The organism is Aminomonas paucivorans DSM 12260, assembly GCF_000165795.1.
In the GTDB taxonomy this organism is placed as follows: Bacteria; Synergistota; Synergistia; order Synergistales; family Synergistaceae; genus Aminomonas; species Aminomonas paucivorans.
The window spans coordinates 1,796,674-1,909,734 of the sequence record NZ_CM001022.1; the positions used below are offsets into that span (position 1 = coordinate 1,796,674).

General features: G+C 69.0%; 106 protein-coding genes, 1 tRNA gene, 1 other RNA gene and 1 pseudogene (2 of these 109 cut by a window edge). 38 read left to right on the forward strand and 71 right to left on the reverse strand.

Translation table 11 applies throughout. The features are described 5' to 3' along the window. The 12 genes from secF to APAU_RS12625 form a co-directional block, all read right to left on the reverse strand. Window positions 1-502: the 5' portion of a protein translocase subunit SecF gene (gene secF / locus APAU_RS08550; protein WP_006301330.1), read on the reverse strand. Its footprint begins 374 nt before the window's first position; 502 of the gene's 876 nt are visible here — the first part of the coding sequence; it begins with the start codon at window positions 500-502; its stop codon lies beyond the left edge, outside the window. 25 nt (window positions 503-527) lie between these two features. Continuing rightward, on the reverse strand, window positions 528-1,910 hold the full coding sequence (gene secD / locus APAU_RS08555; protein WP_006301331.1) for a protein translocase subunit SecD: 1,383 nt from the start codon (window positions 1,908-1,910) through the stop codon (window positions 528-530). Window positions 1,911-1,998: 88 nt separating this feature from the next. Continuing rightward, on the reverse strand, window positions 1,999-2,379 hold the full coding sequence (gene yajC, locus APAU_RS08560; RefSeq protein WP_006301332.1) for a preprotein translocase subunit YajC: 381 nt from the start codon (window positions 2,377-2,379) through the stop codon (window positions 1,999-2,001). Window positions 2,380-2,478: 99 nt separating this feature from the next. Next, window positions 2,479-3,108, reverse strand: a complete 630-nt coding sequence (locus tag APAU_RS08565; RefSeq protein WP_006301333.1) for a redox-sensing transcriptional repressor Rex — start codon at window positions 3,106-3,108, stop codon at window positions 2,479-2,481. 43 nt (window positions 3,109-3,151) lie between these two features. Next, window positions 3,152-3,532, reverse strand: a complete 381-nt coding sequence (locus APAU_RS08570; protein WP_006301334.1) for a RidA family protein — start codon at window positions 3,530-3,532, stop codon at window positions 3,152-3,154. A 64-nt stretch (window positions 3,533-3,596) separates the two neighbouring features. Then, window positions 3,597-3,869, reverse strand: coding sequence for an RNA-binding S4 domain-containing protein (locus APAU_RS08575; RefSeq protein ID WP_006301335.1), 273 nt, complete (start codon window positions 3,867-3,869; stop codon window positions 3,597-3,599). A gap of 102 nt (window positions 3,870-3,971) precedes the next feature. Next, entirely contained in the window at window positions 3,972-5,090 is a 1,119-nt protein-coding gene (locus APAU_RS08580; RefSeq protein ID WP_040345932.1) for a baeRF10 domain-containing protein, read from the reverse strand. Between the two features lie 86 nt (window positions 5,091-5,176). Continuing rightward, entirely contained in the window at window positions 5,177-6,259 is a 1,083-nt protein-coding gene (gene rpoD, locus APAU_RS08585) for an RNA polymerase sigma factor RpoD (RefSeq protein ID WP_040345016.1), read from the reverse strand. 61 nt (window positions 6,260-6,320) lie between these two features. After that, window positions 6,321-8,108 carry a DNA primase gene (gene dnaG / locus APAU_RS08590; RefSeq protein WP_006301338.1) on the reverse strand — a complete coding sequence of 596 codons (1,788 nt, stop codon included), beginning with the start codon at window positions 8,106-8,108 and terminating at the stop codon, window positions 6,321-6,323. A 138-nt stretch (window positions 8,109-8,246) separates the two neighbouring features. Then, complete coding sequence (locus APAU_RS08595) at window positions 8,247-10,208, reverse strand: sodium-translocating pyrophosphatase (RefSeq protein WP_006301339.1); 1,962 nt, start codon at window positions 10,206-10,208, stop codon at window positions 8,247-8,249. A gap of 125 nt (window positions 10,209-10,333) precedes the next feature. Next, window positions 10,334-10,999 (reverse strand): molybdopterin-guanine dinucleotide biosynthesis protein B, encoded by a 666-nt coding sequence (locus APAU_RS08600; RefSeq protein WP_006301340.1) that lies wholly within the window; start codon window positions 10,997-10,999, stop codon window positions 10,334-10,336. Continuing rightward, on the reverse strand, window positions 10,996-12,117 hold the full coding sequence (locus APAU_RS12625; RefSeq protein ID WP_006301341.1) for an AI-2E family transporter: 1,122 nt from the start codon (window positions 12,115-12,117) through the stop codon (window positions 10,996-10,998). The genes APAU_RS08600 and APAU_RS12625 overlap by 4 nt, the downstream gene beginning before the upstream one ends. A 105-nt stretch (window positions 12,118-12,222) precedes the next feature. Between APAU_RS12625 and APAU_RS08610 the strand changes: the two genes are divergently transcribed. Further along, complete coding sequence (locus APAU_RS08610; RefSeq protein ID WP_006301342.1) at window positions 12,223-13,389, forward strand: HD-GYP domain-containing protein; 1,167 nt, start codon at window positions 12,223-12,225, stop codon at window positions 13,387-13,389. Here APAU_RS08610 and larB read toward each other — a convergent pair. The 8 genes from larB to murJ form a co-directional block, all read right to left on the reverse strand. After that, complete coding sequence (gene larB / locus APAU_RS08615) at window positions 13,283-14,152, reverse strand: nickel pincer cofactor biosynthesis protein LarB (RefSeq protein WP_006301343.1); 870 nt, start codon at window positions 14,150-14,152, stop codon at window positions 13,283-13,285. The genes APAU_RS08610 and larB overlap by 107 nt on opposite strands. A gap of 13 nt (window positions 14,153-14,165) precedes the next feature. Continuing rightward, window positions 14,166-15,707: a glutamine-hydrolyzing GMP synthase gene (guaA, locus tag APAU_RS08620; protein WP_006301344.1), complete on the reverse strand. Its 1,542-nt coding sequence runs from the start codon at window positions 15,705-15,707 to the stop codon at window positions 14,166-14,168. 143 nt (window positions 15,708-15,850) lie between these two features. Beyond that, a complete protein-coding gene (groL, locus tag APAU_RS08625) occupies window positions 15,851-17,479 on the reverse strand; it encodes a chaperonin GroEL (RefSeq protein ID WP_006301345.1) in 1,629 nt (542 codons plus the stop codon). Window positions 17,480-17,530: 51 nt separating this feature from the next. After that, the gene (gene groES, locus APAU_RS08630) at window positions 17,531-17,821 is read right to left on the reverse strand and encodes a co-chaperone GroES (RefSeq protein ID WP_006301346.1); all 291 of its coding nucleotides are present in this window, start codon (window positions 17,819-17,821) and stop codon (window positions 17,531-17,533) included. A gap of 191 nt (window positions 17,822-18,012) precedes the next feature. Continuing rightward, entirely contained in the window at window positions 18,013-19,050 is a 1,038-nt protein-coding gene (gene tsaD, locus APAU_RS08635) for a tRNA (adenosine(37)-N6)-threonylcarbamoyltransferase complex transferase subunit TsaD (protein WP_232207725.1), read from the reverse strand. Continuing rightward, window positions 19,047-19,220: an FmdB family zinc ribbon protein gene (locus APAU_RS13545; RefSeq protein ID WP_006301349.1), complete on the reverse strand. Its 174-nt coding sequence runs from the start codon at window positions 19,218-19,220 to the stop codon at window positions 19,047-19,049. Before APAU_RS13545 ends, tsaD begins: the two co-directional genes overlap by 4 nt. Before the next feature lie 55 nt (window positions 19,221-19,275). Further along, window positions 19,276-19,821 carry a hypothetical protein gene (locus APAU_RS08645; protein ID WP_006301350.1) on the reverse strand — a complete coding sequence of 182 codons (546 nt, stop codon included), beginning with the start codon at window positions 19,819-19,821 and terminating at the stop codon, window positions 19,276-19,278. A gap of 3 nt (window positions 19,822-19,824) precedes the next feature. Further along, complete coding sequence (murJ, locus tag APAU_RS08650) at window positions 19,825-21,396, reverse strand: murein biosynthesis integral membrane protein MurJ (RefSeq protein WP_006301351.1); 1,572 nt, start codon at window positions 21,394-21,396, stop codon at window positions 19,825-19,827. Between the two features lie 44 nt (window positions 21,397-21,440). Between murJ and APAU_RS12630 the strand changes: the two genes are divergently transcribed. Beyond that, a complete protein-coding gene (locus APAU_RS12630) occupies window positions 21,441-21,938 on the forward strand; it encodes a hydrogenase maturation protease (RefSeq protein WP_006301352.1) in 498 nt (165 codons plus the stop codon). Here the strand turns inward: APAU_RS12630 and lptB are convergent. The 6 genes from lptB to thrC form a co-directional block, all read right to left on the reverse strand. Continuing rightward, window positions 21,911-22,651, reverse strand: coding sequence for an LPS export ABC transporter ATP-binding protein (gene lptB / locus APAU_RS08660; RefSeq protein ID WP_006301353.1), 741 nt, complete (start codon window positions 22,649-22,651; stop codon window positions 21,911-21,913). The two genes, APAU_RS12630 and lptB, sit on opposite strands and share 28 nt — an antisense overlap. Continuing rightward, window positions 22,648-23,490 carry an LptA/OstA family protein gene (locus tag APAU_RS08665; RefSeq protein ID WP_006301354.1) on the reverse strand — a complete coding sequence of 281 codons (843 nt, stop codon included), beginning with the start codon at window positions 23,488-23,490 and terminating at the stop codon, window positions 22,648-22,650. Before APAU_RS08665 ends, lptB begins: the two co-directional genes overlap by 4 nt. Before the next feature lie 96 nt (window positions 23,491-23,586). After that, window positions 23,587-24,582 carry an aspartate-semialdehyde dehydrogenase gene (locus APAU_RS08670; RefSeq protein WP_006301355.1) on the reverse strand — a complete coding sequence of 332 codons (996 nt, stop codon included), beginning with the start codon at window positions 24,580-24,582 and terminating at the stop codon, window positions 23,587-23,589. Then, a complete protein-coding gene (locus APAU_RS08675; RefSeq protein ID WP_006301356.1) occupies window positions 24,582-25,814 on the reverse strand; it encodes an aspartate kinase in 1,233 nt (410 codons plus the stop codon). Before APAU_RS08675 ends, APAU_RS08670 begins: the two co-directional genes overlap by 1 nt. Continuing rightward, window positions 25,814-26,791 (reverse strand): homoserine kinase, encoded by a 978-nt coding sequence (gene thrB, locus APAU_RS08680; protein WP_006301357.1) that lies wholly within the window; start codon window positions 26,789-26,791, stop codon window positions 25,814-25,816. The genes APAU_RS08675 and thrB overlap by 1 nt, the downstream gene beginning before the upstream one ends. Beyond that, entirely contained in the window at window positions 26,788-27,831 is a 1,044-nt protein-coding gene (gene thrC / locus APAU_RS08685; protein WP_006301358.1) for a threonine synthase, read from the reverse strand. Before thrC ends, thrB begins: the two co-directional genes overlap by 4 nt. A 640-nt stretch (window positions 27,832-28,471) precedes the next feature. Between thrC and APAU_RS08690 the strand changes: the two genes are divergently transcribed. The 3 genes from APAU_RS08690 (at window position 28,472) to pdxT (ending at window position 30,962) form a co-directional block, all read left to right on the forward strand. Next, entirely contained in the window at window positions 28,472-29,368 is an 897-nt protein-coding gene (locus tag APAU_RS08690) for a PLP-dependent cysteine synthase family protein (RefSeq protein ID WP_006301359.1), read from the forward strand. Between the two features lie 134 nt (window positions 29,369-29,502). Then, window positions 29,503-30,387 carry a pyridoxal 5'-phosphate synthase lyase subunit PdxS gene (gene pdxS, locus APAU_RS08695; RefSeq protein WP_006301360.1) on the forward strand — a complete coding sequence of 295 codons (885 nt, stop codon included), beginning with the start codon at window positions 29,503-29,505 and terminating at the stop codon, window positions 30,385-30,387. Window positions 30,388-30,389: 2 nt separating this feature from the next. Then, the gene (gene pdxT / locus APAU_RS08700) at window positions 30,390-30,962 is read left to right on the forward strand and encodes a pyridoxal 5'-phosphate synthase glutaminase subunit PdxT (RefSeq protein ID WP_006301361.1); all 573 of its coding nucleotides are present in this window, start codon (window positions 30,390-30,392) and stop codon (window positions 30,960-30,962) included. Between the two features lie 44 nt (window positions 30,963-31,006). On the opposite strand, the gene APAU_RS08705 is transcribed toward pdxT, so the two are convergent. From APAU_RS08705 to APAU_RS08730, 6 genes are all read right to left on the reverse strand, one after another. Then, window positions 31,007-31,645 carry a cyclase family protein gene (locus APAU_RS08705; protein ID WP_006301362.1) on the reverse strand — a complete coding sequence of 213 codons (639 nt, stop codon included), beginning with the start codon at window positions 31,643-31,645 and terminating at the stop codon, window positions 31,007-31,009. 60 nt (window positions 31,646-31,705) lie between these two features. After that, on the reverse strand, window positions 31,706-31,999 hold the full coding sequence (locus APAU_RS08710) for an SHOCT domain-containing protein (RefSeq protein WP_006301363.1): 294 nt from the start codon (window positions 31,997-31,999) through the stop codon (window positions 31,706-31,708). Beyond that, window positions 31,996-34,449 (reverse strand): hybrid sensor histidine kinase/response regulator, encoded by a 2,454-nt coding sequence (locus APAU_RS14670; RefSeq protein ID WP_006301364.1) that lies wholly within the window; start codon window positions 34,447-34,449, stop codon window positions 31,996-31,998. The genes APAU_RS08710 and APAU_RS14670 overlap by 4 nt, the downstream gene beginning before the upstream one ends. Window positions 34,450-34,539: 90 nt before the next feature. Then, the gene (locus APAU_RS08720) at window positions 34,540-36,276 is read right to left on the reverse strand and encodes an HD domain-containing phosphohydrolase (protein WP_006301365.1); all 1,737 of its coding nucleotides are present in this window, start codon (window positions 36,274-36,276) and stop codon (window positions 34,540-34,542) included. Window positions 36,277-36,443: 167 nt separating this feature from the next. After that, a complete protein-coding gene (locus tag APAU_RS08725) occupies window positions 36,444-36,998 on the reverse strand; it encodes a phosphoribosyltransferase family protein (protein ID WP_006301366.1) in 555 nt (184 codons plus the stop codon). Between the two features lie 13 nt (window positions 36,999-37,011). After that, window positions 37,012-38,112, reverse strand: a complete 1,101-nt coding sequence (locus APAU_RS08730) for a hypothetical protein (protein WP_006301367.1) — start codon at window positions 38,110-38,112, stop codon at window positions 37,012-37,014. A 212-nt stretch (window positions 38,113-38,324) separates the two neighbouring features. Between APAU_RS08730 and APAU_RS08735 the strand changes: the two genes are divergently transcribed. Then, window positions 38,325-39,356, forward strand: coding sequence for a hypothetical protein (locus APAU_RS08735; protein ID WP_006301368.1), 1,032 nt, complete (start codon window positions 38,325-38,327; stop codon window positions 39,354-39,356). On the opposite strand, the gene APAU_RS08740 is transcribed toward APAU_RS08735, so the two are convergent. From APAU_RS08740 to APAU_RS08790, 11 genes are all read right to left on the reverse strand, one after another. Next, complete coding sequence (locus tag APAU_RS08740; protein ID WP_006301369.1) at window positions 39,290-40,468, reverse strand: YibE/F family protein; 1,179 nt, start codon at window positions 40,466-40,468, stop codon at window positions 39,290-39,292. The two genes, APAU_RS08735 and APAU_RS08740, sit on opposite strands and share 67 nt — an antisense overlap. An 84-nt stretch (window positions 40,469-40,552) precedes the next feature. Further along, entirely contained in the window at window positions 40,553-42,121 is a 1,569-nt protein-coding gene (locus tag APAU_RS08745) for an alkaline phosphatase (RefSeq protein ID WP_006301370.1), read from the reverse strand. A 156-nt stretch (window positions 42,122-42,277) separates the two neighbouring features. After that, complete coding sequence (locus APAU_RS08750; RefSeq protein ID WP_006301371.1) at window positions 42,278-43,447, reverse strand: M20 metallopeptidase family protein; 1,170 nt, start codon at window positions 43,445-43,447, stop codon at window positions 42,278-42,280. An 88-nt stretch (window positions 43,448-43,535) separates the two neighbouring features. Next, complete coding sequence (locus APAU_RS08755; RefSeq protein ID WP_006301372.1) at window positions 43,536-44,279, reverse strand: glutamine amidotransferase; 744 nt, start codon at window positions 44,277-44,279, stop codon at window positions 43,536-43,538. Next, window positions 44,276-45,556: a M20 family metallopeptidase gene (locus APAU_RS08760; RefSeq protein WP_006301373.1), complete on the reverse strand. Its 1,281-nt coding sequence runs from the start codon at window positions 45,554-45,556 to the stop codon at window positions 44,276-44,278. The genes APAU_RS08755 and APAU_RS08760 overlap by 4 nt, the downstream gene beginning before the upstream one ends. Next, window positions 45,553-46,494 (reverse strand): nucleoside hydrolase, encoded by a 942-nt coding sequence (locus APAU_RS08765; protein ID WP_006301374.1) that lies wholly within the window; start codon window positions 46,492-46,494, stop codon window positions 45,553-45,555. Before APAU_RS08765 ends, APAU_RS08760 begins: the two co-directional genes overlap by 4 nt. Then, window positions 46,491-47,459, reverse strand: a complete 969-nt coding sequence (locus tag APAU_RS08770; RefSeq protein ID WP_006301375.1) for an ABC transporter permease — start codon at window positions 47,457-47,459, stop codon at window positions 46,491-46,493. The genes APAU_RS08765 and APAU_RS08770 overlap by 4 nt, the downstream gene beginning before the upstream one ends. A gap of 4 nt (window positions 47,460-47,463) precedes the next feature. Beyond that, a complete protein-coding gene (locus tag APAU_RS08775; protein WP_006301376.1) occupies window positions 47,464-48,489 on the reverse strand; it encodes an ABC transporter permease in 1,026 nt (341 codons plus the stop codon). Then, window positions 48,482-50,002 (reverse strand): ABC transporter ATP-binding protein, encoded by a 1,521-nt coding sequence (locus APAU_RS08780; RefSeq protein WP_006301377.1) that lies wholly within the window; start codon window positions 50,000-50,002, stop codon window positions 48,482-48,484. The genes APAU_RS08775 and APAU_RS08780 overlap by 8 nt, the downstream gene beginning before the upstream one ends. A gap of 103 nt (window positions 50,003-50,105) precedes the next feature. After that, a complete protein-coding gene (locus tag APAU_RS08785) occupies window positions 50,106-51,140 on the reverse strand; it encodes a BMP family lipoprotein (RefSeq protein WP_006301379.1) in 1,035 nt (344 codons plus the stop codon). A gap of 78 nt (window positions 51,141-51,218) precedes the next feature. Next, complete coding sequence (locus APAU_RS08790; protein WP_006301381.1) at window positions 51,219-52,241, reverse strand: LacI family DNA-binding transcriptional regulator; 1,023 nt, start codon at window positions 52,239-52,241, stop codon at window positions 51,219-51,221. 123 nt (window positions 52,242-52,364) lie between these two features. On the opposite strand from APAU_RS08790, the gene rbsK reads away from it, so the two are divergent. Next, a complete protein-coding gene (gene rbsK / locus APAU_RS08795) occupies window positions 52,365-53,276 on the forward strand; it encodes a ribokinase (protein WP_006301382.1) in 912 nt (303 codons plus the stop codon). Window positions 53,277-53,340: 64 nt separating this feature from the next. Beyond that, window positions 53,341-54,699, forward strand: coding sequence for an MATE family efflux transporter (locus APAU_RS08800; protein ID WP_006301383.1), 1,359 nt, complete (start codon window positions 53,341-53,343; stop codon window positions 54,697-54,699). Between the two features lie 100 nt (window positions 54,700-54,799). Here APAU_RS08800 and APAU_RS08805 read toward each other — a convergent pair whose 3' ends face one another. Further along, window positions 54,800-55,864 carry an iron-containing alcohol dehydrogenase family protein gene (locus tag APAU_RS08805; RefSeq protein WP_006301384.1) on the reverse strand — a complete coding sequence of 355 codons (1,065 nt, stop codon included), beginning with the start codon at window positions 55,862-55,864 and terminating at the stop codon, window positions 54,800-54,802. Between the two features lie 292 nt (window positions 55,865-56,156). Here APAU_RS08805 and APAU_RS08810 point away from each other — a divergent pair, with 292 nt between their 5' ends. Together APAU_RS08810 and APAU_RS08815 are read left to right on the forward strand one after the other, a co-directional pair. Next, the gene (locus tag APAU_RS08810) at window positions 56,157-57,521 is read left to right on the forward strand and encodes an MATE family efflux transporter (protein ID WP_006301385.1); all 1,365 of its coding nucleotides are present in this window, start codon (window positions 56,157-56,159) and stop codon (window positions 57,519-57,521) included. Window positions 57,522-57,637: 116 nt separating this feature from the next. Continuing rightward, complete coding sequence (locus APAU_RS08815; protein WP_006301386.1) at window positions 57,638-59,785, forward strand: Tex family protein; 2,148 nt, start codon at window positions 57,638-57,640, stop codon at window positions 59,783-59,785. Here the strand turns inward: APAU_RS08815 and aroQ are convergent. The 9 genes and pseudogenes from aroQ to APAU_RS13345 all read right to left on the reverse strand — a co-directional run bounded on the left by aroQ (window position 59,782) and on the right by APAU_RS13345 (window position 67,237). Further along, entirely contained in the window at window positions 59,782-60,234 is a 453-nt protein-coding gene (gene aroQ, locus APAU_RS08820) for a type II 3-dehydroquinate dehydratase (protein WP_006301387.1), read from the reverse strand. The genes APAU_RS08815 and aroQ overlap by 4 nt on opposite strands. Further along, complete coding sequence (locus APAU_RS08825; RefSeq protein ID WP_050792502.1) at window positions 60,207-60,995, reverse strand: 3-dehydroquinate synthase family protein; 789 nt, start codon at window positions 60,993-60,995, stop codon at window positions 60,207-60,209. The genes aroQ and APAU_RS08825 overlap by 28 nt, the downstream gene beginning before the upstream one ends. A 385-nt stretch (window positions 60,996-61,380) precedes the next feature. Beyond that, a pseudogene (locus tag APAU_RS13550) lies at window positions 61,381-61,800 on the reverse strand (shikimate kinase); the annotation flags it as partial. Then, window positions 61,797-62,960, reverse strand: a complete 1,164-nt coding sequence (gene aroC / locus APAU_RS08830; protein WP_006301388.1) for a chorismate synthase — start codon at window positions 62,958-62,960, stop codon at window positions 61,797-61,799. The pseudogene APAU_RS13550 and the gene aroC, both read right to left, overlap by 4 nt. Beyond that, on the reverse strand, window positions 62,957-63,805 hold the full coding sequence (locus APAU_RS08835; protein WP_006301389.1) for a shikimate dehydrogenase family protein: 849 nt from the start codon (window positions 63,803-63,805) through the stop codon (window positions 62,957-62,959). Before APAU_RS08835 ends, aroC begins: the two co-directional genes overlap by 4 nt. Further along, complete coding sequence (aroA, locus tag APAU_RS08840; RefSeq protein ID WP_006301390.1) at window positions 63,802-65,094, reverse strand: 3-phosphoshikimate 1-carboxyvinyltransferase; 1,293 nt, start codon at window positions 65,092-65,094, stop codon at window positions 63,802-63,804. The genes APAU_RS08835 and aroA overlap by 4 nt, the downstream gene beginning before the upstream one ends. Next, entirely contained in the window at window positions 65,091-65,957 is an 867-nt protein-coding gene (locus APAU_RS08845) for a prephenate dehydrogenase (protein WP_006301391.1), read from the reverse strand. Before APAU_RS08845 ends, aroA begins: the two co-directional genes overlap by 4 nt. Next, window positions 65,936-66,973 (reverse strand): 3-deoxy-7-phosphoheptulonate synthase, encoded by a 1,038-nt coding sequence (gene aroF / locus APAU_RS08850; RefSeq protein ID WP_006301392.1) that lies wholly within the window; start codon window positions 66,971-66,973, stop codon window positions 65,936-65,938. The genes APAU_RS08845 and aroF overlap by 22 nt, the downstream gene beginning before the upstream one ends. 111 nt (window positions 66,974-67,084) lie before the next feature. Next, window positions 67,085-67,237, reverse strand: coding sequence for a hypothetical protein (locus APAU_RS13345; protein ID WP_006301393.1), 153 nt, complete (start codon window positions 67,235-67,237; stop codon window positions 67,085-67,087). Between the two features lie 172 nt (window positions 67,238-67,409). On the opposite strand from APAU_RS13345, the gene pheA reads away from it, so the two are divergent. The 8 genes from pheA to trpA all read left to right on the forward strand — a co-directional run bounded on the left by pheA (window position 67,410) and on the right by trpA (window position 75,261). Further along, on the forward strand, window positions 67,410-68,480 hold the full coding sequence (pheA, locus tag APAU_RS08855; RefSeq protein ID WP_006301394.1) for a prephenate dehydratase: 1,071 nt from the start codon (window positions 67,410-67,412) through the stop codon (window positions 68,478-68,480). 325 nt (window positions 68,481-68,805) lie between these two features. Then, window positions 68,806-70,272: an anthranilate synthase component I family protein gene (locus APAU_RS14675; RefSeq protein ID WP_006301395.1), complete on the forward strand. Its 1,467-nt coding sequence runs from the start codon at window positions 68,806-68,808 to the stop codon at window positions 70,270-70,272. Next, a complete protein-coding gene (locus tag APAU_RS08865; RefSeq protein ID WP_006301396.1) occupies window positions 70,269-70,853 on the forward strand; it encodes an anthranilate synthase component II in 585 nt (194 codons plus the stop codon). The genes APAU_RS14675 and APAU_RS08865 overlap by 4 nt, the downstream gene beginning before the upstream one ends. After that, the gene (gene trpD / locus APAU_RS08870; RefSeq protein ID WP_006301397.1) at window positions 70,850-71,875 is read left to right on the forward strand and encodes an anthranilate phosphoribosyltransferase; all 1,026 of its coding nucleotides are present in this window, start codon (window positions 70,850-70,852) and stop codon (window positions 71,873-71,875) included. The genes APAU_RS08865 and trpD overlap by 4 nt, the downstream gene beginning before the upstream one ends. Next, the gene (gene trpC / locus APAU_RS08875; protein ID WP_006301398.1) at window positions 71,872-72,624 is read left to right on the forward strand and encodes an indole-3-glycerol phosphate synthase TrpC; all 753 of its coding nucleotides are present in this window, start codon (window positions 71,872-71,874) and stop codon (window positions 72,622-72,624) included. Before trpD ends, trpC begins: the two co-directional genes overlap by 4 nt. Beyond that, window positions 72,621-73,292, forward strand: coding sequence for a phosphoribosylanthranilate isomerase (locus APAU_RS08880; RefSeq protein ID WP_006301399.1), 672 nt, complete (start codon window positions 72,621-72,623; stop codon window positions 73,290-73,292). The genes trpC and APAU_RS08880 overlap by 4 nt, the downstream gene beginning before the upstream one ends. Continuing rightward, complete coding sequence (gene trpB, locus APAU_RS08885) at window positions 73,289-74,476, forward strand: tryptophan synthase subunit beta (RefSeq protein ID WP_006301400.1); 1,188 nt, start codon at window positions 73,289-73,291, stop codon at window positions 74,474-74,476. The genes APAU_RS08880 and trpB overlap by 4 nt, the downstream gene beginning before the upstream one ends. After that, window positions 74,473-75,261: a tryptophan synthase subunit alpha gene (trpA, locus tag APAU_RS08890; RefSeq protein WP_006301401.1), complete on the forward strand. Its 789-nt coding sequence runs from the start codon at window positions 74,473-74,475 to the stop codon at window positions 75,259-75,261. Before trpB ends, trpA begins: the two co-directional genes overlap by 4 nt. 73 nt (window positions 75,262-75,334) lie before the next feature. On the opposite strand, the gene ftsH is transcribed toward trpA, so the two are convergent. Next, window positions 75,335-77,209 carry an ATP-dependent zinc metalloprotease FtsH gene (ftsH, locus tag APAU_RS08895; RefSeq protein WP_006301402.1) on the reverse strand — a complete coding sequence of 625 codons (1,875 nt, stop codon included), beginning with the start codon at window positions 77,207-77,209 and terminating at the stop codon, window positions 75,335-75,337. 327 nt (window positions 77,210-77,536) lie between these two features. Here ftsH and APAU_RS08900 point away from each other — a divergent pair, with 327 nt between their 5' ends. Beyond that, on the forward strand, window positions 77,537-78,091 hold the full coding sequence (locus APAU_RS08900; protein ID WP_006301403.1) for a hypothetical protein: 555 nt from the start codon (window positions 77,537-77,539) through the stop codon (window positions 78,089-78,091). Window positions 78,092-78,209: 118 nt separating this feature from the next. Next, window positions 78,210-80,174 (forward strand): elongation factor G, encoded by a 1,965-nt coding sequence (locus APAU_RS08905; RefSeq protein WP_006301404.1) that lies wholly within the window; start codon window positions 78,210-78,212, stop codon window positions 80,172-80,174. Window positions 80,175-80,177: 3 nt separating this feature from the next. Here the strand turns inward: APAU_RS08905 and APAU_RS08910 are convergent, their stop codons facing one another. The 8 genes from APAU_RS08910 to APAU_RS08945 all read right to left on the reverse strand — a co-directional run bounded on the left by APAU_RS08910 (window position 80,178) and on the right by APAU_RS08945 (window position 85,960). Next, window positions 80,178-80,933, reverse strand: a complete 756-nt coding sequence (locus tag APAU_RS08910; RefSeq protein ID WP_006301405.1) for a DUF2087 domain-containing protein — start codon at window positions 80,931-80,933, stop codon at window positions 80,178-80,180. A 40-nt stretch (window positions 80,934-80,973) separates the two neighbouring features. After that, window positions 80,974-82,011: a hypothetical protein gene (locus APAU_RS12645; RefSeq protein WP_006301406.1), complete on the reverse strand. Its 1,038-nt coding sequence runs from the start codon at window positions 82,009-82,011 to the stop codon at window positions 80,974-80,976. A gap of 256 nt (window positions 82,012-82,267) precedes the next feature. After that, window positions 82,268-83,242 carry an ornithine cyclodeaminase family protein gene (locus APAU_RS08920; protein WP_006301407.1) on the reverse strand — a complete coding sequence of 325 codons (975 nt, stop codon included), beginning with the start codon at window positions 83,240-83,242 and terminating at the stop codon, window positions 82,268-82,270. A gap of 207 nt (window positions 83,243-83,449) precedes the next feature. Next, a complete protein-coding gene (locus APAU_RS08925) occupies window positions 83,450-84,097 on the reverse strand; it encodes a type 1 glutamine amidotransferase family protein (protein ID WP_006301408.1) in 648 nt (215 codons plus the stop codon). A gap of 33 nt (window positions 84,098-84,130) precedes the next feature. Continuing rightward, a complete protein-coding gene (locus tag APAU_RS08930; protein WP_156789472.1) occupies window positions 84,131-84,325 on the reverse strand; it encodes a hypothetical protein in 195 nt (64 codons plus the stop codon). 116 nt (window positions 84,326-84,441) lie between these two features. Beyond that, a complete protein-coding gene (locus APAU_RS08935; protein ID WP_006301409.1) occupies window positions 84,442-84,741 on the reverse strand; it encodes a hypothetical protein in 300 nt (99 codons plus the stop codon). 165 nt (window positions 84,742-84,906) lie between these two features. Further along, entirely contained in the window at window positions 84,907-85,650 is a 744-nt protein-coding gene (locus tag APAU_RS08940; RefSeq protein WP_006301410.1) for a hypothetical protein, read from the reverse strand. Window positions 85,651-85,873: 223 nt separating this feature from the next. Continuing rightward, window positions 85,874-85,960 (reverse strand) — tRNA-Leu (locus APAU_RS08945). A gap of 153 nt (window positions 85,961-86,113) precedes the next feature. Here APAU_RS08945 and cbiB point away from each other — a divergent pair. From cbiB to APAU_RS08980, 7 genes are all read left to right on the forward strand, one after another. Further along, window positions 86,114-87,049, forward strand: coding sequence for an adenosylcobinamide-phosphate synthase CbiB (gene cbiB / locus APAU_RS08950; protein WP_006301411.1), 936 nt, complete (start codon window positions 86,114-86,116; stop codon window positions 87,047-87,049). Next, window positions 87,046-88,101, forward strand: a complete 1,056-nt coding sequence (locus APAU_RS08955; protein ID WP_006301412.1) for a pyridoxal phosphate-dependent aminotransferase — start codon at window positions 87,046-87,048, stop codon at window positions 88,099-88,101. Before cbiB ends, APAU_RS08955 begins: the two co-directional genes overlap by 4 nt. A 34-nt stretch (window positions 88,102-88,135) precedes the next feature. Next, window positions 88,136-88,579, forward strand: coding sequence for a DUF2703 domain-containing protein (locus APAU_RS08960; protein WP_006301413.1), 444 nt, complete (start codon window positions 88,136-88,138; stop codon window positions 88,577-88,579). Window positions 88,580-88,602: 23 nt separating this feature from the next. Beyond that, window positions 88,603-89,124, forward strand: a complete 522-nt coding sequence (locus APAU_RS08965; RefSeq protein ID WP_006301414.1) for a cob(I)yrinic acid a,c-diamide adenosyltransferase — start codon at window positions 88,603-88,605, stop codon at window positions 89,122-89,124. Between the two features lie 162 nt (window positions 89,125-89,286). Further along, entirely contained in the window at window positions 89,287-89,973 is a 687-nt protein-coding gene (locus APAU_RS08970) for a GntR family transcriptional regulator (RefSeq protein ID WP_006301415.1), read from the forward strand. A 12-nt stretch (window positions 89,974-89,985) separates the two neighbouring features. Continuing rightward, window positions 89,986-90,867, forward strand: a complete 882-nt coding sequence (locus tag APAU_RS08975; RefSeq protein ID WP_006301416.1) for a DMT family transporter — start codon at window positions 89,986-89,988, stop codon at window positions 90,865-90,867. Window positions 90,868-90,880: 13 nt separating this feature from the next. Beyond that, window positions 90,881-91,672 (forward strand): YdcF family protein, encoded by a 792-nt coding sequence (locus APAU_RS08980; protein WP_006301417.1) that lies wholly within the window; start codon window positions 90,881-90,883, stop codon window positions 91,670-91,672. On the opposite strand, the gene APAU_RS14680 is transcribed toward APAU_RS08980, so the two are convergent. From APAU_RS14680 to APAU_RS09005, 6 genes are all read right to left on the reverse strand, one after another. Beyond that, on the reverse strand, window positions 91,627-93,339 hold the full coding sequence (locus tag APAU_RS14680) for a response regulator (protein ID WP_006301418.1): 1,713 nt from the start codon (window positions 93,337-93,339) through the stop codon (window positions 91,627-91,629). The two genes, APAU_RS08980 and APAU_RS14680, sit on opposite strands and share 46 nt — an antisense overlap. Further along, window positions 93,339-94,691 carry a replication-associated recombination protein A gene (locus tag APAU_RS08990; RefSeq protein WP_006301420.1) on the reverse strand — a complete coding sequence of 451 codons (1,353 nt, stop codon included), beginning with the start codon at window positions 94,689-94,691 and terminating at the stop codon, window positions 93,339-93,341. The genes APAU_RS14680 and APAU_RS08990 overlap by 1 nt, the downstream gene beginning before the upstream one ends. Then, window positions 94,688-95,671: an HAD family hydrolase gene (locus APAU_RS08995; protein WP_006301422.1), complete on the reverse strand. Its 984-nt coding sequence runs from the start codon at window positions 95,669-95,671 to the stop codon at window positions 94,688-94,690. Before APAU_RS08995 ends, APAU_RS08990 begins: the two co-directional genes overlap by 4 nt. A 15-nt stretch (window positions 95,672-95,686) precedes the next feature. Beyond that, window positions 95,687-95,865, reverse strand: a non-coding RNA gene (ssrS, locus tag APAU_RS14945) — 6S RNA. 74 nt (window positions 95,866-95,939) lie between these two features. Then, window positions 95,940-96,311: a (2Fe-2S) ferredoxin domain-containing protein gene (locus APAU_RS09000; protein ID WP_006301423.1), complete on the reverse strand. Its 372-nt coding sequence runs from the start codon at window positions 96,309-96,311 to the stop codon at window positions 95,940-95,942. A gap of 158 nt (window positions 96,312-96,469) precedes the next feature. Then, window positions 96,470-97,018, reverse strand: coding sequence for an ATP-binding protein (locus tag APAU_RS09005; RefSeq protein WP_006301425.1), 549 nt, complete (start codon window positions 97,016-97,018; stop codon window positions 96,470-96,472). 136 nt (window positions 97,019-97,154) lie between these two features. On the opposite strand from APAU_RS09005, the gene APAU_RS09010 reads away from it, so the two are divergent. From APAU_RS09010 to APAU_RS09030, 5 genes are all read left to right on the forward strand, one after another. Further along, a complete protein-coding gene (locus APAU_RS09010; RefSeq protein WP_006301427.1) occupies window positions 97,155-99,530 on the forward strand; it encodes a DUF3536 domain-containing protein in 2,376 nt (791 codons plus the stop codon). Window positions 99,531-99,612: 82 nt separating this feature from the next. After that, entirely contained in the window at window positions 99,613-101,349 is a 1,737-nt protein-coding gene (gene glgP, locus APAU_RS09015; protein WP_006301429.1) for an alpha-glucan family phosphorylase, read from the forward strand. Between the two features lie 2 nt (window positions 101,350-101,351). Beyond that, window positions 101,352-102,860: a glycogen synthase gene (locus APAU_RS09020; RefSeq protein WP_006301430.1), complete on the forward strand. Its 1,509-nt coding sequence runs from the start codon at window positions 101,352-101,354 to the stop codon at window positions 102,858-102,860. A gap of 110 nt (window positions 102,861-102,970) precedes the next feature. Further along, window positions 102,971-104,266, forward strand: a complete 1,296-nt coding sequence (gene glgC, locus APAU_RS09025) for a glucose-1-phosphate adenylyltransferase (RefSeq protein ID WP_006301431.1) — start codon at window positions 102,971-102,973, stop codon at window positions 104,264-104,266. Window positions 104,267-104,286: 20 nt separating this feature from the next. After that, complete coding sequence (locus APAU_RS09030) at window positions 104,287-105,000, forward strand: lipid-binding SYLF domain-containing protein (RefSeq protein ID WP_006301432.1); 714 nt, start codon at window positions 104,287-104,289, stop codon at window positions 104,998-105,000. A gap of 91 nt (window positions 105,001-105,091) precedes the next feature. Here APAU_RS09030 and APAU_RS09035 read toward each other — a convergent pair whose 3' ends face one another. Then, window positions 105,092-105,820, reverse strand: a complete 729-nt coding sequence (locus APAU_RS09035) for a 2-phosphosulfolactate phosphatase (RefSeq protein WP_006301433.1) — start codon at window positions 105,818-105,820, stop codon at window positions 105,092-105,094. An 82-nt stretch (window positions 105,821-105,902) separates the two neighbouring features. Here APAU_RS09035 and APAU_RS09040 point away from each other — a divergent pair, with 82 nt between their 5' ends. Continuing rightward, on the forward strand, window positions 105,903-106,361 hold the full coding sequence (locus APAU_RS09040) for a universal stress protein (RefSeq protein ID WP_006301434.1): 459 nt from the start codon (window positions 105,903-105,905) through the stop codon (window positions 106,359-106,361). A 55-nt stretch (window positions 106,362-106,416) separates the two neighbouring features. Here the strand turns inward: APAU_RS09040 and APAU_RS09045 are convergent, their stop codons facing one another. Together APAU_RS09045 and gmd are read right to left on the reverse strand one after the other, a co-directional pair. Beyond that, complete coding sequence (locus APAU_RS09045) at window positions 106,417-107,349, reverse strand: GDP-L-fucose synthase family protein (protein WP_006301435.1); 933 nt, start codon at window positions 107,347-107,349, stop codon at window positions 106,417-106,419. Beyond that, the gene (gmd, locus tag APAU_RS09050) at window positions 107,349-108,464 is read right to left on the reverse strand and encodes a GDP-mannose 4,6-dehydratase (RefSeq protein ID WP_006301436.1); all 1,116 of its coding nucleotides are present in this window, start codon (window positions 108,462-108,464) and stop codon (window positions 107,349-107,351) included. The genes APAU_RS09045 and gmd overlap by 1 nt, the downstream gene beginning before the upstream one ends. A 140-nt stretch (window positions 108,465-108,604) precedes the next feature. Between gmd and APAU_RS09055 the strand changes: the two genes are divergently transcribed. The 5 genes in view from APAU_RS09055 to APAU_RS09075 are tightly spaced (at most 2 nt apart) and all read left to right on the forward strand, a layout consistent with a single transcriptional unit that may run on beyond the window. Beyond that, window positions 108,605-109,564 (forward strand): NAD-dependent epimerase/dehydratase family protein, encoded by a 960-nt coding sequence (locus tag APAU_RS09055; RefSeq protein WP_006301437.1) that lies wholly within the window; start codon window positions 108,605-108,607, stop codon window positions 109,562-109,564. After that, complete coding sequence (locus APAU_RS09060) at window positions 109,561-110,595, forward strand: MraY family glycosyltransferase (RefSeq protein ID WP_198004004.1); 1,035 nt, start codon at window positions 109,561-109,563, stop codon at window positions 110,593-110,595. The genes APAU_RS09055 and APAU_RS09060 overlap by 4 nt, the downstream gene beginning before the upstream one ends. A gap of 2 nt (window positions 110,596-110,597) precedes the next feature. Next, window positions 110,598-111,842 carry a glycosyltransferase family 4 protein gene (locus tag APAU_RS09065; RefSeq protein WP_006301439.1) on the forward strand — a complete coding sequence of 415 codons (1,245 nt, stop codon included), beginning with the start codon at window positions 110,598-110,600 and terminating at the stop codon, window positions 111,840-111,842. A gap of 2 nt (window positions 111,843-111,844) precedes the next feature. Then, the gene (locus tag APAU_RS09070) at window positions 111,845-112,780 is read left to right on the forward strand and encodes an SDR family oxidoreductase (RefSeq protein WP_006301440.1); all 936 of its coding nucleotides are present in this window, start codon (window positions 111,845-111,847) and stop codon (window positions 112,778-112,780) included. Then, window positions 112,777-113,061 carry the start of a dTDP-4-dehydrorhamnose reductase family protein gene (locus tag APAU_RS09075; protein ID WP_006301441.1) on the forward strand. The gene runs 621 nt beyond the window's last position, so 285 of the gene's 906 nt are visible here — the first part of the coding sequence; it begins with the start codon at window positions 112,777-112,779; its stop codon lies beyond the right edge, outside the window. Before APAU_RS09070 ends, APAU_RS09075 begins: the two co-directional genes overlap by 4 nt.

Here is a 113,061-nt window from a genome sequence, read left to right on the forward strand (position 1 = left end):
GGATCACGTCGTGAAGCAGGGAGAAGATCGCCGCCATGCCGAAGCGGAACTGGAATCGGAAGGCCATATAGGCCAGGATGCCCCCCAGGGCGAGGATCAGCGCCACGAAGGCCTGCTGGCGCAGCTCTTCCCCCACCACGGGGCCCACGGTCTCCAGGCGGAGCACCTGGATCTTGCCGAACCGTTGGCCCAGGGCCCCCAGGACCTGCTTGCGGTTCTCGCCGGACTGGGACTGGAAGCGCACGATGACCCCCCGGTCGCTGTAGGCCTGGATGGTCGCCTGTCCCTGCCCCACCCCCGCCAAAGCCTCCCGGACCTGCCCCACCTCCACCGCCGCGGGGAACTCCACCTGCAGGAGGATCCCGCCGGTGTAGTCCACGCTCAGGTTCAGCCCCTTGGCGATCACCAAGCCCAGGCTCAGGACCATGAGTGCGCAGCTGATCCCCAGGGCGAGACGCCGGTATTTCATGAACGGAATGTGCCACTTGGAAGTATCGAACATGTCGTATGCTCCTCAGAAGGGAAGGCTACAGCGCCAGGCTGCGCTTCCGGGCCAGCATCATCTGCAGGATCGCCCGGGTCACCACCACGTTGCAGAACACCGCCGCCACGACGCCGATGCTCAGGGTCACGGCGAAGCCCCGGATGGGACCGGAGCCGAAGTAGAAGAGAACCCCCGCGGCGATGAGGGTGGTGATGTTGGAGTCCAGGATGACCACCAGGGCCTTGCTGAACCCGGCGTCCAACGCCGCCAGAAGGGTCTTCCCGGACCGGTATTCCTCCCGCATCCGCTCGTAGATGAGGATGTTGCCGTCCACCGCCATCCCGATGGTGAGGATGATCCCGCCGATGCCCGGCAGGGTCAGAGTGGACTGCATAAGGATCATCCCCGCCATCACCAGGAGCAGGGAAATTCCCAAGGCCAGGTCCGCCGCGATCCCCAGGATCCCGTAGTACAGGAGCATGAAGACCACCACGAGGCCTGCTCCGATAAGCCCGGACTTGATCCCTTCCCGCACCGAGTCCGCCCCCAGGGTGGGCCCCACGGAGCGGTTCTCCAGAACCTCCACCTTCACCGGCAACGCCCCGGCCCGAAGCATGATGGAAAGCCTCTGGGCCTCGGACTCGGAGAAGCGACCGGAGATCTGGGCCTCCCCGCCGCTGATCCGCTCCTGGACCACCGGGGCGGAGACCACGATGCCGTCCAGGACGATGGAGATCTGCTTGCCCACGTTGGCTGCGGTGGCCTCGTCGAACAGGCGGGCCCCCTCTTTGTTGAACTTCAGGGAGACCACGGGACGGCTGAACTGGTCGAAGGCCGTGCGGGCATCCTTGAGGTCCTTCCCCGCCACGTACACCGGCCCGAGGAGGTAGACCCGCCCCTCCTCGTCCCGAGCCACCTGCATACCCGGCTTGCCTGCGACCTGGGCCTTCATCTCCTCCGCCACCCGGTCCACTTCCGCCTTGGCGGCGGCCCACCGGGTCTTGGCCTGCTCGAAGGAAGCGTCGCTGTCGTAGTTCTTCCGCTCCGGCCCGGGGGGAACCTCCGGGGAGACCCCTTCCACCTTGCGGAACTCCAGCAGGGCGGTGCGTCCGATGAGATCCAGGGCCGCCTCCGGGTCCGCCACGCCGGGAAGATCCACCGCCACCCGGTCCTTGCCCTGCCTCTGGATGACCGGTTCCGTGACTCCATACTGGTCGATCCGGTTGCGCAGCACCGCCAGGAGGCGTTGGATGCTGTCCTCAGTGATGGGGCTTTCCGGCGTGCCCACCGCCTGCAGGACGATGTGGGCTCCCCCTTTCAGGTCCAGCCCCAGCCGCACGCGCCCCTGGATGGGGAACACCACCAGGGCCGCCGCAGCGGCGACGGCCACCACAAGAAGCAGCCGCCAACGATCCCTTTTCAACATGGTCCTCCGTCCTCCTCTTCCGAAAGGAAGCTCCAGGGGCAAACCAGCCGCTGAAGCCCGATCATGCCCGGCTTCCCCGGGGTCATCCTTACTCTTCCTTGGAAGGGGCTTCCTCGGAAGAGACGTTTTCTTCCTGGGTCTTTTCCGGGACGTCCTTTTCCTTCGGGCCCTTCTTGGGGGGCTGCTTGTCCTCCGGGCCACGCTTCACGGAGATGGATCCTTTGAGGATCCGCATCTTGACACCCTCGGCGACCTCGATGATGTAACTGTCGTCCAGGAGTTCCCGGACCACCCCGAAGAAGCCCCCCGCCGTGACCACCGTATCCCCTCGGCCGATGGATGCCAGCATCTGGTCGTGGGCCTTCTGCTTCTTCTTCTGAGGCCGCACGATGAGGAAGTAGAAGATGACGACGAAGAGCGCCAGCGGCAACAGCATACCCATGATTCCACCCTGCTGCGCGTTACCCAAGAGAACCCCCTCCTTCTGGTCTTCACACGGAAACGTGCGCCCTCACCGCCGGTGCGGGCGCACGGGGATTATTGTACCATGGGCGCAGGAATCAAACAGCTACCTCTCTTCCTTCTCCTTGAGATAGAAAAGAAGTTTTTCCAGTTCCACGGAAATATCCACGCTGTACACCAGAAGCCCCTCCGGGACCACCACCGTGGTGGGAGCAAAAGTGAGGATGCCCCGTACCGTGCCGCTCTCCACGGCCTTGTCCACGCAGGCCTGGGCCGCCGCCGCGGGAACCGAGAGGATGAGCACCTCGATCTTCTTCTCCCCCATGACCGCGGCCATGTCCTCGAAGGGGTAGCACGGCACCCCGAGGATTTCCCGGCCCGCCTTTTCCGGGTCCACGTCGAACAGGGCCTCCATGTGGAACTTCTCGCTCTTGAAGGCCGTGTGACCCAGCAGCGCTGCCCCCAGATGCCCCACTCCCGCCAGGGCGATCCGCCAGACCCGAGGCGGGGAGAGGATGGTCATGACGTGCTCGTAGAGCCGGTCCACGTGGTACCCCACCCCGCGCTTGCCGATCTCCCCGAAGTAGGAAAGATCCTTGCGAACCTGGCTCGCCTTGATTCCCAGCATCTCCCCGATCTGCTGGGAGGAGACGACGCGACGACCTTCCTCGTGAAGCTGTCCCAGAAGACGGTAGTACTGGACGAGCCGTTCCACCGTCGGTTCCGCAACCTTCATCCCGCACCTCTCCCCCGTCCACGCACCCCTGGTCGTGAAGCTCTCAGGCTTTGTAGGCCACGACCTCGATCTCCACCAGAGCCCCCTTGGGCAGACCGGCCACGGCCACGAAAGAACGGGCCGGGGGGACCTTGCCGAAGAAGCCCTTGTAAACTTCGTTCACCGCCCCGAAGGCGGCCATGTCGGTGACGAACACCGTCACCTTCACCACGTCGTCAAAGGTCAGCCCCTCCGCCTCCAGGAGTCCCTGGATGTTCCGAAGCACCCGGTCCGCCTGAACGGCCACGTCCCCGGAGACAATCTCCCCGGTGGAGGGCTCCAGGGGAGTCTGCCCCGAGAAGAACCAGAAAGGACCGGCGGCGATTCCCTGACTGTAGGGGCCGATGGCTCCGGGCGCCTTGTTGGTGCTCACAGCTCGCTTCATTGCACACACCTCCATTGGGTTGGTCGTGTTCCTGAGGCAGAGTAAATCCAGAAGAGCCGTCCGGCTACCAGGGCTTTTCCTCCCGGTCCACCCGACGCTCTTCCACCACTTCAAAACAGGGCTGGCCTCTCTTGAGGGACCCTTCATCCTCCGTCAGGACGCGCAGGGCAAGCACCCGATTCGGAAAGGCGACCTCCAGCAGATCTCCCGCCTTCACCGCCGCGGACGGCTTCGCTCCCCTGCCGTTGACTCGAACCGCCCCGATGTCCACCATCTCCTGGGCGACGGTGCGACGCTTCACGATCCGCGCGAGTTTGAGAAAACGATCCAATCGCACTTTTGCCCCTCCATTAACAAGCTCGCTGGCAGTATAGCAGAGGTGCCGGAGGAGGTGCAACGAGACGTCCGACGCGTTCGACCCTGAGGCACCGCCCTTTTCCTAAAGGGCAAAGCGCAGGCGGGCACCCAGGCCATCGTGATCCCGAAGGGCGGAGGGACGCCCCAGGACCAGAACCTCCCCATCCCTCTCCAGGACGCGCCTCGCCAGGACCTCCCAGAGGTCCGCTTCCTCCTGCATGAAGGTGCCGCACAGGGGGCATTCCGTCTCGTCCAGGCCCAGGGCCCCACAGGCGGGACACCTTTTGCCGTTTCGGACTTCCTGCTCCTCCAGAACCAGCTGGTGCACCGCCCCTTGATTGGAGGCGGCGAGAACGGACCTCAGTCCCAAGGTCGCCGTCCCCCCGGCGGAGGATTCCTCCAGAATGCGGGAGACCAGCTCTTCCCCCTCCTCGAAGAAGCACCGCAGCGCCTCCGTCCGGGCCTCCTCCAGAAGCTCTCCCCGGTGGGTTCCCTCGCGGCACCCCTGAAGCCAACGCGCGGGAAGGGAGGGGATGCTCCCCAGGGCTCGGAGGGTCTCCTCCGCCAGATCCCGGTGGACCTGAACCCAGGCCCTTTCCGCAGGACGTTGGTCATTCAGCTCCCGAAGCCGGGCGGCCACAGAGCGCAGATGCCGTTGGAGGGTCTCGTCCACCCGGCGCTCCAGCCTCCGTTCCTCCCCCCCCTGGTACCCCGCATCCCGCACCTTCCGGGGCAGCTCCTCCCCCATTTCCCACTGAAGGGTCAGCCGCTCTCCGTGGGTGCGGTAGAAAGTGGACTGCTGGCGGTCCAGGACGAGGATCCAGCTGTCCCGGTAGGGGCAGAGGGCCTCCAACAGGGGCAGGATCCGGGGCTCCCCCCGCAGGTCCACCGAGGGTTTGGGGGAGGAAGGCAGATCCACGGTCTCCAGGACTCCGCTGCGGGGGGAGGCGAAGAGAGCCACACCCCGGGGGACTCCCTCTCCCGCGAAGCCCTCAAGGCGCAGGGCCAGGGAGTCGAAAACCCCCTCCAGCTTCTTCCAACCTTCCTCGCCCAGGGGGGAGGATTGCTCCCGAGCCGCCCGGGCCTGGTTCTTCAGGTCGATCAGGGTCTCCTTGGGAGATTTGCGCGTGCGGTCCGCATCCACGTAGACGGAGAGAATCGGATCTTGCCCTTGACACTGCTCCAGCACTCGTTTCGCCACCGTCCTGACCACGTTGCACCCGCCCCTTCCTCTTCCTAAAGTCTCCGTCGCCGAGGCATGCTCCCCAGCGAGCTCCATGGTGCCCCCTACTCCAGAAAATCCCGGAGCTTCTTGCTCCGGCTGGGATGCCGCAGCTTGCGGAGCGCCTTCGCCTCGATCTGTCGGATGCGCTCCCGGGTGACCCCGAAGCGCCTCCCCACCTCCTCCAGGGTATGGGGGTGTCCGTCCTCCAGGCCGAACCGGAGACGCAGGACCTCCCTCTCCCGGTCGGTCAGATCCTCCAGCATCTCCTCCAGCTGTTCCCGGAGAATCTGGCTTGCCGCCGCCTCCTCCGGGCTGGGGAGGTCCTTGTCTTCCAGGAAATCCCCCAGCTGGCTGTCCTCTTCCTCGCCAATGGGGGTCTCCAGGGAAACGGGCTCCTGGGCGATGCGCTGGATCTCCTCCACGCGCTCCGCAGGGATCTCCATCTCCCCGGCGATTTCCTCCGCCGTGGGCTCCCGACCCAGGCGCTGCACCAACTGCCGGGACACCCGGATGAGCTTGTTGATGGTCTCCACCATGTGGACGGGAATGCGGATGGTCCGGGCCTGATCGGCGATGGCACGGGTGATGGCCTGGCGGATCCACCAGGTGGCGTAGGTGCTGAACTTGTAGCCCTTCCGGTAGTCGAACTTCTCCACCGCCCGGATGAGCCCCAGGTTTCCCTCCTGGATCAGGTCGAGAAAGAGCATGCCCCGGCCGATGTACTTCTTGGCAATGCTCACCACCAGCCGCAGGTTCGCCTCCACGAGCTTCGCCTTGGAGGGGGCGTGTCCTGCCTCCACCCCCTTGGCCAGCTCCACCTCCTCCTCCGGCGTCAGGAGGGGGATCTTGCCGATCTCCCGCAGATACATCCGCACCGGGTCGGACAGGGGCAGGTCCTCCAGCTCCCCCATCTCCTCCTGGTAGGTGGCCTGAGGGAGGGGCTCGTCCGCCGGCGTTTCCTCTCGGGTCTTGGCCTCCTCCATCACCTCAATGCCCAGTTCCATGAGGTTGAAGTACAGGTTGTCCAGCACGTCCGCCGAGAGGACCTCCTTGGGAAGGTGCTTCTCGATGTCCTCGTAGGTGACGAAGCCCTTTTCCCGCCCCTCGTGGAGCAGTTCCCGGACGTTGTCGATGTAGTCCATCATGTCGTCCGCAGCAACGGGCTCCTGGACAGGAGCGTTCTCGGGCTGCGCCTGCGCCGTCCCCTTAGGGCGCTTTTCGCTCATAGGACCGTTTCTCCCCCCTCTTGATCTTCGCCGCCATGGCGACATAGTCCTTTCTTTCTTCCTCCGAGAGGCTCTCCTTGCGCACCACCCTCCGGTGCAGCTCCTCGTACCTCCGTCGCCACTCCCGAAGCCTGAGCTGGCGAAGCACTTCCTCCTCCGGGGATTCCTCCAGGTACAACTCCTCCAGAAAGGCTCCCCCCAGGGCCAACAATGCCGCAGACCGTTGGTCCCCCGTCTGGAGCCACCGCGCCTCCAGCTCCTCCGGACTCTCCCCGCAGAGGAGGGCCGAGGCCACCGCTCGGGCGCACTCGGAACGCAGAAGGGGAAGAACCCCCTCCGGGGCGGAGGAGGACCGGGACCCCTCCCGGGACCAGAGAAGGTGGCACAGGGCCGCCTCCCAAGGGTCCGGGGCGGGTTCCTCTTCCCCACTCTCATGGATAGATACGCCGGGGGGGGGAAAAATGCCTTCTCCCCTCTCCCCGGATCGGGGGGGAAAGGGGGGCCTCTTTTCCGAAACGCCTCCCCACCCCCGCTGGCGAAGCAGGGCCTCCAGCTCGTGGGGAAGCAGTCCCAGGTCCGCCGCCACGTCGGGAAGGCTGGGGCGGACGTCCAGCACCGAAAGGGACGCGATCCCCCCGAGGACCTCCTCCAGCCCCCGCTTCCTTTCCTGGGGATCCTCCAGCCACTTCCTTCGGGCCGCCACGTGGAAACGGGGGAGGGGAAGGGCCTCCGTCAGGGCTCCCTCGAAGGCCTCCGCGCCCTGGGGATCCCGAAGCAGCTCGTCGGGATCCTTGCCCTTGGGAAGCCGCACCACCCGCACGTCCAACCCCTTCCTCCGCAGGACGTACATACCCTTGAGGGCCGCCTCCTGTCCCGCCGCGTCCGTGTCGAAGCAGATCAGGCAGCGGTCCGCCTGTCGGGCCAACAGATCCGCCTGTTCCTCCGTGAAGGCCGTTCCCAGGGAGGCCACCGCCTCGGGGTGTCCGTTCAGATGGCACCGGATGGCATCCAGATACCCCTCCACCACCAGGGCGCTCCCCTTCTCCCGGATGGCCCTCTTGGCCTGAGGCAGCAGATAGAGGACCTTGCGCTTCTCGAAGAGGGGGCTTTCGGGACTGTTGACGTACTTGGCCCCTTCCCCGTCCACCAGGCGTCCGCCGAACCCCAGAAGTCTCCCCGTTTCGGAGCGGATGGGGAACATCACCCGACCCCGAAAACGGTCGTAGGTCCCCTTGGGCCCTTCCACCAAGAGGCCTCGTTCCACCGCGTCCCGCAGATTCAGCCCCTGACGGCGCAGGTGGTCCTCCAGGGACCGCCACGCCGGAAGGGACCACCCCAGCTCGAAGCGCTCCCAGGCCTCCTGCGGCAGCTCTCGCCTCCGAAGGTAGGCCCGAGCAGCCTCTCCTTCCGAGGCCCCCAGGGAGGCCCGGTAGAAGGCCAGGGCCTCCTCCAGAACGTCCCCTCCCTCCTCTCGACGACGGCCCCGATGCTCCAGGACCACCCCGGTCCGGGCGGACAGGACCTCCAGGGCCTGGGGAAAGGTCCACCCTTCCATCTCCATGAGAAACCGGAACACGTCCCCCCCCGCCCCGCATCCGAAGCAGTGGTAGGTCTGCCGCTCCCGGGAGACGGAAAAGGAAGGGGTCTTCTCCTGATGGAAGGGGCAGAGCCCCACGAAGCTCTTCCCCGCCTTGCGGAGCTTGACGTAGTCTCCCACCACCTCCACCAGATCGAGGCGTTCCTTGATACGGCGTACCTCATCGTTCAAGACCCGACCCCCTTCGAGATGGAAAACCGCAGGGGAGAGCGACGCTCTCCCCTGCGGCGGACGTGCCTGTCTTCCCCCCGGACAAGGGGGGCCCCGCCGACGCGAGATCGGAGAGGACGCGGATCCGTGGCTCCGTTCTTAGGAGAACAGGGGGGCCAGAACCAGGGCCACCACGGACATGAGCTTGATGAGAATGTTCAGGCTGGGACCCGCGGTGTCCTTGAAGGGATCCCCCACCGTGTCCCCCACCACCGCCGCGGCGTGGGCCGGAGTCCCCTTGCCGCCGTGATGCCCCTCTTCAATGTACTTCTTGGCGTTGTCCCAGGCGCCCCCGGCGTTGGCCATGAAGATGGCCATCATGACGCCGGTGACGATGGAACCGCCCAGAAGCCCGCCCAGGGCCTCCGCACCCAGGATCAGCCCCACCACCACAGGAACCACCACCGCCATGAGCCCGGGGATCACCATCTCCCGCAGGGCCGCAGCGGTGGAGATGTCCACGCAGCGCTCGTACTCCGGCTTGCCGGTCCCCTCCATGATGCCCGGGATCTCCCGGAACTGGCGGCGCACCTCGTCGATCATCTTCTGGGCCGCCCGGCCCACCGCCTGGATGGAGAGGGCGCTGAAGAGGAAGGGCAGCAGGCCACCGATGAAGAGCCCCACCATGACCTTCGGGTCCTTCAGGTCGATGGTGTCCAGCTTCACCGCCTGGGCGTAGGCCACAAAGAGGGCCAACGCGGTGAGGGCGGCGGATCCGATGGCCAGCCCTTTGCCGATGGCAGCAGTGGTGTTGCCCACCGCATCCAGCTTGTCGGTGATGTTCCGAACCTCGTGAGGCAGACCGCTCATCTCCGCGATGCCCCCGGCGTTGTCCGCGATGGGGCCATAGGCGTCCACGGAGAGGGCCATGCCGGTGATGGCCAGCATGCCCACGGCGGCGCAGGCGATGCCGTAGAGACCGCCGAAGTGCACCCCCACCAGGGTGGCGGCGCAGATGAACAGGACCGGCCAGCCCGTGGACTTCATGCCCACGCCGATGCCCGCCAGGATGTTCGTGGCCGCCCCGGTGTTGGAGGCGTTGGCGATCTCCTTGACGGAACCGTAGCTGGAGGAGGTGTAGATCTCGGTGATGTAGCCGATGATGACCCCGGAGGCCACGCCGCCCACCACCGCCCAGAAGAGGGTCAGGTCATCGAAGATCCAGCGGGTGACGAAGAAGGCCCCCAGGATCATGAAGAGACCCGTGGAGATGAGACCCATGCGCAGGGCGAACTGGGGATCTCCTCCCTCCTTCACCCGGACGAAGAAGGTGCCCAGGATAGAGGCCACGATGCCGATGGCCGCCAGGAACAGGGGGTAGGCAACCCCAGCCACCCCGAAGAGCAGGGCACCCACGGCCATGGCGGCGATGATGGAGTTCACGTAGGACTCGAAGAGGTCCGCCCCCATGCCGGCGATGTCCCCCACGTTGTCCCCCACGTTGTCCGCGATGACCGCAGGGTTCCGGGGGTCGTCCTCCGGGATGCCCGCCTCCACCTTACCCACCAGGTCCGCCCCCACGTCCGCCGCCTTTGTGTAGATGCCCCCGCCCACCCGGGCGAAGAGGGCGATGGAGCTGGCGCCGAAGCCGAAGCTGGCGATGACGTTGGCGTCCCCGTAGAGGACGTACATCCCCACGATGCCCAGGATGCCCACACCCACCACCGTCATGCCCATGACGCTGCCGCCGGTGAAGGCAATCCGCAGGGCGGAGTTCATGCCCTGGGAGGCGCCGTAGGCGGTCTTGCCGTTGGACTTGGTGGCCACCCGCATCCCCACGTAGCCCGTCAGGGCGCTGCAGAGGGCACCGCTCACGAAGCACACCGCATTAGGCACGTTGATCTTGAAGGCCAGCAGGGCCGCCACCAGAAGGACGAAGGGGACCAGGGCCTTGTATTCCCGATAGAGGAACGCCATGGCGCCCTTTTGGATGATGCCGGAAAGCTCGTTGATCCGGTCGTTTTCCACCTTAAACGCGTTGATCTTGCCGGTCGCCACGAAGGCAAAGAGCAGCGCCAAGACCCCCGCGCCGCCGACCACCCCAATCCACGAAACACCCATCACGAACCCTCCTTCAGCAGATAAACCCGAAAGCCTCTCCCGGCTTTCCCGGGAACGGAACAAAAGCGAAGTTCATTATAGACAGACCCCGAGAAGCGCACAAGCAGAAGGGACGGGGCAAAAGGTCAACCCAATTCCGTCTTTTCCGATCCCCCGTCCTCTTCCGCCCGAACCCCCACGGACACCCAACCTTGCGAAAGCTCGACCCCCTTGAGGGAACGGAGCATCCCCAGAAGCCCCCCCCGGACGAAGCCCGCCACGAAGCCCTTCATGGGCAGGGGGCGTCCCTCGACGAAGACTCGACAGCTCCGGTTTTCCCGGTCCGGCAACATCCCCTCGAACCGGTCCACCAGGTGGCCCAGGGTGTCCGGCCCGAAGAGGGTCACCCCGTCCCCCGGGACGGTACGGTCGTAGACCCCCAGGACCCCGGGGATTCCCTCCGGCACCGGATGCCCGGGGGCTCGCACCCAGATCTTGGGGACCGGGATCTCCTTGCCTCCTTCAAGAAGGACCAGGTCTCGATCGGCGAAAAACCTCCCCACCCACCGCCTCGGGTCCTCCTCCGGCGAGCCCGCCTCGTAGCGGATGCCGTCGGGCCCCCAGAGCACCGCATCCCCCCGATCCCCCAGGACCCCGCCGGAGTCCGTCCCTACCGGGGAAAGGACCGGCTCTGCGGTGCGCTTCACGTACCCCGTGCGGACCCCTCGGGCCTCCAGCCTCTCCAGAATCTCCCTGCATAGGGTTGTCTTCCCGCTGTCCTTGTAGCCGCAAACCCCCACCAACAGGATCATGTTCCACCTCCATCCCCGGAAGAAGCCCTTCGCTCCCCCTCCCTCAGGATCGTCCGGTAGCTCTCCAACAGAAAAAGGCTTAAGGAGAGAAGCATGGGCCCCAGGAAGAGCCCTAGAAAACCCCAGGCCGCCAGCCCCCCCAGCACCCCCACGAACACCAGAAGCACGTGGGCCTTGCTCCCCTCGGAGATGAACAGGGGGCGCAGGAAGTTGTCCACGGTGCTCACCACGCCTCCCCCCCAGAGGAGCAGAAGGACGCCCTCCTGGGTGTGTCCCGTCATCAGAAGGACGATCCCCCCGGGGGCCCAGACCACCGGGGTTCCCACGAAGGGGATCATGCCCGTGACGAACATCGCCCCGCCGAAGAAGACGGGATGGGGAAGCCCCACGAACCACCAGCCGAGCCCCCCCAGGGTGGCCTGGATGGCGGCGGTGAACATGATGCCGTAGACCACCGCCTGGAGCATCTTCTGCGTCCGCAGGGACAGGGCCTTCTTTTCGTGGAACGGCAGGGGGAGCAGGTCCCCCACGAAGGCGACCATGGCCCTCCCGTCCCGCACCAGGAAGAAGGAGGAGATGGTGATCACCACCAGGCTGAAGAACGAGTGGAAGGCGTTGGCCACCATCCCCCGAGAAAGGGCCGTCAGGCCCGCCCCGACCCAACGCCCCGTCTCCCCCAACAGGGCCTTCAGCTCCGGAACGCGAAAGAACAGGGGGCCCAGCACGGAGGCTCCGGAGGCGTGGACCCGGGAAAGGAGGGCGTCCACCCCCTCTCGGTCCAAAAGGGGCAACCATTCGGACAGAACCCCGTAGAGGCGCACCGCCTCTCGGCCCAAAGACACCGCCACCGTCCCCAGAGGGATGGCCAGGAAGAGGAGGATGATCCCCGTGGTGAGGGCCGCCGCCAGGTTGGCCCACCGCCCCCCGAAGACGCGCTGGTGAAGGAACCGATAGGCGGGGTAGGCGAAGTAGGAGAACACCGCCGACCAGGCCAGGGGACGCAACAGGGGCAGAGCCATCCAGCAGGTGAGCCCCAGGACCCCGAGAAGCAACGCCACGAACGGAACGGGGCTGTTGCGGATGCGACGCCCCACCTCTTGCCGAGCTTCCCGACCCATGCAAACCCCTCCTTGGATTGTCCGACCGGACCCGCGGCGCTTCGCGCCGATCCCTGTTTCCCTTCCTGCTATAATGACTCCAGACTCGCCCAAGAAGGTGACGATGTGGCAGAGCAGGAAGGCTCGATCGTTCGGGTTCCCCTTCAGTCCCTGGACACCTACGACGGGGTCGTGGCGGAAGACGTGACCTCTCCGGAGGGAGCGCTGCTCCTGCCTCAAGGGCTTCGGCTGTCCCTCCTCGGGGCCTCGCTGCCCAAGGTGCTGGACCGTCTTCGCTCCTCCGGGGTGGAAGGAATCTCCATCCGCATGGAGACCTCCGTCTCCCTGAAAAGCGTAGACTCCTTCCTGGAGGTGGTCCTGGCCCAGAACCAGGCAGTCATCGACCGGGAGGTGAGCCGCGAGGCGGTTTCGCAGGTGCAGGGGCTCTTCCAGTCGGTGCGCCGCCAGCCCATGACGCCGGAACTTCTGGTGCCTCTGGTGGCCACGGGAAAGACCCTGGCCCAGGAAATCCTGAAGAACCCCCAGGTGCTTCTCTCCCTTGCCCGGGTCCACCGATGGGACGAATACACCTTCGTCCATTCCTTCAACGTGGCGGCCCTGGCGGGCTTTCTGGCCCAGCGCCTCCACCCGCAGGAACCGGACTTGGTGGAACAGATCGTCCTGGGGGGACTCCTCCACGACCTGGGGAAAGCCCAGGTCCCCCTGGAGGTGCTGAACAAGCCGGGCCCCTTGGACGACCGGGAGTTCGCCCTGATGAAGCAGCACTCCGCCTGGGGGGAGGAACTGGCCCTCCAGGGAGAGGTGACCTCCGCCCCCATCCGCGCGGTCATCCGATGGCACCACGAACGGTGGACCGGCTGCGGCTACCCCGACGGGCTACGCCGGGAGGAAATCCCCGAGGCGGCTCGGATCACCGCCGTGGCGGACGTGTTCGACGCCCTCACCGCCGAGCGGGCCTACAAACAGTCCCTGCCCTCCCGGGATGCCATGAACCTCATCCTGGGGGACACGGGACAACACTTCGACCCCCGGGCCAGCAGGACCCTCCTCACCAGCTTCGGCCTCTACCCTCCCGGCTCCATCGTGGAGCTTTCGGACCGATCCGTGGGGGTGGTGGTCTCCGCGGGAGGGGAGGACCTGATCCGTCCGGTGGTGCTGATCCAGGTCACCCCGGAGGGAACGGCCCCCGAATCCCCCCTGTTTCGGGATCTTCGGAGGTGCGACCTCCGCATCCGAAACTACCTGGGGTCGGGTGCCCGGAGGGACCTGTAGCTCCCTCGCAGCCCCTGCCCCGAGCCACCAGGGCGGCGGAAAGCCCCGCCCCCACGCCGTTGTCGATGTTCACCACCACGAGCCCGGGGCAGCAGGAGGCCAACATGGCCCGGAGGGCCGTCCGCCCCCCCTCCGCGATCCCGTACCCCACGGAGGTGGGAAGGCCGATCACCAACCCGGGCACCAGCCCCGCCACCACGCTGGGCAGGGCTCCTTCCATCCCCGCAGCCACCACCGCCACGTCCGCCTCCCGCAGGGAGGGCAGCACCTCGAAAAGCCGATGGATCCCCGAAACCCCCACGTCGTAAAACCGGTCCACCCCGCAGCCGGAGAAACCGGCGATCCCCGCCGCCTCCTCCGCTGCGGGGATGTCCGTGGTGCCCGCCGCCACCACCGCCACGCGCCCTCGGGTCTCCGGGGGCACGCAGACCAGGGTCCCCAAACGCGACCGGGGCTCGTAGGACCACTCCGGGATCGTCCCTCCCAGCCGACGGGCCACCTCCCCCTCCAGGCGGCTGAAGGCCACGTTGGCCCGCCGCCTCAAGGCTTCGTCCCGGATCCCCTCCAGGTGCCCGAACTCCTTGCCCGGGGAGTACACCACCTCTCCGATGCCCTTGCGGGAGGGGCGGTCCCAGTCGAACCGCACCTCCCGACCCGCAAGGCCGCGGCACAGGAGACCGTGCCGTTTCCGGGCCGCCTCCACGGTACAGCGTCCCGCCGCCAGGTCCTCGAACAGCTCCTCCAGACCCGCAAGGGCGGTCATGTCGGTGAGGTCCCTACTCCCACTCGATGGTGGAGGGAGGCTTGCCCGTGATGTCCAGGGTCACCCGGTTGATCCCCGGAACCTCGTTGCAGATCCGCCGGGCGGTCCGGTCCAGCAGGTCGTAGGGCAGACGGGCCCAGTCGGCGGTCATGCCGTCCTGGGACTCCACCGCCCGGAGCACCGCCGTCTCCGCGTAGGTCCGCACATCCCCCATGACCCCCACGGAGCGGGTGGGCAGAAGGACGCAGAAGGCCTGCCAGAGCTGGTTGTAGAGCCCCGCCGCGGCGATCTCCTCCCGGAAGATGGCGTCAGCCTCCCGGAGCAGCGCCAGTCGAGGCTCCACCACCTCTCCCAGGCACCGCACCGCCAGCCCCGGACCGGGGAAGGGCTGCCGGGCCACGAAGACCTCCGGGATGCCCAGCAGGCGCCCGATCTGGCGCACCTCGTCCTTGAAGAGGTCCCGAAGGGGCTCCAGGACCTTCATCTTCATGATCTCCGGCAGCCCCCCCACGTTGTGGTGGGACTTGATCACCGAAGCTCCCTTCCCCTGGTGGCCGCTCTCGATGACGTCGGGGTAGAGGGTCCCCTGGAGGAGCCATGCAGCCCCTCCCAGCCCTCCGGCGACGTCCTCGAAGACCTCCACGAAGGTCCAGCCGATGGCCTTGCGCTTGGCCTCCGGGTCCGTGACCCCCGCCAGTGCCCCCAGGAAGCGGCCCCCCGCGTCCACTCGGTGCACCGAGAGATCCAGAACCCGGTAGGTATCCATCACCTGGTCCGCCTCGTCCTTGCGAAGCAGCCCGTTGTCCACGAAGAGGCATTGAAGCTGGTCCCCCAGGGCCCGGGCGGTGAGCACCGCCGCCACCGTGGAGTCCACTCCCCCGGACAGGCCGCAGAGCACCCGCTCCGCCCCCACCTTTTCCCGGATCTCCTCCACGGTGCGGTCGATCCAGTCCTCAAGCCTCCAGGTAGGGTCGCAGCCGCAGATCCGGAAGAGGAAGCGCCGGAGGATCTCCGTCCCCTGTTCCGTGTGGGCCACCTCGGGGTGAAACTGCAGCGCCCCGATGCGACCGTCCCCCATTTCGAAGCCCGCCAGGGCACCCCCTTCGCTGACCGCCACCGCCCGAGCCCCCGGAGGCAACCCGGTGACCTGATCCCAGTGGCTCATCCAGACCTGCAGGGAAGCCGGCAGCCCCTCCAGAAGCGCCGAGGTCTCCGAAGCCCGTTCCACCCGGGCGCGGCCGTACTCCGCCGCCCCCGCCCGTTCCACCCGTCCCCCCAGCTGGTGGGCCAGCATCTGCATGCCGTAGCAGATCCCCAACAGGGGGATCCCGGACCGCAGGAGCCGTTCGTCCAGCCGAGGCGCGTCGGGCTCGATGCAGCTCCGGGGACCTCCGGAGACCACGATCCCCTTGGGATTGCGCCGCAGGACCTCCTCCGCATCGCTGTCCCAGGGAAGGATCTCGCTGTGCACCGACAGCTCCCGGATGCGCCGGGCGATGAGCTGGGTGTACTGGGACCCGCAATCGAGGATGACGATGTTGTCGTGAACCTCCATACCCAAGCGCCTCCCGTATCTGGTGTGGGGCCATGCGGCCCGTTCGAGTATGCCACAACCCCCCGACCCCTCCAAGGGAACCGGGGGAGGATCAAAAAAGCCCCCGCCCGAAGGCGGGGGCTTCCGGTGACGAGGGGAAGGATCTAGTCGTAGTCGCCCATGCCGCCGCCGGGCATTTGGGGCATGTCGCTCTTCTTCTCGGGCTTGTCCGCCACCAGCACATCGGTGGTGAGAAGCATGGCGGCGATGGAACCGGCGTTCTGCACGGCGCTCCGGGTGACCTTCACCGGGTCGATGATCCCGGAGACGATCATGTCCACATACTCGCCGGTGGCCGCGTCGAGCCCCTCCCCCTTCTTCAGGGTGCGGACCTTCTCCACCACCACGTCGCCCTGGAGTCCCGCGTTGCTGGCGATGAGGTGCAGGGGCTCCGTGAGGGCCTTGCGGACGATGCTGGCACCGGTCTTCTCGTCGCCCTCCAGCTTGGCGATGAAGTCGTCCAGAGCGTTGGCGCTGGCCACCAGGGAGACGCCGCCTCCGGGGACGATGCCTTCCTCCACCGCCGCGCGGGTGGCGTTGAGGGCGTCCTCGATGCGGTGCTTCAGTTCCTTCTGCTCCGTCTCCGTAGCGGCACCCACCTGGACGACGGCCACGCCGCCCACCAGCTTGGCCATCCGCTCCTGGAGCTTCTCCTTGTCGTACTCGGAGGTGGAATCCTCCAGCTCCTTGCGGATCTGGGCGGCCCGATCGCGGATCGCCTGGGGATCCCCGGCGCCCTCCACGATGGTGGTCTCTTCCTTGCCCACCCGAACCTTCTTGGCCTTGCCCAGCATGGACAGGTCGGCGTTCTCCAGCTTGATGCCGATCTCCTCGCTGACCACCTTGGCGCCGGTGACCACGGCGATGTCCTGAAGCATGGCCTTGCGGCGGTCGCCGAAGCCCGGGGCCTTCACGGCCACCACCTGCAGGATCCCCCGCAGCTTGTTCACCACCAGGGTGGCCAGGGCCTCGCCCTCCACGTCCTCGGCGATGATCAGGAGGGGCTTTCCGGTCTGGACCACCTTCTCCAGTACCGGGAGCATGTCCTTCACGTTGCTGATCTTGCCGTCGTGGATGAGGATGTTGGCGTCGTCAAGGACGGCCTCCATCCGGTCGGGGTTGGTGATCATGTAGGGGCTCACGTAGCCCTTGTCGAACTGGAGGCCCTCCACCATCTCGAGGGTGGTTCCCACGGTCTGGCTGTCCTCCACGGTGATGACCCCGTCCTCCGTGACCTTGTCCATGGCCTCGGCGATGAGTTCCCCCACCCGCTTGTCGTTGGCGGAGATGGAGGCCACCTGGGCGATCTTGGCGTGCTCCTTCACGGAGATGGCCTGCTTCTTCAGCTCCTCCACCACCACGTCCACGCCCTTCTCGATGCCCCGGCGAAGCTGCATGCCGTTGGCGCCGGCGGCCACGTTCTTGAGGCCTTCCCGGATCATGGCCCGGGCCAGCACGGTGGCGGTGGTGGTGCCGTCGCCCGCCACGTCGTTGGTCTTGGAGGCCACTTCCTTCAGGAGCTGGGCCCCCATGTTCTCAAAGGGATCCTCCAGCTCGATCTCCTTGGCGATGGTGACGCCGTCGTTGGTGATGGTGGGGGAGCCGAACTTCTTCTCCAGCACCACGTTGCGCCCCTTGGGGCCGAGGGTCACGCCCACGGTATCGGCGACCTTGTTGACGCCCTTCTCCAGGGCACGGCGGGCTTCTTCCTTGAACAGCAGCACTTTCGGCATGGTGGTCTTGACCTCCTTAGAATTCCTGTAGGGTTTGCGGGGTCGTCGGGACTACTTCTCGACGACGGCGAGGACGTCCCGCTCGCTGAGGATGAGGTAGTCTTCCCCGTCGAACTTGACTTCCGTCCCGGAATACTTGCTGTAGATGACCCGGTTCCCCACCTTGACCTCCATGGGGAGCTTCTGGCCGTTGTCCAGCACCTTGCCGGTGCCCACCGCCACCACTTCGCCCTCCACGGGCTTTTCCTTCACGGTGTCGGGCAGGACGATGCCTCCCTTGGTCATTTCTTCCTTGTCCACGGCCTTGACGACCAGACGGTCGCCCAGCGGCTTCAGCTGCATGATGCAATCCCTCCTCATACAGGATGTGGTTTCGTGTTAGCACTCACGTCGACCGAGTGCTAAACCTTCCGGGCCAAAGTCTAGGCAAACCCCCTTCTTCCCTCAAGGGGAATCAGGGCGATTCTCTCCGAATAGGCCGCCTGATTTTCCGGGCAAGCTCCTCCGAATGACTTGTTTTGATGTTTTTTGACTTAGGCGTTCAGCTCCCAGGAGGGGTCGGGGGCGAAGGTGACGTCGCAGCGGATGCCCCGCCGGAAGGAGGAGTAGCCCGCCGCGGCGATCATGACCCCGTTGTCGGTGCACAGGTCCCGAGGAGGGAGGTACACCCGCCATCCCCGGCGCGCCCCTTCCTCCTCCAGCCCCGCGCGAAGAGCGCTGTTGGCCCCCACTCCCCCCGAAAGGGCCACCTGGCGCACCCCGGTCTGCTCCACCGCGACCCGGGTCTTCTCCAGGAGGGAGGCCACGGCGGCCCGTTGGAAGGAGGCGCACAGGTCCTCCACCGGAACGGGAAGACCGTCCTTCTCCAGCCGCTTCAGGACCCAGAGCACCGCCGTCTTCAGACCGCTGAAGCTGAACTCCACCACCCCGGAGCCGGAGAGGGGCACCGGAAGGGGAAAGGCCTCCGGGTTTCCCGTCGCGGCAAGACGGTCCACCACGGGCCCCCCGGGATAGCCCAGGCCCAGGAGCTTGGCCACCTTGTCGTAGGCCTCCCCCGCCGCGTCGTCCCGGGTTCCCCCCAGAACCTGGTAGTCCCCGAAGGCCCGCACCAGCAGGATCTCCGTGTGCCCTCCGGAGACGATGAGGCAGAGGAAGGGAGGCTTGAGGTCCCCGTGGGCCACCACGTTGGCGAAGAGATGCCCCTCCAGGTGGTTCACCGACACCAGGGGCACCTCCCAGGCCTGGGAGAGGGCCTTGGCGGTCATGACCCCCACCAGGAGGGATCCCATGAGGCCGGGGCCGGAAGTGACCGCCACCAGGTGCAGCTCCCGGGCGGGGTTGCGGATCCCCGCCCGATCCAGGACCTGGTGGAGCAGGGGAAGGATGGCCTCCTGGTGCTTGCGGCTGGCCAGTTCCGGCACCACCCCTCCGTGGGGCGCATGGTCCTCCACCTGGCTGGAAAGCCCTGCGGCCAGGACCCGCCGGGGGCCCTCCAGGACCGCCACGGCGGTGTCGTCGCAACTGGTCTCGATGCCCAGGGTGAGAAAGGGATCCCCGGCAACCAAAGTCAATGGGAACAGCCCCCGCAACCGCCGCAGGAGCCTCCGCAGGAACACCCTTTGCCCCGGCGACGCTCTCCCGCCTCGTGGATCAGCACCTTGCAGCGGCACTCGGGACAGCGGCTTGCGTGATCCTCCGATTCGAAACGGTGTCCGCACTCGGCGCAACGATAGACGTGCATGGTTCCTCCTCCTTCGGTCCTTTTCCCCGGGTTCCGCCAACCCGCCTCGTCCGCCCTACCGGACGGGGACATCGAAGGACACCCCGTCGTCCCCGTATCCCAGGACCACCACGCTCCCGGGCTTCAGCTTCCCCGGCACCGCCACCGCCAGCACCGCGTCGGTGCCGCTGGGCAGATCCCCCTGGGGCAACCGATCCGGCCGGGTGAGCACGTCGGCGCTCGTGACGCGGTGGTCCCCCACCCGAAGCCTGGTGGGGTCGAAGGTCATGGGCTTGGCGGTGACGAACTGCACGGCGAACAAAGTCTTTCCTCGTACGGCATCGCTGCCGAAGTGGCGGCCCTGGTAGCGCAGCCATTCGGGGGAAAACTCCGCCTTCGCCAGGGCCTCCGAGAGGGCACGGTCCACCAGGACGAACTGGAACTGAGCCCGTGCCCCCAGAACCATGTCTCCCAGCCGTTGCCCCTCGTGGAAACACACCGCGGTGCGCCGCTCAATCAACCGATTCAGGGCGGCCTCGTCCATCCCCGAAGCCGTCGCGGCAAACCCCAGACACAGCATCCCCGCCAGCAGGAGACACCCTTTCCCTCGAAACCGTTTCATGCCTCACTCCACCCCTTTCTCCTTCGGCGGGTCCTTCCTCGCGGCGCCGCGAAGCCACCCCCACTCCGGCGACCCCGCCGCCCACGTCACCCCTCCGTACAACCCCAGGGCCAGGAGAAACGCCCCGCCCAACCAGGCCGCCCGAAGCCCTGCCCCCGCCTCCAGAGGATACGCCCAAAGGGTGCGGAAGAGGAAAAGCCCCGCCCCCAGGACCAGGCAGCAGCCTCCCTGTCGCAGGGCCCACCGGGGTTCGAAGAGCACCAAGGGGTAGCCCAGGTCCCGCTGGAGACACCGCACCCCCACCCAGGCGGCGCCGGAGAAGGCCAGAGAGGTCCCCAGGGCCAGTCCGGCGTAGGACAGAAACGGCATCAGGGCAGCCCCTGCGGCCAGGTTGGCCGCCACGGTGAAGCCCGTCACCTTCAGGGCCGCCCGGGGGAGGCCCCGGGCGTAGAGGGCCCGCATGATCACGGTGGTGCAGGCCATGCCGGGAAGCCCCAGCCCGTAGAGGGCCAGGGCCTTGGCGGTGGCGTCCCAGGCCCAGCCGCCGAAGGCGCCCCGCACGAAGAGCAGGTGGACCACTTCTCGGGAGAAGAAGAGCAATCCCAGGGAGACCGGAAGCACCACGAAGAGGTTGAACCGAAGAGCATCCCGAAGGAAGTCCCGGAAGCCCTCGCGATCCTCCGGCTTCTGCCGGGAAAGGAGGGGCAGCACCGCCTGGGAGATGGCGATGACGAAGAGCCCCAGGGGCAGCTGGAGGACCCGATCTGCGTAGTTGAGCACCGAGATGGCCCCCCCCTCCAGGAAGGACCCCAGCATCCGGCTGATCACCGGATTGAGCTGGTTCAGGGAGAGCCCCGCAGCGTAAGGCAGGAACAGGGCCATCATGCGGCGCAGTTCCGGGTTGTCCCGACGGGGGACGGCGGGAAGGAGGGGCATCCCCATGCGGGCTGCCCAGCCCCACTGGAGGAGCATGTGGCAGCTCCCCCCCAGAAGGACCGCCCCCACCATGCCCCACAGGGTGGGGTTCGGGTACAGGGCCAGAAGGCATAGAATGAAGGCCAGGTTGCTCGCGGCGGGGGCCACCGCGGGGACGAAGAAGCTGTCCAGGCTGTTGAGCACCCCCATGGCCAGGGCCCCCACGGAGACCAGAAGCAGGAAGGGGAAGAGCCACCGGGTGAGGGTCACCGCCAGGGCCCGGTCCTCCGGGGAGAACCCCGGGGCCATGACCCCCACCAGCAGGGGGGAGGCCAGGATCCCCAGAAGCACCACCCCGGTCCCCACCGCCAGGAGCACCGAAAGGGCCTGCCGGGCCAGGGCGTGGGCGGCGGGTCGCCCCTCCTCCTCCAGCGTGCGGGTGAACACCGGTACGAAGGACGCCGACAGGGCCCCCTCCGCCAGAAGCTGGCGGGACAGGTTGGCCAGGGTGTAGGCCACGTAGAAGGCGTCCAGCTGTCGCGTGGCGCCGAAGAAGGCGGCGGTGAGCATCTCCCGCACCAGGCCCAGCACGCGGCTGGCAAAGGTGCCCAGCATCATCCGAAAGGCGTGGCGCACCATGCGGGTCATGGAAGCGGACATGAAACGACCTCCCTGCGGGCAGAGGGACGAAAGGAGCACGAAGGATGACGACGGAGCTGTGGGGTGTGGGGCAGCCCCTTCGAGGGGACGACGGGGCAGGGGTCTTCGTGGCCTCTCGGCTGGCAAGACGCCCCCCCGAGGGGTTGCGGGTGCGGGTCTGCGAGACCGTTCCGGACAACTACCTGGCCCTGCTGCTTCGAAACCCTCCGGAGCTGCTGCTGGTGGTGGACGCCGCGGACCTGGGCCTTTCTCCGGGGACTTTGGTCCGCCTGGAGTCCCCCACGGGGGGAGAGACCATCTTTTCGGGGACCCACGACTTTCCCTGGGACGCCCAGCTGCGCTCTCTGCGGGATCGGCTCCACCTGATCTTTCTTCTGGTGCAGCCCCGGGACCGGGACCTTCGCGTGGGGCTCTCTCCGGAGGTCCGCCGGGCCTGTCTGCACCTCACGGGGCTCCTTCGCCGGGGCAGGTGGGACCGCCTTCCCCCGATGGAGACGCTCCCGGCCGCAGGGGGCTACCACGAAAAGCGGTCTCCCAGGTAGAACTTCCGGGCGATCTCGCTTTCCGCCACCTCCTGGGGGGACCCCTCCACCACCACCTGCCCCTGGTGGATCAGGAAGGTCCGGTCCGTGATGGCCAGGGTCTCCCGGACGTTGTGGTCCGTGAGCAGGATCCCGTAGCCCTTGTTGCGCAGACCCAGGATGATCTGCTGGATGTCGTACACCGCGATGGGGTCGATGCCGCTGAAGGGTTCGTCCAGGAGGAGGAAGGAGGGCATGATGGCCATGCACCGGGCGATCTCCACCCGACGCCTCTCCCCCCCGCTCAGGGCGTACCCCGGGGCGTCCACGATCCGATGGAGACCGAACTCCTCCACCAGATGGTCCGCGGTCTCCCGGCGCTTCTCCTCGTCGTGGCCGTTCTCCTGCAGCACCAGCTCCAGGTTCTCCCGCACCGTGAGGCGACGGAACACCGATGCCTCCTGGGGGAGGTACCCCAGACCCAGCCGCGCCCGGCGGTACATGGGCAGATGGGTGATCTCCCGATCCCCCAGGAGGACCCGCCCCGCGTCGGGGTAGATGCGCCCCACCACCATGTAGAAGGTGGTGCTCTTCCCCGCCCCGTTGGGGCCAAGAAGGCCCACGATCTCCCCCTCCCGGACGCTCAGGGAAACGCCCCCCACCACCCGACGCCCCTTGTAGGACTTCTCCAGACCCTGCACCTCCAGGGTTTGGGGCGGACGGGAAACGGTCACGGTTTCCCCTCCTTGGGAAGGGTGAAGACCAGCTGGGGGTTCCCCAGGGCCTCCAGCCTTCGGGTGTCCAGGTGGAGCACCAGGCTGTCGGCGGTGACGGTGCGGTCGGCCTGGATCGCCCGGGCGTTGCCCGAAACCACCACCGTGCCCCGCTCCTTGGAGTAGATGCCCTTCTCCCCCCTCAGGCGCACCGGCTCCCCCTTGGCGCCCCGGAAGGTCCCCTCGAGGGAACCCGTGGCCTCCAGCTCCGCTACCCGTTCTCCCGCCAGGCGTCCCCGCACCCCGGAGGCGGATAGGACGATGCCCTGACTCGGGTCCTCGTACCGTCGGACCCCCTTGGCCCAGAGGACGTCTCCATCCCGCCCCACCTCTTCCGCCTCCAGGCGGTAGGCGGTGAAGGAGGCATGGACGCCCTGCCTCGCCAGGTAGGCCTTGCCCCCCAGGGTCCACCGGAGGAACCCGGCGGAGAGCTGGTCCTTGCCTCGGTGGAGGCGCACGTTCCCCGTGGCCTCCAGGATCTGCCGCGACCCCTCCGTGGAAAGCAGCAGCTCGTCGCTGTCCACGGAAAGCCCCTCCCGGGGGAAGACCCCCTGGACCTTGCCCTGAAGGCGGAAGGTCTTTCCTTCCAGGAAGCCCTGCCCCTTGAGGGCGCGAAGGTCCGCCCCTCCCTTGAGGAGTCGGACGTTCCCCGTCGCCTCGATGCGTTCCGTGGCGGGGTCGAACCGAAGCTGGTCCGCCGTCAGCCGCACCTCCGACGAGGGAGCCGGGGCCGCCCACGACACCCCGGACCACACGAGGAGAACCCACACCGCCATCCCTGCCAACGCCCGCCGGCCCATGCCCCCACTCCCCTTTTCTCGACACAAAAACGGCGGCCCGACGGTTTCCCCGCCGCGCCGCCGCTATTCTACCATCCAGGAATCGGTCCCACTCCCTTAGGCGGGGAAGAGGGTCTCGGCGATCTGCACCGCGTTGAGGGCCGCGCCCTTGAGCAGGTTGTCCGACACCACCCACAGGGCCAGGGCTCGGGGAAGGCCGGTGTCGCGGCGGATCCGCCCCACGTACACCGGGTCGGTGCCCTCCGCCTCCCGGGGCAGGGGATAGACGCCCCGGGCCGGGTCGTCCGCAAGCTGCACCCCCGGGGCATCCGCCAGGATCTCCCGGGCCCGCTCCGGGGAGAGGTCCTCCCGAAACTGGGCCACCAGGGCTTCCCCGTGTCCCCGGAACACGGGAACCCGCACGGTGGTGCTGCTCACCGCCAGATCGGGAAGGTGGAGGATCTTCCGGGATTCCCGCACCATCTTCCACTCCTCCTCCGAGACCCCCTGGTCGTCGAAGGCCCCGATGTGGGGCAGCAGGTTGAAGGCGATGGGATGGGGGTATACGGAGGGGGTCCCCTCCCGTCCCTCCAGGACCGCCCGGGCCCCCTCCTCCAGCTCCGCCACCGCCACCGACCCCGTCCCGGAGACGGACTGGTAGGTGGCGGCGGAAAGGTACTCCAACCCCGCCTCCCGATGCAGGGGGGCCAGGGCCACCAGGGCCTGGATGGTGGCGCAGTTGGGGTTGGCGATGATCCCCCTGTGCTTTCGGGCGTCCTCCCCGTTCACCTCCGGCACCACCAGGGGCACCTCCGGGTCCATGCGCCAGGCGGAGCTGTTGTCCACCACCACCGCCCCCCGGCGGGCCGCCTCGGGGGCCCAGCGACGGGAGGGGCCGGAGCCCGCGGAGAACAAGGCCAGATCGACCCCCTCGAAGGCCTCCTCGCAGACCTCCCGCACCGGGATCTCCTGCCCCCGGAAGGGAAGGCGCCTGCCCGCGGAGCGGGAGGAGGCCAAGGGCACCAGCTGGTCTGCGGGGAAGCCCCGTCGCTCCAGCACCGCCAGCATCTGGCGCCCCACCAGGCCCGTGGCGCCCAGCACCGCCACCTTCATCAGAACGCCGCCTCCTCGATGAAGTGGTCGTGCAGCGCCCGCACCGCATCCTCCGCCCGGGTGGCGGCCACCACGCAGGTGAGGGCCAGGGAGGTGGAGGCGATCATGTCGATGTTGACCCCTTCTTCCGCCAGCACCTGGAACATCTGGGCGGGCATCTCCGGGTGGTTGGCGATCCCCGCCCCCACCACGGAGACCCGGGCGATCTCCGTGTCGAAGCTCACCCCCTGGGCTCCCATCTCCCGGTTCATGGCCCGGCAGGTCTCGATGGCCTGATCCAGGTTCTCCTTCTTCACCAGAAAGCCGATGTCGTTCACCCCGCCGCGCATGCCGTTCTGGATGATCATCTCCGCCCCCACGCCCTTCTCTGCCAGGTCCGAGAAGAGCCGGGCCGCCACGCCGGGGATGTCCGGCACCCCCAGGAGGGCCACCTTGGCCACCTTCGCGTCGTGCACCACCGCCTTGATGACGAGACCCTCGCTCACAGGATTGCTCACGACCCACGTCCCCTCCTCTTCCACGAAACTGGACGCCACGTACAGAGGCACCTCGTACCGCGCCGCCAGTTCCACGCTCCGGGCCTGAAGCACCTTGGCCCCCTGCACGGAGAGTTCCATGCACTCCTCATAGCTCAGTTCCTTCAGCTTCCGGGGGGACCGGACCACCTTCGGGTCCCCGGACATGATCCCCGTCACGTCCTTGAGGATCTGGCAGCTCTGGGCCTTCAGGGCCCCCGCCAGGGCCACGGCGGAGAGATCCGAGCCTCCCCTGCCCAGGGTGATGACGTCCCCGGACTCGGTGATGGCCTGGAAACCCGTCACCACCGGGACCACCCCCTCCAGGGAAGCGTCCTCCACCGCCTGGGCCTCCACCCGGAAAAGCCGTCCCTCCGTGGGGAACCCCTTGGCCTTGAATCCCGCCTGGAGGGCGGTGAAGGAACGGGAGGGGACCCCCTCCTGCTGGAGGGCCAGGGCCAGAAGCGCCACGCTCTGCTGCTCCCCCGTGGCCAGAAGCTGGTCGATCTCCCGCCCGCTGCCGTAGTAGGACACGTCCCGGGCAAGGGCCAGAAGGCGGTCCGTGGTGCTCCCCATGGCGGAGACCACCACCGCAACCCGGAACCCCTCCTCCCGGATCCCCCGGATGCGGCAGGAGACCTCCTTCATGCGCTGAGGGTCCGCCACGGAGCTGCCCCCGAACTTCAGCACCGTCAGGGGGCGACCCTTCCAGTCCATCACCCCTTCCCCCCGGAAGCGACGCCCTGGGACGACGAGGCCTTCTCGAAGGGAAAGGTGCGCTGCACCACCGCCCCGGAGCCGTTGCCGTCCAGCACGAAGAACTGGGAGCGCACTCCGTGCTCCGAGAAGGTGCCGCACAGGGTCTCCGCCACGCGACGGGGACGCCCCTTCACCAGGGCCACCACGCTGGGACCGGAGCCGCTGATGGCCACCCCCAGGCAGCCGGGAATCTCCCGAACCCGATCCATGATGACCTCCCCCCCGGGGAACAGCTTCGCCCGGTAAGGCTGGTGAAGCCGGTCGTCCATCCCCCAGGCCAGGAGGTCCCACTGTCCCGTGGCCCAGGCGGCGGTGAGGAGCGCCGCCCGGCCCAGGGTGAACACCGCGTCCCCGAAACACACCTGTTCCGGCAGGGCAGCCCGGGCCTCCCGGGTCTTCACCTGCACGTCCGGCACCGCCACCACCACCAGAAGGTCCTCCGGCAGGGCAGGCAGGCGGACGGTGCGAAGCTCCGAGCCGTCCCAGCAGCTCACCACCATCCCCCCCAAATAACAGGGGGCCACGTTGTCCGGATGCCCTTCGATCTCCACCATGGTGCGCAGCAGCTCCTCCCGGGGGAGGGTCAGGCCGTTGAGTTCCTGGGCCAGCAGCACCCCCGCCACCACCGCGCCGGCGGAGCTGCCCAACCCCCGATAGAGGGGGATGACGTTGTGGGATCGCAGGGCAAACCCCGTCCCCGCCACCCCGAAGCGGCGACAGGCGATCTCGTAGCTGCGCACCACCAGGTTCCGGCCCGGGTCCGCCAGCTCCAGGGCCCCCTCGCCGATGGCCTCGCTGCGGTATTCCCCCTCCGGGAGGCGTTCCGTCACCTCGAAGAGGTTGTACAGAGACAGGGCCATCCCCAGAGTGTCGAAGCCCGAACCCAGGTTGGCGCTGGTGGCGGGGGTCCGTACCGAAAGCAGGGGGACGCTCATTTCCCCATCACCTCCAGCAGGGCCTCCCGGGTGTCGTCGATCTCCCGGAAGGTGGGGGCGTTGCGAAGCGCCGCATCGGGATCCTTCAGCCCGTTCCCCGTGAGGACCATGGCCACGCGGATGCCCTGGGGCAGCTCCCCTCGGGAATGGAGCAGGCGCAACCCCGCCAGGGGGGCACAGGAGGCGGGCTCCGCGAAGAGCCCCCCCAGACGGGCCAGATCCCTCTGGGCCGCCAGAATGGCCTCGTCGGTCACCGCCTCGAAGAAACCGTCGCTTCGGCGCACCGCCCAGCGGGCCTTGGAAGCGTTCACGGGATGGCCGATGCGGATGGCCGTGGCCACCGTCTCCGGATCGTCCACCATCCGCCCCAGCACCAGGGGGGCGGACCCGGCCGCCTGAAAACCCGCCATCCGGGGAACCCGGGTGGAGCGCCCCAGACGCCGGTACTGTACGAACCCGGACCAGTAGGCGGTGATGTTCCCCGCATTGCCCACGGGAATGGCCAGCCAGTCCGGAGCGTCTCCCAGGACGTCGCAGATCTCCCAGGCGGCGCTGCGCTGCCCCCAGAGGCGGTAGCGGTTCACGGAGTTCACCAGGGCCACTCCCCCCTCCCCCGCCACGGAGCGGGCCAGTTCCAGGGCCCGGTCGAAGTTGCCCCTCACCGCCAGGACCTGGGCCCCGTACAGGAGGGCCTGGGCCAGCTTGCCCATAGCCACCTTCCCCGCGGGCAGCAGGACGTAACAGGGAAGGCCCGTACAGGCGGCGTAGGCCGCCGCGGAGGCGGAGGTGTTCCCCGTGGAGGCACAGATCAGGGCACGAGCCCCTCCCTCCAGGGCCTTGGCGACGGCCAGGACCATCCCCCGGTCCTTGAAGGACCCGCTGGGGTTGCATCCCTCCACCTTGGCCCACAGGTCGATGCCCAACTCCGCCCCAAGGCGAGGAAGGTGCACCAGGGGAGTTCCCCCCTCCCCCAGGTCGGGACGAGGGGTCTTGGGCCCCAGGGGAAGAAGGGCTTCGTAATGCTTCAGAATTCCACGCATCGCTTCCACCTCCTACGATGAAAGAAGACACCCCCGAGGGGGTTCGGACAGGATGGATCGAACATGTAGAAAACGACCCCGCCTCCATTGCTGGAGACGGGGTCGCCGCGGTTCCACTCCAATTCCCGATCCGGTGGATCGGGCACTCGCACGCCCGGTATCGGGGGCTGCCGTGCGCCTTTCCCTCAGGCTAGGCCGAGGCTCGACGCCCGCTCCGGGGTGATCTTCCCGTCGGTCCGGCAGGAGGTCTTTCAGCCACGAACCTCCCTCTCTGAAGCCGGATGACGCCGGTACTCGTCCCTTCCTCGCGTTGCGTCCCCGCCGTTTCGACGGGGCGGAAATTGGGTGGATTTATACTCCCTGGGTCGAGATTTGTCAACCGCCGGGGCACGAGGAGGGGCAATCGGACATGACGACACCCCCGTCGTCCTCCTCGCCCCAGGATCGGCGCCTCCCGTCCTCCCTTCCAAGAGCCTCCCTGCCCGTTGTCTCCCTCAAGGAAAGCCCCCGTCCAAAAGAGATTTTTCCACCACTATTCATCAATGAGTACTGAAATAAGCATAACTACGTAGTTTTATTGACAAGTTCTTCTGTTTGAATCACACTCTGCGGTATTCCATCTTCAAGGAGGTCGGCAATCATGCGAGAAGGCATCCTGGCCCACGTGGGCCGCACCCCCCTGGTGAGGCTCAAGAACGCCTCCCCCAACCCGAGGGTGACCCTGTGGGCCAAGCTGGAGCTGTGCAACCCCAGCGGTTCCCTGAAGGACCGCGTGGCCCTGCACATGATCGAACAGGCGGAAAGGAGGGGAGAACTGCGCCCCGGGATGACCCTGGTGGAGGCCACCAGCGGCAACACGGGCATCGCCCTGGGCATGGCCGCGGCGGTGAAGGGCTACGGCCTGAAGATCTTCATGTCCGAGGCCAAGACAGTGGAGCGCCGCAAGATGCTCCGCTACTGGGGAGCGGAACTGAACCTCACCACCCGGGAGGACCCGGACAGCCACATCTGGGCCGCCAAGGCCCTGGCGGAGGCGGAGCCGGGGCGCTTCTTCTACATCAACCAGAACGAGAACCCGGACAACGTGGAGGCCCACCGTCTGGGCACGGGGACGGAGATCGTGGAGCAGTCCGGGGGCAAGGTGGATGCCTTCGTGGCGGGCTTCGGCACCGGGGGATGCCTCATGGGCGTGGCCCAGGCCTTTCGGGAAAAGGGCGTGGGGGCCCGCATCGTGGCGGTGGAACCCGTCCCCTCCCGGGGGAGCATCGACGGCCTGAAGCATCGGGACGAGGCTTACCAGCCCCCCATCGCCGACCGCAGCTTCTTCGACGAGACGAGGGGGGTCACCCAGGAGGAGGCGGTGCGGGCCGCCCGGGCCATCGCCGTCCAGGAGGGCATCGTGGCGGGCATGTCCTCCGGGGCCACCCTCCACGCCGCCCAGGAACTGGCCCGCACCCTGGACCACGGGAACATCGTGGTGCTCTTCGGCGACCGGGGGGAGCGCTACTTCAGCACCCCCATCTTCGGGGAGGCATAGAGGCCAGATTCCCTTCCGGTTCCGCCCCTTCTGGTCCGTTCCAGAACGCCCCGACGCCGCCTCCTCCCTGGTCCTACCGGGAAAGGGGCGGCTCCCCTATGGTGTCCCCGACACACCACAAGGAGGGGATCGCCATGACGGAAAAGGGAACGCCGAAGCTGAAGGACGGACTGGCCCGCATGCTGGTGGGCGGGGTCATCATGGACGTGACCACGGCGGAGCAGGCCCGCATCGCCGAGGAGGCAGGGGCGGTGGCGGTGATGGCCCTGGAGCGGGTGCCCTCCCAGATCCGCAAGGAGGGCGGCGTGGCCCGCATGGCGGACCCGGCGAAGATCCGGGAGATCCGGGAGGCCGTTTCCATCCCCGTGATGGCCAAGGCCCGGATCGGACACTTCGTGGAGGCCCGCATCCTGGAGGCCCTGGGGGTGGACTTCGTGGACGAGAGCGAGGTGCTGACCCCGGCGGACGAGGAGCGGCACATCGAGAAGACGGGCTTCACCACCCCCTTCGTCTGCGGAGCCCGGAACCTGGGGGAGGCCCTTCGGCGCATCCACGAGGGAGCCGCCATGATCCGCACCAAGGGCGAGGCCGGCACGGGGGACGTGGTGGAGGCGGTGCGCCACATGCGGGCCATCACGCGGGAGATGGACGCCCTTCTCGTGGCCCCGGAGAGCGCCCTGGAGGGCCTGGCGGCGGAGTACCGGGTTCCCGAGGAGCTGCTTCGCCTCTGCCGGAAGACCGGACGCCTTCCCGTGGTGAACTTCGCCGCCGGAGGCATCGCCACCCCCGCCGACGGGGCGCTGATGATGGAGTCGGGCTGCGACGGGGTCTTCGTGGGCAGCGGCATCTTCACCTCCACCGACCCCGCAGCCCGGGCCCGGGCGATCGTGCAGGCGGTGGCGCACCACGGCGACCCGGCGGTGCTGGCGGAGGTGTCCACGGGATTGGGAGAGGCCATGAGGGGCATCGGCGTCTCCACCCTCCGGGAGGAGGAGAAGCTCCAGTCCCGGGGGTGGTAGCCATGGGACCCGCCGTGGGGGTCGTGGCCTTCCAGGGAGCCTGGAGGGAGCACCGGAACACGCTGGAGTCCCTGGGAGCCTCCGTTCGTCTCCTCCGTCGACCGGAGGATCTGGAGGGGGTTTCCGGGGTGGTGCTTCCCGGAGGGGAGAGCACCGTCATCGGCCGCTTCCTGGAGCAGTCGGGCCTGGCCCCGGCCCTGCGGGCCTCCCTGGAGGAGAGGACCGCCCTGCTGGCCACCTGCGCCGGGGCCATCCTGGCCTGCCGGGAGGTAGAGGGGTCCCCGCCGCAAGGACGCCTGGGCCTGGTGCCCGCCCGGGCGGTGCGCAACGCCTACGGTGGCCAGAGGGAGAGCTTCGAGGCGGACCTGCCCTGGGAAGGAGGGGATTCCCTCCGGGGGATCTTCATCCGGGCCCCCCGGTTCGAGGACCTGGGGGAAGGAACCCGAGTCCTGGCCCGACATCGGGGCGAGCCCGTGGCCTTTTTGTGGAACCGCTGTCTCCTCTGCGCCTTCCATCCGGAGTTGGGGGAGGACCTTCGGGTGCACCGGAGGTTCCTGGACCTCTGTCCCTCCTAGATCCATCCCCCGGGGATCCGGCCTGTGGCCGGGTCCCCGGGCCTTTAGGGAAGCATCCCCACCGCCCTCACCGGGGCCCCGTCCGCAAGGGCGTACCGCAGGGGAAAGGCCCCGAAGAGGAACCCCTCCTCCGGCAGCCCGCCCAGTCCCGTCAGGTTCTCCACCAGCACGACCCCCCGCCCCAGGAGGGTCCGGTGGACCGGGAAGTCCGGGGAATCTATGGGGTCGAAGGAGATGGCGTCCGCCCCCACCCCCTTGAGGGGGAAGGCTCCCAGCCAAGCCGCAGCCTCCCGGGTCAGGCAGGGGAAGGGACCAAAGTAGGCCTCCTGTCCCCAGAACCGGTCCCAGCGGGTGCGCAGAAGCAGGTACTTCGCCCGCCCCAGGGCCTCCCGGTGGGGCGCCAGCCTCTCCGCCGTCACCGACGCCCCCCTCAGGTCCGAGACGTCCACCACCAGAGCAGGCCCCAGAAAGCGGTCCGCCGCCAGGACGTCCAGCGTGGCTCCCTCCCCCAGCATGTGCGCCGGAGCGTCCATATGGGTCCCCGTGTGGGAGTACAGGGAGAGCAGGGTCTCCCGGAATCCGTCCTTCTCCAGGGTGTTCGCCGGGGTCAGCCTCGGGGGCTCCGTCCCAGGAAACACGGGCATGCCTTCCTCGATGCGATGGGTCAGGTCCACCACCCTCACGGGCACCTCTCCTCTCCGGGGATCGAAGGACCCCCGGAGAGGATACCCGGAATCGCCCCTTCAAGCATCCAGGTCGTCCTTGTACCGCTCGTACTCCTCCCGGGTGATCTCCCCCCGGACAAAGCGGCGCTCCAGGATCGCCCGCAGGGCCTCCCCCTCCGGGTCGCCCTGCAGGGCCCGGATCCGTCGGCGGAACTGGGCGATGCGGAACAGCAGGGCCAGGAAGAAGAACAGCAGCAGCACCCGCAGGGTCATCCCCCCGGGGATGGGAAGGGCCGGGGCCAGCCCGCTCTCGTCGAGGGAAAGGGGCAGAATGCCCCACCACACCGGGACAGGACGGGACCTCCTCTTCACGCCCCGTCCCTCCCCAGGGCTTCCCGGACCTTCGCCACCAGGTCCCGGGCGGTGAAGGGCTTGGGCAGGAAGAGGACCCCCGGGTCCAGGACGCCCCGGTGGGCGATGACGTCCTCGTGGTACCCGGAAGTGAACAGGACCGGAAGGTCCGGCCGGATCGCCAGGAGCCTCTCGTGGAGCTCCTTGCCGTTGAGGTCCGGCAGCACCACGTCCGACAGGAGAAGTTGCACCTGATCCTTCCTCTCCCGGAAGAGGGCCTCCGCCTGCCGGGCGTTCTCCGCCACCAGGACCTCCAGACCCCTCCCCCTCAGGATCCGCTCCACCAGGCCGCGAACCGCCGGTTCGTCCTCCGCCAGGAGCACCAGCCCCTCCAGGGGGGTTTCCTGGCGGGGATCCTTCTGGGGCTCCCCGGAGGGCTCCAAGGAGCCTCCCTCCCGGGGAAGATAGATCTTGAAGGTGCTCCCCTTGCCCGGTTCGCTGTAGACCCACAGATGCCCCCCGTGCTGCTTCACGATGCCGTACACCATGGACAGCCCCAGCCCCGTCCCCTTGCCCACGGGCTTGGTGGTGAAGAAGGGCTCGAACAGGTGCGCCCTAGTTTCCTCATCCATCCCCGTGCCCGTGTCGGACACCTCCAGCAGGACGTAGGAACCCGGGGCGGCCTCCAGATACCAGACCGCCGCCTCAGCACGAAGCTCCACGTGGGACGTCCGCAGGGAGAGGATTCCCCCTTCGGGCATGGCGTCCCGGGCGTTCACCGCCAGGTTCACGAGCACCTGCTCGAACTGGGCAGGGTCCACTCGAACCAGTCCCAGGTCCTCCCCGGGGCGGAAACGGATCTGCACATCCTCCCCCAGAAGACGGTCGAGCAGCCGGAGGCTTTCCTCGATCCGCTCGTTCAGGTCCACCACCTTGGGGTCCAGGGTCTGGCGGCGGCTGAAGGCCAGAAGCTGGCGGGTGAGGTCCGTGGCCCTGCGCCCCAGACGCTCCACCTCCTCCAGATCCCGAACTGCCCCCTCCTGCCCCTCCAGCTTCCCTCGGGCCAGTTCCGTATAGCCCAGGATGCCCGTCAGCAGGTTGTTGAAGTCGTGGGCCACCCCTCCCGCCAGGCGCCCCACGGACTCCATCTTCTGCGCCTGGAGGAGCTGGTCCTCCAGGCGCGCCCGGAGACGGTCCGCCTCCACCCGGGCGGTCTGGTCCGTCAGCATGGCAAAGGACCCGCAGAAGCGCCCCTCTTCGTCCTGCACGGGGGAAGCGGAGACGTGGGCCCAGAGGTTTTCCCCGTCCCGGCGCCGGAAGCGGCGTTCGTACCGCTCTCCTCGCCCCGACCGCCGCACCTCGTGGCGGAGCCTCTGATCCTCCCGGTCCTCCGGGAAGAGGAACTCCTCCACGGGACGGCCCAGGAGTTCCTCCTCCTTTTCGTAACCCAGCATCTCGCAGAGCCGAGGGTTCGCCAGGATCACCCGAAAACCCTCGTCCAGGGCACAGATTCCCTCCAGGGAAGTCTCCACGATGCGCCTATAGCGCTCCTCGCTGGCCCGGAGATCCCGTTCCAGCTCGTACCGATGGCGGTAGAACTGGGTTTCCCTGCGGTTCCACATCGCCAGCCCCCCCAGGGCCAGGGCCAGGACCAGAAACCCCGCAGCCCCCAGAAGAAGCCGCACCTTCTCCCGCAGGGGGCGAAGAACCTCGTCCCGCGGGACCGAGACCTCCACCAGCCAGGCGAACCCCGGGAGGTCCGCCCGGGCCACCAGTCGGTCCTCCTCCCTCGTCCCTCGCTCCTCCGGGGAGAGGGGGAAGCGCAACCTCACCCGCCCCCCGGCGTAGGGAAGGGGCAGGGGATCCAGCACCCCCCGGAGGAACTGACGGGGATCCAGGAGGTAGAGCACGAACCCTCCCGGCGCGGCCTCCATCCCTTCCCGCATCAGGGGGATTCCCAAGACCACCGTGGATTCCTCCGGGGTGCCTCCCAGATCCACCAGGCGGGGTTCCGCTCCTCCCCGAAGCCGTGCCAGAACCTGCGCCACCCGGTCCGCCGGGAACACCCCGCCCCCCACCTCCAGGCGGGGATGTCCCGCCGCATCCAGCAGGACCGCCCCTCGGTGGTGGAACACCCGACGCCGCAGCTCCAGCCATCGCGTCAGGAAATGGAGGGAATCGGGGGAGGGTTTTCCTCCCAGGAGGGGTAGGACCGCCATTTCCACCACGGGACTTCGGGCCATGACCCTCCCGTCGGCCAGGAGCTGGTCTTTCCGAAACCCCAGCAGGGCCATGCGCTGCGCCGCCAGAACCTCCAGGACCTGCCGTGAAGCCAGGAGAAGGCGCTGCTCCTGGAAGCGGAGGATCTCCAGTCCGTCCCGGATCAGGAGAAACCCGGAGAGAAGCAGCAGGACCCCCAGGCCCCCGGCGATCCACTTCAGGGGAATGCCCCCGATCCTTCGCCTTTCCATGGCCCCTCCTCCCTTCTGTCCGGAAGCGACCCGCTGGAGCACAAAGGCCCCCGTGCACCCCCGCCGGTCTCTCCGACGGGGAAAACCCTTTCACCGATCCGGGAAGCGCGCCTGGATGGAGAGGACCTCCTCCATCCCCTCCAGAAGCAGGTCCACCAGGAGAGGGTCGAACTGCCTTCCCCTCTCGTCCCGAAAAGACTCCACCACCCGGGAGATCGGCCAGGCTTCCTTGTAGCATCGCCGGTTCGCCAGGGCATCGAAGACGTCTGCCACCGCCACGATGCGCCCGTAAAGGTGGATCTCCTCCTCTCGAAGCCCCCGAGGGTACCCGGCTCCGTCCCACCGTTCGTGGTGCTGCCCCGCGATGATCGCCGCCGCCGACAGGGATTCCCGGGGCGAACGGCTCAGCAGCTCCTCCTCCAGGGCGGCGTGGCGCTTCACCTGCTCAAACTCCTGGGGGTCCAGGCGTCCGGGCTTGCAGAGAATCGCGTCGGGGACGGCGATCTTGCCCACATCGTGCAGGGGCGCCACCCTGCGAAGCAACAGGACCTCCTGCTCCGGCAGCCCCAGCCCCCTCCCCAGGAAGGCGGCCGTCTCGGCGACCCGGCGGACGTGGTTCGCCGTCTCCCGGGAACGCCCTTCGATGGCCTCCCCCAGGAGATCGATGGTCTCCTCCTGCACCGCCCGGATCTCCTCCTGCAGTTTCTCCATCTGCCGGCGCTGCGTCAGGGCCCGGTTCTTCGCCCGCAGGGCCGCGGCCAGGAGGACGATGACCCCCAGCAGGAGCAGGACCACCGCCCCCGCCCCCAGAAGAACCGGGCGGTGACGCTCGTAGAAGGAGGGCGGGCGTCCCACCACCCGGGTGTCCGCAGGCCACTGGTGGAGTTCCAGACCGAACCGGCGCAGAACCCGATAGTCCGCGTAGTAGCCCCCCGAGGCCGAGGGATGAAGCCTTTCGGCGGGCAGGACTCCCCGCCAGGTCAGGTCCAGAAGCCGCGCCCCCTGTTCCCCCACCTTCCGGGGGTCCAGCATGTACCCCCCCACCACCCCGAAGGGCAGGTAGATGGTCCAGCAGGACCAGACGGGGACCGGAGACGCCCGGGAAAGGACCTGGGCCACCTCCCGGGGGGTGACCCCCCGTCCCTGCTCCTGGTCCCGAAAGAAGGTGGACAGGACCACCACGTCCCCCGACCCCAGGCTGTTCAGGAAACGTTCCGCCTCTCGGAGGGAGCGGAACTCCCGGGCAGTTCCCCGGGCGCCTCGGAGGTTCTCCAGGAAGGGGCGAGCCTCCTCCGCCAGGAGCCGCCCCGATTCGGTGCCGTCGTGGAGGTAGTGGACCCGTTCGGCCTGCGGGTTGACCCGCAGGGCCAGGTCCAGGGTCTTGGGGAGGTCCGTGGCCTCGGGGAGGACGCGGATGTGGGCGGGAAGGCGGGGATCCGTCGGACCGTTGATCCCCACCGCCACCACCGGCGTCTGGGAGAACAGGGGCTCGAGGTAGCGAAGGAAAAAGTCCAGAGCGTTGTTGTCCGATAGGAGGATCCCGTCCAGGCGGACCCCCCGGAGCTTCCTCCTAAGGAGTCCCCCCAACTCGTCCAGATAGGGGGAACCGGTCCAGTGCTTCGTGTCCAGGTACTCCGCCCGCAGCTCCAGCGTCGGGTCCTGGGCGGCGAAGAAATCCTGGATCCCCCGGTGGACGTCCTCGGTCCAGCTCATGTCCCGTCCGTAGGAATGGATCACCAGGACCCGACGAGCCTGGGCATCCCCCCCCCGGACCGATGCGGCGAACCACAGGAGCAGCCATGCTGTCAGGAGGACCCGACGTCCCACGGAAATCCCTCCCCCGAGGCCCATAGACAACCGCCCTAAAGCGATACCTCTCTGACGAAGTCTACACCAACCCCTCTGTCCTGTCTTGGGAGAGACAACGCCAAGCCCCCGGTCGTCGGAGGCTGCCGACGACCGGGGGCTTGGCGTTCCGCTAAAGAACGGCCGGTTCAGCGCCCTTCGGGAAAGACCGGGAGCTTCTCCAGATAGAGCAGGTCTTCCCCGTGGTAGCCCCCCTCCTCCAGCAGCACCGCCACACGGCAGACCACGGAGGCCTCCGCCTGGGACAACAGGGCTTCCACCGCCTTCAGGGAGCCCCCGGTGGACACCACATCGTCCACCACCCCCACCCGCCGACCCCGGAGACGCCGCCGGTCCACCCCGTCCAGCACCAGGGTCTGGGGGGCCTGGGTGGTGATGGAGCGCACCTCCACCACCAGGGGGTCCTCCATGTAGCTCTTCACGGACTTGCGCACCGTCACGTAATCCAGGCTCAGCCTCCGGGCCAGGGCGTGGGTGAGGGGGATTCCCTTGGCCTCCAGACAGACCAGCAGATCCAGCTCCTCCCGAGGCATCTTGGGCAGTAGGGCGTCGGCGCACCGCTCCACCAGCTCCGTGTCCCCCAGCATCACGAAGGAGGCGATGACCAGACCCGGAGCCACCCGGACCTTCTTCAGCTCCCGCTCGATTCCCGCCACCTTCAGGGTGTAATGGGTTTCGCTCATGCCGTCGGTCCTCCTACAGGGAGAAGAAGAGCTTGATGCCCAGACCGGCGAGGAGCCCGTAGAAGGGGTTCCACCGGGCCGTCACCAGCACCGTGGCCCCGATCACCATGCCCCAAGGGGAGAAGCCAAAGGGCCCCTGGGCTGCGGGGGCGGAGGCGATGGCCCCCTGGATGTTGGTCGCGAAGGTGACGAAGGTCCCCAGAACGAAGAGGAACCCGGCGATGGAGGAGCGGTGCACGAACCGCCCGATGGTGGGCAGAAGGCGCAGGAGCAGGATGACCGCCATGATTCCCATCATGAGCACCGAGGAGCGCAGGGGGTTGGGGGCCGTGGCGGTGCCGGAGATGATGGCTTCCACGGGGCCGCCCCCCAGGAAGGTGGAGGCCATGTCCGCCAGGCAGGAGTACACCGCCAGGTGGTCGATGTTGGCGTTTGCCCCGGCGATGCTGCCGGTGATCTTGCCGAAGCTGATGTTGGCCCCGATGTTGAGACACCCCATGGCCAACGCCCCCAGGAAGATCCGCCGGTTCGTCCAGAAACGCCACTCGATGTTCCCCACGTGGAAGCGCTCGTTCTCCAGGTGGATCTCCGGGGCGTCCACGGGGCGCTTGAGACCGTAGCGGAGCAGGTTGTACACCCCCGTGGAGGCCAGCACCGAGAGGATGATGGTCTTCGCCAGATCCTGGGTGAGGAACCACACCCCGAAGGCCACCAGGAAGGAGGCGGCGCCGGAGAACTTCTCCGACCGGTACAGGTCCACGGAGACCCCCGCCAGCATGACCCCCACCCCCGCCATCATGGAGGTGACGATGGTGGGACCGATGAAGGCCACGATGGCTTCGTTCATCCCCAGGATCGAGGGGATCAGGAGGAACACGCCCCCCCAGAAGACCAGGCTCAGCCGCTCCCGCACGTTCTGCCCCATGGTACCCGCCAGGGTGATGGTCTCCGCCTGGAAGGAGATGGTGGCCACGGAATGGAAGGCCAGGGAGCCGACCACCCCTACCAGGAAGGCCGCCGCCGTGGGAAAGGCCGCGAAGCCGAAGCTCAGAGCCAGCAACCCCTGGGGGATGCCGTTGAGCACCACCGCCAACGCCGCGAGAAGATCCGTCATCATGAAACCTCTGCCCCTCTCCTTGTTTGCTTACATTAAAAAGAAAAGTCTATCCATTTCGGCAATAAACCCTCTCTTTACGCAAGAAAGCCTTTGTTATATCAGGTATCCTAGCAGGGAAAACGTTTGCCCGGAAGGGGGCACCCCGGCAGACGCCCTGTTTTTCTTCCGATACAATGGCATGCAAGACCCCGAAGAAGGCAGGTGAGGCCATGTTCTCTCCCCCCGCTTCCCCCGCCGCTTGGCTGGCCCGGCGCTGGGTCCCGGCGATGCTGCTCTGCACCCTGACGGGAATCTTCTTCGGCTGGATCCGGGTCCACGGCTCCGCCTGGATCGGCGTGGCCGGAATGATCGCAGGAGGTGCGGCGGGCTACGGTGCGGGACGGCTGGGGGATGGGGACGGGGCGACCTTCTGGGGCTTCGGCCAGAGGTTCGCCCTGGCACTGGGAGGATCGGCGGTCTATTTGGCCGCCCAGCTCCTGACGGCGGGAGCCCTGCACGGATCCCCGGCGGACACCCCCTTCACCTGGATCGGCGAGATGGCCCAGGGGGGACTTCGGGAGCGGTTCTTCTCCCTGGGCCAGACCGGGGGCATGGTGCTTCACCTCTACCGGGGCTCCCTTTCCGGGGGCTGGTGGGGGGGCTTCAACTTCCTGGACGCGCTGCTCTTCGCCTTTCTCTTCCTGGTCTCCTGCGGGATCGGGCTTTCCCGGAAGGAATCCCTGCCTCCTCCCTCCTCCTCCCGCTGCGCCATCTGGGCCTCCCTGGCCCTGACGGCGGCGTTGGTGGCGGGGGTGGCGGGAGCCTGGCACCTGGCGGAAGGTCCCTATCCCTCCCGGTTTTCCCCGGAGGAGCGGCGAGAACTGGAACGCCTCGCCGGGACCTTCCGGCTGACGGAGCGAGACGGGACGGCCCTGCCCCGGGGACGCCAGGAGCTTCTCCGCATCCGGGCGGCGGGCTTCGACACCCTGGAGGGACGCCTGGAAGGCGCCACCTTCACCGTCACCCGACGGCGCACCCATTTCTCGGGGCTTCTCTTCCGGAGGGATCCCGCGACCCCCCTGCCCCTGAGGCTGGTCTTCTCTCCCGACGGGACGGGTCTGTACCTGAAGATCGTCACCTTCACCCTCCAGGGCAGGAGGAACGTGGTCTTCCGGGGGGTTCGGGAGGGGCTCCCTCAGGACTCCTCCCCCGCCGGGACCCTCTGGGTCCGGCGGCAAGATGCGGCGGGATGTCGGAAATAGACCCATCCCCCCAGGAGGGCCGTGAGGGGGGCTACCGCCACGAGGCCGAAGCTGCCCACCAGGGTGTGGAGGATCTCCGCCGCCACGTATTGGAGGTTCAGCACGTTCACCACGGGAGTCCCCTGGGCCAGGAACACCAGGAGCATGGTGCTGTACCCCCCGGAGTAGGCCAGAAGCAGGGTGGTGGTCATGGTACCGATCACCGAACGCCCCACGGCGAAGCCCGACGCCACCGCCTCGCGCATCGAGAGATCCGGGCGACGCTCCCGAAGCTCGTGCATCGCCGCTGCGATGTCCATGGCCAGATCCATCACCGCCCCGGATGAGGCGATGAAGATGCCGCTCAGGAAGACCCGCCCCAGGTCCAGGTTGGGGTAGCCGCAGTAGAGCAGGGTCTCCGCGAAGGGTTTCACCGCCCCGTGGATGCGGAAGGCCCCCCCGAAGAGCACCGACAGGAGGCAGGTAAGCCCCAGGCCCGCCAGCGCCCCCAGAAAGGCGGTGACCCCCTTGCGTCCCACCCCGGCCACCAGGAAGATGATGGCCCCGGTGAGGAGCACCACCACCCCCACCGCCACCGCCAGGGGGTCATACCCCCGAAGGAACCCCGGCAGCATGACCTTCCAGATCACCAGCACCGAGAAGACGAAGGAGAGCAGGGCCGACAGCCCCGTCCACCCCGCAAAGGCCACCAGGAGAAGGGTGAAGAGCCCCAGGAGCAGCCCCTCCGTGTCCAGACGGTAGTGGTCCACCGCCGTGGCGTGGAGGATGCGATCTCCCTCCACGTCCAGCACCGTCAGGACCCGGTCTCCCGGGCGGAAGAGCTTGTCCAGCTCCATCTTCCCCTGTAGTTGGTTGGAGGCCTCCACCTCCTGTCCCCGGAAGGGCCCCCCCAGAATCCGCAGACGCAGCTCCTGTACCCCCTCCCGGACGATACCGAACCGGAAGACCCGGGAGTCGTCCGTCTCCAGCACCCGGGCCTGGGCCCGGGGGGCCGCGTTCAGGTCGGGGCGTTCGAACCCCGTGGGCATCCACCAGAGCCCCAGGGAAAGCAGCGCCAACAACAGGGCCAGCAGGACATGCCGCCGCCGGGAAGAGCCTTCGAACCGCTTCATGGAATCACGCTCCTTGGAGGAAACGAGGACGCCGCAGGGCCCGGCACAGCCGGCACCCCGCGGCGGAGGGAACCGAAGAGGACCTTAGCGGGAGGCCACGGCCACGGGGCTGCGCCCCATGAGGCCCATGAGCCTGCGGGCGATGTCCGTGTTGTCGTAGTAGCCCTGGAAGAGGCTCTGTCCCGCCCCCTCGGCGAAGACCGGCACGGGGATCCCCGTGTGGGAGTAGCTGGTCCAGCCGATGCCCGCCTTCTGGTTGAGGAGGTGGGTCAGGGTCACGGAAAGGGGTTCGTAGCCCCCGTAGACCAGGTAGGCCGTCTCGTCCCCCTTCTTGAGACTCTCGGGGTTCATGCTGGCGACGAAGGACTCCTCCAGGAGCTTCTGTTCCCTCGGGGTGAGGGCCAGGGCAAGGCGCCCCTTGGCGTCCCGATCCCCCGCCTTGGCCATCTTCTCCAGAGCGGCCTTGCGTCCCGGAGGCAGCACCGTCAGACCGAAGTCCGCCTCAATGAGGGGCAGCAGGTCCGCCAGACGGGCATCCTTGGGAGAGTGGGACTTCCGGTAGGCCGCCAGCTTGGCGTCGAAGGCCTGGTAGGACCCCTTCTGGAAGCGAACCTTGTCGAAGAAGGTTTCGTACTGGGTCCCGGCGAAGCCGATGGTCATGCCGCCGCACTCGTGGTCCCCCGTCACTACGATGAGGGTCTCCTTGGGGTGCCGGGCGGCGAAGCTCCGGGCTACCCGCACCGCCTCGTCGAAGGCCAGGGTGTCCCGCACCGCCGCGGCGGCGTCGTTGGCGTGGCAGGCCCAGTCGATCTTGCCTCCCTCCACCATCATGAAGAACCCCTTGGGGTTGTCCAGCAGCTCGATGCCCTTGGCGGTGAACTCCGCCAGGGAGACATCCCCTCCGTCTCCGTCCAGGGCGTAGGGCAGAGCCTGATCCTCGTCCCGACGAGGCGCGAAGGCCAGGACCTTCCCGACGCCGGGACGAAGCTTCAGAAACTCCTCCCGGGAGTCCACGAACCGGTAACCCTTTTCCTTGGCGTAGTCGATGCTGCTGGGCTGATCCCCCTTCTTCCCCTTGGGCTGGAGAAGGCCGCCCCCGGCGAAGTAGTCGAAGCCGCTGTCCACGAGCTGTCGGGAGATGTCGTAGTAGTCCTTCCGGGAGGGAACGGAGGCGTAGAACGCCGCAGGGGTGGCGTGGTCGATGGAGGCGCTGGAGACCACCCCCACCCGACGCCCCTTTTCCTTGGCCATGCGGCTCACCGGGACGAAACGCTTCTTCTTGGGAGGGTCCATGCCGATGATCCCGTTGTCCGTCTTGAAGCCCGAGGCCAGGCTGGTGGCGGCGGGGGCGGAGTCGGTGATGAAGGAGTTGGCGGAGTAGGTGGTGCACATTCCCTGCACCGGCAGGCTGCTCAGGGCCAGCTTCTGGATGGTGGGGCTGCCCGCCTGCCCGGGATGGGACTTCAGGTAGATCTCCGCCGCGTTGATCTGCGGCATCCCCATGCCGTCGCCGATGAACAGGAAGACGTACTTGGGGTTCTCTCCCGCTGCCGATGCCGGGGCGGAGGGGGCGATACACCCCAAGGCCATCCCCAGCGCAGCCAACCCCCAAAGGACCCTCAGGGTCCGGATCGAACGAAGCCAGCGCACCATGCCGAACGACCTCCTCAAGAAATGGTTTGCCCTCTTATAGCCCCCTTCCCTGCACGGCTCGGTTACGAAAAGACATCAGTCCCGTAACGTACGGTCCTGGAGGGAAGGTTGGCCGTGTCGGGACCCGCGCAACCCTCTTCACCGCTCCCTCGGGGCTCAGGGGACTTCCGCGCCGGAGCAGAAGTCCAGGGCGAAGCGCACGAAGAGGGCGGTGCCCCTCCACAGGACCTCCTCGTCCAGGTCGAATTGGGGGTGGTGGTGCGGGGCCCCCTCGCCCCCCCCCAGGAAGAAGAAGGTGCCGGGGAGCCGCTCCAGATAGAGGGCCATGTCCTCCCCCACCAGGGTGGGGGCCTCCAGGTCCACCAGGTCCTCCGGGGGCAGGATCTTCCCGGCGCTGCGCCGGAAGGCCTCCGTGAAGCCCCGGCGGTTCACCACCGGCGGCGCCCCCTTCTCCCAGAGCACCTCCGCCTCCCCGCCGTGGAGGGCCGCCACCCCCCGGGCCAGCTCCTCCACCCGTCGGGCCAGGAACTCCCGGTCCTCCGGGGTGACGGCCCGGAAGGTCCCCTCCAGGCGCACCTCGCCTGGGATGATGTTGAAGGCGCTCCCCCCCTGGATGCGCCCCAGGGAGACCACCGCGGGACGGACGGCAGGGATCTCCCGGCTCACCAGGGTCTGGAGGGCCCCCACGAACTCCCCCGCCATGACGATGGGGTCGATGCCCTGATGGGGCAAGGCCCCGTGGGTTGCCTTGCCCCGCAGGAGCACCTCGAACCGGTCCATGCTGGCCATGGCGGTGCCGCTTCGCACCCCCACCTGACCGCTGCCCAGCTCGGGGAAGAGACGCCCCACGTGGAGGCCGCAGATTCCGTCCATCCCCCAGAGGGCCCCTGCGGCGATGAGGTTCGCCGCCCCCCTTCCTTGTTCCTCCCCGGGCTGGAAGAGGAAGCGCACCGTGCCCGACAGGGCCTCACGTCGCTCCGCCAGGAGCGCCGCCGCCCCCAGGAGCATGGCCATGTGGGCGTCGTGCCCGCAGGCGTGCACCGCCTCGTCGGGGCAGGCGAAGGGAAGCCCCGTCTCCTCCCGAAGGGGCAGGGCATCCATATCCGACCGGATCGCCAGGGCCTTCCCGGGCTTCTCCCCCGTCAGGTCCACCGCCAACCCCGCCCCCAGGTGTCGGGGCACCAGCCCCATCTCCTTCAGGGCATCCTCCAGGAACGCCTTGGTGCGGGGCAGGTCCATCCCCACCTCCGCCAGGGTGTGCAGCCGCCGCCGCCAGGCGACCAGACAGGGCTGCAGTTCCTGGGCGGCCTTTCCCGTCTCCGCCATGGTCCTCTCTCCTTTCCGAGAAAACGGGCCGGAAGAGAGCGGTCTTGCCGCCCCTCCCGGCCTCGGCTCTCTTCCACCCGGTGGAGACCTAGGCGGTCATCCAGCGGACCAGGTTGTTCCAGAAGGTGGGGTAGTGCCTCCAGGTGACGAAGCCCTCGGGACCCCAGTGAGGAGCGCAATCCGAGGCGAAGGCGGCGGTCCGCCCTTTGCCGCAGACCCGAAGGGCCACGAAGGGGTCCTCCCCCACCGAGGCCAGCACCTCGCTCCCCTCCCGGGGGAGGGTGCGGTTGTACCCCAGGAAGAAGGGCCATTCCCCGTCCATGCCCTGGAAGACCGCGTGGTGGGGCATCCGCACCGTGGGCACCGTCCCCTGGGGGATCTCCACCCGGTCGTCCGTGGTCAGGCACTCCACGGGCAGCACCTCCGCCAGGGCGGTGGCGCCGTAGCGGGCCTTGGCGTCGATGCCCGAGAAGGACATGTACCCCCCCACCATGCAGAGGGAGCCACCCTCCAGCACCCAGTCCCGCAGGGCGGCGCACCGGTCCGGGGTGGGACGGCTGCGGTTGAAGGTGTCCGGCGCCAGCAGCAGGGTGTTGGAGCCGATGTCGGAGAGGAACACCGCGTCGTAGCGCCCCAGTTCCTCCCCCGTGGCGGGGAAGCGCTCCGGGGCCTGGTGGTTGGGCAGGAAGGTCACCTCGTGCCCCCCCTGTCGGAAGGCCTCCAGAAGCCAGGCCGCCCCCTCCTCGTATTCGCTGGTGGTGAAGCTGTCGAAACCCTTCACGTGGATGGTGTGCTTCATCCAGGACTCTCCCGCAAGCAGGATCCTCTTCATTCCGTTCGACCTCCCCATTCCAGGATCAGGGTGGCGTAGGCGAGGATGCACCCCAGGTACTCCTCCACCGGCAGCCACTCGTCGGGCATGTGGCAGTTCTCCAGGGGACCCGGCCCCAGGATGGCCGTGGGCATGCCCCCGATGTTGCGCAGAAGCCGCGCGTCGTTCCCCGCGGGGGACCCCACCACGGGGACCTCCTGCCCCAGGGCGTCGGCGGCGGCGGAGCGAAGGATCTCCACGAAGGGGTGGTTCCGGTCCATCTCGAAGGGCCGCCCCTCCTGGGTGATCTCCCAACGGGGCGGGTGGTCCGCCAGCCAGGCGTCCCCGGCGGAGCGACGCATCAGGGCCTCCTCCACCTCCCGCACCACCTCGTCCCGATCCATGCCGGGGAGGTAGTGGAGGCACAGGGTGAAGGAACAGCGGTCCGGCACCGTGGAGCCCGCCGTGCCCCCCTCGATGACCCCCACGTTGATGTTGGGGGGCGGCAGCAGGGGACGTCGGTGTTCCAGAAGCCATCGGTGCTCCAGGTCCCGAAGGGCCTCCATCAGGAGGACCGCCTTCTCGATGGCATTGACCCCTTTCCACTTCTCCCCGGAATGGAGGCTCACCCCCGACACGGTCACCCGGAAGAACAGGAACCCCATGTGGGCCACGGTGAGGGCCCCGGAGGTGGGCTCGCAGACCAAAGCCCCCTCCGCCCGGTGCCCCCGCATCAGGGCGCAGAGGGTGCCGTTGCCTCCCCCCTCCTCGTCCGCCACGGAGAGGATCTTCACGTCTCCGGGCAGGGGGATGCCCGTATCCTTGAGGAGCTTCACGGCCATGCAGGCGGCCATGAGCCCCCCCTTCATGTCGCAGGCCCCCAGGCCGTAGAGGCGCCCCCCCTCCACCGAGGGGGTCAGGGGGTCCCGGGTCCAGCCGTCCGGGGGCATGGTGTCCACGTGCCCGTCGAAGAGCAGGGAAGGACCGTTGCCCCCCGGGAAGAGGGCGGAGAGGTTCCACCGATCCGTCAGGTCGTGCCCCGGGTTGCCCTCCCCGTGCAGACGCATCCCCTCCCGGATCGCCTCCTCCTCCAGGGGTTCCCGCTCCACCCGGGCCCCCATGCGGGTCAGAAGCTCCTCCAAGTACTCCTGTCCCGCCGCCTCCCGGCCTCCTCCCACCCCGTGGTCCAGCACCCGGGTATCCCGGGCCACCAGATCCGTCAGGCGGGCCAGATACTCCTCCCGGCGCTCCGCCAGGGTGCGCCGCAGCGCCCCCCGCACCGCCTCGGGCAGGCTCATGAGTAGAGGGCCAGGGTCTCCGTCACAAAGTCCCAGAACCGCGGGACATCCAGCTTCACCGCAACCTCCGCGTTGGCCCCGTTTCCCGTGATGCCGTAGAAGTCGCAGCAGGTACGTCCGTAGGTCTTCTCCCCCCGCAGCTCCACCTCCACGTGCATGGGTTTGGTCTCGAAGAGGGTGGGATCCGCCACCCAGGCCACGGTGGTGGGGTCGTGCAGGGGGGGAGCCTCCCAGCCGAAGACCTCCTTCTGGGTCTTGGTGAAGAACTCCATGAGTTCCGCGAAGAGGACCGCCACGGGGTTCCCCAGGGCCCGGATCCGCTGGACCACCGGACGGGTGCACAGGGCCTGGCGGGTGAGGTCCAGACCCATCATCACGATGGGACGACCGCAGGTGAAGACCACGTGGGCCGCCTCGGGGTCCGCGTAGATGTTGAACTCCGCCGCAGGGGTGATGTTCCCCAGCTGGTAGGCCCCTCCCATGAGGACGATGCGCCGGATCCGCTCGGCGATGCGGGGCTCCTTGCGCAGGGCCACCGCCACGTTGGTCAGGGGTCCCGTGGGGACCAGGGTGATGTCCCCGTCCGAGGCCATGAGGAGGTCGATGATCAGGTCCACCCCGTGCCTCGGGTCCAGGGCCACCTCGGGCTCCCCGAAGACCGGCCCGTCCAGCCCCGTGACCCCGTGGATGTCGTCGGCGATGACCTGCTCCCGCACCAGGGGACGGCTCATCCCCGCCGCCACGGGGACCCCCTTCAGCCCCACGGCGGTGGCCACGTTCAGGGCGTTGCGGGCGGTCTTCTCCAGGGTCTGGTTCCCCGCCACCACCGTCACCCCCCGCAGGTCGATGCGGGGGTGGATCCGGGCCAGCATCAGGGCCACCGCGTCGTCGTGCCCCGGGTCCATGTCCAGGATGATCTTCTCGCGCCGGTTCGTCATGCCTTCCCTCCTTCGTCCGCCCCGGTCAGGGCGCTGCGGGCCCGCTTCCGGGCCCAGTCCTTGCGGATCATGGCCGCCGCCAGCACCGCGATGGTGGCCACGTAGGGGATCATGAGGATGAACTGGGAGGGGAAGCCCAGGGACTGGAGCCTCGCCCCCACCGAGTCGGTGAAGCCGAAGATGAAGCACCCCAGGGCGCTGCGCAGGGGATCTCCCCCGCCGAAGAACATGGCCGCCACCCCCATGAAGCCACGGCCGTTGGTCATGTTCTCCGCGAACATGCGGGAATAGCCCAGGGACAGGTACGCCCCCGCCACGCCCCCCAGCACACCGGAGTAGAGCATCACCTCGAACTTGCGGCGAAACACGGAGATCCCCGCCGTAGCCGCCGCCAGGGGGTGGAGCCCCACGCTTCGAAGCCGCAGGCCCCACACGGTGCGGTACAGGAGCCACTGGAGAAAGAGCACCAGCAGCAGCCCCAGGGGCTCGAAGAGGGAGTAGTCGCTGAAGAGGCTCGAGAGCACCTCGTTTCCCTCCAGGAAGGTCAGGTGGATCCGGGGCATGGGGACGATCCCCTTGTCCAGGAAGGACCCGGAGGCGTGGAGCAGCCGGTCCAGGAGCAGCCGGGTGAGGGCCAGGGCCAGCATGTTCACCCCCATGCCCACCACGAAGATGTCCGCCTTGTAGCGCAGGTGGGCCACCGCCATCACCGCCGCCATGACCACCCCCACCACCACCGCCGCCAGGAGGGCCAGCACCCAGCTTCCGGAGAAGTAGCTCACCGCCACGGCGGTGAAGGCCCCGCAGAGCATGATGCCCTCCACCCCCACGTTGAGGATGTCCGCCTGCTGGGTGAGGATGCAGGCCATGGTGGCGTAGAGGATGGGCATGGAGGATCGGATGGTGGAGTGCACCTGGGTGTAGTCCATCACCAGGGAGAAGTTCTCCAGGAAGGTCTGCCACATGGCCCTACGCCTCCTTTCGGACCCGGCGCCGCAGGAGGAAGAGCCCCTCCATGGCCGCCAGCAGGATGAACACGGCGATGATGGCGTCCACCAGGGCCTTGGGGATCCCGGTGAACCGCTCCATCCCCAGGGCCCCCGCCTTCAGGGCCGCCAGGAAGAAGGCCAGCACGGGAACCAGCCGGATGTCGTTGCGGGCGATGAGGGCCGCCAGCATCCCGTCGAAGGCGATGCCCGGGGAGAAGTTGTCCACGAAGTAGCCGAAGACCCCCAGGACCTGGATGGCCCCGGCCATGCCTCCCAGGGCACCGCTGGCCGCCATGCCCCACACCATCACGGGCTCGGGGCGGATGCCCACGTGGGCCGCGTACCCCCTGTTTTCCCCCACCGCCCGCATCCGGTAGCCCAGGGTGCTGTGGTGCACCACCCAGTAGACGAGCACCAGGGTCGCCAGAGCGATGAACAGCCCTGCGTTGGCCTGACTGGGGGGAAGCAGTCGAAAGAGCCGGGCGGACTGAGCCACCGGGGCGGTCTGGGGAGCCCCCAGGCCGGAAGCGAGGGGATGGTTCACCAGGTAGGAAGTGAGGAACACCGCCACGTAGTTGGCCAGGATGGTGGTGCACACCTCGTTGACGTCGTAGTAGGCCTTGAGCGCCCCGGGCACCGCCGCCCAGGCCGCCCCCACCCCCATGGCCAGGGCCAGGCACAGGGAGATGTGCAGGGACGAGGGCATCCCGCCGAAGGCCACCCCCGCCCAGGCCGCCGCGATGGCACCCAGGTAGAGTTCCCCCTCCACCCCCACGTTGAACACCGCTACCTTGGAGGAGACGGCGAAGGCCAGGGCGGTGAGCAGCAGGGGGACGAAGCGCTCCAGGGTTCCCCCCAGGTTGAACTTCCCCACGAAGGCTCCCCGGAACAGCTCCGTATAGGCCTCCAGGGGGCTGTGCCCCATGACGGCCATGGCCAGGGCCCCGGCTCCCAGGGCCGCCAGGACGGTGAGGAGGCTGTTCGCCAGGGCGGACCACCTACGCATGGACCGCACCTCCCGTCATGAGGCACCCCAGGGTCTCCTCGTCCGCCTCCTCCGCGTCCAGGACGCCGGTGATGCGCCCCTCGTAGAGCACCGCGATGCGATCCGACAGGGACAGGATCTCCTCCAGGTCCGCGGAGACCAGCAGGATCCCCGCGCCCCCGTCCCGCACCCGAACCAGCTCCTTTCGGATGTTCTCGATGGACCCGATGTCCACCCCCCGGGTAGGCTGGGCCGCCAGGAGAACCTCCGCCCCCGCGTCGATCTCCCGGGCCACCACGATCTTCTGGGCGTTCCCTCCGGAGTAGCCGCTGGCCGGAGCCTGGGGACGGGGAGGGCGGATGTCGAAGGCCTCGATGAGGGAGAGGGCGAAGCGCCGGAGGGCCTTCCCCAGCAGAGCCAGGCCCCGGGAAAGGGGGGTGCGCCGGAAGGCCAGCCCCGCCAGGTTCTCCTCCACCGTCATGGCCCGATTCAGGCCCCGGGCGTTTCGGTCCTCCGGGATGTGGGCCAGGCCCAGGCGTCGCACCTCCAGGGGGGAGCGGTTCTGCACCTCCCGACCCGCCAGGCGTACCCTGCCCCGCTCCACGGGACGCAGCCCCGCGATGGCCTCCACCAGCTCGCTCTGGCCGTTGCCGTCCACCCCCGCCAGGCCCAGGACCTCCCCGCGCCGCACCTCCAGGGAGACCCCCCGGATCTTGGAAAGCTCCTTATCGCTGGGGACGTACAGGTCCTCCACCTGGAGCACCGCCTCCCCGGCGGCCTTCCGGGAAGACCGCTGCACCCCCAGGAAGACCTCCCGTCCCACCATCAGCCGGGCCAGCTCGGGGATGGTGACGCCGCTCCGGTCCACCGTGGCCACGTGGCGCCCCTGACGCATCACCGTCACCCGATCCCCTGCCTCCATGACCTCCCGGAGCTTGTGGGAGATGAAGACGATGGACTTCCCGTCGTCTGTGAGGGTCCGGAGGATCCGGAAGAGCCCCGAGGCCTCCTGGGGGGTGAGCACCGCCGTGGGCTCGTCGAGGATAAGGATCTGGGCCCCCCGGTAGAGGGCCTTGATGATCTCCACCCGCTGGGCTTCCCCCACGGAGATGTCGTTCACCTTCTTGCGGAGCTGGATGTGGAGGCCGTAGTCCTCCACGAAGCGCCGCACCCGCTCTTCCGCCGCCCGGAAATCGATGCACCCCCGCCTTTGGGGTTCGAAGCCCAGGATGATGTTCTCCAACACCGTGAGCTGGGGGGCCAGCATGAACTCCTGGTGCACCATGCCGATGCCCCGGCGGATGGCCTCCCCGGGGGTCTGGAAGGGGAAGGCCTCCTCCCGCACCCGGATCTGTCCCTCCTCCGGGGCGTAGAGGCCGTAGAGGATCTTCATCAGGGTGGACTTGCCCGCCCCGTTCTCCCCGATGAGGGCATGCACCTCCCCGGGACGGAGGTCGAACTGGCCGTGGTCTACCGCCCGGACCCCGGGGAATTCCTTGACGATGTCCCGCATCGTCACGATGGGTTCTGCCACCGCAAGACACCTCGTCTTCCTCCATCCCCCGTCCCCGGGGGCCGTGATGACGCCGCCTCCGGCGGGGAGCCCGCATCCGGACCCCCCGCCGAACCGTCGGTCGCTAGTCGCGCTGGAAGCCCTTGTAGGCTTCCACCTTGATCTTGCCGGACTTCACGTCCTCCGTGAGCTGCTGGATCTTCTTGAGGATGTCCGCAGGGAACTTGTCTCCCAGGGCCTTCTTCATCACCGACATGTCCGTGAGGCCCACGCCGCCGGAGGCGATGCCCATCTCCACCACCTTGTTGCCCTTGAAGGTGTTCTTCTGCACGTCCTGGACGAGCTGGTAGCTGGCCCGATCCACCCTCTTCAGCATGGAGGTGAGGATGTGCCCGGGGTAGATGGCGTCCTGGTTCAGGTCCACGCCGATGGCGTACTTGCCCTTCTCGTTGGCCGCCTCGAGCACCCCGTTGCCCGTGTTGGAGGCCACGTTCATGACGATGTCCGCCCCCTGGTCGAACTGCGCCAGGGTCAGCTCCTTGCCCTTCAGGGGATCGTTGAAGGTCCCGGCGAAGGAGACCAGCACCTTCACCGACGGGTCGATGTGCTTGGCCCCCTGCTTGTACCCCACCAGGAAGTCCTGGAGCACCGGGATGTCCATGCCTCCCACCCAGCCGATGATCTTCTTGTCGTTCACCCCGGGGATCTCCTTGTGGGTGGTGAACAGGGCCGCGGCGGCCCCCGCCAGGAAGGAACCCTCGTTCTGGGCGAAGACGATGGACTGCACGTTGGGAGCCTTCACGGCGCCGTCGATGACCCCGAACTTCACCTTGGGGAACTCCCCGGCGTGCTTCTTCACCAGCTCCGCGATCTGCGTGCTGGCCCCCACGATGAGGTCGTAGTTGGCGGAGGCCATGGACAGGAGGTTGGATTCCCAGTCCGCAGGGTTCTTGGACTCCAGGACCTTCAGTTCGATGCCGAAGTCCTTCTTGGCCTTCTGGAGCCCCTCGTAGGCGGAATCGTTGAAGGATTTGTCCCCCAGGAAGCCCGCCAGCACCAGGGCCACCTTCATGGGCTTGTTCGCCGCCAGGGCGGGCAGGGCCACGAAACAGGAAACCAACAGACTCAACGCGATGGACAGGATCACCTTTTTCTTCACGATCCGATCTCTCCTTCCTCTCGTTCCAAAGCTATCCCCAACGACCTCCCCGCAACGCTCCTGCGCGTCCCTTCCTCCCTAAGCCCGGGAACCACCCCCCGGACGAGGCCCCGTGGAACGTCTGACCACCAGAGTAGGATTCATCAGCACCGGCCTGCGTCGAGGCAGGGATCGATCCCGCATGCGCTCCAGGAGGATCCGAACCGCCGCCGTCCCCATCTCCGCCCGGGGCTGCGCCACCGTGGTGAGAGGGGGGTTGAAATAGGCCGCCAGGTGGATGTCGTCGAAACCCGCCACGGAGAGATCCCCGGGGACCGAAAGCCCCGCCTCCGCGGCCGCCCCCACCACCCCGAAGGCCATGAGGTCGTTGCAGGCGAAGATCGCCGTGGGAGGATCGGGATGGTTCAAAAGCTCCCGGGCGATCCCGTAGCTCGTCACGGGGGTGAAGTCCCCCGCCCGGACCAGTTCCGGATCCCAGGGGATGCCCGCCTCCTCCAGGGCCTGGCGGTACCCCAGGACCCGGTCCGCGCTGGGGGTCACCTGGGAGGGCCCGGTGATGCAGGCCACCCGGCGATGTCCCAGCTCCGTCAGGTGGCGGGAGGCGAGCCAGCCCCCCAGGACGTTGTCGATCTGGATGGAATCCACGGGAAAATCGGGGATCTCTCGGTCCAGCATCACCAGGGGGATGTCCAGCCCGTCGAAGATAGCCGCCTCGCGCTCCGACATGCCCACGTTCACCAGGGCCAGCCCTCCCACCCGGTTCGCCGCCAGGGCCTCCACGGCCCGACGCTCCCGGTCGGGACACCCGGCGGAACTGCAGACGATGAGTCCATACCCCTCTTGGTAGCAGGCATCCTCCACCGCCCGGGCGATCTCGGCGAAATAGGGGTTCGTGGCGTCGGGGACCACCAGTCCCAGAAGGGTGGCCTCCCCCTTCCGGAGGCCCCGGGCCAGCACGTTGGGCCGGTAGCCCAGCTCCTCCATGGCCGCCTCCACCTTCCGGCGGATCCCCTCGCTGACGAATCGGGTCTGGTTCAGCACGTGGGAGACCGTGGTCACCGAAACCCCCGACCGATCCGCCACGTCCTTCATGGTCGCCATCCATCCCTCACCCCCAAAAAAGGACAAGCAAAGGATTGCGCAATCCTTTGCTTGTATGCTACTTTCGGGGCATCGGACCTGTCAAGGGACGGATCAACCCCGCAAGGGAAAGGAAGTGCATCCATGACCCGCATCGTGGTGGTGGGTTCCCTGAACCTGGACCTGGTGATGCAGACCCCCCGGCTGCCCGCCCTGGGGGAGACTCTCCTGGGGGGCCCCTTCTCCACCGCCGAGGGAGGCAAGGGGGCCAACCAGTCCGTGGCCTGCGCCCGCATGGGAGCCTCCGTGGACCACCTGGGCAAGGTGGGGGACGACCCCTTCGGGGGGCGTCTCCTGGAGTCCCTCCTGCGGGAGGGCGTGGGGGTGGCGGGGGTCCACGCCTGCCCCGACGCCCCCACAGGGGTGGCTCAGATCAGCGTGGCGGGGGGAGACAACGCCATCGTGGTGGCCCCCGGGGCCAACGGGAGGCTCACTCCCCAGGACCTGCGCGCCGACGCCCGGCTCTTCGACGGAGCCGGGGCGGCCCTCTTCCAGCTGGAGGTGCCCCTGGACGCGGTGGCGGAGGGACTGGACCTGGCCCGAAGCCGTGGGGTCCCCACGATCCTCAACCCCGCCCCCTGGCAACCCCTGCCCCAGGAGGTGCTGGACCGGGTGGATACCCTGGTGCTCAACCGGGTGGAGCTGGCCCAGTGCTCCGGCCGGGAGGGAGCGGAGGAGGGCCTGGAACGGATTCTGGAGCGAGGGGTTCCCCGGGTGGTCCTCACGGCGGGAGCCGAGGGGGCCTACTACCGGACCCGGGAGGAACGGGGACGGGTTCCGGCCCCCCAGGTCCGGGTGGTGGACACCACCGGCGCGGGGGACACCTTCGTGGGGGCCTTCGCGGTGCTCCTGGCGGAGGGAGCGTCCCTGGAGGAGGCGGTACGCTGGGGGGTCCACGCGGGGGCTCTGGCCTGCACCCGCCTGGGGGCGCAGCCCTCCATCCCCGTCCGGCGGGAGGTGGAGGCCTTCCTGGGGGAACGCTCCGCCCCCCGATAGGCCGGGACCCCTTTCCAGAAGAGGCCAGGGGAGGTATGCTACCCCCTCTTGAGGGGGGAAAGACATGAACCGAAGAACCGAATCCTTGGGGCGAGACCCCGTGGGACCGCTGCTGCTTCGCCTCTCCCTGCCCGGGGTGGTGGGGATGCTGGTGCAGGCGTCCTACAACGTGGTGGACGCCTTCTTCATCGGACGCGGGGTGGGCCCCTTGGGGTTGGCGGGCACCGCCGTGGCCTTCCCCCTCCAGCTCCTCATCCTGGCCATGGGCACCTTCGGGGGCGTGGGGGCCCAGTCCCTCATCTCCCGCTCCCTGGGGGCGCGGGACCTTCCCCGAGCCCAGGGAGCATTGGACGTTCTGGGAGCCCTCTCGCTGGTCCTGGGCATCGCCACCGCCCTGGTGGGGCTGGCGTGGCTGGACCCCCTGCTCGCCCTGGTAGGGGGATCCGGGGAGATCCTTCCCTACGCCCGTTCCTACATGCGGATCATCCTCCTGGGGGTCCCCGCCCTCATCCTGGGAATCGCTTTGAGTCACGCCGTCCGGGCGGAGGGGGACGTCCGGACCTCCATGCACGCCATGCTGGTCTCCGCAGGGGCGAATTTCGTCCTGGACCCTCTCTTCATCTTCGGCCTGCACGGGGGAGTGGCGGGGGCGGCCTGGGCCACGGTGCTCTCCCAGGTGGTCCTGGTGTTGTGGCTCCTGAGGCACTACCGGTCCGGGGCAAGCGTCCTGCGGCTTCGCCCTCGGGAGTTCCGCTTCCGCCGAAACCTCCTGGGGGAGATCGCCGCCGTGGGGACCTCGGAATGGGTCCGAATCTCCGCCAACGCCCTCGTGGTGGGGGCGGTGGTCCGATCCCTGGCTCTCCACGGATCCCCCCTGGCGGTGGCGGCCTACGGCATCGTCAGCCGCCTCCTCTCCCTGGCCTTCATGCCCCTCTTCGGCCTGACCCAAGGGTTCATGCCCCTGCTGGGGTACAACTACGGAGCGGGACTCCACGGCCGGGCAAGGCAGGTTCTGGTCCTGTCCCTGCAGGCCGCCACGGCCTTCTCCGCCGTGGTGTGGTTCCTCTGCCTGGTCTTCCCCTCCCTGCTGGTGGCCCCCTTCACGGCCCACGAGGATCTGCTGGCCCTGGGAAGCCGATCCCTTCGGGCCATGACCCTGGGGTTCTTCCTCGTGGGATTCCAGATCCTGGGAGCGGCGACCTTTCAGGCCCTGGGAAAGGCCCGCCCCGCCCTGTTCCTCTCCCTCTCCCGGCAGGTGCTGCTCTTCCTGCCCCTCCTTCTTCTGCTTCCCCGCTGGTGCGGCCTCTGGGGGGTGTGGCTCGCCTTCCCCCTGTCGGACCTGCTCTCGGCCCTCCTCACCCTTCCCTTCGTCCTTTCTCAGATCCGGGAGTTGGAGGAGGCAGAGGGCGGGCGGATCGTCTGACTGTATTCCTCTCCTGGAAAAGGCCTTTCGGAATAAGATCCCAACGCGAAGGGGCCCCGCCGGATCCGGCGGGGCCCCTTCGCGTTCACCCTAGGAAAGGCTACATCTTCCCGTAAAGCTCCAGGATCTTCTCCGGGGGCAGGGCCTTCTTGAACTCCGGGCCGAAGGTGCTGACCAGGTCTCGCTCCAGCATGTAGGTCAGGGCAATCATCTTCTCGAACTGCTCCGGCGTCACGTCCTTCGTGACCCTCTTGGGGAGCTGGACCCGGTGCCGCTCCACCATGGCCTTGAAGGTCCGCACGTCTTCGCCGTAGAACTCCTCGAGCTGGTTGAAGACGATGCAGTTGGCCAGGCCGTGGCGATACCCCAGGATGAAGGCGATCCCGTAGGAGAGGGCGTGGCAGACCCCCACGGAGGAGTTGGCGATGGAGCTTCCCCCGAAGTAGGACCCCACCATGAAGTCGGCGTAGTTCTTCTCCTTGAGAAAGAAGTTCTCCACCGATGCCTTGGCCGCCAGGGCGAAGGGACGCCCCAGGGCGTTCATGGCGCTGCCGTGGGAGGCCTCCACGCAGTGGATGTAGTTGTCCATCCCCGTGAAGAACTCCTGTTCCTCCGGCACCGTCTCGATGAGCTTCGGATCCAGGAGGGCGTGGTCGTACATGCTGTAGTCGCTGTTGATGCCCAGCTTCTTCACCGGCCCCGTCAGGACCGCGGTGCGCGTGGCCTCCGCCCCGGTGCCGGATAGGGTGGGGACGGCGATCTTCGGCACCCCCCGGTGCTTCACCAGGTCCCACCCCTGGTAATCCGCGGAGGACCCCGGGTTGGTCAGCATGACGGAGATGGCCTTGGCCACGTCCATGGAGGATCCCCCGCCGATGCCCACCACCACCCGGGGAAGCTCGCTCCCCTTCTCCGCGACGATCCGATCCCGGAGGGCATCCACGTCGGAGGTCTTGGGCTCGTGGGAGGGGGCGTCGAACTCCAGCACCAGGTCCTGGGGGGCGGGGCGCAACCGCTGGAGCAGCCCCGTGGTCCGATGCACCGCATCCACCACGAACACGGTGTACTGTTGGGGATTCGGGTAGAGCTTGTCGATCCAGGCGTTCAGGTCGTCGAAGGCGTTCTCGCCGAACAGGACCGAGGGGACGAACCGAGTGATCTTCATCTTGGGATGGACCTCCTCTTCGTGTATCGCCGGTCTCCCGGGGCACCAGAGGATCCTCGCCATGGGCCGGATCCCCGCCGTCGGGGGGTGGACCGGGAACGTACCGACACAAGGGTACCACAGCCCCCGGGGAGCGCATCGGCCGTTTTCCGGGGGCACCCGCGAACCTCTCCCGGTCCCAAGAGGGACGTTCCGCCTTGACAGGGCTCCCAGAGGGATCTAGGATGACCTCAAAAGATGACCACTGGTCATAATTAGAACCATTGGTCAATTCCCTAAAGGGGGGTTCTCCTTGATCCAGGACACCGCATTTCTGGGACAGGAACGCATCGGTCCGCTCCTGTTCCGCCTCTCCCTGCCCGGCGTGGTGGGGATGCTGGTCCACGCGTCCTACAACGTGGTGGACACCCTGTTCATCGGATGGGGGGTGGGGGCCCTGGGGCTCGCCGGATCCGCCGTGGCCTTTCCCATCCTGATGGTGGTCACGGCCCTCACCGCCTGGGGAGGCGTGGGCGCCTCGTCCCTCATCTCCCGCTCCCTGGGGGAGGGAAACCCGGGGCGGGCGGAGGGGGCACTGGGAAACCTGGTCGCCCTCTCCCTGCTCCTCGGCCCGGCCACCCTGATCCTGGGACTCGGGACCCTGGATCCCCTTCTCCGGCTGCTGAAGACCGCCCCGGAAGTACAGCCCTACGCGGAGGAGTACACCCGGATCCTCTTCTACGGCACGCCCCTGCTCTTCACCGGAGTGGGGCTGAACTACTCCCTCCGAGCGGAGGGAAAGGCCCGCCTGGCCATGACCAGCATGCTGGTCTCGGCGGCGGTGAACCTGATCCTGGATCCCCTGTTCCTCTTCGTCTTCCGTTGGGGCATCGCCGGGGCCGCCTGGGCCACCGTCATCGCCCAGGGGACGGTGGTGGTCTGGCTGGGCTACGTCTACCTGACGGGGCGCACGGCCCTCCGCATCCGGCCGGGGCATCTCCGGCTCCGGGGGGATTTGCTGCGGGAGATTCTGGCTGTGGGCCTCTCCGAGGGAGCGCGGCTGGGGGCCAACGGCCTGATGATCGGCCTTGCGGTGCGAGCCCTGGGGGTCTACGGATCCTCCACGGCGGTGGCGGCCTACGGCATCATCAGCCGGGTCCTCACCCTCCTCTTCATGCCCCTCATCGGCCTGGCCCAGGGGCTCCAGCCCGTCCTGGGGTTCAACTACGGCGCGGGGCTCTACCGACGAGCCCGCAAGGCCACCCTGATCTCTGCCCAGGGCGCCACCCTCTTCTCCGGGCTGGTCTGGCTGATCCTCCTGGCCGCTCCCGGGCCCATCCTGCGCCTCTTCTCCTCCGAGCCGGGGCTCCTCGCCCTGGGGGAACCCATGATGCGCACCATGACCCTGGGCTTCTTCTGCGTGGGCTTTCAGACCGTGGGGGCCGCCACGTTCCAGGCCCTGGGGAAGGCTCGCCCCGCCCTGCTCCTCTCCCTGGCCCGGCAGGTGCTGCTGCTCATCCCCCTGCTGGTCCTGCTGCCCCCGTTCTTCGGGCTCCTGGGGGTGTGGATCTCCTTCCCCCTGGCGGACCTCTTCTCCACCCTGCTCACCGGGGCCTTCTTCCTCTCGGAGATGCGGTTCCTGAAAGGGCGGGAAACCGCTCTCCCCTCCACCCCGTAGGCCCGCGACGGAGGACCGGCCTTTCCTCCTCCCCCGGGACCGGGGTATGCTACAGGCCGTGTCAGGAGGCATCCCGCCTCCCGACACCCACGGAACGACAGGAGGAGGTTTCTCGCATGAACCCCAGACACATCGCCCTGCTGGCGGAGGAGACGAAGCTGCGGCCCGAGCAGGTTCGGGCGGCGGCGGAGCTGTTCTCCCAGGGCTGCACCATCCCCTTCATCGCCCGCTACCGCAAGGAGGCCACGGACTGCCTGGACGAGGTGGCCCTGGCCACGGTGCGGGACCGGTTGGAGCAGATGGAGGAACTGGACAAGCGCCGGGAGGCGGTCCTGGCCTCCCTGGAGGAGCGGGGGCTGCTGACGGAGGACCTGAAGGCCGCCCTGGAAGGGGCCGCCTCCAAGGCCCGACTGGAGGACCTGTACCTTCCCTTCCGTCCCAAGCGGCGCACCCGAGCCCTCATCGCCCAGGAGAGAGGGCTGGCCCCCCTGGCGGATCGCCTGCTGGAGGCGGCCTCGGGAGGGCGCCCCTTCGACCCCGGGGAGGCGGAGGCCTTCGTGGCCCCGGAGAAGGGGGTGCCGGACCGGGAGGAGGCCCTGGCGGGGGCCCGGGACATCGTGGCGGAGCGGGCGGCGGAAAACCCCAAGGCCCGGGGGATCCTCCGGGGTCTCTTCGTGCGGCGGGGGGAGGTGCGCTCCCGGGTGGCCAAGGGCAAGGAGGAGGAGGGGGCCAAGTACCGGGATTACTTCGACTGGACCGAGCCCGCCCGGTCCGCCCCACCCCACCGGATCCTGGCGCTGCTGCGGGGGGAGAAGGAGGGGGTCCTGTCCCTGTCCTTCCGGCCTCCTCAGGAGGAGGGGCAGCGGGTGCTGGAAGGGCTCTTCGTCGCCGCCCCGGGGGCGGGGGCGGACCAGGTGCGCGCCGCCTGTCGGGACGGCTATGACCGTCTGGCCGCCCCCTCCATGGAGACGGAGCTGCGGAACGTCCTGAAGGCTCTGGCGGACCGGAAGTCCGTGGAGGTCTTCGCCCGGAACGTGCGGGAGGTGCTGCTGGATTCTCCCCTGGGACAGAGGGCGGTGCTGGCGGTGGACCCGGGGGTGCGCACGGGGTGCAAGCTCACCTGCCTGGACCCCCAGGGTCGGCTTTTGGCCTCGGAGGTGGTGTACCTCCACACCCCTCGGGGGCGGGAGGAGGGGGCCCGGACGATCCGGGACCTGCTACGCCGCCATCCCGCGGAGGCGGTGGCGGTGGGCAACGGCACGGGAGGCCGGGAGGCGGAGGACTTCCTCCGGGAGCTGGACCTGCCCGGAAATCCCGTGGTGGTGTCGGTGAGCGAGCAGGGGGCCTCGGTGTACTCCGCCTCCGAGGCGGCCCGGGAGGAGTTCCCGGACCAGGACGTGACGGTGCGGGGCTCCGTGTCCATCGGACGGCGCCTCCAGGATCCCCTGGCGGAACTGGTGAAGATCGACCCGAAGTCCCTGGGGGTGGGACAGTACCAGCACGACGTGGACCCCAAGCTGCTGCGCCAGTCCCTGGACGACGTGGTGGTGTCCTGCGTCAACGCCGTGGGGGTGGAGGTGAACAGCGCCAGCCGACAGCTCCTCTCCTACGTCTCCGGCCTTTCCCCCGCCCTGGCGGCCCAGGTGGTGGCGTTCCGGGAGGCCTCCGGGCCCTTCCGGACCCGGCAGGACCTGAAGAAGGTCCCCCGCCTGGGGCCCAAGGCCTTCCAGCAGGCCGCGGGGTTCCTGCGCATCCGGGGAGGGGCGGATCCCCTGGACGGCAGCGCGGTGCACCCGGAGCACTACCCCCTGGTGGACCGGATGGCCCGGGATCTGGACTGCTCCGTGGGGGACCTGCTGGCGGACCGGTCCCTCCGGGAGCGCATCGACCCGAACCGCTACGTGGGCCCCGAGGCGGGGCTGCCCACCCTGCGGGACATCCTGACGGAGCTGGACAAGCCCGGGCGGGACCCGAGGCGGGCCTTCGAGCCCCTGGCCTTCGATCCGAACCTGCGGACCCTGGAGGACCTGGCCCCGGGGATGACCCTTCCCGGGGTGGTGACCAACGTCACCGCCTTCGGGGCCTTCGTGGACGTGGGGGTCCACCAGGACGGGCTGGTACACCTGAGCCACCTTTCGGACAAGTACGTGAAGGACCCCTCCGAGGCGGTCCGCCCGGGGCAGCGGGTCTCCGTGACGGTGCTGGGGGTGGACCTGCCCCGACGGCGTCTTTCCCTCTCCATGAAGAAGAACCCCCGGGTCTAGAGCCCCCTCTCCCGGAGGATCCCCAGGAGCCCCTCCAGGGCCAGCAGGTACCCCGCCGCGCCGAAGCCCTCCACCCGCCCCGCCGCCACCGGGGCCAGGAGACTTCGGCGGCGGAAGGGCTCCCGGGCGTGGGTGTTGGAAAGGTGCACCTCCACCACGGGAATCCGCAGGGCCGCCACGCAGTCCCGCAGGGCCACGCTGGTGTGGGTGTAGGCCCCGGGGTTGAACACCCCCCCGGCGCAGTCCCGACGGGCCTCCTGGAGCCGGTCCAGCAGGACCCCCTCGTGGTTGCTCTGGGCGAAGCGCAGCTCCACCCCCCGCTCCTCCCCCCATCGACGGCATCGGACCTCCACCTCCTCCAGGGTGACGGAGCCGTACACCTCCGGCTCCCGCTCCCCCAGCAGGTTCAGGTTGGGGCCGTTCAGCACGAGGAACCGACGCGTCCCCACGCCCGCACCTCCTCGTAGACCTCTCCCAGCTCCTCCAGGGGCACGTCCTCCCGCAGGACGCACCGCTGGCCCCCCCGGGGCAGCACCAGCCGGGGGGCTCCGGCGACGAACTTCTTGTCCCGTTCCACGTGGGGAAGCAGGTCCTCCCAGGGTCGGTCCGGGAGGGTGGGCAGGCCGAAGCCCTCCAACAGAGCCACAAGCCGCGTCAGCATCCCCTCATCCAGGAGGCCCCGGCGGCAGGCCAGCCGGGCCACCACCACCAGCCCCACCGCCACCCCGTCCCCGTGGCTCCAGCCCCGGTACCCCGAGGCGGCCTCCAGGCCGTGTCCCACCGTGTGGCCCAGGTTCAGCCGCGCCCGGGCCCCGGTGCGCTCCCGAAAGTCCTCCTCCGTCACCCCCAGCTTGAGGGCGACGCAACGGGCCACCAGTTCCTCCAGGGTCTGGAGATCCCGACGGAGGATCCCCTCCCGGTGTTCCTCCATCCAGCCCAGAAGGGGCGGGTCCTCCCCCAGGGCCACCTTCACCGCCTCCGCCAGTCCCTGGCGGAAATCCCCCCAGGCCTGGGTGAGGAGGCATTCCACGTCCGCCACCACCATCCGAGGCAGGTGGAAGGCCCCCACCAGGTTCTTCCCCTCCGGCAGGTCCACCCCCACCTTCCCCCCCAGGGAGCTGTCCACCTGGGCCAGCAGGGTGGTGGGACACTGCACCAGATCGATGCCCCGCATCCAGGTGGCGGCGGCGTACCCCGCCGCGTCCCCCACCGTCCCGCCTCCCAGGGCGACCAGGGCCCCGCCCCCGGTCCACCCCGGCCCGGGCCAGGGCCCGATGGAGCGCCGTCACCCGCTCCGGCGTCTTGGCCGCCTCCCCCCGGGGCAGAAGGAACAGCCCCCGGTGCGCCCCCAGGCGGGAGGCGTAGAGGGGGCCGGTGATCCGGTCTGCCACCCCGAAGGGAAGATCCAGCCCCTGCTCCGCCAGCAACCCCTCCAGGGCCACCAGGACCCCCCGGCCCACCAGGACCCGGCACCCCTGGGAACCCAGAGGCCGAGCCGGGGAGGGCGGGGCAGGGCTGTCCCACCCCAGGAGTTTCGCCAGCTCCCGGGCCAGGTCCTCCGGGGTCTTCCCGTCCGTGGGGAGGCGCAGGTCCCCGGGAGGCTCCAGCCCCCTACGGCGCGCCCAGAGGTCCTCCAGGTTTCCCCGGTCCAGCAGGGGTCGTCGTCCCGCCTCCCGGGCCGTTCGGCGGGCCGCCTCCTCCGGGGACACCTCCAGGATCGCCAGGGTCCCCCCGGTCAGGAGGGCCCGGTTCTCCTCCCGCAACAGGGCGCCGCCCCCCAGGGCCACCACGCACCCCTCCAGGGCCGCCGCTTCCTCCAGAAGCTCCGATTCCAGCTGCCGGAAGGCCTCTTCCCCCCGACGTCGGAACAGCTCCGCTACGGGAAAACCCGTCCGGGCCTCCGCCAGCTCGTCCAGGTCCAGGAAGGGCCGCCCGGCCTGTTCTCCCAGGCATCGCCCCACGGTCGTCTTCCCCGACCCCATGAAGCCCCCCAGGTACAGGTTCCTTCGCCTCATCGTTCCCACCTCCCCCGTTCCCGGAGTTCCTCGAAACGTCCCGCCAGCTCCTCCATCCGGTCGCCGCCGCAGCACTCCGCCGCGGCACAGGCCATCGTCCAGGCCGCCAGGGCCTCCGCCACCACGCAGGCGGAGGGGACGGCACACACGTCCCCCCGCTCCACCTGCGCCTCCACCGCCTCGTGGGTGCGCAGGTCCAGGGTCCGCAGGGGACGCCCCAGGGTGGGAATGGGCTTCATGGCGCACCGGAGGAGCACCTCCTCCCCGTTGGTCATGCCTCCCTCCAGTCCCCCCGCCCGGTTGGTGCGGCGGCAGAACCCTCCCGGGGCGGGGAAGATCTCGTCATGGGCCTGCCCTCCCTCCAGGGCGGCCAGGCGGAACCCATCCCCCACCTCCACCCCCTTGATCCCCGGGACGGCCATGAGAGCCCCGGCGAGGCGCCCGTCCAGACGGCGGTCCCACTCCGCGAAGGATCCCAGCCCTGGGGGAAGCCCCGTCAGGGACACTAGGAAGGTCCCCCCCAGGGTCTGCCCCCCCTCTCGGGCCTGATCCACCCGTCTCCGCCAGGGAGCCTCGTCCTCCTCCCGGGGGCAGCCCAGCTCCGAACCTCGGGCCCGAAGCCACTGGTCCTCCGTCTCGGGAGGGGAGATCTCCACCCCCCCCAGGCCCGTCACGGCCCCCCGCACCCGAACTCCCAGTCCCTCCAGGAGGATCCGGGCCACGGTCCCCGCCACGGTCCAGGCGGCGGTGCTCCGGGCGCTGGCCCGTTCCAGGGCGTTTCGCGCCTCCCCGTGGCCGTACTTCAGACACCCCGTCAGGTCCCCGTGACCGGGACGGGGTCGGGTGACCCCCCGGGCCTCCGCCTGTTCCGGGTCCACTCCTTGCGGGTCCAGCACGGGGCGCCACTGCTCCCACTCCGTGTTCTCCAGGACGAACCCCAGGGGCGCTCCGGTGGTGAACCCATCCCGAAGCCCCCCCCAACAGGCGAGGACATCCCGTTCCAGGCCCATCCGAGCACCCCGGCCATAGCCCCGACGGCGCCGGGCCAGCTCCTCCCGCAGCCTCTCCAGAGACACCGCCAGCCCCGAGGGAAACCCCTCCAACACCGTCAGGTACCCCCGGCCGTGAGACTCCCCGGAGGTGAGAAACCGAAGGGTCACGATGCCTCCCCCCCTTCCAGGGCCTGCTCCATGATCTCCAGGGGAGGCTCCCGATCCGTGAGGAGGCGGAACGTGGCGACCCCCTGGTGGAGCAGAAGCCTCCGCCCCGACGCCACGGGGATCCCCCGGCGACGGGACGCCTCCTCCAACTCCGTGAGCCCCTCGGGGCGGTAGGCCAGGTCCAAGGCCCGGGAGGGCGCCGCGTCCAACAGACGGGACAGGTACGCCTCGTCCCAGGGCCGGGAGGGAAGCCCCAGGGGGGTCGCCTGGACCAGCAGGTCCCAGGGCTCCGGGGGCAGATCCCCCCAGGCCAGGGGGCGGCAGCGCCCCTCCAGACCCGGCAGGGAGGCCTCCAGGTCCCGGATCCGCTCCGGGTTCCGGGCGGCCACCCAGAGGTTCCCTTCGGTCCGCTCCGCCAGGGCCAGGGCGGCGGCCCGGGCCGCTCCCCCCGCTCCCAGGAGCAGGGCCCCCTCCCGGCGAGGGGGAGGAAGCTCGTCCAGGGTGGCCCGAAGACCCGCCACGTCCGTGTTGGCCCCCCAGGCGGCGCTCCCGTTCCGGCGGAAGAGCACCAGGTTCACCGCCCCGCAGGCCCGGGCATCCTCGTCCAGGGCATCCACGACCCGGCGGGCCCGCTCCTTGTGAGGCACCGTGACGTTGGCCCCCAGGGCCCCCAGAGCCCCCAGGCCCCGCAGGGCCTCCTCGAAGCGTTCCCCCGAGACCCGAAAGGCCAGGTAGCGACAGTCCAGCCCCAGGTGTCGGAAGGCGGCGTTGTGCATCCGGGGGGAAAGGCTGTGATCCACCGGGTCCCCCAGGAGGGCCGCCAGGCGGGTGGAAGGGCCGATCATCCCGCCGTATCCTCCGAAAGGGCCTCGAAGAACCCGGGGTAGGAGATGTCCGCACAGGCCGCCCCCCGAATCCGCACCGGCCCCTCCGCCGTCAGGGCCGCCACCCCCAGGGCCATGGCCACCCGGTGATCCCCGAAGGAGTCCACCTCCCCCCCCCGAAGGCGGCAGGGCCCCCGGAGGATCCAGCCGTCCTCCCGCTCCTCCACTTCCGCCCCCAGGGTCCGAAGGCCCTCCGCCATGGCGGCGATGCGGTCGCACTCCTTGAAGCGCAGCTCCCGGGCCCCTCGGATCTCCGTGACCCCCTTCGCCCGGACCGCCGCCACCGCCAGGATCGGCAGCTCGTCCACCAGGGCGGGGATCTCCGGGGCATCCACCACCGTCCCCTCCAGGGAGGAGGAACGGACCTGCAGGGTCCCCAGGGGTTCCCCTCCCGAGAGGGCCAGGTCCGTCACGCCGTAGTCCAGGCCCATGCGCCCCAGGGCCGAGAGCAGCCCCGTACGGGTGGGGTTGAGCCCCACCTCCGGCAGGGTCAGGTCCCCCTCCGGCAACAGGGCGGCGGCGGTGATCCAGAAGGCGGCGGAGGAGAAGTCCCCGGGAACCTTCCAGGTCCCTCCGGGCAGATCCTCCAGGGGGTACACCGTCACCGCGGCCCCCTCCCGGCGAAGGGGCACCCCCAGGTGCTCCAGCAGGATCTCCGTGTGGTCCCGGGTCTTCAGGGGTTCCGCTACCGTCACGGAGCCCCGGGCGGACAGTCCCGCCAGGAGCAGGGCGCTCTTCACCTGGGCGCTGGGAGCGCCGGGGGTGCAGACCCCGCCGCTGAGGCTGGTGCCCCGCACGGAAAGGGGCAGCAGCCCGCCTCCCTCCCGGCCGTCGATGCGGGCCCCCAGGGTGCGCAGGGGGTCCACCACCCGCCTCATGGGCCTGCGGCTCAAGCTCTCGTCCCCCTGGATCACCGTGAAGGTGCCCGGTTGCCCCGCCAGCAGGCCGCAGAGGAGCCGGGCGGTGGTTCCGGAATTCCCCGCGTCCAGAACCGCCGCGGCCCCCAAGGGCCCTTCTCCTCGGGCCACCCGAACCCGGTCCCCCCGACGCTGGACCCGAGCCCCCAGGGCTTCCAGGCAGCGAAGGGTGCTGGCGCAGTCCGCCCCGGGGGCGAAGCCCTCCACCTCCACCCCTTCCCGGGAAAGGGCTCCCATCAGGGCCGCCCGGTGGGAAACGGACTTGTCCCCCGGCACCTCCCGCATCCCCCGAAGAACGCCCCGGGGGGCCACCGTCACATCCCGATCCTTCATGCCCTCCACCTCCCGGGGATCTCCCCCATGATCCTTCTTCGGGCCTCTCGGGCCCGCTCCGCCCACGCCCAGACATCCTGCGGCGCGAGATCCCGAAACGCCTCCAGCACCACGATGTAGCGATCCAGGGCCCGACGCAGCTCCACCCCGTTGGTCTCCCACAGGTCCGCCAGCAGCCAGGGGGGGCTCTCGGCCATCCGGGTCCCGTCCCGGTAGCCCCCCGCCGCCAGGGGAGGCAGGTCGGGGTGTTCCCGCCGTCCCTCCTCCGCCGCCAGGGCCAGGGCCGACGCGGCCAGCAGGGGCAGGTGGCTTCCCCAGGCGGCCAGAGCGTCATGCTCCGCCGGCCCCATCTCCTGCACCCGGGCCCCCAGGGCCTCTCCCAGTTCCCTCCCCAGGTCCCGCACCTCCCGAGCCGTGTCGGGGAAGGGCACCAGGGCGCACAGACACCCCTCGAAGAGATCCGCCGAGGCCCGACGCACCGTGCCCCCTTCCCGCCCCGCCAGGGGGTGCAGCCCCGCGTACCGGTCCCCCCAGAGCGCCGCCAGCTCCCTCCCCACCGCGACCTTGGAACTGCCCACATCGAAGACCCCCTTCAGGGCCTCCCCACTTCCCGCCGCCAGGAGACGCCCCGCCTCTCCGAGCTGCCCCAGGGGGGCCGCCAGCACCAGCAGGTCCGACGCCTGAGCCAGGGCCTCCGGGGAGTCCGTCCCCTCCGCCAGGTACCCCCGTTCCCGGGCGAAGTCCAGAACCTCCGGGTCCGGGTCCCAACCCCGGACCGTCATCCCCCGGGAGGAGAGTCGGGCCGCCACAGATCCCCCCAGCAGCCCCACCCCGCAGATCCCTACCTGGCAACCCGCAAGCACGGGTCCTCCTCCTCCCCCAGGGCCCCGTGGAGTCGACTCAGGGCCTTCATGAGGGCGTCGAACTGGTCCAGGTCCAGGGACTGGGGACCGTCGCAGAGGGCCTCCTCCGGCCGGGCGTGCACCTCCAGGATGAGACCGTCCGCCCCCGCCGCCACCGCCGCCAGGCTCATGGGGGCCACCAGCTCCCGACGCCCCGTGGCGTGACTGGGGTCCACCACCACGGGAAGGTGGCTCAGGGACTTCACCAGGGGCACCACGCTCAGGTCCAGGGTGTTCCGGGTGCTCCGATCGAAGCTGCGGATCCCCCGCTCGCAGAGCACCACCCGCTGGTTGCCCCCCGCCAGGATGTACTCCGCCGCCTGGAGCCACTCGTCCACCGTGGCGGCCATGCCCCGCTTCAGCAGCACCGGTCGGTCCACCGAGCCCAGGGCCTTCAGGAGGCTGTAGTTCTGCATGTTCCGGGTGCCCACCTGGAGGACGTCCACGTGGGGAGCCAGCCACTCCACGTCCTCCGGGGCCATCACCTCCGTCACCACCGGCAGCCCCGTGGCTCGCCGCGCCTCCATCAGCAGGGCGATGCCCTCGCTCCCCAGACCCTGGAAGGCGTAGGGGTTGCTGCGGGGCTTGAAGGCTCCCCCTCGGAGGGCACGGGCCCCCGACGCCTTCACCCCTCGGGCGGTGCGCAGCATCTGTTCCCGACTCTCCACGGCGCAGGGTCCCGCCATCACCGTCAGGGATCCGTCCCCCAAGACCACCCCCGGGGCCAGCTCCACCGACGTGGTCCCGGGGAACACCTCCCGGCTGGCCAAGGGGAAGGAGCAGGTCGTCCCGGTCACCCTTCGGACCCCGCCGCAGGAAGCCAAGGCCCCCGCTCCCTCCCGTCCTCCCTGGGCCACCACGCAGAAGCCACCCTGCCAGGGGACCACCCGGGCGGACCGTCCTTGCCTCTCCAGGGCGTCACACACCCGGGCCACATCCAGACCGCCGCAGGAACCCTCCATCTGCACCACCAACATGAAAACCCCTCCTCGTCTCCACTCCACGCAAAAAGGCCGGCCCCGGGATGGAAACCCGAGTCCGGCCTTTTGCTGCTTTCTCTTCTCTCCCCGGATCACCGGGGGGTCGCGTCAGTCCCCGGCGGGGGGCGAAGGAGCCTTCGACGGATTCCCACGGGTGATCGGACCACTGGCGTAATAAAACCGCCACTGGCCGTCGCGAAACGCAAAATAACCCAAGAATCCGAGCCCCTTGTCCCGCGCCGCTCCCTTGGTCACCGTCATCCAACTCCCTCCTTCCTCACGGATTCCGGCTCGCGGGCTGAGCCCCGGGCCGTATTGAGAGGACATTTTAGGCACTCCCGTCGATTTGTCAACCAAAGAAGGGACAAAAAACTCCCCTCTTGGAGAAACGTCCCCCTTGGGGTACCCTGCTCTCCACCGAGGAGGGGTTCCCATGGACGAGGTCAGGCTTCGCGCGCTGAGGGAGCGGATCGACGAGCTGGACGAGGCGCTGGCGGTCCTGCTGGAACGGCGGGCCGAGACGGCCCGGGAGATCGGGGCGGCCAAGGGAGACGGTCCGACCTACGACCCGGCGAGGGAAGCCCGGATCCTCCGAAACCTCCAGGCCCGACACCCCGACCTGGACCCGGAGGCCCTGGGGGCGGTCCACCGGGAGGTCATCTCCCTGTGCCGGGGGGTTCAGAGGCACCTCTCCGCCGCCTGCCTGGGACCGGAGGGTTCCTTCTCCCACGCCGCGGCCCTGCGGGCCCTGGGGCACGGGACGAACCTGGCGCTTCAGCCGGACCTGCCCTCGGTGTTCCGGGCCCTGGAGGAGGGAAGCGCCGCCCTGGGGGTGGTGCCCGTGGAAAACACCCTGGAGGGAACGGTGCTGCCCACCCTGGACGCCTTCTCCCGAGCCGCCCCGGAGGTTCGGGTGCTGCGGGAGCTTCGGCTGCCGGTGCGCCACGTCCTGGCCTCCCGGGAACCCGCCCTGGATCGGATCCGGGAGGTGCACTCCCACCCTCAGGCCCTGGCCCAGTGCCGCCTCTGGCTGGCGGGACACCTGCCCGGAACGCCCCAGATCCCCGAGGCCAGCACCAGCGGGGCGGCGGAGCGGGCCGCCCGCACCCCCGGGACGGCGTGTCTCTGCTCCCGGGAGGCGGCGGGGCTTCGGGGCCTGACGGTACTGGCCCGGGACGTCCAGGACCACCCCCACAACGCCACGCGCTTCTGGGTCCTGGGGACGGGGCAAGCCCCGGAGGGGAACCCCCGCAAGACCTCCCTGCTCTTCACGGTGCCCCATCGCCCCGGGACCCTGCTGGACGCCCTGGACCCCCTGAGGGAGGCGGGGCTGAACCTGACCCTGATCCAGTCCCGCCCCCTTCCGGAGAACCCCTTCGAGTACTTTTTCTGCGTGGACTTCCAGGGCCCCGCAGAGGCTCCCGAGGCGGCCCGAGCCCTGGAGGCCATGGAGGCACGGTGTTTCCGACTCCGGATTCTGGGGTCCTACCCGGTGGAATCGTGAACCCCGGGGTTGACACCTCCCGGAAGGGGGCGCTAGAATCCCCCCAACTTCGGGAAAGGAGGCGGACCGATATGGCGCGACAGGGTTTTCTGGGCTGGTGGTGGCGGACCTGCGGTCTGCCGCCAGGAGCCTGAGGACGCGAAGCACCGCGTAGTTCCCGGGGTCTTGGAGGCGAATCCCGTAACAGGGATCCCCTGCGAGGCCCGTTGTCTTCCCGCGTTTGCGCACCCGGGGAGGGACCTCGACGGAGGCCCCTCCCCTTTTTTTGCGTCCCCTTCGGGGGACGAGGCCTGCGCCCCGGAGGGGGCGTCTTAGGAGGAGAGCCATGGAGAGCAGAGCGGAGACGAGAGGAGCGGCAAGGCCCGGGCCCCGGAGGGAGGCGGAAGGATTCCTCTTCCGCCCCCTGCGGGGGAACCTGGACCCCCTGGAGGCGGGAAGAAGGCTTCGGGCCCGATGCGAGGGGGCCCTGCTCCTGGAGCGGGCGGCAGTGGAGGGAGAACCGGGCTACGCCGTGGCGGCGGCCCGTCCGGACCGGACTTTCACGGTCCGCGGGGGAAGGATGGAGGAAACGGACCGGACGGGACAGGTCCTCTTCCGGGGGACCCCGCAAGATCTCTTCCCCCGGGTGGAGACCTACCTGGGCCCCCGGACGGAAGGGGTGTGGGGACTCCCCTTCCCGGCGGTTTCGGGCTATCTGGGTTACGGCATGTCCGGGGTCTTCGAGGAACTCTTCCGGGGAACCCGGTCCCTTCGCCCCGCCCGGGAGCCCGACGCGGTGCTCCGGGGATACCCCTCCCTGGCGATCCGGGACGGAGGGACGGGGCGCTGGACCCTGATCCACCGGAGAAACCCGGAGGAGGCCGAGGAGACGGGACATCGGGAGCTGGACCTCCTGGAGGCCGTCCTGACGTCCCCCCTCCCCCCGGAGGAATCGGTTCCCCGGACCCTGGGGGCGCCCCGGTCCGACGCCTCCCCGGAGCGGTTTCGGGAGATGGTGCATTCCGGTCGAGACCTGGTGCACGATGGAGACCTGTGCCAGGTGGTGCTCTCCCGCCGCCTGACCCTGGAGACGGACCTGAGCCCCGAGGGGATCTACGGAGCCCTCCGGGACGCCAACCCCTCCCCCTACCTGTTCCTGCTGGACCTGGGGGACTTCCGGCTGGTGGGGTCCTCCCCGGAGACCCAGCTTCGGGTACGGGGGCGTCGGGTGGTCTCCCGTCCCTTGGCGGGAACCCGCCCCCGGGGTTCGACCCCGGAGGAGGACCGGCACCGGGAGACGGAACTCCACGAGGACGAGAAGGAGCGGGCGGAGCACCTGATGCTGGTGGATCTGGCCCGAAACGACCTGGGCCGGGTCTGCGAGACCGGCTCCGTGACGGTGCCGGAACTCATGGAGACGGAGCGCTTCTCCCGGGTGATGCACCTGGTCTCCCAGGTGGAGGGACGCCTTCGGGAGGACACGAGCCCTCTGGAGGCCCTGGCGGCCTCCTTCCCTGCGGGCACCGTGTCCGGAGCCCCCAAGGTACGGGCCATGGAGCGCATCGAGGAACTGGAGGCATCCCCCCGGGGGCCCTATGCGGGGGCCCTGGTCTTCCTGGACCCCTGCGGGGACCTGGACAGCTGCATCGCTCTGCGCACCCTGCTGCACCGGGACGGGGTCGTGGAGGTGCGCACCGGCGCGGGGGTGGTGGCGGACTCCACCCCGGAGGGAGAGCTGGCGGAGACGGGGCACAAGGCGGAGGCACTGCTGCGGGCCCTGCGGGCGGCGGCGGGAGAGGAGGTCGTCCGATGATCCTGCTGGTGGACCATCGGGATTCCTTCACCCACAACCTGGCCCAGCTTCTGGCCTCCCTGGAGGAGGTCCGGGTGCTCCCGGCAGACCGGGCGACCCCGGACGTCCTGGAGACCCTGCGTCCTGCGGGGGTCGTCCTCTCCCCCGGGCCGGGGGGTCCCGAAGAGGTCCCCGGAACCCTGGGGCTGGTACGAGCCGCGGCGGGACAGGTCCCCCTCCTGGGGGTCTGTCTGGGACACCAGGCCATCGCCGCCGCCTTCGGGGCCTCCGTGGGCCGGGCCCCCAAACCCCTCCACGGCAAGACCTCTCCGGTGCGCCACCGGGGCCGGGGGATCCTGGAGGGACTGCCCGATCCCTTCCGGGCAGTCCGCTACCACTCCCTGGCGGTGGACCCCGCCACCCTGCCCGAGGAACTGGAGGTCACCGCCCGGGCGGATGACGGGGTGGTGATGGGGCTGCAGCACCGGACCTGGCCGGTCTTCGGGGTGCAGTTCCACCCCGAGTCGATCCTGGCGGAGGGGGGACGGAGGCTGCTGGAGAACTTCTGTCGATGCACCGGAAGGGAGGGGACGGGACGATGAGGCAGATCCTGGAGAAGCTGCTGCGGCGGGAGAACCTGACGGAGGGGGAGACGAGAGGGGCCCTGGAGGCCCTGCTGGAGGGGGCCGTCCCGGAGGCCCAGGTGGGAGCCTTCCTGGCGGCTCTGCGCTCCAAGGGGGAGAGCAGGGAGGAGATCGCCGCGGCGGCGCGGCTGCTGCTGGACCGGGCCACCCGGGTGGAAACGGGGGAGACGACGCTGTTGGACGTGGTAGGCACCGGCGGGGACGGGGGAAGGACCTTCAACATCTCCACCACCGTGGCCCTGGTGTGCGCCGCCGCGGGGGTCCCCGTGGCCAAGCACGGCAACCGGGCGGTCTCGGGGCGCTGCGGCAGCGCCGACGTGCTGGAGGCCCTGGGGCTGCCCCTCCTCTCGGAACCCGAGGCCATCGCCGATTCCGTCCGGACCACCCGGTTCGGCTTCCTCTTCGCCCCCCACTTCCACCGGGTCCTGGGGAAGGTGGGACCCGCCCGGCGCGCCCTGGGGGTGCGGACCCTCTTCAACCTTCTGGGCCCCCTGGCCAATCCCTGCGGGGCCACCCATCTGCTGGTGGGGGCTCCCACGCCGGAGCTCGTCCGCCCCCTGGCGGAGGCTCTGGGCCTTCTGGGGGCCCGGGGGGCCCTGGTGGTGCACGGCCACGGGGGGGTGGACGAACTCTCCCTCTCCGGCCCCAACCAAGCCTGCCGCCTGGAAGGCGGGACGGTGCGGGACGAGGTGATCCGCCCGGAGGACGCGGGGCTCTCCCCTGCCCCCCTGGAGGCCCTGGCGGGGGGGGGCGGGGAGGAGAACGCCCGGATACTTCGGGAGATCCTGGGAGGCGCACCGGGACCCCGTCGGGACGTGGTGGTGCTCAACGCCGCCGCGGCCCTCCTGGTGGCGGGGCACGCCTCCTCCCTGGCGGAGGGAGCGGCACAGGCCCGCCGCGTCCTGGACTCCGGGGCGGGGACGGCGAAGCTGGCGGAGGTGCTGGCCTTCGCCCGGAGCCGAGAGGAGGGGGCGGCATGATCCTCCCGCAGATCCTGGAGGCCAAGGCCCGGGAGGTGGCGGAAGCCTGCGCCCCCCGGGCCTCCCTGGAGGAGGCGCTGCGCAAACCCGGCCTGGGGGTGATCGGGGAGATCAAACGGGCCTCCCCCAGCCGGGGAGCCTTCGCCCCCCATGCGGACCCGGCGGCCCAGTTGCACCTCTACGAGGAAGGAGGAGCGGCGGCGGTGTCGGTGGTGACGGACCGAACCTTCTTCCACGGGGATCCGGAGACCCTGCAGGCCCTGCGCCCCCGGACTTCCCTGCCCCTGCTGCGGAAGGACTTCCTGATCCACCCCCTCCAGGTGTACGAAAGCCGCCTCCTGGGGGCCGATGCGGTGCTCCTCCTGGCCTGCGCCCTGGAGCAGCGGGCCCTGAGGGAACTTCTGGACCTGGCCCGTTCCCTGGGGATGGAGGCCCTGGTGGAGGTACACGACGAGGAGGAGCTGCGCCGGGTCCTGGACACCTCCGCCCGCGTCCTGGGGGTGAACAACCGGGACCTGCGGGATTTTTCCGTGGACCTGACCACCACCCGCCGCCTGGTGGAGGCCCTGGACCGGCTGGGGGGAAAAGATCGGGTCCTGGTGTCGGAAAGCGGGGTGCGCTCCCCCGAGGACGCGGAGAAGCTGGCCCGGTGGGGGGCCGACGGGATCCTGGTGGGGGAAGCCCTCATGACCGATCCGGACCCGACGGAGCTGCTGCGGCGCCTCCGCGCCGCCGGGGGCACCCCGTGACCCGGGTGAAGGTCTGCGGCCTCACCCGGCGGGAGGACGCCCTCCTGGCGGCGGAGCTGGGGGCGGACGCCCTGGGGTTCCTCCTGGCCCCCAGCCCCCGTCGGGTGAGCCTGGGGACCGTCGAGGCCCTGGTGCGGGACCTCCCTCCCCGGGCGCTGCGGGTGGGGGTGGTGGTAGACCCCACCCCGGAGGAACGGGAGGAGATCCGCGCCTCCGGACTCTTCGACGTCCTCCAGTTCCACGGCCGGGAGGCCCCGGAGGACCTGTCGGTGCCGGGGCTGCGGGCCTGGAAGGCCCTGGCGGTGCGGGGACCGGCGGACCTGGATCGCCTGGAGGCCTACGGAAACGCGGACGCCTTCGTCCTGGACGGGGGCACCCCCGGACGGGGGGGGACGGGGATCCCCTTCGACTGGTCCCTGCTGCGGGGACGCCCCTCCCCTCGCCCCTTCCTCCTGGCGGGAGGGCTGGGACCGGAGAACCTGAGGGTCGCCCTGGAGAGGGTGCGTCCCTGGGGGGTGGACCTGAACAGCGGGGTGGAATCCGCCCCGGGGATCAAGGACGGGGAGAAGCTGCGCCGAGCCTTCGCGGCGGTGCGGGACTTCGACGCGAGGCAGGACGAGATGAGACGAGAACAGACAGAACGACGAGAAAGAGGTGAGGCATCGTGACGCACCGACCGGGCCGTTTCGGCCCCTACGGCGGACGCTACGTGGCGGAGACCCTGATCCCCGCCCTGGAGGAACTGGAGCAGGCCTACGGACGCCTTCGGGAGGATCCCTCCTTCCAGGAGGAGCTGGCGGACCTGCTGCACCGATACAGCGGGCGCCCCACGCCCCTGACCCCGGCCCCCCGGCTCTCCGAAGCCCTGGGGGGGCCCCGGATCCTGCTGAAGCGGGAGGACCTGAACCACACGGGGTCCCACAAGATCAACAACGCCCTGGGCCAGGTGCTCCTGGCGGCCCGCATGGGCAAGCGACGGGTCCTGGCGGAGACCGGGGCGGGGCAGCACGGGGTAGCCGCCGCCACCGCCGCCGCCCGCTTCGGCCTGGAGTGCCGGGTCTACATGGGGGCGGAGGACATGGCCCGCCAGTCCCTCAACGTGGACCGCATGCGCCTGCTGGGAGCAGAGGTGGTGCCCGTCACCTCCGGGGCGGGCACCCTGAAGGACGCCACCAGCGAGGCCATCCGGGCCTGGAGCGCCCAGGTGGAGGACACCCACTTCGTCCTGGGTTCCGTGGTGGGCCCCCGCCCCTACCCCGCCCTGGTGCGGGACTTCCAGCGGGTCATCGGGGACGAGACCCGGCGCCAGTGCCTCGAGACGGAGGGACGCCTGCCGGACCTGGCGGTGGCCTGCGTGGGGGGCGGCAGCAACTCCATGGGGATGTTCGCCCCCTTCCTGGAGGATCGGGATGTCCGGCTGGTGGGGGTGGAGGCGGCGGGAGAAGGCCTGGAAACGGGGCGACACGCCGCCACCCTGAGCCTGGGAACCCCCGGGGTGCTCCACGGGAGCTTCGCCTACCTGCTTCAGGATGAGGACGGGCAGGTGAAGGAGGCTCATTCCATCTCCGCCGGGCTGGACTACCCCGGCGTGGGACCGCAGCACTCCTTCCTGAAGGACACGGGACGGGTGGAATACCGAAGCGCCACGGACCGGGAAGCCCTGGAGGCCCTCTCCCTCCTCTGCCGCACCGAAGGCATCCTCCCCGCCCTGGAGAGCGCCCACGCCCTGGCGGGGGCGGCGCAGCTGGCCCCCTCCCTGAGGCGGGAGGACCTGCTGGTGGTGTGTCTCTCCGGTCGGGGGGACAAGGACCTGCCCACGGTGCTGGGACAGGGAAAGGAGGAAGCACGATGAGCCCCCTGAAGGGGATCTTCGAGCGGCGCAAGGCCCTGATCTTCTACCTCATGGCGGGGGACCCGGACGCGGAAACCACCGTGGCCCTGGCCCGAACCCTGGAGGAGGCGGGGGCGGACGCCCTGGAACTGGGGATGCCCTTCTCGGAGCCCCAGGCGGACGGCCCGGTGATCCAGGCCGCAGCGGGCCGGGCCCTGAAGGGAGGGGCCACCCTGGGCAAGACCCTGGAGACGGCGGCTCGGGTCCGGGAGGCCACCGCCCTCCCCCTGCTCCTCATGGGCTACCTCAACCCCCTGCTGGCCTACGGGACGGAGCGCTTCGCCCGGGAAGCGGCGGAATCGGGGGTCTCGGGGGTGCTCCTTCCGGACCTGCCCTTCGATGAGGGGGAGGAGGTCCACGGAGCCCTGAAGGCCCAGGGAGTCCCCACGCTCCCCATGGCCGCCCCCAACACCCCGGAGGCGCGCCTCGCCGCCCTGGGACGGACGGAGCCGGCGTTCGTGTACTGCGTCTCCCTCCTGGGCACCACGGGAAGCCCCTTATCCGGGGGAAACCTGGAGACCTACCTGGACCGAGTGGGACGCCTCGTCCCCGCCCCCCGGGCCCTGGGCTTCGGCATCCGGGACGCCCAGGGGGCGGCGCAGGGAGCCCGCCTCGCCGAGGGGGTGGTGGTGGGCAGCGCCCTGGTGGAGCGGATCGCCCGGCACTCCGGGAACGATCGGGCCCTGCACCGGGAGGTGCGGGCCTTCGCCGCCTCCCTGCGAGAGGCCCTGGACCGGGGGAACTGACCCCCCACAAAAACGGGAGGGACGAGGGAGGCATCCCTCCCTTCGCCCCTCCCGTCGGGGAACCCTTTCTGTCCTATCCCTCCACCGCCAGGACCCGGTCCACGTCCTCCCCCAGGATCACCTCCCGGTTCAGCAGCTCCCCCGTCAGCCGCTCCACCGCCTCCCGGTGCCGGGAGAGCAGCTCCGTCACCCGGCCGTAACAGGTCTCCACGATGTCCCGGACCTCCGAGTCCGCCAGCTGCGCCACCGGACCTGCGGAACCGGGCCCGGGCTGGTCGAAGCGCAAGGGGCCTTCGTCCGCCCCCGCCAGGGTGAGCAGCCCCAGCTTCTCCCCCATGCCGAACTCCGTCACCATGCGCCGGGCGATGCCGTTGGCCCGCTTCAGGTCGTTCTGGGCCCCCGTGGTGACGTCCCCGCAGAACAGGTCCTCCGCCGCACGCCCCCCCAGGAGGACGCAGATGCGGTTCAGCAGCTCCCCCCGGGAGGAGAGGAACCGGTCCTCCCTCGGGGTCTGGAGGGTGTAGCCCAGGGCCCCCATGCCCCGGGGGACGATGGAAACCTTCTTCACCGGATCCCCTCCGGGAAGCAGCCGGGCCACCAGGGCGTGCCCCACCTCGTGGTAGGCCACCACCCTCTTTTCCTGCGGGGACAAGCGACGGCTTTTGCGCTCCGGTCCCGCCACCACCCGCTCCACCGCCTCGGAGAACTCCTCCCGGCCGATGTGCTCCCTCCCCCGACGCATGGCCACCAGGGCCGCCTCGTTGCAGGCGTTCTCCAGGTCCGCCCCGGTGAACCCCGTGGTGAAGGTCGCCAACTCCGCCAGGTCCAGGTCCGGGGCAGTCCGCTTGTTCCGCAGATGAAGCCCCAGGATGGCCTCCCGCCCCGCCGCATCGGGCCGGTCCACCATCACCCGCCGGTCGAAACGCCCGGGCCGGGTGAGGGCGGGATCCAACACGTCCGGTCGGTTCGTGGCGGCCATCACCACGATGCCCGCGCTGGGGGAAAACCCGTCCATCTCCACCAGGAGCTGGTTCAGGGTGCTCTCCCGCTCCTCGTTGCCCCCGGTGGCCGAGGCCCCTCGGGCTCGGCCGATGGCGTCGATCTCGTCGATGAACACCATGCAGGGGGCATGGCGGCGGGCCCGCTGGAAGATCTCCCGAACCCGGCTGGCCCCCACCCCCACGTACATCTCCACGAAATCGCTCCCCGCCGCCCGGAAGAAGGGCACCCCCGCCTCTCCCGCCACCGCCCGGGCCAGAAGGGTCTTCCCCGTCCCGGGGGGTCCGAAGAGGAGCACCCCCTTGGGAGGGCGCACCCCCCAGGCCAGGAACGTGTCCGGGTCCTTCAGGTAGGAGACCGTTTCCGCCAGGTCCTGCTTGGCCTCGTCACACCCCGCCACGTCAGCGAACCGGGTCTCCGGAAGCTCCCGGGCCTCGGCGATGCCCCAGCGCCCCTCCTGCGCCCCCCCGGACCGCCGACGGCTCGCCCGCAGGACCAGAGGCAGGAACAGCAGGGGAGCCAGGAAGGCGAGCCCCAGGAGCAGATCCCGGGTACGGAAGCCCGAAGGCGCCACCACCTGCACCTCCACCCCCCGGGCCACCAGCTGCTGGGACGTCTTCGCGGGGTCCACCACCCCCGTCCGGCGGGTCGCTCCGGAGGACTCGACCCAGACGAGCTGCCTCGTCTCCAGGTTCAGGACCGCGCTGCGGACCCGTCCCTGCTTCAGGGCGTGGTCGAAGGCCAGCAGTCCCGTCTCCGAGGTCGGCGAGCCCTTTCGGGGGGCCGTCCCTGTTGCACCCGAAGCTGCGGTCCGCGGGGTCGCGGGACCGGTCGAAGCTGTCTTTCCCGGGAACACCGTGGGGGGCACGCTCGACGCCAGGATCAGAAGGACCAGGAGGAGCCCACCTCCCATCAGCGCCACGCCCCACCGCCGGAAGAACTGTGACATATCTCGATTCCCTCCCCAGACACCCGCCCCAAGGGGACGAATGCTTCATCGTGCACTCACAGAAGAAGTTCCCATCCCGAAAAACTATAGGACCGGAAAGGGAGAGGATCAAGGGGGAATTGTGTTAATTGTGCCATGAATTGCCAATTCATGGCCTACTTATCGTGTCCCTTTCCTCTCGTCCTCGCCACAGGGTCACTCCATCCCGTCGCCGCAAGGGCGGATGCTCGACCTCTCCGCGAGAGAGATACAGGCAACTCTTGTTCCGCAAGTCATCCCATGCTAAAATCTCGGACCAAAGAAAGACCCCCAAGGAGGCCTGAACACATGGACACACTGAACCGTTTGGCAACGCTCATCGCGCAAAGAAACCAAACAGAAACGGAAGTTTCGGACCTGGTGGGGCACCCCCTGAAGCCCGAATCCCTGGGGGCCTACGTGGCCTCGCAGGTCTTTGCCATCGATCCGCTGGAGGGGACGGAACACCTCCCCTGGACGGGGCGCTTCCGGGAAGGCTCTTTGGCGGGGAAAACCGTGGCGGTGCAGTGGCGGCTCCGCTGGGACGGCCTCCTTTCCCTCAGCGAGGGCACCCCGGCGGAATACCTCCTGGTGCTGGCGGGCCCCGAGGCGCTCCTCCCCCCGGAAAAGGGCGACGCCTCCGCTCCTTGGGCTATCGAATCGGTGTTCCTCTTTCACCTACCCTCCCTGCTGGCATCCCTGCGGGATCTGCGGCGGCGCATCGGCCCCAGCGCCCACATCCCCCGGGAACTCTGGGAATCCGCCCGGCTCCTTCCGGAGGGAGAGGGGGCAGGGAGGCTGACGGAAGAGCAGAAACAGGCCCTAGCCCTCTTCTCCCAGGAAGAAACCCTCCTGGCCTGCTGAAAACCCTTCGGGGCCGGAAGAAGAAGCTATACTCCTGGGTGCATCCCCCTCAGCCCGGTCCCGTGGCCGCCGCCCTTCGCGCCCTGGGAACCCCACACCTCTTTGAGGAGGCTTCTTCTTGAGCGGACCCACCCTGCGGAACCTCGGCATCCTGGCCCACGTGGACGCGGGCAAGACCACCCTGACGGAACGACTGCTCCACGCCTCCGGGGCCCTTCGGATCCCCGGCAGCGTGGACGCGGGCACCGCCTGCACCGACGACCTGGAGGTGGAGCGCCGTCGGGGCATCTCCGTGCGCGCCTCCCTGGCCTCCTTCGAATGGAGGGGGCATCGGTTCAACCTGGTGGATACCCCCGGGCACGGGGACTTCGCCGGGGAGGTGGAGCGCACCCTCTCCGTCCTGGACGGGGCGGTGCTGGTGGTTTCGGCGGCGGAAGGGGTGCAGGCCCAGACGGAGGTGCTCTGGGAGGCCCTCGCGGCCCTGGGGCTGCCCACCCTCTTCTTCCTGAACAAGGTGGATCGGGTGGGAGCGGACCTCCCCGGCGTCCTGGGACAGATCCGCCGCCTCCTCACCCCCCGCGCCGTGCCCCTGCAGACCCTGGCAGGAGCGGGAACGGACCGCCTCCTCCTGCGGGACCTCTCGGACCCAGGGGACCCGGAAGCGGCGGCGGGGCTTTTCGAGGCCCTGGCGGATCTGGACGAGGACCTGATGGAAGCCTACCTGGAGGGCAGGACCCTCCCGCCGGAGGAACTGCTGCGCCGGGCGGAGCCCCACGCCCGAAAGGGGCGCCTGTTCCCCCTCCTGTTCGGCGCCGCCCTGGACGGTCTGGGGGTGGAGCTCCTGCTGGACGGGCTCGTGCGGTTCCTTCCCCCCGCGGGGGGAGATCCGGAGGCCCCCACAAGCGCCCGGGCCTTCAAGGTGGTCCACGACCCCGCCCTGGGACGGGGAGTCTACGTGCGGGTCCACCGGGGAACCCTGCGCACCCGGGACGCCCTGCCCCTTCCCGGCCGGGAGGAGCCCGGCAAGGTCACCCGGATCCGGCGGGCCGGTGCAGGACGGTGGGAGGACGTGTCCTCCCTGGAGGCGGGGGATCTGGGGCTGGTCTTCGGCCTGGGAGAGGCCAGGGCCGGAGACGCCCTGGGAGACCCGGAAGGCCTTCCGTGTGGGGTGCCCCTGGCGGAGCCCCTGTTCTCCGTCCGGGCCGTCCCCCCGACCCCCGAGGACGCCCCGAGACTCCTTGCGGCCCTTCGGGTGCTCTCCGACGAGGACCCCCACCTGGGGCTGGTGCTGGACCGGGAAAGGCAGGAGATGCACCTGCGCATCCTGGGCCCCCTGCAGGTGGAGATCCTGACCGCCCTCCTGTCGGACCGGTTCGGTCTGGCCGCGACCTTCGAGAAACCCGCCACCCTCTACAAGGAAACCCTGCAGGAAGCCGCGGAAGGATACGTGGAATACACCCTTCCCAAGCCCTGCTGGGCGGTGCTGCGCTTCCTGGTGGAACCGGGGGAACGGGGCTCCGGGGTGGTCTACCGTTCCCGGGTAAGCACCGACGACGTGAAGCTCAAGTACCAGAGGGAGGTGGAGCGCACCCTCCCCGCAGCCCTGGAGCAGGGGCTCCTGGGCTGGGAGGTGACGGACCTGCGGATCACCCTGCTGGAAGGGGAGGACCACGAGGTCCACTCCCGCCCCACGGATTTCGCCATCGCCACCCCCATGGGGATCTTCGACGCCCTCCAGAAAGGGGGCACCAGGCTGCTGGAGCCGGTGCTTCGCTTTGCCCTGGCCGCCCCGGAGGAGGCGGCAGGGGCGGTGCTGGGAGACCTGCTGCGCATGCGGGGGACCTTCGACGCCCCGCGGGTGGAGGAGGGGGTCTTCCGGGTGGAGGGAACCCTTCCGGCGGAACCCTGCGGGGACTACGCCGTCCGCCTGGGCTCCCTCACGGGAGGGCGGGGGCGCTTCTCCACCCGCTTCGCGGGCTACCGGGACTGCCCGGAGGAGATCCGGGCGGAGGCCCCCCGCCGCAGCGTGAGCCCCCTGGACCGGGCCCGGTACATCCTGGCCGCTCGGGGGGCCCTGGGCTGAGCCCTACAGACGCACCCAGTAGGCGGAGCCGTCCCGGGTCCGATCCAGGAAGCCGTAGTCGATGAGGCAGCGCCGCAGCAGGACGTAGTCCGCGTGAAAGGCCGACAGGATCTCGTTCAGCTCCCGCTCGGCGTAGCGTCGCCCCGGCTCCAGCCCCTGCACCAGGTGACGCAGCAGGGCCACCCGCTCCTTCGCCTTCAGGGGAAACCGGACCAGCGCCCCGTCCTCCCCCAGGTACTTGCGCAGGATCCGGGCGTACTCCTCCTCCGTCACGGCGTAGCGCTCGTCCACCTCCCGGGAGTGGGCAGGGTACTCCACGAACCGATCTCCCTCCGCACGCCCCTCCTCCAGCACCCACATCAGCGCCAGAAACGCCTTGGCCTGCCGGGCCCGCTCCTTCAACCGAAACCGATGGTTCCGCACGGTGGAACGGCTCAGGGAGAGGCGCGCCGCCAGGGCCCCGTCGTCCAACCCTTCCAGAAACCCCTCCACCACCTTCCCCTGGGCCTCCGAAAGCCCTCCCCACTCCCGCTCCAGATCCACCAACCACCGCCCCAACGGGCCGTGCTCCTCCCGGACGTGAAGCCGTGCCGCCGCACCGGCCTCCCAGAACCGCCCTTCTCGGGGAAAGACCTCCCCTTCGGCGAAGGATCGCCCGCAGACCAGACACACCCAACACCGCCTCTGCCCGTCAAAGAGAACCCCTTTTGCCAGTTCCTCCACCGAAGCCCGCTCAAAGGCCTCCGTCGCCACGTGCATCCTTGTTCCCTCGCTTTCTCCACGTCTCTCCCCGCCTTGATCAGACGGGGGTTCCCCGGCCCGCCACGCCCAAGAGCAGGCTGTGGATGGTGGGACCGTCCAGGATCCTGCGAATCTCCCAGCCACTGCGGACCGCCAAGGGGACAAAACCTGCCACCCCTCTGCATCGGATCGCCAGACGGCTGTTGCGCCCCATGACCCGGGTGACCTCGTTGTCCCGCAGCACCGACCCCGTCAGGAAGAACCCCGGCCCCGCGATTTCCCCCAGCACCTCCAGGTTCGAGAGGATTTCCTCGTCCGACCCGTATTCGAAGAGCCCCCCCTCGGAGGAACCGGCCCAAGGAGTTCCCTCTCTGTCCCGGATGCGCCGCAGATCCGACGGGTTCGTCCAGTCGTAGGGGACCCTCCGGACCTCCAGGTCCATCCCCTCCAGGGGCCCTCCGGGGCCTCGAAGGGCCTCCGCCGCCCGGCTGCCGAACCGGGGACCCGCCTCGTCGGAATCAAGGAGAAGCACCCGTACCCCCCGGCCTGCCAGCAGCTCCGGTCGCTCCTTCCGGATCCGGATCAGGGCGTTGAGGCTGTCCATGCCGGTTCCCCCGGCGATGTTCCAGAGGAGGACCGGCCCCGTCCTGCCCGTCTCCAGAAGGCCCCCCAGAGCCTCCGCTACCAGGCAGGCCTGATCCCGCAGACGCAGACGTACCCCAAAGGGGGGCAGCTCGTCCGCCACCTTGCGGTCCAGGGCGGAGGCGTACCCTTTCCCCAGAGGACGCGGCCCCAGCTTCATCAGATAGGTGTTCATGCCGCTCAGGAGGGAGCCCTCCGTCCCCGTCCCCGCCCGAGCCAGGAGGGAACGCCGCTGGAAAAACCACGAAAGCCCCCGACGCACCGGGGAGGGAAGCCGCTCCCAGCGCCGCATCCCCTCCAGGTAGGCCACCTCCCGACGCCGAAGTTCCTCTTCCCCGGGATCCAGAAGAAAGGCCCAGTGGGTCACGTCCGGTACCGGCAGCTCCACCCCGTCGTCCGAAAAGGCGTAGCAGACGCCGGGGATCTTGCGCTTCTCTTCGACTCTCTTCTTCATCGAATTGTCCCTCCGATGCGCACCCCCGGCCACCCCATGGGGGCATATATACAAACAAAAAGAAATAACGTTTGCTATAACGCAAACATCATAGCCATATTCACCAAGCTGTCAACCCCACCCTGCAGGGAGCCCCGAGGGGGCTCGCCCCCGCAAGGGACGAGGTTCTCCCCCTCCGGGCCGTCCCTGCCGATGCTCAAGACACGACGAGGCCCCGGACCTTCGGGTCCGGGGCCTCGTCCCCACGAGAAACGGACTAGAGTTCCAGGGTCTTCCCCACACCCCGCTCCCGGGCGCGGCGGTAGAGAAGGCTTCCCACCAGGGCATCGTCCAGGGCGATACCCATCAGCACCGCCCCCCGACGCCCCTCCCGCGCCGGAGGGGTCTTCCCCGCGCAGAGATCCCCCATGTCTCCGTAGATCCCCTCCGCCCCGGGGTATCCCCGGAAGTAGACCCCGTGTTCCTGGGTCCACAGGTACTGCTCCCGATCATCGCAGACGAAGAGCCCCGCCATGACGTCTTCGCAATAGGCCGCGTCGTAATCCACCGAAATGGCCAGAGCATCGGGTTTCAGCCAAGCGGCAGGGATGAAGCGTTTGGGATCCGTCACGATGGGCACGCAGGTCACCGTCACGTCCGCCTCCCGCACCGCCGCTTCCGCCTCCAGACAGGGCACCAGTTCCACCCCCGGAAGCAGCGGCTCCTGGTCCGCCACGAAGCGGCCCGTCTGGGAAGGAAACAGATCGTAGACCTGCACCCGACGCAGGTTCGGCAGGGCCTCCCGCAGGGCAAGCAGGCTGGTTCGGGCCTGCACCCCCAGCCCCACCATCCCCGCCACCTCCGCCCCCGGGGCGGCCAGATGTCGGGCACACACCCCCGTGGCAGCCCCCGTCCGCAGCGCCGTGAGCCAGGAGGCATCCATCACCGACAGGGGAAACCCCGTCTCGCAGTCGTTCAGGCAGTAGATTCCGGTAATGTAGGGTAGCCCCTTGGCCTGGTTCGGAGGATAGCCTCCCACCCACTTCAGCCCCGAGACGTCCACCTCCCCGGAAACGAAGCAGGGCATGGCATGGAGAAAGCAGTCGGGGCGGGTGTGCACCCCGATCTTGGCGGGCATCTCCACCTTCCCCTGCCCTTTCAGCCGGAACCCCCGCTCCACCTCCGCCATGGCCTCCACCATGGTGACCCCCAGAGACGCCACGTCTCCCCGGGACAGCCACAACACCTCCATGCCTCCACCTCCCTTTCGGATCCCGTTGCCCCGCGGCTCCCCCGAAACCACGGGAGAACTCTCGGAACCCCAGGCGCAAATCGACCTTCATTCTAAAGCATCGTCTCTCCATGCAGAAGAAGGGATGACGCGCCCGCTTATGTCCCGGCCCACGAAAAAACCCCCTCCCGCGAGGGAAGGGGGCGGTTTGCCTCTTCCATTTGCCCTTCAGCGTTCCGCCCCGCTCGGGGCCCCCTTTTCCAGCGCACTGCCAAGGGCGGCAAAGAACTCCGGGCGCCCGGTCTTGAAGAGGCCGAACCAGGCCTCCGCCACCGGCGGGGTGAACAGGTCCAGCCGCCGGAAGATGTGCAGAGCGAAGTCCACCGGTGAAACTCCGGGGGCGGTGATCACGTCCCCGTCGGTCACCGCGGGGGCCTCCTCGTAGAGGTCCCCGCCCCGGTAGCCCGTGGCGGCCAGGTATTCCCGGGCGTTGCTGGTATGCCGCCTCCGGTCCAGCAGCCCCGCCCGAGCCAGCCCGTAGGTGGCCCCGCAGATCCCCGCCACCGGGACTCCCGCCTCCAGGAACCGGGCGGCCAGGTCCAGGGCTTCCCCGTTGCCTCCCCGTTCCCAGGCCATGCCCCCGGGGAGGACCAGCATTCCCGCCTCAGCGGGGTCCGTCTCCTCCAGGGATCCCTCCGGCAGGACCCGCAACCCTCCCATGGTGGTCACGGGACGCCCCCCCGCCGACACGACCCGGACCCGCCAGGCCCCGGGACGTTTCTGGAAATCCGGCACCTGGATCCCCGGGGTGACGTAACCGATCTCCCAGTCCGAAAGCCCGTCGAAAACGAACAGAATCACCTCTCGGGTCTCCACGTCCTTCCCCCTTCCCCGCCTCTGCGGCGACCTTTACCCCTCCGTTCGCTCCGCTCCCCGAACGGAAGGAGCGAGGAGGGCCTCGATGCACCCCATGGCTTCCAGAAGCGCTGCCCGTTCCTCTTCCGCCAAGGGTTCCAGAAGATCCGCCGCCTGCTGCCGGGCCTGACACCTTTCCTCGGACAGAGCGAGCAGAGGACACCACGAGGACAGGCTATCCCAGGCCATGCTCATGGACAAACCGGTTCGATCCAAGCGACAGAAGCGGAGACCCCCTCCCGGAGGGGCCCCGCACACAAACCGCGGTGGAGGCCCCGGCTTGTCCGACCCCTCCGTCGCGTTCCCTACTCCATGTCCTGGTAGCTGTCGAAGCTCTCGTAGACCCTTTCGTGGGTCTTGCCGCCCTTTTCCAGCACCAGCTCCAGGTACCGGCCGTTCCAGGCGGCCCTCACGATCCGCTCGGGCTGGACGGTGATGGTCCGGGATTGGGTGGCGGACCCCTCCTTGAAGACCAGAAGGTGGTGGGGGTCCTGGATCTTCAGGGCTCCGTTCTCGTAGGCCCCGAAACGGGAGGCGAAACAGGGCCCGGCCAGAAAGACCACAAGCAGAATCGCGACTCCCCAGACCTTGACCTTCGAAATCATGATACCCCGCCTTTCTCTCCGTCTCGCCCCGGGAATCGACCCGGGAGCACCAGGGGCGGGGGCCGTCCCTCTCCGGCCCCGCACCTTGGAATCCGACCGTTCCCCACGACCCGGCCCGTCCTGCCCCCGTCGAGGGCTCGGCTCTCCTGCAGGGGACCCCGTTGCTTATTCCCGTTCCCTCCGTGAGGGTCCGTAGCGGACCAGCGCCACCCCGAAAACCCCCACACCCAGAAGACCGAACAACCACTGGGGATCGGGGTACAGGAGGACCGCAAGGCGCAGCCCGCTGCCCCAGAGAAACAGCATCGTTCCGGTCCAGAAGAGGATGCTCCACTCCACCAGCCGATCCCCTCGGGCAAACAGGCGATCCAACCGGGGCACCACTTCCCCGAAGAGGACCCGCAACCCATAGAGGATCGCCGCCGATCCTCCCAGGAAAAGGATCCAGGGAGAGAGTCCCGTCCCCCGGTTGAAGTTCCCCATGTCCCCAAAGGGCAGGAAGGACCCCATGACGATGTAGGAGATCAGCTCCATGAAGTTGGCCACCACGAACCAGAAGAGCCAGTGGAACCCCCACTTTCCTCGGGGGATCCCCCGGCGCATCCCGCAAAGCCCCAGGGTCACGATGGCGGCGTGCAACACCAGGGGGCTGACGCCGACGATCGCCGCCCCATGCCCGTGCCCGGAGGCAAAGAGGGACGCATAGGCGACCCCTTCGTCCCACCCTCGGAGGGTCAGGGGATTCCCCCAACGGATGCCCCAGGGAGTGGGCATGTATCCCAGCAACCAAGCCACGGTGCTGTGGGTAAACTCGTGCATCACCACCAACACCGACTGCAGGACCGCAAAGGTCAGCAACACCAGACACCCGTACTCCGTGGACCTCCAAACGCTGCGGGACGACACCATGCGTGTACCCCCCTGGGGGTTTTCTGCGTCCTCCTGGGGCCGACGAAAACCCCGAATCACTCCCATGGCGTGCCAGGAAACCATGGTACCATCAGAGGGGGAGCGATGGATTCCCCGGAGAGGACAGACCGAACGGGTGTTCCCGTTTTCGGCCCCGAGGGCTTTCCCGCGACGAAGGGCCCCCCGGAGAGAAGCTCCGGAGGGCCCTTGTTGGAGGTTCACATGGTGCCGGAGGGGGGACTCGAACCCCCACGAGGGGTAACCTCGGCGGATTTTGAGTCCGCTGCGTCTACCATTCCGCCACCCCGGCTTCGCGTGCCTATTGATACCACGGGGGCAGCGGATTTGTCCAGATCGTCCGCCCCACCCAGGACCGCCCCTTTCTTCCCTCCGGGTTCGTTGACTTTTCCGCATCCTCCCGTACCCTTGTGGCGGGAACCCCCAACTTCAAGGAGGCGACGTCATGCTCGTACCCGCCCTGGTGACCGCGTTGGTGCTGGATTTTCTTTTGGGAGACCCGCAGTGGAAGGGCCACCCGGTGCGGTTGGTGGGAGTGCTGGCGGAGAAACTGGAGCCCCTTTGTCGAAGTCTGCCCGTGTCCGCTTCCTCCCAGGGAGGGGTGTTCGTCTTTCTGGTGCTGCTCTGCACCCTGGCCCCGGTGGCCCTGGCGATGGAAGTGGCGGGGGCCCTGCCCCTGGGGTGGCTCCTCGCCGGAGGGGTGCTCTACTTCGCCCTGGGGGGCACCAGCCTGGCCCGGGAGGTGGCCTCCGTGGAGACGCACCTTCGCGCCGGGGACCTGGAGGGGGCCAAGGAGCACCTGGGCTTTTTGGTGAGCCGGGAGGTGGACCCCATGACGGAGGAGGACGCCTCCGCGGCGGCTCTGGAGACCCTTTCGGAGAACTTCGGGGACGCGGCCTGCGCCACCCTGCTCTACGCCGCCCTGGGGGGTCCGGTGCTGGCGTGGCTGCATCGGACGGTGAACACCCTGGACGCCATGGTGGGGTACCGCAACCCCAAGTACGCGGAGTTCGGCCGAGCGGCGGCCAAGCTGGACGACCTGCTGAACCTCCTGCCCGCCCGGGCGGCGGCCCTGGCGCTGGCGGCGGCCTCTCCCCTGGTGGGAGGCTCCTTCCTCCCCGTTTGGGAGGGGACCCGGAAGGACGCGCCCCGGGACGAAAGCCCCAACTCCGGCTGGCCCATGGCCGCCCTGGCCTACGCACTGGGGGTGACCTTGGGAGGACGAAGCCGCTATTTCGGCCTCTGGGAGGAGAACCCCCTCATGGGGGACGGCCCTCGTCCCGTCCCGGAGGACCTGCAACGGGGCCTGACCCTCTACTGGGGGGCCTATGCGGGGGCGTCCTTCGCCGCCCTGGGCCTGGGGGCGCTGATGTCCCTGTGAGGGAACACGGGGGACGGATCTTCGACCTGCCCCACCCGGAAGGGGTCCTGGACTTCTCCAGCAACATCAACCCCTACGGCCCCCCTCCCCACGCCCTGCGGGCGGCGGCCCGGGCGCTGAAACGGGTTTCCGTCTACCCCGACCCGGACCAGCGAGCCTTGAAGGGGGCCTTCTCCCGCTGGACGGGCCTGCCCCAGGAGATGCTGGTCTTCGGCAACGGGGCCAGCGAGCTGATCGGGGCGACCCTGGCGGGCCTCCGGCCCCGACAGGTGGCGCTGCCCGTTCCCACCTTCGGAGAGTACGGCGCCTGGGCGGAACGCCTGGGCATTCCGGTGCTGCCGGTTCCCCTGGAGGAATCCCGGAACTTCGCCCCCTCCCTCGACGCCCTGCGATCCGCCCTGGGGCCCCGCGACCTGCTGGTGCTCTGCCAACCCAACAACCCCACGGGCCGGGCCTGGACCAGGGAGGAGGTCACGTCCCTGTTGGAGGCCTGCGCCGCCGGGGGAGCACGGATGCTGCTGGACGAGTGCTTCCTCCACCTCACCTGGCCCGCCGCCTTCTCCCCCGCCTCCCTCCCCTGGCCCGCCCCCCTGACGGTCCTTCGGGCCTTCACCAAGGACTTCTCCGCCCCGGGGCTGCGCCTGGGAGCCCTGGCAGCTCCCCCCGAGACGGCCCGGGCCGTGCGGGAACACCTGCAGCCCTGGCCGGTGAACACCCCGGGGGAGGCCTTCGCCGCGGCCTGCGCTGCCCGGCCCGAACCGTTCCTGACCCGGTCCCGGCAGCTTCTGGCGGCGGAACGCCGCACCCTGACCCGAGGGCTGGAGGCCCTGGGGTTTCGGGTGCTCCCGGGGGCGGCGAACTTTTTGCTCTGCCGGGCTCCCCTGCCCGGGGGAACCCTGGCGGAACGCCTCCGCCCCCGGGACATCCTGGTGCGGCGCTGCGGGTCCTTCGGCCTGGAGGACCGTTGGATCCGCCTGGGGGTGAAGGATCGGGCCTCGAACCGAAGGCTGCTCCTCGCCCTGGAGAAGGTGGTGTATGCTGATCCCGAGTGACCCCAACCCGATCTCTTCGAGGAGGATGCTTCCCATGAACCAAATCCAGATCCGGCATTACCGGGTGGAGGGCCTGGCCTGCACACCCTGGGCGGAAACCCTGAAGACCTTGAACGACCTGTGCCGTCAGATGGCCCCTCGCTTCGCCGCCATGGACCTGCAGCTTGCCCTGCAGGAGGTGGAGCTTCCCGACACCCCGGAGAACCGGGCCTTCGGAAACCTGGTGACCCTGGCCTGCCCGGAGGCGGATCAGCCGGAGACGGCCTTGGAGGCCCTGCTGGGGGTGCGGGTGGAGCACGACCTCTGCGAGGAATGCGGCGATATCTGCCGCACCCTGGTGGTGGAGGAGGGCGCCCGTTTTCAGGCTCTGCCCTCGGGGCTCCTCATGGATGGCATCCTGCGGATGGCCTTCTCGGTGATCGCTCCGGAGGGCGGGTGCTCCGGAACCTGCGGGAGCTGCAGCGGCTGCTGCGGCTAGAGAGACCGGAAAGGAGCGGGGACATGAGCGATTTCGTCATCACCACCAAGGGAGGGGACAAGGGGACCACCTCCCTGTGCAGCGGGGAACGGGTGCCCAAGGACGACCTGCGGGTGGAGGTGTACGGCACCATGGACGAATGCCAGGCCCACGTGGGCATGGCTCGGGCCACCTGCCCGATCCCGGAGATCCGGGAGGAGCTGTTCCGGCTGGAGGAGAACCTGTCCTACGCCATGGGAAGCCTGGCCCTCTGCGCCGACCTGCCCGCCCCGGACCCGGCGTTTCTGGAGGCCCTGGTGGAACGGGTCAAGGGGGTCTTCCGGGGCCCCTTCCGGTTCGTGCGCCCCGGCGACTCCATCCCCGGAGCGGCGCTGCACCAGGCCCGAACGGTGGCCCGCCGGGCGGAGCGGGTGGCGGTGAAGCTCTACCGGGAGGGGAAACTCCAGGAGACGGAGTACGTGTACCTCAACCGCCTCTCCGACGCCATCTACGCCCTTTCCCTGTGGGTGGACCAGGAAATGAGGGACCAATCCCAGAAAATCTGAAACTCCGGTTCCGTCCATGAACCCCTTCGTCGACCCCCCGAGGAAACCTCTTTCCCCCATAGAGGTTTCCTTTTTTTCTCCCCCTCATGGTATCCTCTGGTTGATTCCTGTATAATGAACCCATTATACGTTTGTGAGCCGTTTCCTTAAGGAGGGGCAACCATGACGGAGCATCCTTTGACGCCCGCCACGAGCACGGACCTGAGGCAGATCGTCTACGAAAAGATCAAGGAGGCCATCGTCAACGGCCTGATCCCTGCGGGGCAGCGCCTCTCGGAGGTGGAGCTGGCGGGGAAGCTGGACGTGTCCCGCACCCCCGTCCGAGAGGCCATCCGCCAGCTCGCCCAGACGGGGCTGGTGAAGCTGGTCCCCCGCAAGGGAGCCTTCGTGGCCCTCCCCACCCCCAAGGACGCCTCGGACCTCTACGAGATCCGCACCGCCCTGGAGACCCTGGCCCTGGAACACCTGTGCGCCCGTCCCCCTCGGGAGGACCTGATCCGCTTCCGGGAACTCTTCGGCCGGATCACCAACGCCACGCCCCCCAACGCCTACCTGGAGGAGGACCGGCGGTTCCACTCTCTCCTGAGCGTGCGTTCCAACAACAACTTCCTGGAGACGGTGCTACACAACGTGACGGACCTCATCCAGCTCTGTCGCCACTACTCCATCGAGGGGGTCTCGCTGGAACAGTCCTGCGGAGAGCACATCGCCCTCATCGACGCCATCCTGGACGGAGACCTGGATACGGCCAAGGTGCGGCTCCGGGTACACCTGGGACACGCCCGGGAGGCCCTGGTGGTGTACATCCGCCACCACCCCGAGGCCCTGGACCCGGCCCTGCAGCCCTAGGGCTCCCGGACCATGTGGCAGGGTCTTCTCCTGGCCTTCGCCGCCGCGGCGGTGTGGGCCGTGGCCCCGGTCCTCTACCGGCGCTGCGTGGACCGGGTCTCCTACACGGGCCTGGGGGCTTTTCGATGCATCGGCTACCTGGCCAGCGCGGGGCTCTACCTGCTGGCGGTCCAGGGACCCTCGGGGTTCGTCCCCCTGCCCTGGAAGGTGCTCCTGCCCGCCATGGGGGCAGGGGTGGTGTGGCTGGTGCTGGGAGACCTCTGCTACTTCGCGGCGCTTCACAAGCTGGGGGTGACGGTGGGGGTTCCGGTGACCTCCTCCTTTCCCGTGGTGGTGGTCATGGCCTCCTGGTTCTTTCTGGACGAGCCGGTGCACCTGTCCGTGTTCCTGGCGGCGGCCTGCACGGTGTTGGGAATCTACCTGCTGAGCCCCCGGGGACCGGAGGCGCAGAGGCCCACGGACTTCCGCCGGGGGATGCTCTTCGCCCTAGGGACCATCCTCTGCTGGTGCTTCGGCATCATCACCAACAAGCTGCTGATCCGGGACATCCCCATCCCCATGCTGGAGTGGTGGCGCGCCGTGGCCATCACCGCTGCGTCGTGGCTGGCCTTCGTCCTCACGGACCGCACGTGGAAGCACCAGGTCCGGGCCCTCACCCTCTCCTCCCTGGGGGAGATGGTCCTGGCGGGGGCTTTGGGACTCACCGTCGGCAACCTGCTGTACACCTACAGCCTCCGCACCATCCCCGTCTCCCTGGCCACCTGCATCGCCTGCGCCCGTCCCTTCCTGGCAGCGCTGTTCGCGGTGTTCGTGCTGCGGGAACGCCTGTCCTCCCAGCTTTTGTCGGGCATCGGGCTGGTGGTGGCGGGAGTCCTGGTCATGACCCTGGTTTAGGGAGGCCCCTTCCGTGTCCCCTGCCTTCTTCCTCTACAAGCTCCTCGGGGCCCTGGTCGTTCCTCCGGGACTTCTGTGCCTTCTGCTGGCCCTGACCTCGGCAGCGGCCTGGCGACGCCCCCGAAGGCCCGCTCTGGCGGCAACTCTGGGTGCCCTGGCCCTGGGGGTCTACGTCCTCTCCTGCCCCTTCGGGGAACGGCTGGTGACGGCCCCCCTGGAGGACCGCGTCCGCCCCTCCCTGCCCGAGGGGGACGCTCCCGCGGCGGTGGTGGTGCTGGGGGGCGGGGTGCGGTACGACGAGCGGGGAGAACCCATCCTCCCCGGGGCCTACACCCTGGAACGGCTGGTGACGGCGGCGGAGGTGGCCCGGGACCGGGGTTGGCCCCTGTTCTGCTGCGGCGGCCGGGTGCAGGGGGGGACGGGAGGTTCGGAGGGGGATCTCATGGCCCGGGTCCTGCGATCCTGGAACCCCGGGGTGGCGGTGACGGCAGAGACGGGGTCCCGGACCACCTGGGAGAACCTGGTCCGAGTGGGGACCCTGCTGCAGGAGCGGGACATCCGCCGGGTGGTCCTGGTGACCAGCACCTTCCACATGCCCCGGTCCCTGGCCTCCGCCCGCAGGCTGCTCCCGGGGCTGGAGGTGCACCCCTGGCCCGCAGGGAGGCTCACGGACCGATCCCCCCTAGGGGCGGCGGATTACCTGCCCCTGTCCCTGAACGCCTCGGTGCTGGGCCTTCGGGAGTGGGTCGGGCTGGGGGCCTACGAGGTCTTCGGCAGGTTCAGGAGGTCCGGCGAGTCCAGGTGACTCCGGAAGGGGGTCAGATCTCCCCCCGTCCCCAGCACGTCCTCCAGGCTCTGGATCCACCGGGAGAAATCCCCGAATCCCCCCTGAGCGGAATCCCCCTTGAGGCGATGGGCCAGCTTGCGGACCTGCTCGCCGTCCCTTTCGTCCAAAGCGGTTTTCAGGCGGCCCGCCAGGTCCGAAAGCTCCTCCAGGAAGGCGTCCCGGGCCAGGCGGCGCACCTTGTCCCCCAGCTCGTTCCCCTCCCGGGGGACATAGCCGGTCCACTGGGCCAGCACGTCCCGAAGCAGCTTCCCGGAGATGGGCTTGAAGAGGGTCTCGTCCATCCCCGCCTCCAGAGCCCCCGCCAGGTCCGACTCCCCCCCGGCGGTGAGGGCCAGGATGGGGGCTTCGAACCCCCGCTCCCGAAGCGCCAGGGTGGCCTGGATTCCCGTCATCCGGGGCATGAGCAGGTCCATGAAGACCAGGTCCGGGGGATCCTGGGCCACCCGGTCCAGGGCCTCCAGCCCGTCGCAGGCGGTGATCGCCTGAACGCCCATCTGCTCCAGCATGCCCGCCAAGGCCTTGCGGTTCACCAGGGAGTCGTCCACCACCAGCACCTTCGGGACGGTCCCCAGGGAACGGACCACCGTGGCCCCTCCCGGAAGCAGGGGGATCCGGACCTCCAGGGCTTCGCCCCGCACCGAGGGAAGGGTCTTGCAGACCTGGGCGTAGCGCGCTGCCAGGGAGGCCAGGACCCCGTCCAAAGCTCCGTCGGACCCGGCCTTCATCCCCCAGGCTTCCCCGAAGACGTGCAACGCTCCCTCCTCTCCTCGGAGGGCCAGGAAGACCCCCTGGGCCTCCCGGTCCACGTAGGCGCGATTCAGAAGAGCCAGGAGGAGCTGAAGTCCCCCGTAGCGGATGCGCGTCTGGGGATTCAGGGATTCCAGGAGCAGTTCGAACTCCCGCCCCTCCATGCGCTGCCACGCCGCCCCCAGTCCCCGCAGGGTTCCCAGGGCTTCCTGGAGGGGCAGGGGGGTGCCGAACCGCTCCCCCTCCAGCTCCACCTCGCAGAGGAAGGTATCCACCTGGGAGGCCAGCACCCGGGAGGCCCCCAGGGCCAGGGCGTAGCTCTCCCGGGAGTGCTGTTTCTCCAGGTCCTCCAGGGCCAGGGTGAGGGTCCACAGGGGGGTGCGCAGATAGTGCCCCCACTTCTGGGCGAGCTGGTTGCGCTGGCGCCCCCGAAAGGCCTCCAGGGCCAGGGCCGCCGCCTCCGCCAGGGTCCACAGGACCATGAGGTCCTCTGCGGCGTAGGGGGTCTCCCGCCCCGCCGCCACGATCCAGCCCGGGCTTCCCAGCCGGTCGTAGGGGGCCACGATGAGCCGGTCCACCTCCACCCCGCTGGGGAAGACGAAAGGCCCCTCCCTCAGGGCCGGGGCTCCCCCCACGGGTTCAAAGGACTCCAGTGCCCGCAGGGTGGCCTCCCGCTCCTCCGGGGATCGATCCTCCATGCGGCGCAGGGTGCCGCTGTAGGACCACACCTGGCAGAACTCCTCCTTCCGGCACCACCAGAAGGCCTTGGGGCTCTTCAGGATCTCGCAGACTGCCTTGAGGAGGGTCTCCGCCAGGGCGTCCCGGCTCTCCGCCCTCCCCAGGGCGGCAAGCAGCACCTTCAGGTTCGAGGGGTCCATCAGGCTTCCTCCTTGTCCGTGCGGTCTTCTCCCGGGGCGGCGAAACGCTTCCAGAACCGCTTCAGCCGTTCCGTCAGGCGGGGCTCCGCCCCCAGGGAGCCGGGAAAGAAAAAGCGCCTCGGCTGGGGGAGGTAGGCCTGGGGCACCCAGTGCCGGGGGTCGTCGTGGGGGTAGCGGTAGCCGGATCCCTGGGGGTGCAGGTGGTGGGGAACCTCCAGCCGGTCCCCCTTGCGCAGGGCGGCCTCGGCATCCCGAATCGCCAGGTAGGTGCTGTTGCTCTTGGGCGCCGCAGCCAGGTACACCGCCGCCTCGGACAGGATCAGGTCCGCCTCCGGCAGGCCCACCCGGTCACAGGCCGAGGCGGCGGACTCCGCCAGGACCAGGGCGAAGGGGTCCGCCAGCCCCACGTCCTCGGCGGCGAAGATGCACATCCTCCGGGCGAGGAACCGCACGTCGTCCCCCGCCTCCAGCATCCGGGCCATCCAGTACAGCGCCGCGTCGGGGTCCGAACCGCGCAGGCTCTTGATGAAAGCGGAGACCACCGCGTAGTGGTCATCCCCCGACCGATCATAGCGCTGGAGCGCCCGACCCGTCACCCGCTCCACCATCTCCTCGTCCAGGACCCGGCCGCCCCCCACCGCCACCGCCTGGACGCAGGCCTCCAGGCGCAGAAGGGCCTGTCGGGCATCCCCCCCCGACCGGGCGGCCAGCTCTCCCAAAACGGCGTCCGACGCGGCCACCTCCAGCCGCCCCAGCCCCCGCACGGGATCCTCCAGGGCACGGCGCAGCAGCAGCAGCAGGTGGCGCTCCTCCAGGGGTTGGAGGGTGTACACCAACATGCGGGACAACAGGGTCTTGTTGATCTCGAACCAGGGGTTCTCTGTGGTGGTCCCCACCAGCACCAGGTCCCCCGTCTCCACCGCCGGGAGCAGGGCGTTCTGCTGTTGGGTGTTGAAGTGGTAGATCTCGTCCACGAAGGCCAGGGCGGACTGCCCCCCCCGGGCCCGCTTCAGTTCCCGGGCCTGCTCCACCATCTCCCGAAGCTGCGCCACCTTGGCGCTCACCGCGTTGATCTCCAGGAGGGGGCGGTCCGTGACCTGGGCCAGGAGGCGCACCAGAGTGGTCTTCCCGACCCCGGGAGGACCGTAGAGGATGCAGCTGGGGACGAGGTTCCGGTCCAGGAGGCGGCGCAGGGGACCGTCGGGGCCCACCAGATGCTCCTGACCCACGTAGTCCTCCAGGGAGGCGGGGCGCATGCGCTCCGCCAGGGGGGTTTCGAAGGAGGAAAGGGAGACGTCCTTTCCGGGTTCCTCTCCCTCCAGGCCGTCGAAGATCCCCCTTGTACGGGTCATGCCGCCGATTCCCGAGGGGCCCGGCGGGGCAGTTCCGGAAGGGTCGCCGTTTCCTCGAGGGGACGGACCTCCACCCGCGCCAGGGGGAAACGGGGAGCCAGCAGGGCAGCGAGCACCCGTTCCAGGGGTTCCCCCAGGAGGGAGGGGTCCAGGGAGGGACAGGATTTCCAGCTCTCCGGGGAAAGGCGCCCCGGTTCGGGGAGGACGAAGCGGCCGTAGCCGCGAGCGGCGGCGGCCAACAGATCCGCCGCCAGGCCCTCCAGATCCGGGGCTAGGGAAACCCGCAGGGGCTGGTGGAAACGCCGAGACAAGACCTCTCCCCCCTCCTCTTGCACCAGTTCCCGGTACTCCCAGGGAACCAGGGGGCGGCAGACACGCAGCTCCGAGGCGAAGTCCGCCAGAGTGGGGAAGACCACGTCCGCCCAAGGCTCCCAGGCGGGGTCGTTCCTCTGCACCAGCACGGCCCTCATCCCCGCCCGTCGCGCCCCCACCAGGTCGTAGAGAAAATCCCCCACGAAGGCGCAGGCCCGAGGCTCCACCTCCAGGGACGACGCGGCGTGCCAGAGCACTCGGGGGTCCGGCTTCGGGGCGTCTCCGTCCTCTCGGGTCAGGGTGACCGGGGGCAGGGGGATGGACAGACGCCGGGCGGCCTCGTCGATGGCCTCCCGACAGTTCCGGGACACCACCGCCCAGGGGGTCCCGGTTTCCCGAAGCCAGGTAAGCAGCTCCTGGACCCCCGGGATGGGCTCCGCGGCCCGGGCTCCCCGGATCTCCAGATCCCGCAGGGCCTCCATGAGAGCGGCACGCCTTTCCGGATCCAGGGTGTGGGCTTCCTCCAGAAGCATGGCCCGTCTGCCGTCGTAGAAGCGACGGCGGATTTCGGTGAAGTCGAGGTGGGTTTCCGCGAGGACCCCGTCCCAATCCAGAAGCAGGGCGCGAACTCGGGAAGGGTGCCAGAAGGGGGAAAGCGATTCCGTCATGGGAACACCTCAAAGGTAAACCCCACAGTGCCGTGATGGGAAGGCCTTGACCCGCTCCTTAGCAAGGATGGAAGCCCCCCGAACCTTGGCCTTGGACGACCCGTGGGCCGTTTCTGCCGGAACGGAGCGGACCTCCGCGGGCTTGAGTGTTGGCTCAAGACACAGTCCCTTGTCCACGAACACCGCAGGGTTTATTTAACATATTATAGTCCGTCCCGATGGATTTGCAAGAAAACGGGGCGGGGCCCCGCTTCCCGCCGGTACGGGCTCACTCGGGGCGATGGACCACCAGGTCTCGGACCACCCTTCCCCCCAGCAGGTGTTCCTCGATGATCCGAGGCACGTCCCCCGGGGTGACCCTTCCGTAGGTGACCCGCTCCTCTCCCGGGCGGACCACGTCCAGAAGCGGCTCGTTCTGGCACATGCCCGCACACCCCGTGGTCTCCACCGCTACGTCATGGATGTTCCGCCTCTGGAGTTCCTCCAGCACCGCCTGCATCACCCCTCGGCCCCCTGCGGCGATGCCGCAGGTCCCCAGGCCCACGATGACGCGGCACTTGTCCTTCCCGCAGGCGTCGGGGGCAAAACGGATCCTTTCCTGAACGCTGCGCAGGTCCTCCTGTTCGCTTTGCGTCGTCACGATTGAGGCACCTCCCGAATCGTCGGCCCCCGCGACAGGGCGGCAGGGGCCCCCTTCTTCCCAGGGCGGAGGCCACGCCCACCAGGACTCCGGGCGCCTTCGCCACCGGCAAGCCTAACAAGAAGCGCCCCCCCGGGCAAGCCGGGGAGGGAGAAAACCTATTCCCCCAGGGCCTCCAGCCCTTCCCGGGCGGCATCCCGGATCCAGAGCCCCACGTCGGGGGTCCGGAAGAGTTCCGGGTCCTCCAGCACCTCCAGGAGTTCCCGGGAGTCCAGGAGGTACTCCCGGTCGTCCACCCGATGCCGGTAGACCCAGCGGATCTCCGGGTGCCCCATGAGCAGGGTCATGAGGGTGGCGGGCAGGTCCCCCAGGGGGGGGCGATCCACGTGGTCCAGTCGGAAGGTGGCCTCCAGGCGGGTTCCCTTCCCCGGGACGGACTCCAGCACCAGTCCTCCCTCGCAGGCCTCCGCGGACTGCCGGAGAAAGGGAAGCCCCAACCCCACCCGTCGGGTGGTGCGGGTAGTGTAGAAGGGGTCCGTCACCTGCCGAAGCACCCGCTCCTCCATGCCGCAGCCGTCGTCCTGCACCTCCAGACGCAGGCGGTTGTCCCTCCGATTTTCCTCCACCTGGAGCGTGACGTTGCGGGCTCCCGCGTTGACGCTGTTCTCGGCGATGTCCAACACATGGTGGGACAGATCCTCCAGCATGGGCTTCCCCCCTTGCGGCTTCCCCTTCAGCATAGCAGTCCCTGCCCAAAAGGTCACAGAGCCGTTACGCGGCAGAACGGCACATCGTCCTTTACGCGATATAATGGAACCGCTGCGGACGGGAGGTGGAACCATCTTGAGAGGGATCTGCATCCACGCCCATTTCTACCAACCCCCCAGGGAGGACCCCTGGCTGGACGACGTGCTCCTGGACCCCAGCGCCGCGCCCGCCCACGACTGGAACCGGCGCATCGACGAGGAATGCTACCGCCCCAACCGGGCCGCCCGCCTGGTGGACGGGGAAGGGCGCATCGTCCTCATCGTGAACAACTACCGCCACCTGAGCTTCAACGTGGGACCCACCCTGCACCGGTGGATCGTGCGCCACGACCCCACCCTGAACCACCACCTCATCGAGGCGGATCGTTTCTCCCTGGAAGCCACCGGGGCGGGAAACGCGGTGGCCCAGGCTTACAACCACATGATCCTCCCCCTGTCCACGGGACGGGACAAGCACACCCAGATCCGCTGGGGCATGGCGGACTTCCGGTCCCGCTTCGGGCGGGACCCGGGAGGCATGTGGCTGCCCGAGACCGCCGTGGACACCCCCACCCTGGAGGCACTGGCCCAAAACGGCATCCGCTTCACCATCCTGGCCCCTTCCCAGTGCGCCGCCGTGTGCCCCCCCGGGGGGACCTGGAGCCCCACACCCGGGGGACAGGGCCTGGACGTCACCCGTCCCTACCGGGTCGTCCTCCCCTCGGGGCGGAGCCTGACCCTGGTGTTCTACCAGGGGGACATTGCCCAGCAGATCGCCTTCGGGGGACTGCTGGACAACGGAGACCGATTCGCGGAACACCTGATCCGTTCCACCCCCGGGGAGGACGGGCCTCGGCTGCTGGTGGTGGCCACGGACGGGGAAACCTACGGGCACCACCACTCCTTCGGGGAGATGGCCCTGGCCCGGGCTTTCCAGCGTCTCTCGGAACAGCGGGAGGTCCTGGTGACCAACGTGGACGCCTTCCTCCGCCAGCACCCCGCCACCTGGGAATGCCGCATCGCGGAGAACACCTCCTGGTCCTGCGCCCACGGAGTGGAGCGGTGGCGCAGCGACTGCGGCTGCCACACCGGGGGCGAGCCGGGGTGGCACCAGGCATGGAGGGGCCCCCTTCGGGACGCCCTGGACCGCCTGCGCGACCGGATCGACGAGCTCTACGAGGAACGGGTGGGGGCCTACTGCGATGCCCCCTGGGCGCTTCGGGACCAGGCGGTGGAGCTGTACCTGGACAGCCCCAAGAACCTGGGAGCCCCGAAGGCGACGCGGGAAGGGTTTCTGGCTCGGCATTGTCCCGGCTTGGACCCCGAAGCCTCCCGCCTCGTCCTGACCTTCCTGGAGGCCCAGAAGCTCCGCCTGTTCATGTACACCTCCTGCGGCTGGTTCTTCAACGACGTGGCGGGACTGGAGACCCAGCAGATCCTGGGCTACGCCCTGAGGGCGGCGGAACAGGTCCGCTCCGTGACGGGGGTGGACCTGGAACCCCCGCTCCTCCGGGACCTGGAGGAGGCCCGGGGCAACTGCCCCGACCTGCCCAACGGCCGGGCGGTGCTGGAGCGCAAGATGCTTCCCCGAAGGCGCTCCCTGGAGGATCTGGCGGCCACGGCGGCCCTCCTGGACACCTCCGGGGCCTACTACGCCTTCTTCGTCCGCAGCGCCACCCGAACCCTCCCCTCCGGAGACCTGGCCCTGCGGGTTTCGGATCTGGAGATCACCGATGCCCGCACCGGCGCCTCCTGGTCCGGATCGGCGGCGGTGCTCTCCTCCGGGGGCATCGACGACGTGTGCCGTCTGAGCCCCGCTCCCTTGGGGGACGAGGAGACCCTGCGCCGGGGCTTCTACCGCAAGGACCTCATCTCCCTGGGGAGCTTCCTGGAGGAGCACTTCCCCCTGGGGCCCTGGCACCTGGACGTCCTGGCGCCGGACGACCGGCTCATGGTGGCGGGAGAACGCACCCGCCATGCGGAACTGCGGCACATGGACACGGCCCAGGACATCCTGACGGCCAACTGGCGACTGCTGGTGCAGCTCCACGACATCGGCACCCCGCCCCCGGCCTTCCTGGAGGCCGCCTCCACCCTGGTCTTCCGGGAGCGTCTGGCGGGGATGGCCCGTCAGGTCTCTCACGTGCTGGACCTGCTGGAGCCCGACTCCCCCCTCCTGACGCTTCTGGAGGAGGCCCACTCCATGGGGTTGGCCCCGGAACTGTCCCTTTTCGCCCCCCGATTGGCGGAGGGCTTCCACGACGAGCTGCACCGGCTGCGCACCGCCCCGGACGAGACGATCCTGGACCGGCTCCTGCGCCTCTGGCGCGTGGCCCGGGATTTGGACATCCCCGTGAACCCCTGGCGGCTTCAGAACGAGATCTGGAGATCCCTGGAGCGCGCGGAGGAAAGGACAGCCCGTCGCTGGCTGCCCCTGGCCCGGGAGCTGGGTTTTGCCACGCCTCAACCCTAGGGTTTCCGGAAGGACCCGCAAGGCTTCGTTCCCCTCGCACCCCTTCACCCGAACCACGAAACGAGTTTAAGGAGGAAAAACCATGACCGTGATGACCTATGGCGACAACATCGGCAGCTCCATGCTCAAAACCCTGGAACACGATCCGGTTTTCCGCTCCATCGCCTATTTCTCCATGGAGATCGCCATCCGCCCGGAGATCCCCACCTACTCCGGAGGCCTGGGGGTCCTGGCGGGGGACATCCTGAAGAGCGCCGCGGACCTGGGAGTCCCCATGGCGGGGATCACCCTCCTCTACCGGAAGGGCTACTTCATCCAGCACATCGACGAAGGGGGCAACCAGCAGGAGCAGCCCGTGGAGTGGAAGCCCGAGGAGTTCCTCACCCTGCTTCCCAACGAGGTGACCGTCAGCCTGGAGGGACGACCCGTGAAGGTCCGGACCTGGGTGTACGACCAGGTGGGCCAGTCGGGCTACCCCCTGCCCATCTACTTTCTGGACACGGACTTCGAGGGCAACTCCCCCGCGGACCGCAACCTCACCTGGCACCTCTACGGGGGGGATCAGCGCTACCGTCTCTGCCAGGAGCTGATCCTGGGGGTGGGAGGCCTGCGGATGCTCCGGGACCTGGGGTACCGGAACATCAAGACCTTCCACCTCAACGAGGGACATGCGGGGTTCCTCACCCTGGAGCTGATGCGGGAGCAGGGCTACGAGAGCTACGAGAAGATCCGGGACAAGGTGATCTTCACCACCCACACCCCCGTCCCGGCGGGACACGACCACTTCTCCTACGAGCTCATCGACCGGGTGATGGATCCCATCTTCGTCCACCACATCAAGCGCATGATGGGCCCCGAGGGGGTTTCCATGACGGAGCTGGGGCTCAAGTACAGCCGTTACGTCAACGGCGTGTCGGTGAAACACGCCGAGGTGAGCCGCAACATGTTCGGCAACGCCCACGTGGACGCGGTGACCAACGGGGTGCACTCCACCACCTGGACCTGCCCCGGCTTCGCCAAACTCTTCGACCGGGACATCCCCGGGTGGCGCAACGACCCCAGCCGCCTCATCCAGGCGCTCCAGCTTTCCGACGAGGAGGTCTGGAAGGCCCATCAGGCGGCGAAGATGAAGCTGTTGGCCCGAGTTCTGGAGGAGACGGGACAGGAACTGGACGCGGACGTGTTCACCATCGGCTTCGCCCGCCGCGCCGCGGCCTACAAGCGGGCGGACCTGATCTTCTCGGACGTGAAGAAGCTCCTGGACGTGTGCTCCGGGCAGGTGCAGTTCATTTTCGCCGGCAAGGCCCATCCCAACGACGAGCCGGGCAAGGCCCTGATCCGACGCATCCACTCCATGGCCAAGGAGATCGGCACGGCCCTGCCCATCGTCTTCATGGAAAACTACGACATGAGCCTCGGGGCGGTGCTCACCGCGGGGGTGGACCTGTGGCTCAACAACCCCCGCCGCCCCCGGGAGGCCTCGGGCACCAGCGGCATGAAGTGCACCCACAACGGGGTGATGAACTTCTCCGTGCTCGACGGCTGGTGGATCGAGGGCTGGGTGGAGGACGTGACGGGCTGGTCCATCGGCCCGGAACCCTCGGAGGCGGAGCTGGTGGACTACGACGAGATGCAGGACGCCCTGGACCTGTACGCCAAGCTGGAGGACAAGATCCTCCCCACGTACTACCACCAGCGGGACAAGTGGGTCTCCATGATGAAACACACCATCGCCCTCAACGCCAGCTTCTTCAACACCCACCGGGTGGTGAAGGAATACTGCGAGAAGGCCTACGGCACGGTCTTCCGGGGCCTGTAGCCATGGAGGCGACGAACCGTCCCCCGCGCTCCCGCGTGCTCCACGTGACCCCGGAGCTGGCCCCCCTGGTGAAGCTGGGGGGGCTGGGGGACGTGGCGGGCTCCCTGCCCCGGGCCCTTCGGGAGGACGGGGTGGACTGCCGCGCCCTTCTGCCCGCCTACCCGGGGGTGCTGGATCGGGTCCACGACCTGGGCCTGCCCTGCCGCCGGGTCCCCCAGAACCTTCACGTGGCCCTGAACTGGCGGGTCTACTCCGGTCGCCTCTGGCGCACCGACCTGGACGGAGTCCCGGTGTACCTGCTGGAGCAGCCGGAGCTCTTCACGGACCCCCAGGTCTACCCCGGCTCCATGACCTGCGAGACCGTGCTCCCCTTCCTCTTCCTGGGGGCGGCAGCCCTGGAGCTGGCCGGAGCGGCCCGCTGGAAACCCCAGATCCTCCACCTCCACGACTGGCCCGCCTCCACCGCCTCGGTGCTCCTCAAGTGGCACCGGCACTACCACCGCCTGGCGGAGGAATACGACACGGTGCTCACCATCCACAACCTGGCCCACCAGGGCATCGTGGCCCACACGGGCCTGGACGGCTGGGGGTTCCCCAAGACCTGCTTCTCCATCGAGGGCCTGGAGTTCTACGGACACGTGAACCTCCTCAAGGGGGGCATCCTGGCGGCGGACGCCATCACCACCGTCAGCCCCCGCTACTCCTGGGACGTCCAGACCCACGACGGGGGCATGGGGCTGGAGGGGGTGCTCTACGCATCCCGAGGCAAACTGCGGGGCATCCTCAACGGCATCGACTACCGGATCTGGAACCCCGCCGCGGATCCCCTGATCCCGGCACCCTACTCCGCCCAGGACCTGGCGGGCAAGGCAACCTGCCGGGAGGAGCTGCTGCGTACCTGCGGCTGGAGCGCCGAGGGTGGCCCCCTGCTGGTGTTCATCGGTCGCCTGGTGGAACAGAAGGGCATCGACCTGATCCTGGCATCCCTGGACCGCCTCCTGGCAGAGGGAAACCGGGTGGTGCTCATCGGATCGGGACACCCCCTCTTCCGGGACCGGGTCTCGGCGGCGGCGCAGCGACACCCCGGCCGGATGTGGACCTTCACGGACTTCGACGAACGGGTGGCTCACCAGGCCTACGCAGGGGGCGACCTGCTCCTCATGCCCTCCCTCTTCGAGCCCTGCGGCCTCTCCCAGCTCATCTCCATGGCCTACGGGACCATCCCCGTGGCCCGGGCCACGGGAGGACTGGCGGACACGGTGATCGATGCGGACGGCTCCCCCGACGGCACGGGGTTCCTCTTCCTGGACTACGACCCGGGGGAGCTGATCCAGGCGGTGCGCCGGGCTGCCAACGCCATGGGCGACCCCGTCCGTTGGGGACAGATCCAACAGAGAGCTATGACGGCGGACTTCTCCTGGGCTCAGTCGGCCCGGGCCTATGAGGACCTTTACCAGGACCTCCTGGGCTACGGACCGGAGGAGGACTTCTACCGGGAGGAAAGCCCATGAAATTTCCCTTGACCCAGGATGCCCTCTAGCTTATTCTCCTTGTAATGTGAACCCCACGTCGGCTCGCCACCGGGATGCCGACCACCACATTCCTCCAGGGAGGGATTCCCATGATTCTGGGCAAGTACGGTCGCGTCCTGGGCATCGTCCTGGCCGGGGGGAAGGGGGAGCGCCTCATGCCCCTGACCCGCTACCGGGCCAAACCCGCGGTCCCCTTCGCGGCGAAATACCGCATCGTGGACTTCGCCCTGTCCAACCTGGTCAACAGCGGGCTCTTTTCCATCTACTGCCTCGTCCAGTTCAAGAGCCAATCCCTGAACGAGCACATCGAACGGGGCTGGCAGTTCGGCACCGCCCTTCGGGGGCGGGACTACTTCATCACCGTGGTTCCCGCCCAGATGTGGACGGGGGAACGCTGGTACGAGGGCACCGCCGACGCGGTGTTCCAGAACCTGCACCTGGTGACCCTCTACGACGCGGACCGGGTCTGCATCTTCGCGGCGGACCACATCTACAAGATGGACGTGGAACAGATGCTCCAGTACCACGTGGACAACCACGCGGACGTCACCGTGGCGGCCAACGTGGTGCCCGTAAGCGAGGCTCGCTCCTTCGGGTGCATCGCCGTGGACGAGACGGGGCGCATCGTGGACTTCGTGGAAAAACCCGCCGTCCCCCCGGAGATTCCCGGTCGCCCGGGCTTCAGCTACGCCTCCATGGGAAACTACATCTTCGAGCGGGAGGTCCTGGAGGAGGCCATCCTGGAGGACAACCGCATCGAGGGGAGCAGCCACGATTTCGGGAGGGACATCCTGCCCCGGGTCTTCAAGCGCTGCCGCATGATGGCCTACGACTTCCCCAGCAACGTTCTGCCCGGGGACGACCGCCCCTACTGGAAGGACGTGGGGACCATCAAGGCCTACTTCGACGCCCACATGGACCTGCTCCAGCATCCCTCGGACCTGACTCTCTACAACCCCCACTGGCCCATCCGCACCGTGTCCTTCGCGGACCCGCCGGGATTCACCTACCCCGACAAGGGGCAGAGCTGCTCCGTGGTGGGCACCCTCCGGGCCGAGGGAAGCCGGGTGCTGGGGTCCATCGTGCACCGGTCCGTCCTGTCCCGAAACTGCATCATCCACGCCGGAGCGGTCCTGGAGGAGTGCATCGTGGGCCAGGGCGTGGTGGTGGGGGAGAACTGCAAGCTCCGCCGGGTGATCCTGGACGCCTACAACGTGGTGCCCCCCAACACGGTGATCGGCTACAATCGGGACATCGACGCGGAACGGTACCACCTGGACGGCGATTCGGGGATCGTGGTGCTCTCCATGCCCAAGATCCAGCTTCGCAAAAACCTGAGGCTCCCCCTGGAGGACCAGATCACCACCGCCATCGAGGGCTTCTAATCACCGAACGGAGGTCTTTCATGAACGCGACTCGTCTTTGCCGCACGACCCGCCCTTTCCTTTCCCTGGCCCTGGCCCTGTGCCTCCTGGCTCTGGGAGCCGCCGCCGCACTGGCCTCCTCCCCCCAGGAACGCATCCGGGACTGCACCAAGGTGCTCCGGGAGATGGCCAAGGAGAACGACTCCGGAGCCATGGCGGACCTGATCCGCTCCGCCAAGGGGGTGGCCATCTTCCCCTCGGTGGTGAAGGCGGGGCTGGTTTTCGGAGGCAAATACGGGGAAGGGCTGATCCTCCGCCGGGACCCCGGGACGGGACGCTGGTTCGGCCCCAGCTTTCTCAACGTGGCGGGGGCCTCCTGGGGCCTCCAGATTGGCGTGCAGTCCACCGCCCTGGTGCTGGTGATCACCAACGACCGGGGCATGGAGGGCTTCGTGGGGGACAAGGTCACCCTGGGAGGCGACCTCTCCGTAGCGGCGGGCCCGGTGGGGCGAAACGCCGAGGCGGGGACGGACTCCAGCCTCACGGCCTCCATCTACAGTTACTCCATGTCCAAGGGCCTCTTCGCGGGGCTCTCCCTGGAGGGGGCGGTGGTGAGCACGGAATACGACACCAACCGCAGCTACTGGAAGAAGGACCTGGACAGCCGCAGGGTGCTGAACACCCGGGCCACCAAGGACGCGATCCAGCCCCTGATCCAGGAGCTGAACCGGCAGATCAAGCGAAGCAGGCAGTAAGGCCGATCCGTTTCTTTCACGAAAAAACAGCGGGGGCGCTCCCTACCAGGGGCGCCCCTGTTTTGCAGAACAGATGACTTACGCGATGTCTTCACCCCGTGAAGGCGGGCAGCCCCTCCCAGCGCGTCAGTTCCGGCACGGAAACACCGGCGTCCACCTCGCAGCAGAAGGCCACGTCCCCCCCCAACCCCAGGTCCAGCAGCCGGCGGGCGTGCTCCGAGGCCAGAACCCCGGAGGCGAAATCCCCCGCCCCGGCTCGATAGGCCCGGCGGACCAGTTCCGCCCCCTCGTCCAGGGTGGCCCCTCGGGGCTCCTCCTCCAGAAGCCGCTCCACCAGAAGCCCCGCGCAGAGGCCGTCCTCCCAGGAGAGCCCCCCCTTGAGCCCCGCGCAGAGGATCCCCAGCCTGTCCCCCGTCTCCCGGACCGCCCGGGCCGCCGCTCGGGCGTTGCGGGCGCAGGAGGCGAAGACCCGTCCCCCCGAGGCCAGAGCGGTCAGCAGGGCCCGGGTCCCGTTGGTGGTGGTGAGCACCCCCCGAAGACGCGCCTTCTGGGGAAGGCGAAGCAGCTCCAGGGGGGAATTGCCCGCGTCGAACCCCTCCGGGGGCAGGGACTCCCGCTCCCCCATGAGCAGCCACCCCGCCCCCAGCCGTTCCTTCAGGGAACGGGCCTCCTCCAGAGTCTCCACGGGCAGGAGCACCTGGCCCCCTCCGTCGAAGAACGTGGCGATCTGCGACGTGGCACGAAGCAGGTCCACCACCAGCCAACCGTCCCGGTCCCCCGGGAGGGGATCCCCCGGCGTCAGGACCACGCGGATATCCATGGTTTCACACCCCTTCTTCTCCATCCGTTTCCCGTGATAAACTATTGGCAGAATCTCGCTAACCTCGAAAGGAGTGGACCTCATGCCGAAGAAGATGCTCGTGGCGGTGGATCTGAGCAAGCTGGGACAGGCGGTGGTGACCTACGGCCATTCACTGGCGCACCGGCTGAACGTGGAGACCACCTTCATCCACGTGATGCCCGCGCACCAGCTCTGGAAGGGCTACGAACCCTGGTTCCCCCCCAACTTCGACACGGAGATCCGGGAGATCGCGGAGAAGAAGATCGCCTACTTCGTCCGCAAGGCGGAGGAAGACGCCCCGTACCCGGAACACAAGAGCCACTCCATCGTCTACGCCTCCGGGGACCCGGGGGAACAGGTCATCGAGTACGCCAAGCAGCACCACATGGACCTCATCGTGGTGGGCTACAAGGGACAGAGCACCCTGGAGCAGCTCATCGTGGGCAGCACCGCCTCCAAAATCGCCCGCTACGCCCCCTGCTCGGTGCTCATCTACCGCCCGGGCTTCGAGGTCCTGTAGTCCCCTATGACCAACGTCGCGGGGAGGGCGTTTCCTCTCCTCCCCGCGGTTCGCTTCACCCCCGCAGGCTCTCCCGGTACCACCGCACCGTTTCCCGAACCCCCTCCTCCAGGCCGATCCGGGGTTCCCAGCCCAGGGCCTTCATCCGCTCCACGTCCAGCACCTTTCGGGGGGTCCCGTCGGGCCGGTAGGGGTCCCAGAGGATGCGCCCCCCGTAGCCCGTCTCCCGGGCCACCAGCTCCGCCAGGTCCCGGATGGGCAGGTCCTCCCCCGTGCCCACGTTGAGGATCCCCTCTCCCTCGTAGCGCTCCATCACCAGAAGGCAGGCCCGGGCGAGGTCGTCCACGTGGAGGAACTCCCTCCGGGGGGTCCCGGTGCCCCAGAGGGTCACCGACGGGGCCTGCACCTCCGCCGCCTCGTGGAACCGCCGGATCAGGGCGGGGAGCACGTGGGAGGTCTCCAGGTCGAAGTTGTCCCCGGGACCGTAGAGGTTCGTGGGCATGACGCTCACCATGGGGCACCCGTACTGCCGGGCCAGGGCCCGGGCCGCCACGACCCCCGCGATCTTGGCCACCGCGTAGGGCTCGTTGGTGGGCTCCAGCTTCCCGTCCAGGAAGGACTCCTCCCGGATGGGCTGGGGGGCGAACTTGGGGTAGATGCAGGAACTGCCCAGGAAGAGGAGCTTGCGCGTCCCGAAGCTCCGGGCGCAGTCCAGCACGTGGGTCTGGATCAGCAGGTTCTGGAGGATGAAGTCCCCCCCACAGGCGCTGTTGGCCCCGATGCCTCCCACCTTGGCCGCCGCCAGGAACACGTAGTCCGGCCGCTCCTCCCGAAAGAACCGCTCCACCGCCTCCTGGCGGCACAGGTCCAGCTCCTGTCGGGTCCGCAGCAGCAGGTTCGAGAAGCCCTCCCCCCGGAGGGCCCGCACCAGGGCGGAACCCACCAGCCCCCGGTGCCCCGCCACGTAGACCTTGGCGTCCCGCTCCATCAGCCCCGCCTCGGGGCGCGGGGGCCCCGCTCCTCCAGGGACGGGCACACGGAGTACCCCGCGTCCCGGCAGAGAAGCTCCCGCCGGAAGAGGTTCAGGTCCTCCTCCACCATGGTGCGCACCAGTTCCTCGAACTCCACCCTGGGGGTCCAGCCCAGCTCCTCCCGGGCCTTGGTCGGGTCCCCCAGGAGCAGGTCCACCTCCGTGGGACGGAAGTAGCGCGGGTCCACCAGCACCCGCACCTCCCCGGCCCCGTCGATCCCCCGCTCCTCCACCCCCGACCCCTCCCAGCGCAGGGGCAGCCCCGCCTCCCGGAAGGCCGCGTCGGCGAACTCCCGCACCGTGTGGGTCCGCCCCGTGGCGATGACGAAGTCGTCGGGGCGGTGGTGCTGGAGCACGAGCCACATGGCCTCCACGTAGTCCCGGGCGTGACCCCAGTCCCGCTTCGCGTCCAGGTTCCCCAGGTACGCCCGCTTCTGGAGCCCCAGGCGGATCCGTGCCGCCGCCCGGGTGATCTTGCGGGTCACGAAGGTCTCCCCCCGCAGGGGGGACTCGTGGTTGAAGAGGATGCCGTTGGAGGCGAAGACCCCGTAGGCCTCCCGGTAGTTCACGGTGATCCAGTAGGCGTAGAGCTTCGCCGCCGCATAGGGGCTCCGGGGGCAGAAGGGGGTGGTCTCCCGCTGGGGGGTCTCCTGCACCTTGCCGAAGAGCTCGCTGGTGGAGGCCTGGTAGAACCGGGTGGTCTTCTCCAGCCCCAGGATGCGCAGGGCCTCCAGAAGCCGCAGGGTGCCCAGGGCGTCGCTGTTGGCGGTGTACTCCGGCGTCTCGAAGCTCACCTGCACGTGGCTCTGGGCCGCCAGGTTGTAGATCTCGTCGGGGCGCACCTCCTGGACGATGCGGATCAGGTTGGTGGCGTCGGTGAGGTCCCCATAGTGCAGCCTCATGCGCACCCCCACCTCGTGGGGGTCCTCGTAGAGGTGGTCGATGCGCCCCGTGTTCAACAGGGAGCTGCGCCGTTTGATGCCGTGGACCTCGTACCCCTTCCCCAACAGGAACTCCGCCAGGTAGGCCCCGTCCTGCCCGGTGATGCCTGTGATCAGTGCGACCTTGGACATGCTCGAACCCCCTCCTCCGCTCAACCCCCCATGGTAGGCATCCCTCCGCCGCCGGTCAAACGGACGATGCGCCCCTCCCGGGTCGCTGCTAGAATCAGGAGGTTGTTCCCACACCCCATGAGAAGAAGGGAGGCGTTGCGGTGCGCATTCTGGTCACGGGGGGCACGGGCTTTCTGGGCGTCCCGGTCTGCCGAACCCTGATCGGCGGGGGCAACGAGGTCCTGGCCGCCCTGCGCCCCGGCTCCGACCCCTCCCGGCTTCCTCCGGGGGTTCTCCCCGCCCCCTTCGATCCCGCCTCCCCCGGTACCCTGGAGGGGGCCCTTCGGGGATGCGACGGGGTGGTGCACCTGGCGGCCCGGACCCACCGGGGGGACGCGGCGGACCCGGCGGCCCTGCCCCTCTACCGAGAGACCAACGTGGCCCTCACGGAGGCCCTGCTGCGCTGCGCCGTCCGGGCGGGAGTCCGGCGGTTCCTCTTCCTCAGCTCCATCAAGGCGGTGGGGGAAGGGGGGGGCTCCCCTTACGACGAATCCTCCCCCTGCGCCCCCGAGGACGCCTACGGGATCAGCAAGCGGGAGGCGGAAGAGGCGGTGGGCGCCGCCGAAGACCTGGAGACGGTGGTCCTGCGCATCCCCCTGGCCTACGGCCCGGGGGTGAAGGGCAACTTCCGCCGCCTGCTGGAGACGGTGGCCCGAGGGACGCCCCTGCCCCTGGGGGGCATCCGCAACGCCCGAAGCCTGGTGTCCTCCCAAAACCTGGCGGAGGCGGTGCGGACCTGCCTCCTGCACCCCGCCGCGGCGGGAAAGACCTTCCACGTGGCGGACCGGGAGGCTCCCTCCACCCCCGAGCTGGTCCGCGCCCTGGCGGAGACCCTGGGGGTCCCCCCCCGGCTTCTGCCCGTCCCTCCCGCCCTGCTCCTCCTGGCGGGGATCCTGACGGGACGAAGGGAATCGGTCCGCAAGCTCACCTCCAGCCTGGTGGTCCGCACGGACCGGATCCGGGAGGTCCTGGGCTGGACTCCCCCCCGCACCCTCCGGGAGGGACTGGCGGACACCGCCGCGTGGTGGCGGGCCTCCGCCTGCGGGGGATTGTCGTCTTGACCCTCCTGTACGCCCTGGTGGCCGCAGCCCTGGGGTTCGCCCTCTCCGCCCTCCTCACCGGGGGGGTGGTGCGCCGGGCGAAACGAGCCGGGGCCCTGGACCTGCCCAACGAACGCAGCTCCCACCGAACCCCCACCCCCCGGGGTGGGGGCCTGGGGTTCGTCCTGACCTGCACAGCCCTGCTGGCCCTGCTGGCCCTGCTGGACCGAGGCGGCTTCCGCCTCTGGCTGGCCCTGGCTGGAGCGTTCCCCGTGGCCTGGGGAGGGTGGCTGGACGACCGCAGGTCCCTCTCCCCCCGGCTTCGCCTGGCGGTCCAGGCCGCCGCCGCCCTCTGGACCCTCCTGTGCCTCGGGGGAGTTCCGGTGCTGGACTGGGGACCGAGCCGGTGGAACCTGGGGTTGGGGGGGACGATGGCCGCCGCCCTGGCCCTGTTGTGGGGGACCAACCTCTTCAATTTCATGGACGGCATCGACGGGTTCGCGGGGATCGAGGGAGCCTCGGTCTTCCTCCTCGGGGGGGCGGCGTTCCTCCTGCGGGGCCCCGTCCCCCTGGGGTTCCTGTGCCTGGGCCTGACGGGGGCCCTGGGGGGATTTCTGCTCTGGAACTGGCCTCCCGCCCAAATCTTCATGGGGGACGTGGGAAGCGGCTTCCTGGGGTTCCTCTTCGCCGCCGTCGCCCTGGCGGGGCAACTGGGGGGCATCCCCATCCCCTTCTGGATGGTCCTGGGGACAGGGTTCTTCGTGGATGCCACCGCCACCTTGCTGCTTCGGGTGGGCACGGGAAACTCCCCCGTCCAGCCCCACCGGGAACACGCCTACCAGCGCCTGGCCCGGCATGGCCTCAGCCACCGGACCCTCTCCCTGGCCCTGGGAAGCTTCAACGCCCTCTGGGGCCTCGCTGCCCTGGCGGCCCTGGCCCTGGCCCCTCAGGCCCTGATGCCCCTGTGGGGGGCCTCCTGGAGCGCCGCCCTGGCGGTCTGGGTCCTCGCCCGCTGCCTGCCCCCCACCACCGACGGGACCCGGAGGGTGTAGGGGTGCGCATCCTGCTGGTGACCCAGTACTTCTGGCCGGAGAACTTCCGCATCAACGAGCTGGCGACGCAGCTCCGGGACCGGGGACACGAGATCACCGTGTTCACGGGGCTCCCCAACTACCCCTCCGGGAAGATCTTCCCGGGATACGGCTTCTGCAGGCGCCTCCGGGAGGACTACCGGGGCATCCCGGTGATCCGCTTCCCCCACCTCCCCCGGGGAGACCGGGGCTTTCTGGGCATGGCGGCCAACTTCGTCTCCTTCGCCCTCCTGGGCAGCCTCCTGGCTCCCTTCCTGCTCCGGGGGCGGCCCTTCGACGTGATCTTCGTCTACGAACCCTCCCCCATCACCGTGGGCTTTCCCGCCGTGGTCATGCGGGCACTGCGGAAGATCCCCCTGGTGTTCTGGGTCCAGGACCTCTGGCCCGAAAGCCTCACCTCCGCGGGCAACATCCGCTCCCCCTGGATCCTCAAGCCCGTGGAACGGATGGTGCGGTTCCTGTACCGACGCTTCGACCGGACCCTGGTCACCTCCCGGGGCTTCGTCCCCTCGGTGGTCAGGCACGGGGCTCCCCAGGACCGGGTGGAGTACTACCCCCAGAGCGCCGAGCGGGTCTTCCGCCCCCTGGAGGTCCCCCCGGACGCACCGGAGCGGGGGCTCCTGCCGGTGGGGTTCGTGCTCCTCTTCGGGGGGAACATCGGGGTCTCCCAGGATTTCCCCACCATCATGGAGGCGGCGGAACTCACGCGAAGCCGCACGGACCTCCACTGGGTTATCATAGGCAGCGGCCGGATGGAGGACTGGGTCCGGGAGCAGGTGGCAGCGCGCCGACTTGGGAAAACGGTCCACCTCCTGGGGCGGCATCCCCTGGAGCGGATGCCCCGGTTCTTTGCCTGCGCCGACGCCCTGCTGGTGACCCTCAAGCGGGACCCCATCTACGGGGTGACCCTTCCGGCGAAGCTCCAGGCCTACATGGCCTGCGGACGCCCGGTCCTGGCGGCCCTGGACGGGGAAGGAGCCCAGGTGATCCGTGAATCGGGGTGCGGCCTCGCGGTCCCCTCGGGAGACCCGAAGGCCCTGGCGGAGGCGGCCCTGCGCCTCGCCTCCCTTTCCGGTGAGGAACGGTGCTCCATGGGAAGACGGGGACGGGACTACTGCTCCGTCCATTTCGATCCGGAACGACTTCTCCTGCGTCTGGAGGAGATCCTCCGGGACGCGAGGGTGGAGGAAATGCACAAGGAGGCATGAGCATGAACTGTTTGGTGACGGGAGGAGCGGGCTTCATCGGCTCCAACCTCGTGGATGCCCTGTTGGCGGACGGTCACGGGGTGACGGTTCTGGACGACCTCTCCTCGGGCTACGGGGAGAACCTGGCCCACCTGCGCGGACGGGAGGGTTTCCGTTTCCTGGAGGGGGACGTGCGGGACGAGGCACTCCTGGCACAGGCCGCCCGAGGGCAGGAGGCGGTGTTCCACCTGGCCGCCTCGGTGGGCAACAAGCGCTCCATCGACAACCCCCTGACGGACGCGGACATCAACGTCCTGGGGACCCTCAAGGTTCTGGAGGCGGCCCGCTCGGCGGGATGCCGGAAAGTGGTGTTCTCCTCCTCTGCGGGGATCTTCGGGGAGCTGAAGACCCTGCCCATCGCCGAGGACCACCCGGTGGAACCCGACTCCCCCTACGGCTGCACCAAGCTGTGCGCCGAAAAGCTGTGCCTGGCCTACGCCAAGCTCTACGACCTGGAGGCGGTGGCGCTGCGGTACTTCAACGTCTACGGCCCGAGGCAGCGCTTCGACGCCTACGGCAACGTCATCCCCATCTTCGTCTTCCAGATCCTCCGGGGGGAGCCCATCACCGTGTTCGGAGACGGAGAACAGACCCGGGACTTCGTGCACGTCCGGGACGTGGTGCAGGCCAACGTCAAGGCGGCCCTCTCCCGGGAGGTCAGCGGGGCCTTCAACATCGCCAGCGGCACCCGCATCACCCTGAACGACCTGGTGGACCTGCTGCGGGAGACGGGACTCTCCCCGAAGGTCCTCTCGGGCCCGCCGCGCCCCGGAGACGTGAGACACAGCCTTGCGGACCTCCGCCAGGCACGGACTCTCCTGGGCTTCGAACCCCGGGTGGACCTTCGGGAAGGGCTGAAGGAGTACGTGGCCTGGGCCCGGGAGGAAGCGGCCCGATGAACCGGCTTCGGGTCCTCATCCTCGGCGGCACGGGCATGGTGGGGCACAAGATGTTCCAGGTCCTCTCCTCCCGGCCCCATCTGGAGGTCTACGCCACCGCCCGGGACCTCCACGGCCTGGAGGGCTGGTTCGACGACGAGGCCCTGACCCGGATCCGCCCCCATGTGGACGCGGCGGACTTCGACACGGTCATCCGCGCCCTGGCCTCCGTCCAGCCCGACGTGGTGGTGAACTGCATCGGCCTCATCAAGCAGCTTCCCCTGGCGGAGGACCCCCTCACG

Bases quoted from the DNA above. Each gene is read 5' to 3' on its own strand.
- secD (WP_006301331.1), bottom strand. From the start codon at position 1,910: ATGTTGAAAAGGGATCGTTGGCGGCTGCTTCTTGTGGTGGCCGTCGCC.
- APAU_RS08565 (WP_006301333.1), bottom strand. From the start codon at position 3,108: ATGAAGGTTGCGGAACCGACGGTGGAACGGCTCGTCCAGTACTACCGT.
- APAU_RS08570 (WP_006301334.1), bottom strand. From the start codon at position 3,532: ATGAAGCGAGCTGTGAGCACCAACAAGGCGCCCGGAGCCATCGGCCCC.
- rpoD (WP_040345016.1), bottom strand. From the start codon at position 6,259: ATGATGGACTACATCGACAACGTCCGGGAACTGCTCCACGAGGGGCGG.
- APAU_RS08595 (WP_006301339.1), bottom strand. From the start codon at position 10,208: ATGGGTGTTTCGTGGATTGGGGTGGTCGGCGGCGCGGGGGTCTTGGCG.
- APAU_RS08600 (WP_006301340.1), bottom strand. From the start codon at position 10,999: ATGATCCTGTTGGTGGGGGTTTGCGGCTACAAGGACAGCGGGAAGACA.
- APAU_RS12625 (WP_006301341.1), bottom strand. From the start codon at position 12,117: ATGGGTCGGGAAGCTCGGCAAGAGGTGGGGCGTCGCATCCGCAACAGC.
- larB (WP_006301343.1), bottom strand. From the start codon at position 14,152: ATGACCGCCCTTGCGGGTCTGGAGGAGCTGTTCGAGGACCTGGCGGCG.
- guaA (WP_006301344.1), bottom strand. From the start codon at position 15,707: ATGGAGGTTCACGACAACATCGTCATCCTCGATTGCGGGTCCCAGTAC.
- groL (WP_006301345.1), bottom strand. From the start codon at position 17,479: ATGCCGAAAGTGCTGCTGTTCAAGGAAGAAGCCCGCCGTGCCCTGGAG.
- groES (WP_006301346.1), bottom strand. From the start codon at position 17,821: ATGCAGCTGAAGCCGCTGGGCGACCGTCTGGTCGTCAAGGCCGTGGAC.
- APAU_RS13545 (WP_006301349.1), bottom strand. From the start codon at position 19,220: ATGCACGTCTATCGTTGCGCCGAGTGCGGACACCGTTTCGAATCGGAG.
- APAU_RS08645 (WP_006301350.1), bottom strand. From the start codon at position 19,821: ATGAAACGGTTTCGAGGGAAAGGGTGTCTCCTGCTGGCGGGGATGCTG.
- murJ (WP_006301351.1), bottom strand. From the start codon at position 21,396: ATGTCCGCTTCCATGACCCGCATGGTGCGCCACGCCTTTCGGATGATG.
- APAU_RS12630 (WP_006301352.1), top strand. From the start codon at position 21,441: ATGACGACGGAGCTGTGGGGTGTGGGGCAGCCCCTTCGAGGGGACGAC.
- APAU_RS08665 (WP_006301354.1), bottom strand. From the start codon at position 23,490: ATGGGCCGGCGGGCGTTGGCAGGGATGGCGGTGTGGGTTCTCCTCGTG.
- APAU_RS08670 (WP_006301355.1), bottom strand. From the start codon at position 24,582: ATGAAGGTGGCGGTGCTGGGCGCCACGGGCCTGGTGGGGCGCCAGATG.
- APAU_RS08675 (WP_006301356.1), bottom strand. From the start codon at position 25,814: ATGGACTGGAAGGGTCGCCCCCTGACGGTGCTGAAGTTCGGGGGCAGC.
- thrB (WP_006301357.1), bottom strand. From the start codon at position 26,791: ATGAGCGTCCCCCTGCTTTCGGTACGGACCCCCGCCACCAGCGCCAAC.
- thrC (WP_006301358.1), bottom strand. From the start codon at position 27,831: ATGCGTGGAATTCTGAAGCATTACGAAGCCCTTCTTCCCCTGGGGCCC.
- APAU_RS08690 (WP_006301359.1), top strand. From the start codon at position 28,472: ATGCGAGAAGGCATCCTGGCCCACGTGGGCCGCACCCCCCTGGTGAGG.
- pdxS (WP_006301360.1), top strand. From the start codon at position 29,503: ATGACGGAAAAGGGAACGCCGAAGCTGAAGGACGGACTGGCCCGCATG.
- pdxT (WP_006301361.1), top strand. From the start codon at position 30,390: ATGGGACCCGCCGTGGGGGTCGTGGCCTTCCAGGGAGCCTGGAGGGAG.
- APAU_RS14670 (WP_006301364.1), bottom strand. From the start codon at position 34,449: ATGGAAAGGCGAAGGATCGGGGGCATTCCCCTGAAGTGGATCGCCGGG.
- APAU_RS08725 (WP_006301366.1), bottom strand. From the start codon at position 36,998: ATGAGCGAAACCCATTACACCCTGAAGGTGGCGGGAATCGAGCGGGAG.
- APAU_RS08730 (WP_006301367.1), bottom strand. From the start codon at position 38,112: ATGACGGATCTTCTCGCGGCGTTGGCGGTGGTGCTCAACGGCATCCCC.
- APAU_RS08735 (WP_006301368.1), top strand. From the start codon at position 38,325: ATGTTCTCTCCCCCCGCTTCCCCCGCCGCTTGGCTGGCCCGGCGCTGG.
- APAU_RS08740 (WP_006301369.1), bottom strand. From the start codon at position 40,468: ATGAAGCGGTTCGAAGGCTCTTCCCGGCGGCGGCATGTCCTGCTGGCC.
- APAU_RS08745 (WP_006301370.1), bottom strand. From the start codon at position 42,121: ATGGTGCGCTGGCTTCGTTCGATCCGGACCCTGAGGGTCCTTTGGGGG.
- APAU_RS08750 (WP_006301371.1), bottom strand. From the start codon at position 43,447: ATGGCGGAGACGGGAAAGGCCGCCCAGGAACTGCAGCCCTGTCTGGTC.
- APAU_RS08755 (WP_006301372.1), bottom strand. From the start codon at position 44,279: ATGAAGAGGATCCTGCTTGCGGGAGAGTCCTGGATGAAGCACACCATC.
- APAU_RS08760 (WP_006301373.1), bottom strand. From the start codon at position 45,556: ATGAGCCTGCCCGAGGCGGTGCGGGGGGCGCTGCGGCGCACCCTGGCG.
- APAU_RS08765 (WP_006301374.1), bottom strand. From the start codon at position 46,494: ATGACGAACCGGCGCGAGAAGATCATCCTGGACATGGACCCGGGGCAC.
- APAU_RS08770 (WP_006301375.1), bottom strand. From the start codon at position 47,459: ATGTGGCAGACCTTCCTGGAGAACTTCTCCCTGGTGATGGACTACACC.
- APAU_RS08775 (WP_006301376.1), bottom strand. From the start codon at position 48,489: ATGCGTAGGTGGTCCGCCCTGGCGAACAGCCTCCTCACCGTCCTGGCG.
- APAU_RS08790 (WP_006301381.1), bottom strand. From the start codon at position 52,241: ATGGCGACCATGAAGGACGTGGCGGATCGGTCGGGGGTTTCGGTGACC.
- rbsK (WP_006301382.1), top strand. From the start codon at position 52,365: ATGACCCGCATCGTGGTGGTGGGTTCCCTGAACCTGGACCTGGTGATG.
- APAU_RS08800 (WP_006301383.1), top strand. From the start codon at position 53,341: ATGAACCGAAGAACCGAATCCTTGGGGCGAGACCCCGTGGGACCGCTG.
- APAU_RS08805 (WP_006301384.1), bottom strand. From the start codon at position 55,864: ATGAAGATCACTCGGTTCGTCCCCTCGGTCCTGTTCGGCGAGAACGCC.
- APAU_RS08815 (WP_006301386.1), top strand. From the start codon at position 57,638: ATGAACCCCAGACACATCGCCCTGCTGGCGGAGGAGACGAAGCTGCGG.
- APAU_RS08835 (WP_006301389.1), bottom strand. From the start codon at position 63,805: ATGATCGGCCCTTCCACCCGCCTGGCGGCCCTCCTGGGGGACCCGGTG.
- aroA (WP_006301390.1), bottom strand. From the start codon at position 65,094: ATGAAGGATCGGGATGTGACGGTGGCCCCCCGGGGCGTTCTTCGGGGG.
- aroF (WP_006301392.1), bottom strand. From the start codon at position 66,973: ATGTTGGTGGTGCAGATGGAGGGTTCCTGCGGCGGTCTGGATGTGGCC.
- APAU_RS13345 (WP_006301393.1), bottom strand. From the start codon at position 67,237: ATGACGGTGACCAAGGGAGCGGCGCGGGACAAGGGGCTCGGATTCTTG.
- pheA (WP_006301394.1), top strand. From the start codon at position 67,410: ATGGACGAGGTCAGGCTTCGCGCGCTGAGGGAGCGGATCGACGAGCTG.
- APAU_RS14675 (WP_006301395.1), top strand. From the start codon at position 68,806: ATGGAGAGCAGAGCGGAGACGAGAGGAGCGGCAAGGCCCGGGCCCCGG.
- APAU_RS08865 (WP_006301396.1), top strand. From the start codon at position 70,269: ATGATCCTGCTGGTGGACCATCGGGATTCCTTCACCCACAACCTGGCC.
- trpD (WP_006301397.1), top strand. From the start codon at position 70,850: ATGAGGCAGATCCTGGAGAAGCTGCTGCGGCGGGAGAACCTGACGGAG.
- trpC (WP_006301398.1), top strand. From the start codon at position 71,872: ATGATCCTCCCGCAGATCCTGGAGGCCAAGGCCCGGGAGGTGGCGGAA.
- trpA (WP_006301401.1), top strand. From the start codon at position 74,473: ATGAGCCCCCTGAAGGGGATCTTCGAGCGGCGCAAGGCCCTGATCTTC.
- ftsH (WP_006301402.1), bottom strand. From the start codon at position 77,209: ATGTCACAGTTCTTCCGGCGGTGGGGCGTGGCGCTGATGGGAGGTGGG.
- APAU_RS08900 (WP_006301403.1), top strand. From the start codon at position 77,537: ATGGACACACTGAACCGTTTGGCAACGCTCATCGCGCAAAGAAACCAA.
- APAU_RS08910 (WP_006301405.1), bottom strand. From the start codon at position 80,933: ATGCACGTGGCGACGGAGGCCTTTGAGCGGGCTTCGGTGGAGGAACTG.
- APAU_RS12645 (WP_006301406.1), bottom strand. From the start codon at position 82,011: ATGAAGAAGAGAGTCGAAGAGAAGCGCAAGATCCCCGGCGTCTGCTAC.
- APAU_RS08920 (WP_006301407.1), bottom strand. From the start codon at position 83,242: ATGGAGGTGTTGTGGCTGTCCCGGGGAGACGTGGCGTCTCTGGGGGTC.
- APAU_RS08930 (WP_156789472.1), bottom strand. From the start codon at position 84,325: ATGGCCTGGGATAGCCTGTCCTCGTGGTGTCCTCTGCTCGCTCTGTCC.
- APAU_RS08935 (WP_006301409.1), bottom strand. From the start codon at position 84,741: ATGATTTCGAAGGTCAAGGTCTGGGGAGTCGCGATTCTGCTTGTGGTC.
- APAU_RS08940 (WP_006301410.1), bottom strand. From the start codon at position 85,650: ATGGTGTCGTCCCGCAGCGTTTGGAGGTCCACGGAGTACGGGTGTCTG.
- cbiB (WP_006301411.1), top strand. From the start codon at position 86,114: ATGCTCGTACCCGCCCTGGTGACCGCGTTGGTGCTGGATTTTCTTTTG.
- APAU_RS08960 (WP_006301413.1), top strand. From the start codon at position 88,136: ATGAACCAAATCCAGATCCGGCATTACCGGGTGGAGGGCCTGGCCTGC.
- APAU_RS08965 (WP_006301414.1), top strand. From the start codon at position 88,603: ATGAGCGATTTCGTCATCACCACCAAGGGAGGGGACAAGGGGACCACC.
- APAU_RS08970 (WP_006301415.1), top strand. From the start codon at position 89,287: ATGACGGAGCATCCTTTGACGCCCGCCACGAGCACGGACCTGAGGCAG.
- APAU_RS08975 (WP_006301416.1), top strand. From the start codon at position 89,986: ATGTGGCAGGGTCTTCTCCTGGCCTTCGCCGCCGCGGCGGTGTGGGCC.
- APAU_RS14680 (WP_006301418.1), bottom strand. From the start codon at position 93,339: ATGGACCCCTCGAACCTGAAGGTGCTGCTTGCCGCCCTGGGGAGGGCG.
- APAU_RS08990 (WP_006301420.1), bottom strand. From the start codon at position 94,691: ATGACCCGTACAAGGGGGATCTTCGACGGCCTGGAGGGAGAGGAACCC.
- APAU_RS08995 (WP_006301422.1), bottom strand. From the start codon at position 95,671: ATGACGGAATCGCTTTCCCCCTTCTGGCACCCTTCCCGAGTTCGCGCC.
- APAU_RS09005 (WP_006301425.1), bottom strand. From the start codon at position 97,018: ATGCTGGAGGATCTGTCCCACCATGTGTTGGACATCGCCGAGAACAGC.
- glgP (WP_006301429.1), top strand. From the start codon at position 99,613: ATGACCGTGATGACCTATGGCGACAACATCGGCAGCTCCATGCTCAAA.
- APAU_RS09020 (WP_006301430.1), top strand. From the start codon at position 101,352: ATGGAGGCGACGAACCGTCCCCCGCGCTCCCGCGTGCTCCACGTGACC.
- glgC (WP_006301431.1), top strand. From the start codon at position 102,971: ATGATTCTGGGCAAGTACGGTCGCGTCCTGGGCATCGTCCTGGCCGGG.
- APAU_RS09030 (WP_006301432.1), top strand. From the start codon at position 104,287: ATGAACGCGACTCGTCTTTGCCGCACGACCCGCCCTTTCCTTTCCCTG.
- APAU_RS09035 (WP_006301433.1), bottom strand. From the start codon at position 105,820: ATGGATATCCGCGTGGTCCTGACGCCGGGGGATCCCCTCCCGGGGGAC.
- APAU_RS09040 (WP_006301434.1), top strand. From the start codon at position 105,903: ATGCCGAAGAAGATGCTCGTGGCGGTGGATCTGAGCAAGCTGGGACAG.
- APAU_RS09045 (WP_006301435.1), bottom strand. From the start codon at position 107,349: ATGGAGCGGGACGCCAAGGTCTACGTGGCGGGGCACCGGGGGCTGGTG.
- gmd (WP_006301436.1), bottom strand. From the start codon at position 108,464: ATGTCCAAGGTCGCACTGATCACAGGCATCACCGGGCAGGACGGGGCC.
- APAU_RS09070 (WP_006301440.1), top strand. From the start codon at position 111,845: ATGAACTGTTTGGTGACGGGAGGAGCGGGCTTCATCGGCTCCAACCTC.